We start from the raw sequence: 113,572 nt of genomic DNA on the forward strand, positions 1-113,572 counted from the left end.
GGAGCCGCTGGCCATACTCCGTACGATCTTCATGTCATCTCGCAGTCTGGAGGCCCGGTACGTGGCAATACCGGCCTTTCGATCGAGACAACGCCGGTCGGAAGGCGCATGTTTGACACCGTCGTTTTCGTGGGCGGTGATATCGGCCCGATGCAGACACCGGGGAACATCGCCGCTGCCAGGAAATTGTGCGCCAGGGCGTCGCGGGTGGCGAGCGTGTGTACCGGAGCGTTTCTGCTTGCGGAAACCGGCTTGCTGGACGGCTTGAGAGCAACCACGCACTGGCGATACGCTGCGCTGTTGCAATCCCGCTTCCCTCGCGCCCGGGTCGAGGGCGATAGCATCTATATCGTAGACGGCCGCATCTGGACGTCGGCGGGCATTGCCTCCGGAATTGACCTGGCGCTCGGCTTGATTGAAAGAGATATGGGTGCGGAAGTCGCGCGCGCTGTTTCCAGGCTTCTGGTTGTTCCGTACCGTCGACCGGGCGGGCAGTCCCAATTCTCCGCCATGTCGCAAATGGAGCCTGAATCGGATCGTATCCGCATCGCGCTGAACTTCGCGAGAGAACATCTGGCCGAAGCGCTACCGGTGGAACGACTCGCCGATGCGGCAAGATTGAGCCCGAGGCAGTTCGGACGAGCGTTTCGTCGGGAAACCGGGGAAACGCCTGCCAAGGCGGTGGAGCGTTTGCGCGTCGAAGCTGCGAGGCTGCGCCTGCAGGACGGTAGTGAACCCATCGAACAAATTGCTCTGGCCGTGGGATTCACTGATCCGGAACGCATGCGGAGGGCCTTTATCAAACTGTATGGCCACCCTCCGCAAGCGATCCGGCGCGAGAGCAGATTGAACAGTGCGCGCTGATCGAGCGCCGGGCTATTGGCGCTCGCGGTACGTGACTACCTGGATCGCGGGGCGCTCAATGGCCATCGGATTTCCGGGCAGCGTAATCATTCCAGATGTCGCGATGCAATTTCCACGCGCCGCCCTCCTTCAGAAAGAGGAGGATCTGCTTGCCGCGGTATTTCAGGTTTCCAACAGGGTCACGGATTTCCGCATCCGAAACCTCCGTCACGGCCCGGTCGTTACCGTAGAACTCGTAATTGCTGAACGATACGGTGTCGGGTTTTGCCCCGGCATACCCGTTCGCGAAGTGCGCGGCAATCGCGCTGCCCCCCGTCACCCTGTCGCCGCCGGGCGGCAGGAGTGCGCCGTCTTTCGTATATAGACGGCCTATCGCGTCGTAGTCCCCTCGCGCAAAGGCATCCGCCCATCGCGCGTTCTCGGCTTTGATGGCCGCTTCGGTTTGAGGTTGCGGGCCGCCGGCAATGGCTGGCGCCGCAAACGCGAAAAAGGAAAAGCAGGCTGCAAGGGCTGCAGTAAAACGACGAATCTGTTGCATTTGAGGATTTCCGATCAGGGTTTGAATCGAAGGGGCTGCGCCAGCTTGGGCAGGTGAGGCAAGCGATGTCGGCCGCGGCTTCATCGAAACGCGTGCAAGTCCCACCGACATTGGCTGCGGGCATCTCAGCGAACGCCCGGGATTCGTGCGAGCCCCCTGGATGCACCAGGCAGTTCCTTGTCGACCATCGCGATGAGTTCCGGCCGTGCGTCTCTGGGATGACCGGAATGGAACGGCGGAGCGGGATCGTATTCGATCACGAGTTGCGTGAATTCGGCGGCCTGCCGACCGCGCAGCTTCTCTGCGACGCGAAGGGCGAAATCGATGCCCGCCGTCACGCCGCCGCCGCTCATGAAGCGGCCGTTGTCGTCTTCCACGAACCGATCCGGCACGGGGATCGCGCCATATTCGGACAGCTTGTTGACGAAGGCCCAATGGCAGGCGCTTCGCTTGCCCTTGAGAACGCCCGTCGCAGCGAGCACCAGCGATCCGTTGCAAACTGACGTTACATGTTTGGCGCTTTCCGCCAAACGCCGGATCTGCGCTTGATACTCGGGCCGCATCGGCGCCGTCAAATCGGACCCGCCGGGCACCAGAATCAGGTCTGTCTTTTCGATATCGGCCAGTCGTTCAGTCTTGCCATACACGACCCCGAATTCGAGAGTCACGTTGCCCCCATCGAGGCTCGCATAGCGAACGTTCGTATTCGGTAACCGGTGGAAAATTTCGCTGGGGCCGGCGAAGTCGAGAAGCGTCCCGCCGTCGTAATTGACAATCAAGATGTTGAGCGGGACATCCGGAGCAAGTTCCCCCTTGCTGGCTGCCTGCGCAAGCGCAGGCGTGGTGTGGCCAAGCAGGGCTCCGCCACCCAGCACGGCGCCCAGCGTGGCGATGCTGCCGAACTTGAGAATATCGCGGCGCGAGCGACCTGCTCCGGTGAGTGCCTTTCCGTTGGCATTGTTATCGTTGCTATCGGTCAAGATCATTTCTCCTTGCGCTTCGGCCCCTCCGTGCGCAACGGGGGGGGCCGGATTGAAAACCACCACGACAAGCATGCGGGTGGACGTGTGATCAAGGTGTGGATGAGCCGGAAGAACGTGCGGGGCTCTTGAATCGGAACGCGCGGGCTTAAAGCTGCGAGGCACCGCCATCGACAATCAGCTCGCTGCCGACAACGTAGGAGGATTCGTCGCTGGCGAGGTAGAGCGCCGCGTAGGCAATGTCCTCCGCCTTTCCCAGATGGCCTACCGGGATGGTCTTCGCGAACTCGCTTTTGAAGTTGCGGACATCCTCGTCCGACATCCCCCACTTGCTGAGCAGGGGCGTGTCCGTGCCGCCAGGCGCGATCGCGTTGAACCGAATCTTGCGATCGAGAAACTCGTAGGACCAACTACGGGCAAGCGATCGCACGGCGGCCTTCGCCGCCGCAGTCAACGAGATGCCATGCTTGCCGGTCTGGGCGACGAACGATGTGTTGAGAATGACCGAGGAGCCCTCTCGCAAGTCCGGCAGCACCGCTTGAAGCGTGAACACCACGCCCTTGACGTTGATGTCCATGATCTCGTTGTAGAGGTGGTCGTCGATGTCGTTGACCGCGGACGGGAAAGCCCAACCAGCGTTGGCGAACACGACATCCAGTCCGCCGAACTGCTCTTTTACCTCTGCGGCAATCGCTCGCATGTCCTCGATCGAACGTACATCGCCCTTGAGAACCAACGCATTCTCGCCAAGCTCGGCCTTCACGCGCTCGAACACTGCATCGTCGCGACCGGTAACCGCAACTCGGGCGCCTTCTGCAATGAAAAGCCTGGCGGTCGCGAGACCGATGCCGCTGGTACCGCCCGTAATCAAAGCTGACTTGTTCTTGAGCCTCATCTTCCGTTCCTTTCTTTGCTCGAGATTGATCAAACCGGAGGCACAAGCCGCAATCGCGTTTGTGCTCGTGTTCCGGCTTGATTCCTGAGCAAATTATGGAATCTGAATTGGATGGCTCAAAGGTCGTATAACCCTCAAAATGCGTCATTCGATTGCCCTATGCAGGGAGCCGTCGACGAGTCATGCCGTTCATGAAAACCAGAAGCTGCTGAACCGCGTACGCCGTGTCAACGGGCAGGTCGACGCGATCGAGCGTGCGCTCGACGATGCGCGCGACAACCCGTGCGTTGCAGTAGTATCGGTGGCGTCCCGTATCAGGATTCCCGAATCGAGAGCGACCCATGCAGACCGAAGCGTCGACCCGCATTCTTCGTCAGATTCCGCGCAGCGTCTGGGTGTTGGGCTGCGTCAGCCTGTTGATGGACGTGTCGTCGGAAATCATCCACAGCCTGTTGCCGATGTTCCTGATGGCGGGGCTCGGCGCGAGCGCGACCACGATCGGCGTCATCGAGGGGATCGCCGAGGCGACGGCGCCGGTCGTCAAGGTGTTCTCCGGCACGTTGAGCGACTATCTGCGCAATCGCAAGTGGCTGGCGGTCGCCGGATACGGGCTCGGCGCGCTCAGCAAGCCGCTGTTCGCCATCGCGCCGACGATCGGCGTCGTGGTGACGGCGCGGATCGTCGACCGGATCGGCAAGGGGATCCGCGGCGCGCCGCGCGATGCGCTCGTGGCCGACGTCACGCCGGTCCACCTGCGCGGCGCCGCGTACGGGTTGCGGCAGTCGCTCGACACGGTGGGTGCGTTTCTCGGGCCGCTGCTGGCCGTCGCCATCATGCTGATGTGGCGCGACGACTTCCGCCTCGCGTTCTGGCTGGCCGTGATCCCGGGCATGCTGGCCGTGGCGCTGCTCGCGTTCGGTATCGAAGAGCCGGCGCGCGCGTCGGACGACAAGCGCATCAACCCGATCCGCCGCGACGTCGTGAAGCAACTCGGCGCGCGCTACTGGTGGGTCGTCGCGGTTGGCGCCGTGTTCGCGCTGGCCCGCTTCAGCGAGGCTTTCCTGGTGCTGCGCGCGATGGGCGGCGGCGTACCCGTCGCGCTCGTTCCGCTCGTGATGGTGGCGATGAACATCGTGTACGCGCTGTCGGCCTACCCGTTCGGCAAGCTCGCCGACACGACGAGCCACACGAAGCTGATGGTGGCCGGGCTCGTGATGCTGATCGCAGCCGACCTCGTGCTCGCGCACGGCACGCACTGGGGAACCGTACTCGTCGGCGTGGCGTTGTGGGGGCTCCATATGGGGATGACGCAAGGATTGCTCGCCACGATGGTCGCGCATGCCGCGCCGTCCGAGTTGAGAGGCACGGCGTTCGGCGTTTTCAATCTGCTCAGCGGCGTCGCGACGCTCGTATCGAGTGTCGTCGCCGGCATCCTGTGGGACAGGGTAGGCGCCGCGGCCACGTTCTACGCGGGGGCGGTGTTCAGCGCGGCGACCATCGTGCTGCTCGTCCGCTTGCGCGGATCGTTCGGCACCGAGCAGGCCCGGTGATCGCGAGCCGGCAGCGAACGGTCCAACTAACTATCGGTGCCGCTCGGAAAGTAAAGCGCGAACGTCGTGCGTCCGTCGCGGCTCACGACCTCGACCTTGCCGCGATGCAGCTCCATGATCGACTTGACGATCGCGAGCCCGAGCCCCGCGTTCCGCGCCGCACCGTGCCGCGACGAATCGATGCGGTAGAAGCGCTCGAAGATCCGGTCGACCTGTTCGGGCGGAATCGCCGCGCCGCGATTCGTGACCTCGACGACCGCGTAACCGGCCTGCGCGGATACGGCCAGCTCGATCGTCGACGCGGCTTGTGCGTGTTCGAGCGCGTTCGATGCGAGATTGCTGACCGCGCGCCGGAACAACATTGCGTCCGCAACGACCGGTGCCTCGCCGTGCACGTCGATGCGCACGCCTGCCTCGTCGGCCAGTGCCTGGAAATACGACGCGAGCCGGCGCAGCTCGCTGCCCGCGTCGAGCTCGGCGGTTTTCAGATGCTGCCGCGCATTGTCGGTGCGCGCGAGAAACAGCATGTTCTCGATCATCCGCTGCAGCCGTTCGCATTCCTCGATGTTCGAATCGATCAGCGCTTCGTATTCTTCGGTCGTGCGTGCGCGCGACAGCGTGATCTGCGACGAGCTGATCACGTTGGCGAGCGGCGTGCGCATGTCGTGCGCGAGATCGGACGAGAACTGCGACAGCCGCACGAACGCGCGTTCGAGGCGGTCGAGCATCCGGTTGACCGATGTCGCTAGCTCGCGCAGTTCGACGGGGCCGCCGCGGGCGTCGAGGCGCGCGTTCAGGTTGTGCGCCTCGATGCGCGACGTCTGCCGGCCGAGGCTCTCGACCGGGCGCAGGCCGCGCGATGCGACCGCATGACCGAGCGCGCCGACCAGCAGCGCGCCGACGGCCGCCGCGAGCCAGATGTCGACGCGATAGCTTTCGAGCAGCGACTGGCGATCGGTCGCCGTGCGTGCGAGCGCGACCTGGATCGCCTCGCCTGACGGCAGCGTGGCGCGTGCATACACGCAGCGCGATGTGCCGATCCCGGGCGGCGAGCAGGTGAACGGGCCGCCGGGTCCGCTGGCTTTGCCGGTTCCGCCGGCCGGATGCGGCGCCGCGATCACCGTGGCGAGCGTGTTGCCGGTTTCGTCGGTGTGCTCGACGAGCGGACGGTTCTGCCCGTCGTAGATGCCGAGATAGACGCCCGGATGCGACAGCAGCACCTCGTGGAACACGGCCGGATCGGCGCGCAGCGCGGCCGTCGATCCGCTCGCGTGCGCGAGCTGCAGGAACTGGTTGAGCTTGCCGGAGATCTCGATGTCGTCGCGCCGCGTCAGTTCGGTGGACAACGAACGATAGAGGTACGCGCCGGTCAGCGCGAACACGAGCGCGGCGACGACGGCGAACGCGAGCGTCAGGCGCCGCAGCAGCGAATACGAAGCCGGGTCGGCGGTCACGAACGATCCTCGAGCACGTAACCCATGCCGCGGATCGTGTGGATCAGCTTCTTGTCGTACGCGTTGTCGATCTTCGCGCGCAGCCGCTTGATCGCCGCATCGACGACGTTCGTGTCGCTGTCGAAATTCATGTCCCAGATCTGCGACGTGATGAACGTGCGCGTCAGCACCTCGCCCTCGCGTTCCGCGAGCAGTTGCAGCAGCGCGAATTCCTGCGCGGTCAGGTCGATGCGGTTGTCGGCGCGCCGCACGCGGCGCTTGATCAGGTCGATTTCGAGATCGGCCACATGCAGGATGTCGCGCACGTTGCGCGGCGCGCGCCGCAGCAGCGAGCGGATGCGTGCCAGGAACTCGGCATACGCGAACGGCTTGAGCAGGTAGTCGTCGGCGCCCAGTTCGAGGCCGGCGACCTTGTCCTCGATCGCCTCGCGGGCCGTGAGCAGCAGCACGGGCGTCTGCTTCTGCGCGCGCAGCCGCCGAAGCACCTCGAAGCCGTCCATCTCCGGCAGCATCACGTCGAGCACGACGAGATCGAAATCCTCGTGCAGCGCGAGGAACAGCCCGTCCTTGCCGTTCTCCGCGATGTCGACCGTGTAGCTCGCCTCCATCAGCCCCTTCCGGAGGTACGACGCCATCTTGGGTTCGTCTTCGACTATCAGTATCCGCATGGTGAGGCAGGCTGTCCGTGGTTCCAGCCGGTCAGTGTAACGCCTGAGCTTACGGCGCCGCGCGTGCGCGAAAGATGACCGCCGGATGACGGAAATTTCATGAAGCGCTTACTCGCCGCTTCGCCCGCGTTTCATGAAAATCCCGTCATGTTTCGACCATGTCGTCGTCACCGCCGCGGCGATAAGCTGCAGCCGTGTTGTCCCCGGAGCGCGCCGTCGCGGCGCTGCGCCGGCCGATCCGATCGTTGCCTGCCTGATTCCGTTTCCATGTCGTACTGGCGCAAATTCATCCTCGTCGTGCTGCTGGCGCTGAGCCTGCCGATCCAGTCGTTCGCGACCGTTTCGATGCAGTGCGCGGGCGCTGCGGTGCCGCATGCGGAAGAGGCGCCGCACACGATGTCGACCGCGCAGGGCGCGCGGGGGAACCACGGGGATCACGAAAGCCACGCGGCGTCGTGTGCCGCCTGTGTGTCCTGCTGCATCGGCACGGGCATGTCGGGTGTGCCGGCGGTGCCGGCTGCGGCGGACGCCAGGATCGCGATCGCGTCGTATCCGCCCTCGGCCGTCGTCGTGTCGTTCCTGACCGGCGGCATCGAGCGGCCGCCTCGCCGGATTCCCGTCTAGTCCCTGCCCGCGGCCGACCGGCCGCGACCCGCAATCCACGCTGGCGGCCGTACGCGGTCCGCCGGACGACTCACGACGAGACTTGTTCATGCGATTGATCACTGCGGCGCTGTTGAGCGCGGCGGCCATCGTGCCGTCGCTCGCGCCTGCGCAAACCCCGTTTCCCGATCCGGCGGACGCCGCCGCGACGGTGCCGGACGTCACCGTGACGTCCGCGTTCGACGGCTACCGGCCGTATCGGGACGACGAAGGCCCGGGCTGGAAACAACTGAACCGGGACGTACTGGAACGGCCCGCGAAGGGGCGCACGACCGCCGACGCGAAGCCCGGCAACCCGGCTGGCAGCGGCGGCGCCCATGCGATGCACGGAGGGGCCGCGCAATGAAGAACCTGGCGATATCGCCGCGGATCGGCGCGGCCGCAATCGTGCTGGCATTCCTCGCGGGCTGCACGACGTTTTCGAAGGACGGCGGCTTCGGCACCGTTTCGTCCACCGCGTCGGAACGGATCGGGAAGGACGCCGTCGTCGTCCGCACCGATGCCGACCGCGAAGCCGTCGACAAGCGGACCACGGAGTTGCTTGCGAAACCGTTGTCGATGGACGACGCGGTGCAGGTCGCACTGCTGAACAATCGCGGCCTGCAGGCGTCGTACGCGGAGCTCGGGCTGTCGGAGGCCGACCTCGTGCAGGCCGGCCGGCTGCCGAACCCGCGCTTCTCGTTCAGCCGCACGCGCGCCGGCGACGGCGAGCTGACGCTCGGCCGCACGTTCTCGGCGAACGTGTTCGCGCTGCTGACGATGCCGCTCGCGACGAACATCGAACGCCGCCGTTTCGAGCAGACCAAGCTCGAAACGGCCGATGCGATGCTGAAGGTCGCGGCCGACGCGCGCCGTGCGTATGTCGAGGCCGTCGCGGCCGAGCAGGCCGCGAACTACGCGCGGCAGGTGCGCGACTCGGCGAGCGCGGCCGCCGAACTCGCACAGCGCATGCGGCAGGCCGGCAACTTCAGCCGGCTCGATTACGCGCGCGAACAGGCGTTCCATGCCGACGCGGTCGCGCAGCACGCTAAGGCGCGCCAGCAGGCCGTGGCCGCGCGCGAGAAGCTCACGCGCGCGATGGGCCTGTGGGGCGAGCGCACGCAGTATGCGCTGCCCGACCGTTTGCCCGACCTGCCGAAAGCGCGCCCGGACCTGCCCGATCTCGAACGCTTCGCGATGAGCAACCGCCTCGACATCCAGGCCGCGAAGCTGCAGACGCAGGGCGTCGCGTCGTCGCTCGGCCTCAGCAAGGCCACGCGCTTCGTCAACGCGGTCGATCTCGGCTACGTGAACAACTACGAGACCGGCAAGGGCCACGAGCACGGCTACGAGATCAGCGTCGAGATTCCGCTGTTCGACTGGGGCGGCGCGAAGGTCGCGCGGGCCGAGGCCGTCTACATGCAGTCGGCGAACCGGCTCGCGAAGACGGCCATCGATGCGCGCTCCGAAGTGCGCGAGTCGTATGCGTCGTACGTGACGAGCTACGACGTCGCGAAACACTATCGCGACGAAGTCGTGCCGCTGCGCAAGACGATCTCGGACGAGCTGCTGCTGCGCTACAACGGGATGCTCGCGAGCGTGTTCGAGTTGCTGACCGATGCGCGCGAACAGGTCGGCGCGGTGAACGGCTACATCGATTCGCTGAAGGACTACTGGCTCGCCGAGACCGATCTGCAGATGGCCGTCGGCGGCCGGCTGCCGACCTCGGGCCCCGCGCCGCGCGCGGCGGCTGCCGCCGAATCCGAACCCAAAACCGACGCTGCACCGCAGCCGGCTTCCTCACCCGCGGCGCAACCGGCGCCCGCAACGCATCCTGAAGGTCATTGACATGGTGTCCCGTCGACAATTTCTCAGCGGCTCGGGTGCCGCGCTGCTGGGCGCCGCGATGGTCAGCAAGGCCGGCGCCGCGTCGCTGCCCGAAGCGCCCACGATGGCGAAAACCGCCACGCAGCCGCCGCTCGTGCCGCCCAACGGCCGGCCGTACACGCCGGTCGCGACGCTGAACGGCTGGACGCTGCCGTGGCGGATGAAGAACGGCTGGAAGGAATTCCACCTGACGGCCGAGCCCGTCGTGCGCGAGATGGCGCCCGGCATGAACGCGAACCTGTGGGGCTACAACGGCCAGTCACCGGGGCCGACGATCGAGGCCGTCGAAGGCGACAAGGTCCGCATCTTCGTGACCAACCGGTTGCCCGAGCACACGACGATCCACTGGCACGGGCTGCGGCTGCCCAACGGGATGGACGGCGTCGGCGGCCTCACGCAGCCGCATATCCCGCCCGGCAAGACCTTCGTCTACGAGTTCCAGCTCGAATCGCACGGCACGTTCATGTATCACCCGCATGCCGACGAGATGGTGCAGATGGCGATGGGGATGATGGGCATGTTCATCGTGCACCCGAAGGATCGCGGCACGATGCCGGTCGATCGCGACTTCGTGTTCCTGCTCGCCGCGTACGACATCGATCCGGGCAGCTACACGCCGCGCGTGAACGAGATGACGGACTTCAACATGTGGACCTTCAACTCGCGCGTGTTCCCGGGCGTCGACCCGCTGCCGGTGCGCGCGGGCGACCGCGTGCGGATTCGTTTCGGCAACCTGACGATGACGAACCATCCGATCCATCTGCATGGCTACAGCTTCGAAGTCGCGGGCACCGACGGCGGCTGGATTCCGCCGGCGGCGCGCTGGCCGGAAGTGACGACCGATGTCGCGGTGGGCCAGATGCGCGCGATCGAGTTCACCGCCGATCGCCCGGGCGACTGGGCGTTCCATTGCCACAAATCGCATCACACGATGAATGCGATGGGCCACCAGGTGCCGAACCTGATCGGCGTGCCGCAGAAGGATCTCGCGAAAAAGATCGGCAAGCTCGTGCCGGACTACATGGCGATGGGCAGCACGGGCGGCGCGATGGGCAACATGGAGATGCCGCTGCCCGACAACACGCTGCCGATGATGACGGGCACGGGCCCGTTCGGGCCGCTGGAGATGGGCGGCATGTTCACGGTGCTCAAGGTGCGGCAGGGGCTCGGCCGCAACGACTATCGCGACCCGGGCTGGTTCCGGCATCCGAAGGGCACCGTCGCATACGAATACACCGGCGAATTGCCGGACGGCTGAGCAGCAGTAGCAGCACGCGGCGGCCGTGCCGATGCGGCCGCCGGTTTCGATTCACTCACTCGGGAGCAAGCATGATGAAGAAGGGACTGGTGTCGATTGCAATGGGTTGCGCGCTGGCGTTTTCCGCAGCGTCGTACGCGGCCGGCGACATGGCCGGCATGGACATGAGCGGCGGCGCGATGCAGGGCGCCGACGCGAAGCACGGAATGTCGCACGGCGAGATCCGCAAGGTCGACGCGGCCGCGGGCAGGCTGACGATCAAGCACGGCCCGCTGGACAACCTCGGGATGGACGCGATGACGATGGTGTTCAAGGTGAAGGACCCTGCAATGCTGTCGCAGGTGAAGGTGGGCGACAAGATCGACTTCGTCGCCGAGGACGTGGGCGGCGCGCTGACCGTCGTCGAGCTGAAGAAGCCGTGACGCCGGGCATGAACATGAAGATCACGACTCTCACGCGGCTGGCCGCCTTCGCCGCGGCCGGCGCGATTCTCGCGGCCGCGCCGGTCGCGGCATCGGCGCACGGCAAGCTGGAAAGCGCCGCGCCCGCGACAGGCAGCACCGTCGACACGGCGCCCGACACGTTGCGGCTTACGTTCAACGAAGACCTCGAACCGACGTTCAGTTCGGTGAAGGTGTCGGACGCGAACGGCAACGCCGTCACGCAGGAAAAGGCGAAGGTCGATGCGTCGAACCCGCGCGTGATGACCATCTCGATGCCGAAGCTCGCGCCGGGCGCGTACACGGTGCAGTGGGCGGCGATGACGGCCGACGCGCATCGCACCAAGGGCACCTATACGTTCAAGGTGAAAGGGTGAACGAGGGTTTCGTCGGCCTGCTGCGGCTCGTATCGGTGGCGATCCAGAACGCCGGGTTCGCGGTGATCGTCGGCGCGCTGCTCGGCAGCCACTGGCTCGCGCGCGGCGCGTCGACGTGGCAGCACGGCATCGGGCGGCGTCTCGTCGCGACGCTGCGCATCGCATCGGTCGTGTCGCTGCTCGCGAGCATCACCGCGTTCTGGGCGCACTGCGCGCTGATGAGCGAAGTGTCGATGCTCGACGCCGGGCCGTCCGTCCGCGCGATGCTCGTAGGCACCGGCTTCGGGCATGCGTGGCTGGCCGGCGCCGTGTTCATGGTTGTCGTCGTGCTGCTGTCATTCGTCAGGCATGCGAACGACACGCGCTTTCCGTTCGCGATGTGGGCCGCGCTCGCATGCGTCGCGCTCGCGCGCAGCAACGGCGGGCATCCGGTCGACGCGGGGCTGTTCAGCGTGCCGGTGTGGGTCGACTGGCTGCATCTGCTCGCGATCAGCGCGTGGGTCGGGCTCGTGCTCGTGACGGCGTTCGGCGTGATGCCGCGGCTCACCAGCATGCCCGCTAGCGAACGCGCGACCGGCGCGTCGTTCGTGCAGTCGCTTTCCGATGCGTCGACCTATGCGCTGATCGTGCTGTTTGCGACCGGCGCGTACAACGGGTGGCGCGGTGTCGATACGCCCGCCAACCTGCTCGCGTCGACGTACGGGCAGATCCTGCTGCTGAAGTTCGCGCTCGTGCTGGCCGCGGCGGCGCTCGGCGGACACAACCGCTTCTTCGGGATGCCGAAGCTGCTGGCCGCGCTGAAGGACCAGGCCGCCACGATGCCGGCCGGCCCGTTGCGACGGTTCGGCGCGGTGTTGCGGATCGAGGCGGTCGTGCTGGCCGGCGTGCTGATGGTGGCGGCCGTGCTCGTGTCGAGCGCGTTGCCGGGGACGGTCTAACGCGGTGATGCGTTGCCGAAGGTCACGCAGGGGAATCGTCTTGAGCACGGCTGATTATTGTCAGACGATTCCCCGGCGTTTTCAGGCACAACCAGCGCGGCCGGTTGCGATCGCGGCGTGATATCGATAATTACATCGGCCTGTCTGTCGATTACCAAAAACTGTCATTGAGCGCCGCTAAGCTTTCGCCACCCTCACAACCGGGATTCCCCGTCATGCGCTCGACAATCCGCCTTTTTGCCCCGTTATTGCTTCTGCCCACGCTCGCCGCGCCGGCGATCGCCGCCACCGCCGCGCCCGTCAGCGCGAACTGCGGCGGCAGCGCGACGCCCATTGCCGATATCCAGGGGCCGGGCGCGCCGTCGCCGCTCGCCGGGCAGAACGTGTCGATCGAAGCCGTCGTCACTGCCGATTTCGGCGGCACCGACGGCTTCGGCGGCTTCTTCGTCCAGCAGGCCGACGCGCAGCGCCGCAACCAGCCGGGCGTGTCCGAAGGCCTGTTCGTCTATGCGCCGAAAGTGCGTGCGAAGGTCGGCGATCTCGTGCACGTGACGGGCAAGGTCGAGGAGAAATACGGGCAGACGCAGCTCACGCAGTCGGGTGCGATCGCGGTGTGCGCGAACGGCCAGACCGTCACGCCCGCGACGCTCACGCTGCCGGTGGACAGCCCGAACGCGTTCGCCGCGTATGAAGGGATGCTCGTGCGCCTGCCGCAGACGCTGAACGTCACCGACAACTACGAGCTCGGCCGCTACGGCAGCGTGTTGCTCAGCAACGGCCGCCTGCGCACGCCGACGAGCGTCGTGCCGCCCGCGCAGGCGCAGACGCAGATCGATGCGAACGCACGCAACCGGCTGGTCCTCGACGACGGCTCGAACAAGCAGAACCCCGCGACCGTGCCGTATCCGGCGCCGGGCCTGTCGGCCGCGAACACGCTGCGCGCGGGCTACACGGTGCGCGACGTCGAAGGCGTGCTCGAAGTGCGTTACGGCGCCTGGCGCGTGCAGCCGCTGCCCGGCGCGGCCGTGCCGGCATTCGACGCGCGCACGAATCCGCGCACCAACGCGCCCGCGCGCGATCCGAAATCGAACCTGCGCGTCGCGTCGTTCAATGTCCTCAACTACTTCAACGGCAACGGTCTCGGCGGCGGCTTCGACGATCCGAACAACCGCGGCGCGAAGAACTACCAGGAATTCCAGCGTCAGGAAGCGAAGATCGTTAGCGCGCTGAAGGCGCTCGACGCCGACGTGATCGGCCTGATGGAAATCCAGAACAACGGCTACGGCGAACTGAGCGCGGTGCGCCAGCTCGCGGCGAAGCTCGGCAACAACTGGCGCGTCGTCGATCCGGGCACGTCGCGCCTCGGCGGCGACGCGATCGCGGTAGCGATGATCTACGACAGCCGCAAGGTCGAACCGATCGGCCGCGCGGCCACGCTTGCGATCGACGACAAGAACCGCCAGCCGCTCGCGCAGTCGTTCCGCCGTATCGGCGGCAAGCAGGCGCTGACGATCGCGGTGAACCACCTGAAGTCGAAGAACTGCCCGGACGCCGCGAACGACGATCTCGACCAGGGCGACGGCCAGGGCTGCTGGAACCCGACGCGCACGCGTGCGGCGGCGAAGGTCGCCGACTGGCTCGCCGGCACACCGACCGGTGTCGCGGGCCAGGGCGTGCTGCTGATCGGCGACTTCAACAGCTATACGCATGAAGACCCGATCCGCGCGCTCGAATCGCGCGGCTACCGCAACCTCGTCGCGCGCTGGATCGGCGCGAACGCGTACAGCTACGTGTACAACGGCGAAGCCGGTTATCTCGACCACGCGCTCGCGACGCTGCCGCTCGCGTCGCACGTGAAGGCCGTGCACGAATGGCACATCAACGCGGACGAGCCGCTCGCGCTGCAATACACGATGGCGTACAAGTCGGCCGAGCAGCAGAAGACGTACTACGCGCCGGATGCGTATCGGTCGTCGGATCACGATCCGGTGCTGATCGATATCGCGCTGCCGGGCGGCGGGCGTTGATCGCGGGTTGAGTGTTTGTGACGGGCGACGTGCGGCACTGCCGCACGTCGTCACGCGGGCGGCGGCGTATGTATCGCGCGCCGCCCGTGCTGCGGAAAACCCGGTCGGATATCGGGTAAATAATTCCGCCGCGGCCGATGAGAATTAGCAAAATCGGTATTTTGTGGATGGCGAGGTGTGCATAAGCCACCATGATTAAATAACGCTAGAAGTGAATCAAATCATCGGATCGCGTACGCATGCCGCTACACTGCTTTAATCTATTGAAGATAATAAAAATGAAAGAAAAATCCTGTCGATATGAAGGATTATGAGGTGCTGTATCAATACAGCAAAGGCTTCTGCGTTGTGCGAGAAAAGTAAATATTCGGCGGAGCATTGCCGATAAAACGCACCTTGCGCGAATAGTCCCGTTTTCTTTCAAATCCCAAACACTGGCCGGCCTTCGCATCATTACGGGATTTTTAATATCGGAATGATCTTTGACAACGCGGCGCAGCACCGCCTATTTTGTCGATGTCGTAAATTTCGGTAATCAGAAAAGAAGTCCAAACTGCAGGGGGCGGTTCAAGCACGATTCTCGCCGGCAGTTTGCTGTGTCTGTATCACGTTCAGTCTCTTGAAGCAGTCCGATCCCAACCGCCTTATGCGCGAGTGGCGGGTGTTGCTGCGCGTCTCGCCGGCGAAGGCGGCCTTTGTGAAGCGGTATTCGAACCCAGCACAAGGATAGAGATGAAACCAGACAGGAGCTGTACCGGCAGCCGCCAAGGTCGCCGTGGTCGTCACGGCCGGTTGGCCGGGCTAGGTGCATTGACCGTCATGACACTGGCTCTCGCGGCATGCGGCGGCGACGATTCGTCGTCCGTCGGCGCGTCGAGCCTCGCGCAGGCGACAGCCAGCCAGCAGGCCAGCGCGCAACAATCGGCCGGCAGCCAGACGCCGGCGGCCAACCAGCCTTACGTCGATCAGGTCGCGTATTCGATGAATGCGACCGACGGCCTCGCCGCCGCGCAAGTGTCCGAGAAAGCGGCGGTCATGCATTACCAGTGGAAGTCCGGCGGCACGACCATCAACTACACGACGACCACCGGCCACCTGACCGCGCAGGACGCGAACGGTAATGCGGAAGCGTCGATGTCGTATGTCGCGTACACCGCGCCGAGCACGAACGGCAAGCCGCGCCCCGTCACGTTCGTGTATAACGGCGGCCCCGGCTCGTCGTCGATCTGGCTGCGCCTCGGCTCGTTCGCGCCGACTCGCGTCGCCACGCCCGATCCGCTGTTCGGCAGCAACTGGCCGAACTATCCGCTCGTCGACAACGCGGAAAGCCTGATCGACACCACCGACCTCGTGTTCATCGACCCGCCGGGAACCGGGCTGTCGGAAGCCGTGTTGCCGAACACCAACCAGAAGTACTGGGGTTCCGATGCGGACGTGAACATCATGCGCGACTTCATCCAGCGCTACCTGAACGTCAACAGCCGCAGCACGTCGCCGATCTACCTGTACGGCGAATCGTACGGCACGCCGCGCACCGACATGCTGGCGCTCGCGCTCGAATCGGCCGGCGTGCACCTGACGGGCATCGTGCTGCAGTCGGCAATCCTGAACTACTTCGCGGATGCAGTGGAAGCGGTGGCGATCACGCAGTCGACGGAAGGGCTGCTGCTCGAAACCGATACGGTGGCCGGTTATCTGCCCGGTTATGCGGCGGTCGCGGCGTACTTCAACCAGGTATCGCCGGCGCCGGTGAACCAGGCTTTGTACGCACTGCAGACGGAACTGTTCACGACGCTGATCTACAACCAGCTGCAGAAGTACTCGCAGTCGTGGGTGTTGAGCCAGCTCGGCATTCCGGATGCGCTCGGCACGCCGGTGTTCCCGAGCGATGCGACACTCCAGCTGTGGTCGATCCCGTCGAGCCTGACGCAACAGGCGCTGCGCGGCTACTTCAACGCGAACCCGTTCGGCACGAGCCTGCTGCCCGGCACGACGGTCGGCCGGTATGACGGGCGCGTGTCGCTGCCGAACTCCGATCCGCGGCTGCAGAACGACGGCGACCCGTCCGACATCCTGATCTCGCAGCCGTTCACGAACGCGCTCGCGACGCAGATGCCGGACTACCTCGGCTACACCGCGCCGAACGCAACCTACCTGCCGCTGAACGACAACATCATCGGCGTATGGGACTTCTCGCACGACGGCCAGCCGATGCCCGACACGATCCCCGATCTGCTCGGTGCGCTGCAGCTCAACCCGAAGCTTCGCGTGCTCGCGGAGAATGGCTTCCACGATCTCGCGACGCCGTTCTTCAACACCGAGAAGCAACTCGCGCGGTTGCAGACGGTGAAGGGCCTGAATCCGAAGCTGCAGGTGAACTTCTTCCAGGGCGGTCACATGACTTATCTGGACGATGTCGCGCGTCCGCAGATGAAGCGTGACCTGAAGACGTTCTACAAGGGCGCGCGGATTCCGACGGCGCTGACGCTGCACACGCTGCCGCCGCCCTGGCCGGACGAGAACCCGCCCAGCGTGCCGACCGGCAGCGTGCCGGGCGCGACGGCCGCGACGACGCTGGCGGCGGCCCCTTGAGCGACGGACTCCTTGTCAAAGGAACCCTCTATTCATCCATTGAATGCGAGTGATCATGTCCCTAATCAAATTGATTCGGCGTATGCCTGCGGTGATCGTCCTCGGTGCCGTGGTGAGCAGCGCCTACGCATTGCCGCCGCAGGCGGTGGCGCCGGTGAAGCTGCCGCATGGCGGGCGCGGTGTCGACGGTCCGTTCTTCCCTGCCACGCGTGCGGCGCCGGTGTTGCCGTCGACCGGCGCGACGCTGCAGCAGCAGGCGCAGCGGCGTGTGGACGCGAGGCTCGGCGCCAATACGGTGCTGAGCAACGGCGCGGCCGTGACGAAGGCGCAGGCGCAGAGCGGCGGGCTCGGTTTCGTGTCGAAGCACTTCGACGAGATCGATGCGAAGCACACGGGCCGCGTGACGATGAGCGATGTACGGCAGTTCATCCAGCAGCGGCAGGTGCAGGCGCAGCAGGAACAGCAGGACGAGTGATGGCGTGAGCAGGACGGCGGCCGGTGTGGGGTCCGGCATCGGCCGCCGAACCGCGCAAGGCTTTCAGATGGCCTGGCGCGCCGCGTAGCGTCTGGCCGTGGCCGACGGCAACTCGCCGAACATCGCGCGATAGTCCTGCGCGAAACTGCTCAGGTGCCAGAAGCCCCATTTGGTTGCGGCAGACGTCACGGATTCGCCGAGCCGAAGCTCGCGGCGCGCGTGATTCAGTCGAACGGCCCGCAGATACGCAATGGGGTTCAGATTGAGCGCGTCGTGGAACGCATACTGCGCGGTGCGCCGGCTGATGCCGAGTTGCACGCACAGTTCGGCGATCGACAGCGGGCAGGTCGATGCGTCCTGAAGCCGCTCCTGCACCGCGTTGACCAGCGACCAGTACTTCGTCGGGCGTGCGGCTTGCGCGCCGGCCTCCGGCGCGGCCGCCGTCAACACTTCCGAGATCGCATACAGGACGGTGCGCTCCAGCAGTTCGATCCGGTCCTGCGTCGTCACGTCTTCGACGGAGGCGCTTTTCGCCGCGGCGGCCAGCGTTCGGCGCAGCAGATCGCGAAGATTGTCCGCGACGTAGGTGGGCATCGGGATCAGCGGCGCGAGCGTGCGCGCGCGCAGCGACGCGGCGACCGTGCGCATCGCCTGCGTCGACAGCTTGTCGGGCTCGATCTCGACATTCACGAGCACGTGCCGGTCGGGCGAGTAGAACTCGAATTCCGGCAGGCTCGAGAACACGTGCAGGCTGTCGCGCCCGCTTTTCTCGCCGCACATGCGCGCATGCCCTTCCAGTTCCAGCGGCACGGCCACGGCGATCCGGTCCGACGGCACCGCGCCCCGCTGCAGGATGACCTTGTCGAGGTCCTCGACCAGCAGCTTGATGCCGCCCAGCGACACGATCGACGACGAGCCATGAAACAGGCCGCCCGAGATCTGCGTGTAATTCAGGTTCCAGCCTTCGAACGACCGCGCCTGTTCCTCCACGTCGGTGAACGCGCAGAACGCGACCGTTCGCGCGAACAACGGGGCGCCAGAGAAATCGCTCGGGTGGGCAGACGGCGTCATCGGGGGCGGGAAGGGGCGGGCCGGGTCGAATCATTGTAGTCGCTCGGCGAGCCGGTCAAAAAGCGCAGCCTCGTGGAAACCCTCGCTTGCCGAAATCCGATAGTGAAAAGCGTTTCGGCGCCCTACCTTTGGCACGAATGCGACGCAGTTCACCGAACCATGCCGACAACGCACCGCGGTGCCTATCTGGAGAGACGTTGATGGAACTTCCCCGTGGCGGATTCTGGAGAAACTGGGTGGGCAATCAGTCGTGCGTGGCCGCGCACCTGGCGTCGCCGACCAGCGAGGCCGAGATCGCGGAACTGGTGCGCACCGCGACGCGCCAGGGCAAGCACGTCCGATGCTCGGGGTCGGGGCACTCGTTCACGCCGGTCGTGGCGACGAGCGGCCTGCTGTTGTCGCTCCAGGACTACCAGGGCATCGTCGATGTCGATGAAGCGCGCAAGCGCGTGACGGTGAAGGCCGGCACCAAGCTCAATGCGGTGACGCGTCACCTGAAGGAAATCGGCCTGTCGCTGGTCAACCAGGGCGACATCGATTCGCAGGCGATCGCCGGCGCGTTCGCCACCGGCACGCACGGCACGGGGACGACGCTGAGCAACCTGTCGTCGCAGGTCGTCGGGATGCGCATCGTGCGTCCGGACGGCTCGATCATGGAAGTGAGCGACCGGAAGGACCTCGACCTGCTCCATGCGACGCAGGTGAATATCGGCATGTTCGGCGTGGTCTCGGAGATGACGCTGCAGGTGACCGATGCGTTCTGGCTGCACGACCGTGTCTGGCGCGAGGACTTCGAAGCGTTGATGGAGCAATACGACGACCTGGCGGCGAAGCATCGCCATTTCGGCTTCTTCTGGTGCCCGACGTCCGAAAGCCGCCACCTGTACTGCCTGCCCGACACCGCGAAGGTGTCGAATTCGAAGAAGGACTACGACGTGTGCGAGATCAAGGTGATGGATGTCACCGCCGAGCGCACGTTCCATGAGGGCGAACACGAGAAGATCGCATACAGCTCCGAGGTGTATGCGATCCACTATGTACCGAACTTCCATGAACTCGAATACGCGGTGCCCGCGCAACACGGCAAGGAAGCGCTGCGCCGCGTCCGCGACCTTATTCTCACGAAGCACCGCGACTGCATTTTCCCGGTCGAGTACCGCTTCACGAAGGGCGATCCGGCATGGATCAGCCCGTTCAACCACCAGGACAGCGTCACCATTTCATGCTCGGGCGGCCCGAACGGTGTCGACTACTGGCCGTTCCTGAAGGACGTCGACGACATCCTGCGCGACTACGACTCGCGTCCGCACTGGGGCAAGCTGCACTTCACGAACCGCGAAGACGTGGACCGCTGGTTCCCCAAGGCCGAAGCATTCCGCGCACTGCGCCGCAGCGTGGACCCCGAAGGCTACTTCCTCAACGATCATCTTCGGACGCTGTTCAGTTGAGCGCGCCGATCGAACCAGGCAGGAGAACGAAGAATGAGTGTCAAGATTGACGGCCGCCTGGCCGGCAAGGTCGCCATCGTGAGCGGCGGCGCCGGCGGATGCGGCGCGGCTGCGTCCGAACTGTTCGCCGTACAGGGCGCGAAGGTTGCGATCGTCGACCGGGACGGCGGCGCCGCCGAAGCGCTCGCATCCCGGCTGCGCGATGCCGGCCTGCAGGCGATCGGCCTCGGCGCCGACGTGTCGAAACAGACGGAGGTCAGGCAGGCCGTCGATGCGGCGCGGGAGCAGTACGGCAATGCGGACATCCTGTTCAATCACGCCGGGACGCTGATCGTCAAACCGTTCCTCGACATCGAAGAATCGGAATGGGACTGGCTGATGGGCGTGAACGTCAAGAGCATGTTCCTGATGACGCAGGCGGTGCTGCCGCAGATGCTCGAGAAGGGGCGGGGCAGCATCGTGTGTACGTCGTCGATTTCCGCGGTCTGTGCGACGCCGGGCGAAGTGCTCTACGACGCGACCAAGGGCGCGTGCCACATGTTCGCGCGGGCTATAGCCGTCGAGTACCGCGACCGCGGGATTCGTTGCAACGCGCTGGCACCTGGGTTCATCCGCACGCCGCACGGGATGCGCGAACTCAAGGACCTGCAGGCGATGGGTGTCGACGCGACCGAAGCGGCGATCGCGATTCAGCAGGGTCGGCTGTGCGAGCCGTCGGAGGTCGCGGCGGCCGCGCTGTTCCTGGCGTCCGACGAGTCGAGTTTCGTCAACGGCACCCATCTGTTCGTCGACAACTGCTTTTCGGCCGTCTGACTCGATGATGCCGGGCGATATCAGGGCGAGAGAAGGTGCCGTGCCGTCCGGTGGCGACTGCGCTTTCGACGCGACACGGCATGCGACGCTAATCGTGCCGGCCAACGCGAAAGACGCTGCGCAATTCGTCGTGGTTGTGGACGTTGAGCTTGCGATAGATCTTTCGAACATGATCGACGACGGTGCTGTCGCGCAGCGCGAGGGAGCGAGCGATTGCGGTTTGCGAGTGGCCGAGGACGAGTAGCGAACAGAGCTGCCGTTGTCGTTCCGTCAGACCGAACTCGAAGCCGAGCCGCTCGATTTCCAGTTCGTGCGGGAGGAAATGCTCGATGTAGATCACGATCGCCTGTTCGCAGTGCATCGCGCTCGCGTGCGCAAAGCGATACGCGTTGAATCGGAAGCGGCCGGCCGCATTGCGGCGTTCCATCGTGGCGGGAGCCACCGGGAGGCCGCACCAGATGCGATTGACGTTCGTCAGCAGCGGCGCAAGCCAGTTCGGAAAGCAGTCGCGACGATAGAACGCAAGCGGTTCGCCGGATGCGAGCGCCAGCATTCTTATGCTGTCCTCGCTCTGCAGCAAGACCTTCCCGGTGTTGTCGATGACCATGATCGACGACTGGCTGCCTTCCGCTTCGCGCGACGGCGGATGTATCGGGCACGAAAGCGCATGCGCGATATGTCGCGCGAAGGGCGCGATGTCCCGATGATTCTTTTCCGAGAACGGGTGGCCGCCGGGTGCGCGGCACAGTTTCAGGCTTCCCCAGCCACGGGTGCCATCGGTCGCCGTCAGCTCGAGACAATGCCGCATGCCGACCGGCCGCCACAGCTGCGCATACATGGCGCTCTTCAGCAGCGCGGCGTCGTAACGGGCGCTGTTTTCGAATCCGCGGCCGCGGCGCATCGCATCCGAGAACGTGACGCCGAGCACTTCCTGTTTTTCGGTGTTGTGGACTTCGGCAAAGTAGGTGGGCAGGACTTGATAGACGGTGTCGTTTTCGCTGTATACGTCCGACACTGCATAGTGCTCGTCGGTATAGAAGAACATGCCCCAGTCGGCGCCCACGATGCGCCGCGTCGCTTCAACCACATGAGGAATGACGAGGCGCGGTTCGATGCCGAACGAACACAGTCGCCGGATGTGGCCCGCTAGCGCGACATATTTGTCGGACATGGTGCGCCCCTGGAGCTACGACGGGCTTGCACGCGACCGCGTCGAACGAGGGCCGCGTGCACCTTGCGCATACGGTGTCCAGTTTAGGTCGGCATGTCGACGAATTCCACAATTGCCCCCTCGTCAGGGGGCGTTAAACCGGCAGGCCGATCCCTATCATTAATCCATTCCTGCCGGTTGCCCCGCCCGGTGCGCGGTGGCTCGAAGCGCGAGATTTGCCCGATCGCGGGCGCGCGCCACAGGAACGTTCGATTCGCGTTGCGGCACGACGCGCAGGCAAGAGCCTGCGCCAGTTGCCGTGAGGCAAGGTTGCGCATTCGCATGCGAATGCGCTGGTCCGGGGGATGTCACAGGAGGACGCGAAGGTCGCTCGATGGAACCTCGAACGTGCGAAGCCGGCCGATGACCGGAGTGACGCAGCAGATTGCTCGCGATTCGCAACGAGCGGTGCATGCCGTCACGGCCGATGTTGTCGCATCGGCGACGTGTGTCGAATCGTGCGGGCGGCCGGACATCGGCTCCGTCCCCGCTGTATGAGTCGCAGTGTCTTTTCAGATGAGGTGCCACGATGAAGACGATGTACAAGGCGGCGCTGGCCGTCGTTTGCATGCTGGGTGCGGCCGGGCTTGCCCGGGCGGACGGCGGAGCCGACGCGGGCCCCGGCACGCCCTCGGATGCAGCGATCAGCGCCACCGCAGTGGGCTCCATGCCCAGTGCCGGGTCACAGGCGGGCGGCCCCGCGGCGATCACGCGCGCTCAGGTGAAGCAGGAACTGATTCGCGCGCAGAAGTCGGGCGAGCTCGATCGGATGAATCAGTTCTACGGCGGCGGGGATTAGGGGGGCGTGACGAACCGGCGCGGCCGCCCGGATGATCGGCGGCCGCGTGGTCGGTGCGCTGGTTGCACGCGAGGACGGTCGTGACCGGCAACGCGACCCTCGCGAAGTTCACGGGCATGATCGTCAGTCGAGAGTTCGACGGCCTGAAGGGTTGGATTGCCGGATCAAGGTCGTTCCGCATCGATGTCGAAAAAAGCCGGCTCGCGGCATGACACCGGCGAGTCGGCGGTTTCAGCATGTTTCGACGGGCTTCAGACGGACGGATCGACGTTCGCCTCGAGTTCGCGGATGCGCTCGAGGTTGCGCGTGTCCTTCAGCACCGGCGGCCCCGCGAAGGTATTGCGCACCCCGAAGCCGTACCAGATCACCATGAGCGCCGCCACGAAACCGACGAGCACGTAGAGCACCTTTTCATTCGGCGGCTGGATGCCGACATACGCAAGCACACAGGCGCCGACCAGCGCGAGCAACGCACACGGCTTCGACCAGATGCCCAGCTGGAACGGACCTTTTTCGGTCCACGTGCGGCCTTCGGCCAGCATCCCCGAGCCGAGCGGCATCGCATAGGAGATGAACAGGAACACGGCGCTTCCGGCACTCAGCACCGAGAACGCATCGCCATACAACGTGACGACGATCGCGAGCACCGCACACGTCCAGATCGCGGGACCGGGCGTCCGGTGCGTGTGATTCACGCTGCGCAGCAGTTTCGACGCCGGCAGCCCGCCGTCGCGTGCGAACGCATACACCATTCGCGACGTCGACATGATCGCGGCGAGCCCGCACACGTAGTTGATGAAGAACATCGCGAGTTCAAGGCAGACGCGCAAGGTCTTCGGAATCGGCGCGAGTATCGCTTCGAAAAAGCCGGTGCCCTGTTTCATGCTGGCGGTCAGGTCGGGCATCACCAGCACGAACGCGCACACCATCACGTAGCCGAAGATCGCGGACCAGAACACCGACCCGATGATGCCGCGCGGCACATTTTTGGCCGCATCGTGCGTCTCTTCCGACGTATGCGCGGAAGCGTCGAAGCCGGTGATGGTGTAGGTCACCAGCAGCAGGCCCGACAGGAACGCGAGCGGCGTGGCCTGCTTCGGCCACGCACCGCCGTCGACACCGGTGAAATTGGTGAAGGTGACAAGCCGATGCACATCGAACGCGACAGGCGAGTAGTAGAGCAGCGAAACGACCAGCGCGATCGTCACCACGAAAATCAGATAGCCCGACAGGTCGGTGATCCTGCTTGCGATCCTGATGCCGCGTGCGTTCAGGATCGCTTGCGAGATCGTGATGAACGTGATGAACGCCGTTTGATGCCACCAGGTCAGGCTGTCCGGACTGACGCCGAACATCGGCGCGATCAGCGTCTTGAAGAACGGATCGTAGGTGCCGAAGTTGATCGCGGCGATCACGAAGATGAGGCCGATGAGGTTGAGCCACGCCGTCATCCACCCCCATTTCTTCCCGCCGAGGATCGCGCCCCAGTGATAGAGGCCGCCCGCCGTCGGGAACGCGGATGCGATCTGCGACATCGACACGGCGACGATCAGCGCGAACAGCGAACCCAACGGCCAGCCCAGGCCGATCGATGCGCCGCCGGTGGCGGAAAACGCGAGCTGGAACGCGGTAATGCCGCCCGACAGGATGCAGATCACCGAAAACGACACGGCGAAGTTCGAGAAACCGCTCATACGTCTCGACAGTTCCTGCGCATAGCCCATCTTGTGCAGGAGGCTTACGTCACTGTCGGTGCCTGAATCAGGCGCGAGTTTTGCATCCATGTTCGCTCCGTCACGAATGTCCTGCGTGGCAGGACTGTCATCGCCACCCGGGCCTTGTGTGACGGCCCGCTCCTGGAATTCGTCGGCGGCACGCGATGCCGCGGCTGAACGGCAATCGCTTTCCGGTCCGATGCGTGAACGGTATGAAACCAAAACTCCGGGCAATATCGGATTTCGGCAACGTAGTGAAAATCCGGATGCCTGCACCGTTCGGGGGCGTGGCGCGGCGTCACGCCCCCGAACGGTGCGATGCCGGATATACGCGTTATGGCGCGATCACGGTCATCCTGAACGGCCCGCCGTTCGCCGCCGCATGCGCGACCGCTTCGTTCGCGTCGTCGAGCGCGAACACCGTCACGTCGAAATGCGCGAGGTCGAGCAGTCCGCCGCGGACGAGCCCCGTCATCAGCGTCACGGCTTCCGTCGGGCACATCCACTTGCCGCGCAGCGTGATGTCGTTGCGCATGATCCACGGATACGGCAGTTCGAGCCCCGCACCGCCGAGCATGCCGACGCCGCCCATCAGCACCACGCGCCCGTACGGGCGCACCGCCATCACTGCGGCACGCACCGTCGTCGCGGGCACCGACGGCGGCATCAGGTCGATCACGCAGTCGATCGGCCCCGGCGCCGCCTGCTGCATGCGTGCGCGATCCGCGGCTTCGTCGCCGGTCAGCGCGACGGTGCGCACGCGTTCGCCGAAGCGGCGTTCGAGATCCGCGAGCGCTCGCGCATTGCGGCCGGGCGCGACCACGCACCGCGCGCCCATCGCCAGCGCCACCGCGATGCCCGCGCTGCCGAAGTTGCCGGTCGCGCCGCTGACGAGCACGATCTCGCCCGCGCGCAGATTGGACGCGAGCAGCCCGCCGTACGGCACGAGCAGCGTATTGAGCGCGCACCAGCGTGCGGCGTCGGCCGGCGGGATGTCGCCGATGCGCACCGCGTTCTCGGTCGGCACCCGCAGTCGTTCGGCAAACGGGCCGTCGTGGAAATGGCGCTGCAATTGCTTGCCGCCTTCGCCGCGCGCGCTCCAGCCCTGCAGCACGATGTCGGGCATCAGCGCATCGTCGCGCGAGCGCACGGTCGGATCGCAGAACACCCAGTCGCCACGTTGCAACTTCGTCGCGTCGGGGCCGGTTTGCCGGACCCGGCCGATTGCGCCGCAGCCGGGCACCATCGGCAGTTCGATCGGGTACTGACGCTCGCCGCTGAACACTTCCCGTGCATAGGACAGCACCGGTGCCGCAACGACATCCACGATGACCTCGCCGGTGCCGAGCATGGGATCCAGCATCGTTTCGATCGCGAGCGGCATGCCGAGCGACTTCAGAATCGCAGCTTTCATGACAGTTCCAGAGGGTGGGGGACGCGCCGATTCTGGCAGGCTTAGAATCCGCAACAAGGCCCGGCACGAGCCCAGGATTGCCCGATACCACCCTGCACGGAGCGACCTCGATGACCGTTACGACGCGAACCCCGTTCGGCGATTTTCTGCGCTCGCGGCGCAAGAGGCTGCGACCGGATGCCGTCGGCCTGCACGACGGCCCGCGCCGGCGCACACCCGGCCTGCGGCGCGAGGAAGTCGCGGAACTGGCGGGCATCGGCGTCGACTGGTATGTGCGGCTGGAGCAGGGGCGCGACGTCAGCCCGTCGGACGCGACGCTCGATGCGCTGGCACGCGCATTGCGACTGGACAAGACCGAGGCCGCCCATCTGCGCGCGCTCGCGCGGCGCGACACGTCGCGTGCGTTCGTGCGGGAGAGCGTGCCGCCCACCATCGCGCGGCTCGTCGCGAATCTTCACCTGCCTGCGTACGTGACCGGGCGGCGCTGGGACATCCTCGCGTGGAATGCCGCCGCAGCCGAGCTGCTCGACTTCGATCGGCTCGCGGAAGCCGACCGCAACATCCTGGTCTACATGTTCGTCGAGCCGCACGCGCGTCGGCTCTTCGCCGGGAGTTGGGCCGACGAGGCGCGCCGGATGATCGCGCTGTTTCGCACGAACCATGATCTCCATGCGAACGATCCGGCGTTCATTGCGCTGGTGGAGCGCCTGCGCGCGAGCAGCGACGAGTTCGCGAAATGGTGGGATGCGCACGACGTGCGCAGCGGGGTGTCCGGCCAGAAGGTGTTCGCGCATGCGCAACGCGGCACGCAGCGCTACGAATACGCGACGTTTCAGGCGAACGACGATCCCGCGTTGAAGCTGGCGATTTATACGCCGGTGAGCGGCGATGGGGGCGTCGGCGAATAGCGGCGCGCGAGCGACAGGATTGCCGGCGGGTCATGCAACGGCAGTCGTCAGCCGGGTGGCCGAGGCTTGATTGGTTGGCCTGCGTCACCACCCGGCGACGTATCAACGCATCGGCATCCTTTGCGTGCGACGGCGGGTGGTGCAGCGTGTTCGGGCAGTGTTCCGGGTCAGGCGGTGCGCCGGCTCGACAAACGATTCCACAGCATGCCGGAGCGGCTCCCGCTTCGGCAATACGCGAGCACCGGCTTCTGCAGCGAATCGACCAACGCACCGAACGCATCGACTTCCGCGTCGCCGATGCGATCGCGCTCGACCGGCAGGTAGCGCGCTTCGAGGCCCAGTTCGCGGGCAGCCGCAGCGATCTCTTCGAACGCGGGCTGGTCGTCGCCTTCGCCGTCCGGACGGTTGCAGATGACCGAGCGGAAGCCCGCGTTCCGGATCGCTTTCAGGTCGGCCGGCGTGATCTGCCGCGAAGCGGAAAACCCGTTCGACGCCGTCGCGCGACATTGCTCGATTGCTTTCCGAAAACAGGCGATCGCGAAATCGACGTCCTGCTCCGTCGTAAAGCGACCGAAGCTCACACGCACGGTGCGGCCGGCAGTCTCCGCATCGAGGCCGATCGCGGTCAGCACGTGGGACGGTGCACCGCTGGTCGAGTTGCATGCGGACGTCGACGACACGGCGAGCGCTTCGCCGAGCATGAACGGGAAAAAGCCCGGCGCATTCACCGTCAGGCTCAACGTGTGCGGAATGCGGCGCGCAGCGGCGGCGTTCTGCGTGACATCGCCGAGCGCGAACAGCGCGTCCGTCAGGCGTGCGCCGAGCGCAGCAATCCGCACGGCTTCGCCGTCGAGTTTTTCGGCGGCGAGTTCGCACGCGACGCCCATGCCGACGATCTGATGCGTCGCGAGCGTGCCCGAGCGCAACCCGCGCTCGTGTCCGCCGCCGTGAATTTGCGGGGCGATCCGATCGGCGATGTCGCGGCGCACGAACAGCGCGCCGATGCCCTTGGGACCGTAAACCTTGTGTGCGGACATCGACATCATGTCGATGCCGAGCGCACGCACGTCGATCGGCGTCTTGCCGAGCGCTTGCGCGGCGTCGACGTGGAGCAGCGCGCCCGCGGCGTGCACGATGCGCGCGATCGCGGCGATGTCGGTCAGCGTGCCGATCTCGTTGTTCACGAGCATCAGCGACACGAGGCCGGTATCGGGGCCGATCGCCGCGGCGACCGCGTCGGCGGTGATTTCGCCGTCGCGCGTGGGCGTCAGGAAGGTGACCGACATCCCGCGCTTCGACAGGTTCGCCATCGTGTCGAGAATGGCCTTGTGCTCGAGGCGGCTCGTGATCAGGTGGCGCTTGTCGGTCGCGGTGTCCGCATAACCCTTCAGCGCGAGGTTGTTCGATTCGGTGGCGCCCGACGTCCAGACGATCTCGTCGGCGTCCGCGCCGATCAGCGCGGCGACTTGCGCGCGAGCGCGCTCGACCTGTTCCCGCGCCAGCCGGCCGGCGGCATGCGAGCTCGATGCGGGATTGCCGAAGATGCCGTCGAAGCCGAGGCAGGCCGTCATCGCTTCGATCACGCGGGGATCCGCGGGCGTCGTTGCCGCGTAGTCGAGGTAGTGCAGCGTGGTGGTGTCGCTCATGTCCGTTTCTTGCTGATTCCGAATGGGAGAAATGATACGGGGGACAGGAGGGAAAATGGATCCAAAATTGCTTGGAAAACCCGCTTGATATGGAATAACGTTTTCTTCTTGAGTGAAATTGGGGAAATAGTTTCTCGGTGGCCCGGGCCAGGCCGCTCGCGGCTTCCTCGATGTCCATGAGGGATTCCCCCGTGTCGCACGCGTCAGCGTCATTCCAGCGTTGCGGCGATTCGCCCGATGCTTTCCCGCAGACACTTCCCGCCCGCCGCTCCCGATTATTTGCATTTCGCGAATGGCGCGTTCGCCGGTTGTTCCATACCCGATCCGCGGCCTTGCACCTATCGTTGTGGCGTCGGCTGGCCGGGTTCGATGCGTCGAATCGAAAAGGCGGCCAACACTTCGTCGCGATTCACATCGCACACAAAAAACATCGGACCTGGCGTATGCACAGGCGCTTCGGCGCGCGCAGGCGGACCAGTCCACGGAGACAGAAATGAAAGCAAACGAGTGGGATACCTCCTATGAGTGGAAGGCGGTGACGCTGCTGGCGCTCGGCTTCGGGCTGGTCGGCCTCGACCGCTGGCTCATCGCGCCGCTGTTCCCTTCGATCATGAAGGACCTCAACCTGACCGCGCAGGACGTCGGCAACTGCATCGGCGTGCTCGGCCTGTCATGGGGCGTCTTCGCGGCGCTGATGGGCGGCATCTCGGACAAGATCGGCCGCAGGAAGGTGCTCATTCCCGCCATCATCGCGTTCTCGCTGCTGTCGGGTTTTTCGGGGCTCGCGGGCGGCCTGCTCGGGCTGATGGCGATTCGCGGGCTGATGGGCGTCGCGGAGGGCTCGTTCTGCCCGACGAGCTTCGCGGCGACGGCCGACGCGTCGCATCCGCGGCGGCGCGGCCTGAACCTCGGCCTGCAGCAAAGCGGTTTCGCGTTGTTCGGCCTGGCGCTGTCGCCGATCATTGCCACGCAGCTGCTCGGCTTCGTGTCGTGGCGCTGGGTCTTTGCGCTGGTGGCGATTCCCGGCCTGATCCTCGGCGCAATCATGTTCTTCGTCATCCGTGAGCCGAAGGTCGTGAAGGAGGTCGCGTCGGAACACGCGCCGGCGTCGCTCGGCCACGTGCTCAAGAGCCGCAACATCCTCGTCGCGATGGCCGCACTGTGCTGCGCGATGACCGGCGTCTTCGTGCTCGGCGCGCTGCTGCCGCTGTACCTGACCGATTACCTGTCGCTCGGCACGCAGAAGATGGGCCTCGTGGTGTCGGCGATCGGCTTTGGCGGCTTTCTCGGGCAGTTCGGGTTACCCGGCCTCTCCGACCTGGTTGGGCGCCGCCTCGCGAGCATCGTCGGCTTCGCGGGAACGGCCGTGATGCTCTATATCTTCCGCGGCCTCGGCCCGCAGCCGCTCGCGTTGTTCGGGGTCCTGTTCGTCGCGTCGTTCTTCACGCTCGGGCTGGTGTCGCTGCTGTCCGGCCCGGTCGCGACCGAGGCTGCGCCCGTCGGCCTCGTGTCGACGTCGATCGGCGTGGTGGTCGGCGTCGGCGAGATCTTCGGCGGCGGCATCGCGCCGGCGATGGGCGGCTACGTTGCCACACACTTCGGCATCCAGAACATTATGTGGTTGCCGATGTGCGCGGTCATGCTGGGCATCGTGGTCAGCATGCTGTTGAAGGAAACCGCGCCTGCCGTGCTGCAGCGTCGCGTGGTCGTGCAACCGGAACTGGCAGCCGGCGAGCAACCGAGGTAATGCCCGCGCGAGCGCGCAGGCGAACGCCCATGCCGGTGCGCTCCGCGATTGACATCGATTCGGCGACACAGTGACGCATTCCGCATGACACAGCCCGTTGCCCGGTGCGGGTAGACTGCCGATTTCGCTGTCGAAAAAGGGCGCGGTATGGACCGGTTTCTGAGCATCGAGGCATTCGTAAGAGTCGCGGAGGCGAGCAGCTTCGCCGAGGCGGCGCGGCAGCTTGGTGTAACGAGTTCGGTCGTGACGAACCGCATCCAGCAGCTCGAGAAGTTCGTCAATGCGCCGCTGTTCCATCGCAGCACGCGCCACGTGCGCTTGTCCGAAGTGGGCGAGGCGTTCTATCGCGAGTGCGCGGAGGTGGTGGGGCGCGTCAACGAATTGACGGACCAGATGCGCGAGCTTCGCGCGACGCCGACCGGGCGGCTGCGCATCCAGATGCTGCCCGGCTTCGCGCTCGATCACTTCGGCGCGCCGCTGGTCGAATTCAATCGGCGCTACCCGGGCATCCAGCTCGACGTCATCGTCAATGATCGCGTCGTCGACCCTGTCGAAGAAGGGTTCGACATCGCGTTCCAGATCTTTCCGCCGATTTCCGAGTCGCTGATCGAGCGACGGCTGTTCACGGTCAGGCGTCTCTTCTGCGCGTCACCCGCTTACCTCGAAGCGCATGGTGCGCCACAACATCCGCGCGATTTGCTGCAGCACACCACCGCGTTGTATTCAGGTTATCCGTCGCGCAATCGCTGGACGATGACGCGCGACGACGAGGTCGTCGAAATGGAGCTGCCGGGCATGATTCGCTCGAACTCCGTTCACCTGCTGCGCGAGTACGCGCTGACCGGCGGCGGCGTCGTTTGCCTGCCCACGCTCGTGGCGAGCGACGCGCTCGTCGCGGGGCGGCTGGTGCCGATCCTGACCGACTATCAACTCGCGCCGCTGAGCTTTGCCGCCGTTTATCCCGCAACGCAGCGACAGGCGTTGAAGGTGAAGGCGCTGGTCGAATTCCTCGCCGACTACATCGGCGATGAGCCCCCGTGGGATCTTCCGCTTCTGGAGCATGGCTGGGTGCGGTGAGCCGCGGGATTATTCGCGAAACGCAAATGCCGTAATCGCCATCCGTTGTCTTGTTGCCGTTGTCCGTTGCCCCTAGAGTGGAATCCAACAAGCGGTTCAACTCAGGAGACAGCAATGACCGACACGGCATTCCACACCGTCTTTGGCTCGCTCGATAACTACAAGAAGGGCGAGATCGAAATCACCAGCGGCAGCGCGCAGCACTACGCCTTCTCGAACGTCTTCGAGGTGGCATCGAAGTCGGCCCCTTACGAAAAGGTCGTCGCCGGCAAGAATCTCGAATACGTGATCGAAGTGCTGAGGACCGAGGGCGAGTCGCCCTGGTTCGCATGTGCCCATGACGAATTCACGATCCAGATGGATGGCGAAGTCCGGATCGAATTCATCAAGCTCGACACGCCGCCGGCGTCGGGCCGCGGCACCGTCAGCGCCGGCGCGCAACCGGCCGGCCGCAAGATGGGGTACGTCGTCCTGCGCAACGGGCATCAAGCGCTGCTGCCGGCCGGCTGTGCATACCGCTTCGTCGCCGGCAAGCCGGGCGTTGCGCTCGTACAGACCATCCTCGGCGAGTTGTCCGTCGAGAAGTGGGCCGAGATCTGCCTGCACTGACCGTTCCGACCGCTCATATTCGAATATTCCAGGAGACACGTTATGGCCACCCTCGAGACCCTCGACCCTTCCGCCGGTTTTGCCGCCGATCTGGTGCGATCCACGGAAGCCGATGCCGTCACCGGCTACCGCCGCTTTCAGCTCGGCGAGTTCGCGTTCCAGCGCGATGAGTATTTCGTGAAGATCAGCTGGCCCGCGAAAGGCCAGACCCGCACGCATGCGATGCCGGCGGACGCGTTCCTGCGCGCGATGATGCGCGACGTGGCGTGGGGCTTCTTCTACGGCTGGGTGAATTTCGACCACGTGTTCGGCACGCGCAATCACTACGGCAAGGTGGACATGTATGCGGGCACCTTCAACGGCATCCTGAAAGACGCCGGGGTCGACTACACCGAGACCTTCGAAACGCCGACGATCATGGCGACCTTCAAGGCGATGCTGCACGACTGGACGAACGAGGGATTCGACCCGTTCGCGGCGCCCGAGGAAACGGGCACGGCATTCGGGCGCAAGCATGGCGACAACGGGTCGGCCATCGAGCGCACGCGGATCGCGACGCGCCGCATGCCGGGCCTCGAAGGCGATTCGCCGCTGCGCGACGAACTGCCGGTCAACCGCGCGTTTCTCGACGTCGCGCAGGACGAGCCGGAAGTGCATGTCGAGCCGGGCTTCGAAGGCGAACTGCACGCGTTCAACCTGTTCAAGTATCTGTCGCGCTCGGACGTGACGTGGAATCCGTCGGTCACGTCGGTGTGCGGGCGCAGCCTGTTCTGCCCGACCACCGAGGAATTCATCCTGCCGGTGTTCCACGGCAACGACCGCGTCGAATGGTTCCTGCAACTGTCCGACGAAATCGTGTGGGACATCGGCGACAAGAACACCGGCGCACCGCGGGCGCGCGTCACGATGCGCGCAGGCGACATTTGCGCGATGCCCGCCGACATCCGGCACCAGGGCTATTCGACGAAGCGTTCGATGCTGCTGGTCTGGGAAAACGCGACGCCGGACCTGCCGCAACGCTACGAGAGCGGCGAGCTCGCGCCGTATCCGATCGCGTTCTGAGCAGCGCTTCAGCTTCAGCTTCAGCAAAATACCGAGGACGATTCATGCAAACCCAACTCTTCATCGACGGGCGCTTCGTTGACGCCGTCGACCGCGGCACGATCGACGTGCTGAATCCTCACGACGGCTCCGTCATCACGAAGATCGCCGCGGCCACCGCGGCGGACGTGGACCTGGCCGTCGAAGCGGCGACCCGCGCGTTCCCGAAATGGTCGGCCATGCCGGCAGCCGAACGCGGCCGGCTGCTGCTGCGCCTCGCCGATGCGATCGAGGCCCATGCGGAGGAGCTGGCGCAGCTCGAATCGCTCGACACCGGCCACCCGATTCGCGATTCGCGCGCGCTCGACGTGCCGCGCACGGCCGCCTGCTTCCGCTACTTCGGCGGCATGGCCGACAAGCTGCAGGGCTCGGTGATTCCCGTCGAAACCGGCTTCCTGAACTATGTGCAGCGCGCGCCGATCGGCGTCGTCGGCCAGATCGTGCCGTGGAATTTCCCGCTGATGTTCACCAGCTGGAAGATGGGCCCGGCGCTGGCCGCCGGCAACACGGTGGTGCTCAAGCCGTCGGAAATCACGCCGCTGTCGACGTTGCGCATCGTCGAACTGATGGCCGAGGTCGGGTTCCCCGCGGGCGTCGTCAATATCGTTCCCGGTTACGGGCATACGGCCGGCCAGCGGCTCGCCGAACACCCGGGCGTCGGCAAGATCGCGTTCACGGGTTCGACCGCAACGGGCCGCCGGATCGTCGAAGCGTCGCAGGGCAACCTGAAGCGCGTTCAACTGGAGCTGGGCGGCAAGGGCGCCAACATCGTCTTCGACGATGCCAACCTCGACGCGGCCATCAACGGCGCCGCATGGGCGATCTTTCACAACCAGGGGCAGGCGTGTATCGCGGGGTCGCGCCTCGTGCTGCACGAACGCATCGCGGACGCGTTCCTCGAACGGTTCGTTGCGCTCGCATCGTCGATCCGGATCGGCAACCCGCTCGACGCCGATACCGAGATGGGCCCGCTGACGTCGAAGCAGCATCTCGAGCGGGTGCTGTCGTTCGTCGACGTCGCGCGCGAGCAGGGCGGCCGCGTGCTCACCGGCGGCAGCGCGCCGCAAGATCCGGCGCTCGCCAACGGCTACTATGTGCGCCCGACGGTCATCGAAGCGAGGAGCGCGACCGACCGCATCGCGCAGGAGGAAGTGTTCGGTCCGTTCGTCACCGTGCTGCGCTTCGGCAGCGACGAGGAAGCTTTGGCCATTGCCAACGCGACGGAATACGGGCTGGGCAGCGGCCTCTGGACCCAGAACCTCTCGCGTGCACACAAGATGGCGTCGCAGATCAATGCGGGCATGTGCTGGATCAATTGCTACAAGCGCGTCAATCCGGGCAGCCCGTTCGGTGGCGTGGGCAAGTCGGGTTATGGCCGCGAGATGGGCTTCGAGGCCATGCACGACTACACTGAAGCTCGGTCGGTTTGGGTCAATGTCGACGGCAACGTGCCGCCGCACTTCAAGCGCTGAGGCTTTCATGGAACGCTTCGTCTATCAAGGTACGCCTTCCCGCGTGGTGTTCGAATGGGGTGCGCTCGCCAGGCTGCCGGACGAGCTGTCGGCGCTCGGCGCGCACCGCGCGCTCATCCTGTCCACGCCCGAGCAGCGGCCGCTTGCCGACCGCGTGAAGGAGGTACTGGGCGAGCGTGCGGCCGGCGTGTGCGCACAGGCGGTCATGCACGTTCCGGTCGAAGTCGCGCGCGCCGCGCGCGAGATGGCCGCCGAGCTCGGCGCGGACTGTTGCATCGCGATCGGCGGCGGCTCGACGATCGGGTTGGGCAAGGCCATAGCGCTCGAATCGTCGCTGCCGATCCTGGCCGTGCCGACGACTTACGCCGGCTCGGAGATGACGCCGATCTACGGTCTCACGGAAGGCCGGCTGAAGCGCACCGGGCGTGACGCACGCGTGCTGCCGCGTACCGTGCTCTACGACCCGTCGTTGACGTTGTCGCTGCCGCCGGGCATTTCGGCGGCGTCCGGTGTCAATGCGATGGCGCATGCCGTCGAAGCGCTCTATTCGGAAGACGCGAACCCGGTGATCAGTTTGATGGCCGAGGAATCGATTCGCGCGCTCGGCGAAGCGCTGCCCGTCGTGGTGCGCGATCCGCAAGACCGAGCGATGCGCAGCCGCGCGTTGTATGGCGCGTGGCTCGCGGGAACCTGCCTGGGCGCGGTCGGCATGGCGCTGCATCACAAGCTTTGTCACACACTCGGCGGCACGTTCAACCTGCCGCACGCGCAGACGCACGCGGCCATGTTGCCGCATACCGCGCATTACAACCACGCAGCTGCGCCCGACGCGCTGCGCCGCGTCGCGCGGGCGCTGGGCGGGAACGACGCGGCCGAAGCCGGCCCGTTGCTGTTCAGATTGAACGAGCAGCTCGGCATCTCGCCGGCGCTCGCCGACATCGGGATGCCGCAGGAGGGCCTCGACGAAGCGGCCGATCTCGCCTGCCGGAACCCGTATGCGAACCCGCGGCCGATCGAACGTGCGGCGATACGTGCGCTGCTTCAGGACGCGTGGGAAGGGCGCGCGCCGCATTGAACGGCCTGACGTGCAAAGGGAAAGGGAGGCAGACATGAATGACCACCATGACGGCGACACGAGGCTGACCGAGCAGGTCGTCGCCAGCTTCGACGGCACGCCGAACCCGCGCTTGCGCGTGCTGATGCAGAGCCTCGTGCGGCATCTTCATGCGTTCGTACGCGAAACGGAACTGACGGAAGCCGAGTGGATGGCGGCGATTCGCTTCCTGACCGAGACGGGGAAGATGTGCGACGACGTGGTGCGCCAGGAGTTCATCCTGTTGTCGGACACGTTGGGCGTCTCGATGCTCGTCGATGCGATCAACCATCGCTTCGCAACCGGCGCAACGGAGACGACGGTATTCGGCCCGTTCTACATCAAGGGGATGCCCGAGCGTGCGTATGGCGAGAACATGGCGCTCACGCCGGGTGCACCGGTTGTCGTGCATGGGCGCGTGCTGACCACCGACGGTGTTCCCGTGAAGGACGCCGTGCTCGACGTATGGCAGACCGCGGAGAACGGCATGTATTCCGGGCAGGACACGGCGCAACCGCACGGCAACCTGCGCGGCCGCTACCGGACCGATGCCGAAGGCCGTTACGCGATCACGACGATTCTGCCGGTCAGCTATCCCATTCCGACCGACGGCCCGGTCGGGAAGATGCTCGACGCCACCGACCGCCATCCGTGGCGGCCCGCGCATCTGCACTTCATGATCGACGCGCCGGGCTTCCGTACGCTCGTCACGCATGTCTTCGACGAGGATGACCCGTATCTGAAATCGGATGCCGTCTTCGGCGTGAAGCCGTCGCTGATGGTCGCGTATCGCCCGCGCGCCGCGGATGACGAGCTCGCCCGTCAGATCGGCCTCAACGGCCCGTACCGCGAAGCGACGTACGACTTCGTCCTCGACCGGAGCTGATCGAATGGCTCGATTTTTCGCGGTGTTTGCGACGGACCAGCCCGGTATGCGCGACGTGCGCGACCGCGTGCGGCCCAGTCATCGGAGCTACCTGCGCGCGGCTTCGCAGCACGGCGTGTATGTGCGGCTCGGCGGCCCGACGCTGGACCCGCAGGGTGACGCGATGAACGGAACGCTGCTCGTCGTGGAGGCCGACGACATCCATGCGGTGATGCAGTTCGTCGGAAACGATCCGTACGTGAAGGAGGGGTTGTTCTCGCGCGTCGAAGTGCGTCCGTGGGACTGGAGCCTGGGAAACCCCGAGCAGAGAGTGTGAATCATGGACGCGACGCAACTCTGCCGCTTTTCCGAGGTGCCTGATGGCGGCGCGCGGGTTGTCGACGAAGCTTGCATCGGACGTCCCGTGATCGTCGTGCGACGAGGCGAGCAGGTGTGGGCGTATGTGAATCGATGCCCGCATTTCTCGGTGCCGCTCGATTTCGTGCCGGGCAATGTTTCCTGCTACCGGTCGCAGGTGTTGATGTGTGCGCATCACAGCGCGCTGTTCCGGTTCGACGACGGTGTGTGTATCGACGGACCTTGCTCGGGTTCGACGTTGGAAGCCGTGGCTGTCGAGGTGGATTCCGCCGCGTGGGTTGTCTGGCGAGGCGCTTGATTCGAGTGTTCTGATCGGTGCGGGCGGGGCAATCCATTTTCCATGCGGCGATCTTCGATTTTATAAATCAGTAAAACTAATCATATTCTCGGCGTCGTTATATCTTCCGGGGTGAAGGCGTTGTTATACGAAGCATTGAGCGAGAACCCGCCACGTAGCGGGCAGCAGGCTCGCATTTCAATAAAAAGACGGAGACATGATGAAACTCAGGTTTGGAGCAGTGGCGATTCTTGCCGTAGCGCAGGGCGCATGGGCGCAGAGCAGCGTGACGATGTTCGGTCTTATCGACAGCGGCATCACGTATGTCAGCAACGAGGGCGGCGGAAAGAACGTCAAATTCGACGACGGGATATTCGCACCCAACCTCTTCGGCCTCCGCGGCACGGAAGACCTCGGCGGCGGATATCGCGCGACGTTCGCACTTGTGAACCAGTTCTCGATGGCGAACGGCGCCATCATCGGGTCCGAAATTTTCGGGCGCAATGCATACGTGGGCCTCGAGAGCGACCGGTTCGGCAGCATCACGCTGGGTAATCAGTACGACTTCATGGTGGATTCCCTCTTTTCGAAGGGGAACGCGATTGCGAGGGATATCAATGGGCTATACGGTTTCCGGAATGGCCCGTTCCAGCGTCTCGCGCTGCCGGGCAATCCGACCGGTGCGTTCGATTGGGACCGCACGGCAGGCAGCAAGCCGATCGCGAATTCCGTCAAATACAGTTCGCCGATGGTTGCGGGTTTGTCTGGGGGCGTGATGTATGCGTTCGGCGGGGTTGCTGGCGCGATCGGCGCGGACAATGCGGTCAGCGCCGGGTTGAACTATGAGGTGGGTGCGTTTGGCGTGGGCGCCGCTTATACGAACGAGAAGTACGGCCCGGCGCCTGGCGTGCCGTCGACGAGCGTGCGCAATTGGGGCATCGGGATGCACTACGACTTTGGTGTCGTGACGGCGAGTGCGCTGGTGACTACCGTGCGGAATTCGTTCAACGATGCCGGGGTGTGGATGGCCGAAGGCGGCGGGGTGTGGCACGTCAGGCCGGATGTCGTCCTGGGCGCGAAATACATGTACATGAAGGGGAATGAAGCGGTGAACAACAACCATGCTCATCAGCTCAGCGTGGCGCTTCAATACCTGTTGTCGAAACGGACGATGGTTTATGTGTCGGCTGATTATCAGCGGGCGAATAGTGGCGCGAATGCGCAGGTCAATGGCGTGCTGGATCCGAATGGGGCTTCAAGTTCGGCGAGCCAGGCGGTGGCGCGGGTGGGGGTGCATACGGTGTTTTGAATGGGGGGGCGGTGGCACGCTTCGTGTAATCGGATCGGTCGATCCAGTTCCGCCAGACCGGACGCACGTCTTCTGCGACATGTGTTCGCGGTTATCGTTGGAGACGCTCAAAGAACGTCCTTCAGTAGGGCGGCCAAGCGTGCCGACGGGGAGGAAACGGTAATGCTCTGCGAAATGGACCTAAACCGTTATTTCTGACAGACTTTCCCCCTCGGAGGCAATGCTTATCAGAAAAATCGAGTAACTCAACGTGGTTTTGTGGACGTCGATTCAGGACACATTTTTTACAATCGCACATGTTCCTGATGAGGGCGAGGTAACCAGGCGCTTCCATCCTGGATGGCGCCAAAGTCGGTCCACTGCTTGTTTTAGCATTGGATGAAGTAAGAAATTCCAATATTGCTGACACAAGAGATTGAGAAACGTCGATTCGGAAAATATTTCCGAATTGCCGGGCTGCTATTTTGACGTTTCTTATGAAATCGGCGTATATCACTGTGGCAAAATCTCTTCAGACATTACGTTCCTCCCGATTTATATTCAATTTCACCCCCTGAGGAGATACTCGATATGGGTAGGTTGCCCAATTCGTTGATGCTCGACGCAGGTATCGAGCAGACGAACCGGACGCTCATCCTGGACACTCCCCTCGGGGCGAAAGTACTTTTGCCGCAGCGCGTTATCGGCGAATCTCGGTTGGGCAGGGATTTTGAGCTCACGGTCGACGTTGTATCCAGGGAGCATGCGCTCCAACTGAAGAAGCTGATGGCGCAACCCGTCACGTTATGGGTGCGTCAAGCCGACGAGTCATACCTTCCCTGGCACGGCTACGTCTATGCGACGCGACGCCTCGGGGCGGATGGGGGGCTCAGCTACTACCAGCTTTCTTTTGCGTCATGGATGCGCTTTCTGCGGTATCGGAAGGACGCGCGCATCTTTCAGGACCTGACGACCGCGGACATCCTGACCGATGTATTCAACGGTCATTCGCAGGCACGGGGCCACTTCCGGGTCGATGTCAAGGATCCGGGGGCGGTTCGATCGTATTGCATCCAGTACGAAACCGACCACAATTTCGTCCATCGGCTGATGGAGTCGGAGGGGTGGTTCACGTATGTCGAGCATGGCGAGGACGGCAAGTCGCATACGGTTGTCGTGACAGACGACCTCTTCAATTGCAAGGCACTCGCCATCCAGCAGGTATCGTTCTATCGCGGGGACCGTGACGGTCAAGCCGGTACGCTCGTCGAATGGGGCAGCGAACGCACGGCGCAAAGCGTTGGCTACGCGCTTAGCACGGCCGATTACAAGCGTCCGTCGCGCGCTTTGCAGCGAGCCGGCCGCTCACCAGCCGACCAAGGTGAAATCCCGCAGCAGCTGGAGGTCTACGAATACGCCGGCCACTACAGCTTCCCGGCTACCGGCGAGTCGTACGACCGTGGCGAGCGTGCCGTGCGAATCCGCCTTGAAGAAATGGCATCGCGCAGCAAACGGTTTTTCGGAGTGGGCAGCGTGCCGTGCATGGACGCCGGCCGGTGGTTCATGCTCGAAGACCATCCCGAGCACGATGCCGACAAGCCCGAAGACCGCGAATTCGCGATTCTCGGCGTGAGTTGGGCTATCCAGAACAATCTGCCGCTGGGCAATAGCCGACCGTTTCCTGGCAGTCTCCAGCGGCGCTTGTCACGTCTGCGTGCCGAATACAGGGACCAGCAGGCCGCGTTCGTGTCCAAAGATCCGTTAGGCAACGAAAGCTTCGTGCTGGTCGAAATCGAAGCCCAGCGCCGCTCCGTGCCGTTCCGCAGCCCGTTCGAACACGCAAAGCCGGTCATGCACATGCAGACGGCCACTGTCGTCGGACCGGCGAGCGAGGAGGTGTACACGGACGAGTTGAACCGCGTGAAGGTTCAAATGCACTGGGACCGTCTGGGCGGCAACAACGAGACATCATCGTGCTGGATGCGAGTGATACTGCCGCACGCCGGTAAAGGGTTCGGCGGTGTGTTTGTTCCGCGAATCGGGCAGGAAGTGGCTGTCAACTACCTCGACGCGGATTGCGACCGCCCGGTCGTGAGCGGGGTGCTCTTCCACTCTGCCAACGCGCCGCATTGGCATTCGAACGGCCTGCTGTCCGGTTTCAAGTCCCAGGAGTACAGCGGTCAAGGTTTCAATCAACTCGTTTTCGACGACTCCACGTCGCAGAACCGGGCGCAATTCTACAGCTCGACGGCAAATTCCTATTTGCACATTGGCTATCTCATCGACCACAACGGCAATACGCGGGGCAACTACCTCGGCACGGGCTTCGAGCTGAAGACCGAAGCGTCGGGTGCGCTGCGGGCCGGGCGGGGACTTTATGTATCGACCTACGCTCGGGGTGGGACGTCGAGCCAACCGCTGGATGTGAAGGAAGCTACGCAGCATCTCATTGATTCCGGCGGCGTGATTCAGCATCGCTCGCTTGCGGCAGCCGACGGCAAGGCCGAGACCCTGGACGATGCACAGGACGCCATCAAGGACTTCGCTGCGACTACGCAGAGCGATGCGCAGGGCAATATGGCGGGGGGCAGGACAGCGGGGGGAGGCACTGGAAGCGCCAATGCGTTTTCGCAACCCGTCATGCTGCTCGCGAGCCCGGCGGACATGGGCCTGTCAACGCAGAAGTCGCTCCACGCGGCAGCGACCCAGCACGTCAATCTGGTCAGCGGCGAGAGCACCTACGTTTCGGCGGCCAGGTCGTGGATTGCCAGCATTGGCGAAAAATTGAGCTTCTTCGTGCAGAACGCCGGTATCAAGCTGTTTGCCGGCAAAGGCAAGGTCGAATTGCAGGCACAGTCGGACAACATCGAAATCACGGCCGACAAGACGGTGAAGGTCGTTTCCACCGCAGATGCCGTCAACGTGCTGGCGGAGAAGGAAATCACGCTGAGCGCCGGCGGCGCCACCATTCGTATCGCCGGGGGCAATATCTACGTCCATGCACCGGGTACGGTCGAGGTCAAGGGCAGTCCCCTCGTCTTCGATGGCCCGGCAGGCGATAGCGCGTCGGCACAGCTCGCGTCTTCGAAGTCGTGCGCCCAGCAGTTCGCCGCCGCCGCGCAGGCCGGCTCGGCGCTCGTGTAGGGCGGTTGGTATGGTTCATTACGTCATCGTTGAGGCTGTCAACGGGAAGCTCGAGCTGTCCGGTGTGCCCCCGGTCTATGAAGTCGGTGAGTTGGTCCCGGCGGCGCGTTCCGAGCTCGAGGGCGTGGCTCCGGTACTTTACTGTGCCGAGCATCCCGAGTTGCAATTGCCCGCGTTGAGAGAACGCGCCGAGTGGGACCTGAAGAATGGCTTGCCGCCGGTCGTTTGCGCCATTGTCGAATGCGGCAAGGTAACGGGCCGGCTGCAGCAACATCTGGCAGACCGGTTGATACTGCCCGCGCCGACTTCGGGCGATGCGGTCTTCCGCTATTACGACCCGCGCGTGTTTCCGCACCTGCGCCGCATCCTGAAGCCCGAGCAGATAGGCGCGCTTCTGGGGCCGGTTGCATCCTGGACGTACCTCGACCTCATAAGCGGCTGGACGGTGGTCAACGGCGCAGCCGAACCGGAAGCCGTCTTCGCCGTTACGGCAGACCAGCACGCACGAATCGCGCGCATCGAACTGGTTCAGCGCGCGCTTGATGTGCTCCGGCGCAACGGTACGGTGCCTCGTCCCGATATGCCGGGGTTGCTCGATGCGCAGCTTGCAAAAGGCGAAGCACATGGACTCGCCGGCGGGGACCTGCTTGCTTTTGCACTCCACGGCACACTCGTTTCCCCCTACTTCGACCGTCACCCGCGTGTTCAGGCTGTTTTGCAGGCACCGCGGAAAGGTCCGTACGCTGAAGCGGTCTCGAACTGGAGCGCAGCAGACTGGGAAACGATTGCGCGCGAGAGCATCCAATATCAATAAGCCCGAGTGGCGGCACGAGAGAGATACAGAATGGCACTCGACACGAACTTTGCGAGTATTTCCCAGCTCACGCAGTCCGCGATGCAGACAAGCTCGCGCGCGCCGAATTCATGCAACATGTGCAAGAAGAAGGGATTGCCGATTCTGCCCGTCCGCTATGGGGTCGTGGCCAACTCGAAGGCTCACAGCTCTGCTGGCGCGATGTCGCTCATGGGCGGCAAGTTTGGCGACGGCGTCGTCGGCATTGCGCTCAAGAAGGCGAAGTACACGCTGCGCACTCTGCGCTACGGTTACGTGTATATCTTCTATCCAAAAACACAGCGGTGGCAGATATATGCAGTTACGGCGGAAGGATACTTGTATGACTATCCGGTCGGCATCAAGCTCGACCGTAGCTTCGAGAAACCGTTCAGCTGCCATCAACCCGGGCACGCGCAACTGGCCCAGTGCATCACCATTGAAGACGCCGAACATGCCGGAACCGTGTATCTGGCGTTCAGCGACGAGCTTTGGACGCAGAGAGTCCGCGACACCTACGCGAAGAACTTCATGGGCTGTCGTGACAAACGGATGCAGAAGTTCGATGCGACCGGCTGGTACAACGGCAACATGAAACAGTCGCATGCGGACAGCCTGGACCATCTTGAGGGGCTTCTGAGCGAATACAAGGGAGGCAGTCCCGATGCGCTCGTCACCGGTTGCTTTCCATATCACGACCGTGCCGGACAGCAGCCGGCCTTGAAAAAGGCGATGGATTCCATCCTGCCGGACAAGGGGTTGTTCTTTGCGTTGTGGGACCCGGTTGGTATCACGCAAGAACTCAACTTCGAGCAGCGCGTCGCCTTCGGAGCGGCGCTTGCGCCGCATGAACATGGCATTTGGGCTGCCAGCGCAATCGACGCGCTGCAAAAGGCGGTCGCGGTGTCGGCGAAAGAGGACGTCGAGCGTTTTGCCTACCTGCAAGAAGTCAGTGCCTATAACGGTTCGGGCGCCGGCTCTCTGTTCGATGGTGGCAAGGCGCTGGAGAAACGGCTCAAAAGCATTGATGCGCAGAAGGAGTCTGAACTTGCAACGGCCGGACCGGAGGCGTGGAAGCCCTATACGACCCACTATCGGCAGCAGGCCATCGTCGACTTTCGACAAAAGATGGCGCAGGCGATGAAGTCGGAGCAGACGAGCACGCTGGTACCACTGTCTCAAGACCATCAGGCGTGGCTGTCCAGTCCAGCGTTGCTGAATGTTTTCGAGTCGGATTACGAGTCGGGAAGCTGGCGATGCGGGCTGAACTATACCAACACGTTTACGCGATGCATCGAGGGCTCGGCCGACCGCAAGGAAACTGTCGATGTGCTCGTCAAATGGGCTAAGGGCAACGTATCCGATACCCGCAATCCGCTGTTGCGGGCGTTCGTTCTGAATAGTCCAGTACTGGCCGAGAAGGTCAAAGAAGTCTCCAGTTATCCGTATATGGAGCTGAGGGAGTTTGTGGCGAAGCTCATCGAGTCATACAGCAAGATAGAGCAGGTTGAGGAGTCGAAGGATAAGGGTATCAAGGTTGCTGTTGCGAAGGCGTTAGCGTGGCTTCTCCATGAGACAGGCGGGCCCGTGGCTGAAGCTATCAGCGCGAGTGTAGATACGGCTGCGGCCAAAGTGCTGTATGCGACTCTGTGCATGCGCACGAAACAGTTGTTCGAGTTTAAGGCCGTATACGGTTCGGTAAACCAGTGGGTGAACTACATCGCCCGTCAGATGCAGGAAATGATGCCGGGCCGGCAGAAAATCAGCGTGCAGGACCTGAAAAAGCAGCTTCAGGACAAGGCCACCGTAGGTGGCGGCGCCGACCCGGAAATCAAGGCGAAGCAGTTCGTGCCAGTCGAAAGCCCGGCGACAGAGGCCGCTGCCCTGGCAAGCGTCAAGGCCAAACCTGGTTTCGAGAAGTTGGCCAGCGCGACGCTGACGCCAGACGTGGTCGAGACGATTTACATACCGAAATTTCGACTCATGACGAAGGGGGAACCTGGGTTTGCGGGCATCGGAGCGATATTCAGTGCCATCAATCTTCGCTTTGCTCGGGAGGAATTGAAGAAGGCGAACCGGTTCAATCAATCGGAGGCCGGCATCAAGTTCAACAACGCCATTGGTGGACTCGTGGCGAGTGTTGCTCAATATGGCTCGGCTGCAATTGACACCTTCGGAAAGGCTGGTGCTCAGTTGGGTACAGGCTGGCTTCGACTAGAACGTTTCCTCAACGTCGCGGGGAAGTACGGCGGCGCGGTGGTTGGGCTCGTGTCTGCTGCGATTGACATCTATCATGCCGTGCAGGATTTCAAGGAAGGTAATGTGACGATGTTTATCCTGGATGCTGCGTCAGCGGTTGTCGGTCTTGCTCTTGCTTACTCTGTCATATTCCTTTCGGCATCCGCTGCAGCGGTCGTGGCCCTGCCGCTTCTGCTCATTGCTGCCCTTATTGGTATCCTTATCAACTACTTCAAGGGTAAGGAAGTGGATGAGTGGCTTGAACGATGCTTTTTTGGGCTGAAAGAGGCCAAAGAGCGGTTTCCCACTCTGGCCGAAGACCAAAAGGCATTTGCGGCAATGCTTTCGTGATGGAGAAAAGAGATGGCATTTGACGGACTCTCGTGGTACCGCCTGAACCGGCCGGTCAGCGAGGAAGAGCAGGCTGCCCGCCTCGCGATCGGACAGCCTGCGTCTGACACGCCTAAGGATGAGCGTTCAGTATTCTCGATGAGCGATACTTGCCTAGAGGTCCGAGACGGAAACTATTCGGAGAAGGGCTGGGGGCTCTTTGCGTTTATGTTACCGGGGCTCGGTTCGTTGGCATTCACGGCGGCCCTTCTTTGGATGCTGACTCATGTACCTCCTATCTACGAGCAGCGGGGACAACTGGGGCTCATTTATGGAGTGCTTGCTTTTTTCTTGTTTGTCGCGCTCGGTTTCTCGGGAATTGGCATTTGGGCATTGACACGCGACTGTTTCAATTACACCTGCAAGCCCGTCCGGTTTAACCGGCGTGACCGGATGATTTACGCGTTCAAGCACAATGGCCCTGGCGGGGTTGTATCGGTACCCTGGGATAGCGCCTTCCTGTACGTCGAACGCAAGCCCAGAAGCGGCCCCACGCGCACGGCGCCGCGCGTGGTTCGTTGCCTGGTTCTTGACGACAAGGGGATGGTCAAGGATACGTTCTCGATGGGAACGCGAGTTGTCCTGTCGTCCGATGAGGGAAGTGTCGGGGGACAGGAGGTCATGAAAGTCCTCTACCAGGACTTCGAGTTCTACCGGCGATTTATGGAAGAAGGCGCCGCTTCGGTGCCGCCGGTGACCGAGTTTCTGCCGAAGGGAGCCTCCCTGCACAATTCGCTGAGGTTGAATTTCGACGGCACCTCGGGTCTACTTAAGTCGGGTAATCCGATAGTTTGGCTGGTGGTGGCGGTCGGTGCACTTCCCGCATTCTCTCAATCCCTATTGCATTGGTTCGCCCAACTGACTTGCCGCGAACCTGTGTGGCCGGAGGATATCGAGCGGGCGTGCAATGCTGCGACGCCGTCCAACGGCCTTACAGCATGAGCCGGCGGTTCATTCGTCAGGGCGATAAGACTGACCGCAACGGTGTTGTGGTTGGCGGTATCGCTGGGACCTCGTTGCAAGGCCAACCTTTCGCTTATCTGGGCGCCCCTGTTCAGTGTCCCGCCTGTGGCACGATGGGCGCCATCATAAGCGACGGCTCACCTCGTGCGATGACGATGATGGGTAAGCTGGTCGCATTGGAGAACGATTTGTGCCAATGCAAATGTGAGCCACTGCCGAAGCTGGTGGCGTCTCAGACTCTTGGCTCCATAAAGACATAACAGCCAGAGCCTATCCGGTCTTTTGTGTGTGAGGCATAAACTGACGGCCAAGGAGCCACTTTTATGCCGCGCAAACGCAAGGAAGAAGTGACGATTGAACCGGGCAAGGGCTTGAACCTGGGCCCGGAACTGATCAAGCAACTGGTGCCCGGGACGCTGGACCGGGCGACGATCAACGAGCTGCTGGCCGCGCTCAAGAGGGCGATCTTCGAGCGCGCACTGGGCGGCGAGTCGGCTCACCACCTGGGCTACGAGAAAGGCGAAGCCAAGCCGGCTGGCAGCACGAACCACCGCAACGGCACGAGCCGCAAGTGCGTCGCGACCGACGACGACCTGCTCGACGTCGAGATCCCGCGTGACCGCGAAGGGACGTTCGATCCGGTGCTGATTGCCAAAGGCGAATGGCGCTTCACCGGTTTCGACGACAAGATCATCGCGATGTACGCGCGCGGCATGAGCGAGCGGGAGATTCAAGGCATCCTGCTGGAGATGAACGGCATCGAGGTATCGCTGGACTTCATCAGCACAGTGACCGACGCGGTGATCGACGAAGTGCGTGAATGGCAGCAGCGGCCGCTCGAGCCGATATATCCGGTCGTGTTCTTCGACGCCTTGCGCGTCAGGATTCGCGACGAAAGCGTGGTCCGCAACAAGGCGATCTACCTAGCGCTGGGTGTGCGCCGCGACGGCACACGTGACGTACTCGGCCTCTGGATCGAGCAGACCGAGGGCGCCAAGTTCTGGCTCTGGCTGCGCGTCGTCAACGACCTGAAACTGCGTAGCGCGCAGGACATCCTGATCGCCGTGGTCGACGGCCTGAAGTGCTGCCCGGAAGCGATCAACACCGTGTTCCCGGAAACGACGGTTCAAACCTGCATTGTGCATTTGATCCGCAACTCGCTGGACTTCGCGAACTGGAAAGATCGCAAGTCGGCTGCCGCCACGCTGAAGCTGATCTGGCTGGCTCTGCGCAACGTCGTTGCCAAGTGGATCGGCTCCCGGCACGATTGGAAAAGCGCGATGACGCAGTTTGCGCTGCTTTACCCAGAGCGATTCAACATCGGAATCTGAGTCCTGACCCGCCTCACACACGGAATTTCGGATACCTCCGCCGCCGCTCGCTTCCGGTCGGTTGTTGTCGCCCGGGCAACACGGTAGTGTGCCCGTTGATCTGCTGCCGGGCCGATAATGAGCCTACGATGAGACGCGCCGGCCATCGGTGAATTCAAGCAGTGGATGCGTTGCCGATCATTCCACTCTATAGTGCTCGTCGTTGACCGCTCTGCGAGAAAATCAGGAGTTCGCCGTGTTTCACCGGAAATCCAAGTTGGGTCGTTCGAACTTCGTGTGCGTTGTCGCGTTGACGATGATGCTGGCGCCAATCGCGGTGCATGCAGAGGCGGAGGCTGTCGACGGCACGACGCACATCGCGCCCGCTGTCAATCACGACACGTCACCCGCGCGACCGATTGTCGGCGACGACCCGGTTGCAATTCGGGATGCGCTGAAGAAGCAGCACATCAGCACCATCCCGCCTTCCTTGAGCAACCGGGTTCGCGGCCTGGTCTCCGGCGCTGCCGGCCGGCATGGCCCGAATCCCGACCTGGCGGCCGTCGATCTGGATCGTGACGTGACGTTCGTGGTGCCGGTGCGGTACGGGCTGAGGTACCGGTCACAGCGGCACCTATTGACGCTGGACGTCGACCTGTTCGACGCAGAGCGCGACGACCGGACGGGCATCCTGCTCAGAAAGGTCACGACGGGGCCACGAGGGCGCGGGCTCGTGATTGCACCCGAAGCGAAGGCAAAAGGGTACATCCAGCAGATCGACATCATCGAACTCGAGTCCGGGAAAGGCAAGATGTCCACGGTTCGCAGCCGCATGCGGCTTTCACCCGCCGTGTACGCCCAAACGCATGGCGACTTCGCACTCGTTTTTTCCGGGCGCCTGGTTCGGCCTTACCTGACCGAACAGATCGAGCATGTCGATCCGAGCATTGACGAGCCGACGGACATTACGACCAGGATCTCCAGGTTGCACATGGATCTCCATGCCATCTGGCTGGTGAGTCCGTCGAGCGGTGTCGTGCTGTCGAAGAAACTGCGTCTGTCGAAGTAGCGTTTTTCTTTACGAGGCGATGATCTTGACCGGCTTCCGGAGTGCACGCATGTCCCGTGCTTCGACGCCGATCCTCTGCACGATTGCGTGCGACTGCGGTGTAGTCGGCGTCCGGTCGGAACAATACGGCCGTGCGCGAAATGCACCCATGTTCCGGTATGTCGCTGTCGAGGGGGCGTTGCGTGGCTCCGGGTTCGCGACGCGAAGAACCTCGGCTGGGTCCTCATTGCAAAGTTAGGAAAGGTTTGATCGGCCGGACAAGTGGGAGGCGAGCCTCCTTCTCCCAGTTGTGGTCCGCCAAGGCACGCGTGAAGGAACATTGACCATCATGTAAGATGCCCACAGCTTAACCCCGGTCTTGAGAGGGGCCGGGTTCTCGCGCACAACGGCAATCCGCCGAACAACAATAAGGAAGCCACGAGATATGCCGGGGATTTCCACTGAAGCCTTTTCCGTCTGGCACACGATCCTGTCCGTTGCCCGACATGCACCGTCACCCCATAACGTTCAACCGTGGCGTGTGCAACTGATCTCGGACGATTGCGCCGAGCTTTTCGTCGATGGCACGCGCACGCTGCCGAAAGAGGACGCGACCGGTTCGTTCCTGTTGTCCGCGATGGGCATGTTCATCGAAGCGATCGATCTGCTCGCGGCACCGCACGGCTTGCGTGTCGAATGGCAACTGCATCGTCCGGTGCAGGAATTCGCGGCCATCCTGTCCCGGCCGACCCCGCCGGGGCTGATTCCGTTTTCAGCATTGCGGCTCGTCGCCAACGCCGGGGTGTCGCGCGACGACCCGTCCGCGCTGATGATCGCGCGCCGCACGTCGCGCATTTCGATGGATCCGACACCGGTACCGGACGCGGCGGTCACGCAACTGGCGGCGCTGGCCGACGAATGGGGACATCGATATACGCACCTGGCGGGTGCCGAACTTGTCGAGCCGATCATCGCTGCGAACATCGACGCCGTGTTCCACGACATGAACGTCGCGGATTACCACGACGAAATCACCGCCTGGTTTCGCTTCACCGAACGCTCGACCACCCGCCATCGCGACGGTCTCGACTGGCGCTGCATGAACCTGTCGCGCGCGGAGTTCTGGCTTTCCGCGCATCTGTCGAAAATCCTGACGTTCAGGCCGACGCGTTTCTATTTCAAGCGCCGGTATCGCGCGCAACTGGGCCATGTACCCGCAATCGGCGTGCTGAGCGGCGATTTCTTCAACCCGGAGAATGCGATCGAGTCGGGCCGTTTCCTGCTGCGCTTCTGGCTGGCGCTGACGAGCCTCGGCCTGTATCTGCATCCGTACGGCAACCTGGTCACGAACCCTGACGCCGCCGCGTGGTTCAACGCGCATGCCCAGGTAGACAGGGCATGGCTCGTTTTCAAGGTCGGCTACTCGCGTACGCCGCCGCAAAGCCAGCGCAGGGCGCTCGCCGATATCCTCGTCGATGCGCCGGTTCCGTCCCACTCTCCGAGATCCGCATGAATACGCTCTATCGCCTGTTTCTCGAGGCCATTCTCTGGACGCTATGGTTCCTTCGCCGCGTGATCAGCGTCGACGGCCGCCTTTATGTGTTCCTCAACGCACCGGTGTTTCAGCCCTATCTGGCCTATGTCGGCCGCATACGCGCCCGCGTGGCATTTCTCAAGGCGAGCACGGCTTGCCCGGCGTACATCGAGTTCCTGAAGGCCGAGGGCTACCGGGCCGGCGGGAAGTGGCGGTTGGCGGACCTGCCCGCCATGACCAAGGAGAACTACATCAAGCTCTATTCGATCGAGCAGCGCTGCTATGGCGGAGCCATTCCAAAGTCAGGTGTGGTCATCGACGAGTCGTCGGGGTCGACCGGCCAGCCCAACAATTGGGTGCGCAGCGCGGCCGAACGCAGCGACGTCAAGCGCATCCTGCAACTGAACTATCAGCTAGTGTTTCGCCACTCCGGCAAGATGTTGCTGAACTGCTTTGCGCTCGGGCCGTGGGCGACGGGCATGAACGTATCGATGTCGCTCGTCGACGTGGGCATCATGAAGTCCATCGGACCGGACAAGGCCAAGCTGATCAACACGCTGAAACTGTTCGGGCCGAAATATCAGTACCTGATATTTGGCTACCCGCCGTTTATCCGTTCGGTGGTCGACGAATGCGATCTCGACCTGACGCCTTATCACATCGATTTCATCGTTGGCGGGGAGGGGTTGTCGGAAGCGCTGCGCGACCATCTGCTGCGCAAGGCGAGCACGGTCATTTCGTCGTATGGCGCGTCGGACCTCGAGATCAACATCGGCGTCGAGACACCGACGACGATCGGCCTGCGGCGGGCGCTGCTGGGTCGCCCCGAGTTGTGCCGCGAACTGTTCGGCCGCGATACGCCGCCGATGATCTTCCAGTACAACGCGCTCGACTACGTGATCGAAACGAATGCCGACGGCGAACTGCTGGTGACCATCGGGCGCCAGTCCGGCGCGGCGCCGAAGATCCGCTACAACATTCGCGATTCGGGAGGGACGTATAAATTCCGGGTGTTGAACAAGCGCCTGTCGGCACATGGCATGCGCCTGACGGACTTCGCGTCGCGGACCAGCCATTTCCCGTTTTTGTTTGTCTACGGCCGCAACGATTCGAGTGTGCCGTTCTACGGCGCGAAGGTGTTCCCGTCCGATATCGAGCAGGTTCTGTCCGCTTCGCCGGTGCTGCACGATGCGATCAGCACGTTCCAGCTCGCCGCGACCGAGGATGAGCACTTGACGAGCTTCCTGCACGTCCATCTTGAGCGGGCCGCAGGAAGCGCGCAAATGCAGCTCGACGACGCAGTGCTGCATGCCGAGATGTTCGAAGGCATGAAGCGCGTGAATCAGGATTTTCGCGAGGTATCGAGGTTGTTCGAATCGAAGCAGGTGATCGTGCATGTGCACGATCACGATACCGGCCCATTTCAGGGACGCGATATTCGTATCAAGAATAGGTATATCGCGTGATGGGGGCGGCTTGCGGTGCGGTTAGCTTATTCGGCGGCGTAGATATCGGCGGGTCCTTGTTCTTGGTTATTATCACGTTCAGCCAAGCCGGTTCGCCGAAGCAAACAAAGCTCGAGAGACCGCAGATGACGTAGAACTGCGCGATGTGCGCGAGGAATGCTTACATTTCCAGATGTCGTTATTGTAGTTTCTCTTTGAATTCGGTTCCCACATAGCCAACCCTCTCCACAAGGCTTAGGGCGTAATCTCGCCAAAGCTATTCTTGCGAAGAATTTTTCTTGTACTATCGTTCAAGAAAAATACGAACTATTGACCAAATTCCACAGTGTCGATGCAACTTGGCGTGGCACCACTGGAACTCGTGGAGCAGAATAAAAATGGGCTGGGGATTTCGTAAAAGCATCAAGGTCGCACCAGGTATCCGCCTCAATTTCAGCAAGAGCGGAGTCAGCACGTCAATCGGCGGCAAAGGATTCACTTACAACACACGGGGCCGTGTCACTGCAAGCGTCCCCGGCACGGGGATTCGCTATACGCATTCGTTGAAGAGCGCGAAGCGAACGTCGAGCCCGGTCGGTGCGGTTGTTGCCGGAAGCCGAAATCTAGGCCCCGACGGCTTCGAGCGGCTGTCAAAGCGGGAGCAAGCGACGCGGGACTTCGTCGTGATGGTCAAAACGCGCACGACCACCGCCTTGGTCGACTACTTCTCCTCGCATGGCGTGTACGTTCACACTGAAGACTTGAGCGAAGCGGTGACGCTGGAAGACCACCAGCATTTCCTCGAATCGCTCTCGCGCGAGTTCGAGACAACGACGAACGCAATCCGGCTCGCGGTCGACATCGGCTCAATCGCGCTTGCAGAGAAAGAGAAAGCGATGCGCGCGGTGTACGAGATTGAAAAGAAGTGCGCCGAGCATCACGGGCAGCTAAGAGACCTAAGTGACGCTGCATCTGCCCTGCTGGCTGCAGTGCGGAGCTATCCGGCAACACCCTCTCTGGTCGGGCCGTTCATTATTGGTCTGTTCGGGGCCTTTCTCATCTCAGTCGTGAACATCGTTGCCGGTTTTTTCGTTGCCGCAGTGGCGCTCCTCTATGGTGGTGGCAAGGCCTTGGGTTACTTTCGAGAGCGCGATGCCGCACTGGCGCTCATCGAAGAAAGAGACCGACACTTCGATTCGCTGCTGGTGGCCGAAATCACCCTCCGCCCGACGCTGCGCTCAACTCGCGACACTGTAAAGCCGAAAGCCATTGGATTCGGCGCCACGGTACTTGCCGCTACGCTCGCCGCTTTCGTAATGCACCTGTCGAATCCACGACCAGCAGGGACGAACGCCGCAGCATCTTCGGCACAAGCGACTACCGACGATGCCGACTCTCAAGCGTCGAAGGTCAACGGAAGTCTGGCAGCTAGCAAATTCTCTTGGATGGTCGGAAAGCAGCCTTATGAGGTAGTGAACGACCGCCGCTTCAAGGCTGCGTTCCGGGGCGTAGCGCGCGCAAGCTGGAAAAAAATCGCAGACCGCCTCATGGTGGCAAGTCAATCCGGAATTGAGTTGAAAGACGGGTTCCTCGTTGGCGAGGGATGCAAAGCTCATCAGTGCGGCTCTGAGAAAGCCGCGTTCGCCATCAACGAGAGCACCGGTAAAGGCGTGCTTATGATGATGGAAACGCAAGGTAATACTCCCGTTTTCACGACGTATGGAGCCGCGAATCTATCCGTCGAGCAGACGCCGTTGGCAGGCTGGAAGCAACAGCAGATTGACGAGTCCCCGTTTCCGGCGAGATCGAGTTCGGGTAAAGGAGACACAACGACCGCGGCTCTGTCGCCGACCTATCCGACGAGCTTCGACTGCTCGCAGGCTCGTTCGGACGCCGAGCATCTGATTTGCAGTGACGCCACGCTGGCCGCTGCAGATGTCGAGTTGGCCACGGCCTACGCAAAAGCTAGAGCTGCTGTAACGGACCAAGCTGCGTTCCGTGAACGAACGCGCGCGCAATGGAACTATCGGGAGAGGACGTGCCATGACAGGGAATGTCTCGCACGGTGGTACGCCGACCAAAAGAATGCGCTCGGCGAAATAGCAGCAACGGGCGTTGTCGGTCCGTGACTCGAGACATGTGACGACGACGCTACGCATGTGTAGCGGTCTCCAATCCGGGGAAATGATGCGGCTTAAGCCCGCGCAGAGCTCCAGTGCAGAAGACGGGAAATCTGATCATGGCCAGCCCGTTTAAAGGGCTGCGGCGGCGAACCATAGGGGACAGAACGAGGAGAAGGTGAGCGGTGGAAGGGAGGGCCGGGGCCGAAGCCCCGGACGACCGCGGAAGGATTCATTCCTTTGCAACTTTTTCGGAATTTCCCCTCGAACGCAGGCGATTTGATGGTGCAGGATTAGAAGCGCTTACGTGTAAATGCTTCTAATCCGGATTGCCACATCCTGATCTACCGGCCGCACTCTTTCACTCCACCGTCACCGACTTAGCCAAATTCCTAGGCTTATCAATATCCGTCCCCCTTGCCAACGCAGCGTGATAAGCCAGCAACTGCATCGGCACCGTATGCAGAATCGGCGAAAGCGGCCCGTAGTACTCATTGAGCCGAATCACCTCGATCCCGTCGCTCGGCACCAGCCCACAGTCCACATCCGCGAACACAAAAAGCCGCCCGTTCCGCGCACTGACCTCATGCATGTTCGACCTGAGCTTCTCGAGCAGCATGTCATTCGGCGCAACCGCAATCACCGGCATCTCGTTGCTGACGAGCGCAAGCGGCCCATGCTTCAGCTCCCCCGCCGGATAAGCCTCCGCGTGAATATAAGAGATCTCCTTCATCTTCAACGCACCCTCAAGCGCGATCGGATAATGCATCCCGCGCCCGAGAAACAGCATGTTGTCGCGTCGCGCGAGCAGTTCCGACCACGCCATGATCTGCGGCTCCAGCGCGAGCACCTTCGACATCGCATCGGGCAGGTGCCGCAGCGCACGCAGATGCTCCTTCTCTTCTTCATCACTCAACCGCCCGCGCACCTGCGCAAGCGACAACGTGAGAAGGAACAACGCAACCAGCTGCGTCGTGAATGCCTTCGTCGAAGCCACCCCGATCTCGATCCCCGCACGCGTTACAAACTGCAGCGCACATTCGCGCATCAACGCACTCGTCGCGACGTTGCAGATCGCGAGCGTATGCATCATCCCGCTCTGCTTCGCGACATGCACGGCACCGAGCACGTCGGCTGTCTCGCCGCTCTGCGACACCGCGACAACCAGCGTGCGCGGATTCGGCACGCTGTCGCGATAACGAAACTCGCTGGCAATTTCGACACTCGCCGGCAGCTTCGCGATGCTCTCGATCCAGTACTTCGCGGTCAGCGCCGCGTGATAGCTGCCGCCGCATGCGAGCAGCAGCACCGAATCGACATCGTTGAACACGCGCCACGCACCGTCGCCGAACAGCTCGGGCATGATCGACGCGACGTCGAGCAGCGTATCGGCCACCGCCTGCGGCTGCTCGAAGATCTCCTTCTGCATGTAGTAGCGGTACGACCCGAGATCGGCCGCGCCGCTATGCGCGGCGACCCGCTGCACCGCGCGCTCGACGCGCTGGCCGGCCGCATCGACGATCCAGTAGCGATGCAGCTGGATATCGGCGACGTCGCCGTTCTCCAGATACGCGATGCGGTCGGTGATGCCCGACAGCGCAATCGCGTCGGACGCCAGGAAATTCTCGCCTTCGCCGACGCCGACCACGAGCGGCATCCCGTCGCGCGCGCCGACGATCCGGTGCGGCTCGTCGCGGCACATCACCGCGATTGCGTAGCTGCCGCGCAGCCTTGCGACTGCGCGCCGCACCGCGTCGAACAGGTCGCCGTCGTACAGGTGGTCGATCAGGTGCGCGATCGCCTCGCTGTCGGTCTGGCTCGCGAACACGTAGCCGTGCGCCTGCAGCTCCGCACGCAACTGGTCGCAGTTCTCGATGATCCCGTTGTGCGACAGCGCGATGCGCGCGTTGGCGTCGCTCGGCGAGAAGTGCGGATGCGCGTTGAGCGTGACGGGTGCGCCATGCGTGGCCCAGCGCGTATGCGCGATGCCGGTGTAGCCCGACAGCGCATGCTCGGCGATCTCGCGCTGAAGGTTGGCGACGCGATCGACGCTGCGGGCACGCGCCAGCGCACGGTCTCGGTAGACCACGACGCCGCACGAGTCGTAGCCGCGGTATTCGAGCCGCTTCAGGCCGTCGACAAGGTTCGGCAGGATGTCCCGCTGGGCGACCGCCCCGACAATTCCACACATATCGCGCTCCGTAAATGTCCTGTCTGGACCAGTGAGAGCGATGGTAGAGGTGGTCGAATGGAATTAAATTTCAAAATATCGACATAAATGAAACGAGGCTTAGATCGTCTATCATGTTGAAATTAAATTCCACGCCCTGACCGGAAGGAGCCGCCGATGGCCGGCATCACCCTCGACGATCTCGACCTGCGCATCCTCGCGATCCTGCAGGACGACGCGTCGGTGTCGAACCTGCAACTGGCCGAGCGCGCGCTGTCGTCGCCGCCCACCTGCATGCGTCGCGTGCGCCGGCTGACGGAAGCCGGCGTGATCCGCCGGCAGGTTGCGGTGCTGGATCCGGTCGCGATCGGCACGGCCGTCACGGCGCTGATCGAGATCAGCCTCGACCGGCAGACGGCCGAAGACTACGACGCGTTCGAAGCGTACGTCTGCGCGGAGCCGGCCGTCACGCAGTGCTATCGCGTGTCGCCGGGGCCCGATTTCGTCGTGGTGGCCGATCTGGCCGACGTCGCCGAATATGACGAGTTCGCGCGGCGGCTGTTCACCGGCGCATCGAACGTCCGCAACGTGCGGACGTTTTTCTCGACGCATCGCGCGAAGTTCGAGGCGAACGCGCGGGTCGCGCATGCGATGCGCAAACGCGCGTGATCGCGGCGCATCAGGCAGTGGCCGCGTCCGCCAGTTGCAGCGGCTTGCCATACCCGAAGCAATGAGCAGGCTCGGGAAACACGCGCTGCCGCACGTCGTGCGCGTACTGGCGGATCGCGTCGCGCATCACCGCATTCGCATCGGCGTAACGCTTCACGAAGCGCGGCGTGTATGCATCGAATGCGCCGATCATGTCCTCGGTCACGAGCACTTGTCCGTCGCATGCGGGCGATGCGCCGATGCCGATCGTCGGGATCGTCAGCGTTTCGGTCAGGTGGCGCGCGAGCGCTTCGGCGGTGCCCTCGATGACGACGCTGAACGCGCCGGCCCGCTCGGCCGCGCACGCGGCGTCGAACACTTGCGCGGCCGAATGCGGGTCCATGCCCTGCGCGCGGAATCCGCCCGTCGCGTTGGCCTGCTGCGGCATCAGGCCGACGTGCGCCATCACCGGTATGCCGCGCTCGGTCAGGAAGCGGATCGTGTCGGCCATCTCGCTGCCGCCTTCGAGCTTCACGGCCTGCGCGCCGGTTTCCGCGAGCAGCCGCGCGGCGGAGCGATAGGCCTGCGCGGGCGATTCCTGGTACGTCGAAAACGGCAGGTCGACGACGACGCACGCCTGCGCGGCGCCGCGCACGACGGCCGCGCCGTGTGCAATCATCATGTCGAGCGTGACGCGCAGCGTATCGGGCATCCCGTACAGCACCATGCCGACGGAGTCGCCGACGACGATCACGTCGGCCACGTCGTCGACGAGCTTCGCCATCGGCGCGGAATACGCGGTCAGCGACACGAGGCTGCCGATGCCTTTGGTCGAACGGATCGCGGTGACGGTCTTGCGGGTGGTGCGGGTATGAGCGCTCATGGTCGGAAGCCGTGTGAAAGAAGAGCCGCCACGGTAGCATCGCGCTCGTTCGTGCAATGACCTTCGGAGGACGTCTTATGTTGCTGGCGGGACAATCGGGTGACCCTTACGCGGCGCCGCCGATGGCGCGCCTGCCGAGGCCGCTGTACGTGCGCGCGTTCGGGATTCCCGGCAACGCGAGCGTGGATGCGCACAGTCATCCGTGGGCCCAGCTGATGTATGCGACGAGCGGCGTGCTCGAGGTGTCGACACCGTCGGGCCGGCAGCTGCTGCCGCCGCACTACGCGATGTGGATTCCGCCGCACGTGCCGCATGCGGTGACGACGCGCGAGTGCGTCGCGTTCCACAGCCTGTATCTCGACGAAGCGATCGCACGCAGCGATGCGAACGACGATTGCACGATCCTCTGCATGACGCCGCTGCTGCGCGAGCTGGTGATTGCCACGGCCGAATTGCCGGTGAACTACGACGAAGCAGGACCGGACGGCGCGCTCGTATGCCTGATCGCCGACCGCATCGCGCGGATGCGGCCGGCGCCGCTGACGGTGCCGCTGCCGCGCGATCCGCGCCTGCTGAAAATCGCGCGCGCGTTGCATGCGCATCCGGGCGATACGCGCAGTCTCGACGAATGGGGGTATCAAGTCGGCGCGACGCGGCGCACGCTGTCGCGGCTGTTCCGGCAGGACACGGGGCTGTCGTTCACCGAATGGCGGCAGGCCGTGCGGCTGCTCGCGTCGCTGCCGCTGCTCGATGCCGGCGAGCCGATCGGCGCGGTGGCCGCGCAACTGGGTTACGACTCGACGTCGTCGTTCATCGCGCTGTTCCAGGCGAAATTCCGCGTGACGCCCGGTGCGTATGCGAAGCGTGAAGCGCGCCGGCCGGTATTGAGCGCGTGACGCGGCTACGCGTGCCGTGCGCCGTCACTCAGAACGCGAGTGCTGTCTGCACCGGATGATGCGCACCGCGCTCGAACCCGGCACCTTCTAGCGACAGCAGCGCGCGCTTGCGGTCGATGCCGCCCGCATAACCGGTCAGGCTGCCCGACGCGCCGACCACGCGATGGCACGGCACCATGATCGACACCGGGTTCCGGCCGACCGCGCCGCCCACGGCGCGCGCGGCGCTCATCGGCAGCCCGACGCGTTCGGTGATGTCGCCGTACGACACGAGCTCGCCGAACGGAATCGCGAGCAGTTCCTTCCACACGCGCCGCTGAAACGTCGTACCGCGCAGGTGGATCGGCACCGAGAACGTTTCGCGCGTGCCGGTGAAGTATTCCGCGATTTCTTCCGCGACCTTGCGCGCGATCGGCGAAGTGACGAGCGCGTTTGCTTCCTGCGCGATCGAAAGCGACGGGAAGTATTTCTGGCCGACGAAGAACAGGCCCGTCAGCGCATCGTCTTCGATGCGCACGGCGATGTCGCCCAGCGGGCTCGGAATCAGGTGAGCGGGAGTCATCGCAATACGTCTCCTTGAAGGCGCCACACATGCAATGCGGCATACGCGCGCCACGGCGCCCAGCGCGCGGCATGCGGCGCGGATGATGGCATGCGCGAGCGTTCGATGTGTTCGATATGTTCGATATGTTCGACGCGTTCGGTGCGTGCGGGCAGCAACGCATGGTCGGCCGGGAATGCATTCGGCCAGGCCATCGCACGCATCGCGACGTACTGCACCGCGCGTTCGTCGAAGCCGGCCATCTCGCGCAGCACGGCGAGCGTCGTGTCGAGCGGCGCCATCGGTTCGAGTGCGAGCATGCCGTCTGCGACCGCGCGTGCGAGCGACACGATCGCCTGTGCCGTTTCGCGCGTAAGGCCGAGCGCTTCAAGCGCCGCCGGTGGCAGGGCGGCCAGCGTCGCCGCGGAAGGCAGTGCATGCGTCAGCCCCGGCGGCGCGCCTTCCAGCGATGTGCCGAAGCGTTCGGCGATGCGCGCGAGCACCGCACCCGCATGCGCTGCCGCGAGCCGTTCGCCCGCGATCGCGCGAAGGGCGATTTCGAGGCCGTCGAACGCGCCGGGCACGCGCAGGCCGGGCGAGCCATCCGCGAGTGCGCCGAGATGCGCGTCGATCACGTCGGGGCGGCTGTCGAGATCGAACAGCCGCCGCACGCGCGCGAGCACGGCCGGCACGACCGGTGTCAGCGCGGGCGACACGGTGACGGCCAGCGCGAAGCGCTGCGGCACGTGCGCGACGGATAACCACCCGGTTAGGCGGCCACCTTCGTTTCGATTCGGCAATTCGACGACACGCGCATAACCCTGCGCATCGATCCGCTCGACACCATCGATCTGCCGCTGCGCGAGAAAGCGCATCAGGTCGGCCCACGCGAACGGCGGCCGGTACGGCAGCGGGAACGTCATGTCGCCATCGGCGGACGCGCCGGCCCCTTTGCGAAGCCGCAGCGGATTGAGGCCGTAGCGCTGCCGGAACAGGTCGTTGAAGCGCCGCACGCTGCCGAACCCGGCCGTCGATGCGACGATGGCCACCGGCAGCGCGGTGTCGGTCAGCAGCCGCTTGGCCATCAGCAGCCGGTGCGTCTGCGCGAACTCGACCGGCGATACGCCGAACTGCGCGGCGAAGATCCGGCGCAGGTGGCGTTCGGTCACGCCGACGCGCTGCGCGAGCACGTCGACGGAGTGCGCGTTCAGGAAACCGTCTTCGATCAGCGTGGCGGCCGCGTCGGCGAGATTGCCGGACAGGTCGAGCAGGCCGTGACCGGGCGCGAGCTCGGGGCGGCAGCGCATGCACGGCCGGAAGCCGGCTTTTTCGGCGGCAGCGGCGGTCGGGTAATAGCTGCAGTTCTGCGCTTTCGGCGGCTTCACCGGGCAGACGGGGCGGCAATACACGCCCGTCGTCGCGACGCCGACGAAGAACCAGCCGTCGAAGCGGCGGTTCCGCGAAAGCAGGGCGTCGTAGCAGGTGTCGGGATCGAGGCGCATGAAACGACTGTAAACCATCCGCGCCATCGATTCTGGCTGGAATCGGACATGTGTCTCGGCGGCCGTGCCCCGATTCGCGCGTTGGAAAATCCGGGAAAAACGGTTAATGCCACTCTTCGAAACAGTCGTCTCTTTTGCCGCGACTAATTTGAGATGACTCATCGAAATCCCCGACTGACAGGGTGCCGACCGACGTCCTATCCTTTGAAAAACGTTTTCCACAAGGATTGGCGATCGGCCGTGCGCGATAGCGCAATGCGGCCGCCCGCCCCGGCGCCGTTCGCCGGTCAACGAATAGCGTGCGGCGCGACGGGCGCGGCCGCGCATCGGAGACATTCATGCAATCTGCCGTCGTCGGCACGGTGCGCGCCGTCGCCAGCCGCTACCGCTGGACCGTCTGTGCGCTGCTGTTTTTCGCGACCGTCATCAACTACATGGATCGGCAGATCCTCGGCCTGCTCGCGCCGATGCTCCAGCACGACATCGGCTGGAGCCAGGTGCAGTACGGCCGCATCGTGATGGCGTTTTCCGCGTTCTATGCGCTCGGGCTGCTCGGTTTCGGGCGCATCGTCGACTGGCTCGGCACGCGCGTGTCGTATGCGGTGGCGATGCTGGTATGGAGCATTGCCGCGATGCTGCATGCGGCGGTCGGCTCGGTAATGGGCTTCGCATTCGTGCGTGCGCTGCTCGGGATCGGCGAGGGCGGCAACTTCCCGGCCGCGATCAAGACGACGGCCGAATGGTTCCCGCGCCGCGAACGGGCACTCGCCACCGGCATCTTCAACTCGGGCGCGAACATCGGCGCGGTGTTCGCGCCGGCGATCATCCCGGCGATCGCGGTGGCCTACGGCTGGCGCGCGGCGTTCGTGATCATCGGCGCGATCGGCATCGTGTGGCTCGCGGTGTGGCTCGTGCTCTATCGGCAGGCCGACACGCGCGCGCTCGCCGCGGAATACGACGAGCCGCGCGACGAAGCCGAAGCGATGGATGCGGCGAACGCGAACGCCGGTGCGCCGCGCTGGGGCGAACTGATCCGCAAGCGCGAGACGTGGGCGTTCCTGATCGGCAAGTTCCTGACCGACCCGGTGTGGTGGTTCTACCTGTTCTGGCTGCCGAAGTGGCTCAACGAGTCGCGCGGGATGGACATGCAGCACATCGGCCTGCCGCTCGTCTGCATCTACGCGCTGACGACGGTCGGCAGCATCGGCGGCGGCTGGCTGTCGTCGATGCTGCTGCGCGCGGGCTGGAGCGTGAACCGCGCACGCAAGACGGCGATGCTGATCTGCGCGTGCTGCGTGCTGCCGATCGCGTTCGTGTCGCAGGTGCAGAGCCTGTGGATCGCAGTACTGATCGTCGGTCTCGCCGCCGCCGCGCACCAGGGCTGGTCGGCGAACCTGTTCACGACGGCCTCCGACCTGTTCCCGCGCCGCGCGGTCGCGTCGGTGGTCGGCATCGGCGGGATGGCCGGGTCGATCGGCGGCGTGCTGTTCTCGGAAGTGATCGGCCAGGTGCTGCAGCGCACGGGCCACTACTGGGTGCTGTTCGCGATCGGCGCGTCGGCCTACCTGATCGCGTTGGCCGTGATGCATGTGCTCACGCCGAAGATGAAGCCGGCGAAACTCGACGCTTGATCGTAGTTCGGAAAACGAACGCGCCGCCATGGGCGGCGCGTTTTCGTTTTGAGGCGCGCAGCAGGCGACTCAACCGGCCGCTGCGGTCGACGCGCGCATGATCAGCCTCGGCTCGAACGTCGAATAACTCGCATCGGTGCGCCCCGCGAGCGCGTCGATCAGCTTCTGCATCGCGAGCTCGCCCATGTTCTCGCTCTGGATGTCGACGGTGGTCAGCGCGGGCGCCGCGTATTCGCCGTACGGCACGTTGTCGATGCCTGCGACCGATACATCCTGCGGCAGCCGGAAGCCGAGCGACGCGGCTTCCTTCATGAAGCCGAGCGCGATCAGGTCGTTGTAGCAGATCACGGCCTGCGGGCGCTGCGGCCCGAGCATCACGCGCGAGCACGCGCGTTCGCCGGCTTCGGCCGTCGGCGCGTGCGCGTCGTGCACGTCGAGCGTGAGCCCCACTTCGGCGAGGCAGTCGCGCGCGCCCTGGATCCGTTCGTCGTTCACGCGTGCGGTGCCGAAGCCGAGATACGCGATGCGCGTGTGCCCGAGATTGAGCAGGTGGCGCGCGAGCATGTAGGTCGACAGCCGGTTGTCGATGCCGACGCTCGGGATCGGCAGGCCGGGGCTGCGGCGCAGCAGCACGAGCGGCTTGTTGAGGTCGAGCATCCAGCCGGCTTCGTCGTCGGGCATCCGCGTGCTGACGATCAGCCCGTCGACGCGCTGCGCGAGCGCCTCGATCAGCGAGCGTTCGCGTGCCTGGTTCTCTTCGGTATCGACGAGCAGCAGCGTGTAGTCGTGCTGCAGCGCGATGCGGTTCGCGCCCTTGACCACGTTCGTGAAGTGCGGGTTGCTGATGTCGAGGATCACGAGGCCGATCGTGCGCGTGCGCCCGGTGATCATCGAACGCGCGAGCGGGTTCGAACGGTAGCCGAGCCGCTCGATCGCCTCCTTGAGCCGCGCTTCGACCGCCGGCGAGAAGCGCTGCGTGCCGTTCACGTATTTCGATACCGTCGCGACCGACACGCCGGCTTCCGCGGCAACGTCGCGGATCGTCGGGGAAACTTTTTTCATCGGAAGGGTAACGTTTTCGTTCGATAACGCCGGATTGTGGCAGAAAAGCCGGCACGCGGCCACGCGCCGATATCGGGAAAGTGCGGATGGCTGCGAACAGGTTCGGCCATTGACGTTCGGTTGCGGTCCCGCGTATAGTTGGAAAACGTTTTCCGATTCGGGGTAAAAACCGGATCGGAGTCCAGGTCAGATTCAAGGAGAAGGAGATTCGATGAACGCCTCATCCACCGGCGCGCGCAAACCGTTCGGGCGCCTGTTGCTGACGGGCGCGGCCGGCAACCTCGGCCGCCAGTTGCGCGGCGCACTTGCGGACTGGGCCGACGTCGTGCGCGTCAGCGACATCGCGGCGCTCGGCGACGCGGCCGCGCATGAAGAAACCCGTGTCGTCGATCTGGCCGACCGGCCGGCGGTGATGCAGCTCGTCGACGGCGTGGACGCGATCGTCCATCTCGGCGGTATTTCGGTCGATGCGCCGTTCGACGATCTCGTCGGCGCGAACATCACCGGCACGTACAACCTGTACGAAGCCGCGCGCAAGCACGGCGTGAAGCGCGTCGTGTTCGCGAGCTCGAACCATGCGATCGGTTTCCATCCGGTCACCGAAGTGCTCGACGCCGATTCGCCGCTACGCCCCGACAGCCTGTACGGCGTGACGAAGTGCTTCGGCGAATCGCTGTCGCGCTACTACTTCGACCGCTTCGGGATCGAGACGGTGTGCCTGCGCATCGGCTCGTCGTTCGAGGTGCCGAAGAACCCGCGCATGCTGGTGACGTTCCTCAGCTATCGCGACTTCATCGAGCTCGTGCGCTGCGCGCTGCTGACGAACCGCGTCGGGCACGCGATCGTCTACGGTGCGTCGGACAACCCGGTGAAGTGGTGGGACAACACGAAGGCCGGTTTCCTCGGCTTCCGTCCGCGGGACAGCTCCGAGCAGTTCGCGGAGCTGTTCCCCGTCGCGGCGCCGACCGCCGACTACGACGATCCCGCGCAGCGGTTCCAGGGCGGCGGCTTCGTCGTCGGCGAGCCGATGGAGCGGAAGGCTTCGTAAGCGTCGCAGGCGTCGCGATTCAGCGCAGGATGTCGGTCGCCTTGTGTCGTTCATCGACGCCGTCGATCAGGATCAGCGGGCCGCTCGCGTGCCGTGCGCGCAGCGGCTGGATCTGCCGGTACGCATCCGACTCGTACCATGCGCGCGCCGTGTCGAGGTCCGGGAATGCGATCGCGATCAGGTCGCCGCGCCACACGCCTTCGCGTACCTCCGGCCGTGCGCCGTGAATGACGAAACGGCCGTCGAACGGCGCGAGCGTGCCGTCGATGCGTTCGAGGTATTCGACGATGTCGTCGCACATGTCGACGTCGTGCAGGTGGACGATGGCATAGGCGGTCATGGCGGGCTCCTCGGCGTCACGCGGTTCGTCGGTCGATGGAGCCATGATCGCGGCGCGGGCGGCGCGCGTCGATTACCTGCGACGTAAGCGAATCCGCACAGCCGCGCGCAAGCGTGCCGACCTGCACACCGCTCGCGTGGTGCGACGGCTTTCATGCGCGCGAGCCCATTGCCGTCAGAGCGACGGCGGCGTGTCGCCGCACTGCGTGGCGCATGCATTGCCGATGCCGGATGTCAGCAGCGTGGCGATGAGGAATCCTCTGAAGTGGGGGATCGTCATGCAGATAAGGTCAGGAGGTCGCGGTGCGGAAGCCGGCGCGCATGCGTCGTCTCGTCTCGCCGCAGCGCGGGTTGACGGATCGTCAGGTGACGCAGTGCAATCGGTCACGCGCGCTTGCGCGTCGGCCGTGCGACGGGTGCCGGCGCCGGCGGTTCGTCGTCCTGCTCGCACAGCCGGTCGAGCATGCGTTGTGCGGCGCCCGCGCAATCCTCGCCCGCCGGCTTGTTCTCGATCTCGTCGATCAGCGTCTCCAGATGGCGCCGGTTCTGCGCGAGACGCTGTTCGAGCAGCGCGATTTCGTCGACCTTGTGCCGCAGCGCGACCAGCAGTTCGTCGCGCGGCCACGCGCCGAGATCGGGCGGCAGCACCGCGCGGATTTCGTCGAGCGCGAAGCCCGCGCGCTGCGCACGGTCGATGATCGCGAGGCGCGTCAGCGCTTCCGGCCCGTATTCCCGATAGCCGTTCGCCTGTCGGCGCGCCGGTTCGAGCAGGCCGCTCGCTTCGTAGAAGCGGATGCGCGACGCCGCGAGGCCGCTGGCCCGCGCCAGTTCGCCGATTTTCATGGGGTGCTCCAAAGGGGCTTGACCTTAAAGTTGACTTTAAAGTTATCGTTGGGCATCGTCAATCGAGGATGCGCTCCATGAACTTGTTTACGCCCCTGACACTGCCCAACGGTGCGGTGATCCCGAACCGGCTGGCCAAGGCCGCGATGGAAGAGAACATGGCCGATGCGGATCACGCGCCGTCCGACGCGTTGCTGCGCCTGTACCAGGCCTGGGCCGATGGCCAGGCCGGGCTGATCCTGACCGGCAACGTGATGGTGGACGGCCGCGCGATGACGGGGCCGAACGGCGTCGTGCTCGACAGCGACGCGCATCTCGACCGCTTCCGCCGCTGGGCGCAGATCGCGCGCTCGGGCGGCGCGCACGTGTGGATGCAGATCAACCACCCGGGGCGCCAGATGCAGGCGGCGCTCGGCCAGACGACGCTCGCGCCGTCGGCCGTGCCGCTCGCGCTCGGCGCGCTGTCGAAGCAGTTCCCGGTGCCGAAGGAAATGACGCAAGCGGATATCGCCGATGTGCAGCAGCGTTTCGTGCGCGCGGCGCAGCTCGCGGAGCAAAGCGGTTTCACCGGTGTGCAGATCCACGCGGCGCATGGCTACCTGCTGAGCCAGTTCCTGTCGCCGCTGACGAACCGCCGGCAGGACCAGTGGGGCGGCAGCATCGAAAATCGCGCGCGCCTGCTGCTCGACATCGTGCGGGCCGTGCGTGCGACGGTGTCGCCCGCGTTCGTCGTCGCGGTCAAGCTGAACTCGGCAGATTTCCAGCGCGGCGGCTTCAGCGCGGACGATGCGAAGCGCGTGGTCGAGCTGCTGAACCCGCTCGACGTCGATCTCGTCGAACTGTCGGGCGGCAGCTATGAAGTGCCGGCGATGCAGGGCGAGGCGCGCGACGGGCGCACGCTTGCGCGCGAAGCGTATTTCCTCGAATTCGCGCGCGACATTACGGCCGTCGCGCGGATGCCGCTGATGGTCACCGGCGGCATCCGGCGCCGTGCGGTCGCCGAGCAGGTGGTTGCAAGCGGCGTGGCGATGGTCGGCATCGCGACCGCGCTGTCGATCGATCCGAACCTGCCGCGCGACTGGCGGGCCGGCAAGGACAGCGCGCCGGTGCTGCAGCCGATCCGGTGGAAGAACAAGGCGCTGGGCGCGCTGGCCAACATGGCGGTCGTCAAGTTCCAGCTCACGCGGCTCAGCGAAGGGCGCCGCACGAACCCGCAGGTGTCGCCGCTGCGCGCGCTGGTCCGGCAGCAACTGGCCGCGCAGTGCCAGACGCGGCGCTATCGGAAGTGGATGGCGAGGCGTGCGATGGGCCCGCGTGCGTGACGTCGTTTTCCGGTGCCTGCCCGGCCGGCGCAAAAGCCGCGAGAACGGCGGCGGGCAGCATCAATCCGAACTTCATGTTCGGAATCCTTTGAATCGGTGGAATCGCTTCGCGGTCACGCTGCCGCGCGCGCAGCACGCCCGAACAGCAGACGATCGATCAACCAGACCGCGACGATCGTCATCCCCATCAGCGGGAATACGATGCCGAGCAGCACGAGCCCCGCGATCCAGCCGCGCATCGGCGGCGTGCCGCGTTCGCGCGACGGCGCGCCCAGCTTGCCGGCCGGGCGGCGCTTCCACCACATCACCGCGCCCGTGACGGCCATTGCAGCGAGCCCGAGCGACAGCACCGCGCAGACGATCTGGTTCGCGAGTCCGAAGTAACGCCCCATGTGCAGCGACGTGCCGTACGACACGGCTTGCGACACCGCGCCGTAGTCGTCGTAGCGGATGTCCTTCAGCACCGCGCCGCTGTACTGATCGATGTAGATCGTCCGCTCCGCCTTTGGGTCGGCCGGGAAATACGACGCGGTGAACACGCCGTCCGCGCCCGACGGTAGTGCGAGCGTGTAGCCGCTCGTCACGCCGAGCCCTGCGACGATCGCGATCGCACGTGCCAGCGGCAGCGGTGCCGGCGTCGGCGCGGACGGCGAATGCGGAACGGGCACGTTGCCGACCGCCCACGGCGTTTGCGGCAACGGCAGGTCGTCCATCACCATCCCCGGCATCGAGTCGCCCGATTCGTGATGATGGCCGGAAGCCGCAGCAGCCTGCGCGTGCGCGGGGGCCGCCGCTACGCCCGGGCGCGTCGAACGCACCGGCGCGCCGCCCCATGCGCCCTCCGGCGCGCCGAGGTTCACGGTCGCGGCGAGCGCCTTGAAGTTCTTGCCCCACGAGCCCGACCACGGCAGCCCCGTCAGGATGAACGCCACGGTGCCGGCCGCGAGCCAGATGCCCGCCGTCGCGTGAATGCTTTTCCACAGCGGCCGGCCGCGCAGCGACAGGTCGGGCCGCAGCGCGCGCCCGACGCGCGCCGCGCCACGCGGCCACCACAGCGCGATGCCGGTGCCGATCATCACGAACGTCCAGCATGCGGCGAGCTCCATCAGCAACTCGCCCGTCTCGCCGAGCAGCAGCTTGCGATGCAGCATCCGGTCGACCTGCATGAAGCGGCGCTCGACGCTCAGCGTGCCGAGCACACTGCCGTCGTACGGATTCACGTACACGCTCTCGCGGCTGCCGTCGCGCAGCCGGAATACATATTCGGCGCTGCGGTCCGGCGCGCTGGAGACCTGCACGGAAACCGGCGTCGCGCCGGCCGGCATCGCGGTACGTGCGCGGGCGAGCAGCGCGTCCGGGTCGAGCTTCGGCGTGGCGCGCGGCTCGACGACCAGCCGGTGCGGATACAGCAGCGGCTCGATCTGCGGCTGGAAGCAATAAAGCGTGCCCGTGATCGCGAGGATCACGAGAAACGGCATTACGAACAGGCCGGCATAAAAATGCCAGCGCCAGAGCGTCCGGTAACCGGCGCTTGCGGAACGGGCGGGCGAGATCGTCCGCTCGATGGTGGTCGACATGGTGTCAGCTCCTCGTGATCGTCGATCGGCGAGGCCGGCGCGGGCCGGCTGCCGTCAACGCGCCGCACACCGGCATGCCGGCGTCGACGCAATGGGCAACGCGGCCCGATGCGCAGGCGATGCGCAAGGCGGCGTTGCCCGCGCGACGCGGGCAGTCGGGTGAACGCTTGAATCAGGTGTGGTGAAACGAACGGCATGAAGGCCCATGCACATCGACGTGCACGAGCCGCTGGGCGGAACGTTCAGCAGAACAGAGGAGGGGCGCGGGAGGGCGGGCGATCGTCGAATATCGACCGCACGACGGGAAGGAAGTCGGGAGGAATGCGCAAGCGCCGCGGCGCGGCGGCGGGAAACAACAGCACCAGCAGGACGACCGACGCGAGTGCCGTGAACAGCGCGGCACCGAATGCGCATAGGCCGTCGCCGTTTCCGGAGGGCGTCGCCTTGTCGGCGTGCGCGTCGTGTTTGAGCGCATCGACGAGCGCCAGCGCATCGTTGGCCGGCGTGATCGGCGCGCTGGCATCGAAGCGGGCGGCCAGCGCGGCGACGCTGACGATCAGCGGGCCGCGGCCCGAACACAGCACCACCGAGCCCGCATCCGGACCGTCCGGATCGAGCATCACGGCGCCCGACATCAGCGCGCGGGACAGCAGCGTCACGAGCAGGAAACCCCACAGAAGCTGTCGCGCGACGCCTTGCCGGAGCAGGAAGCGGCGAAGTGCGTTCATGGCGCGCGATTGTACATCGGTTGGCGCGGAGGGGCCGGCCGCGGCGCTGATGAGCGGGATAGGTCGGCGAGCGAGCGCACGTGTGCGCGGCGTTACCGCGTCATGCGTCGCTCGGCTTCGGGATCGCAGCGGCGATCGATGCGCGCATTCGCTCGTATCGGGAGGTGCTTTCTACTGCAGCCGGGTCGTCAAGCCGCGTCACGCCGGATACGCATCGTCGACCTTCAGGTTCGCGAGCCGGAACAGCGTGCGCAGCGTCTGCGGATGAATGTCGCGGCGCGCGGCGAGCGACGTCAGCATGAAGTCGAGCACCTTCGCGTAGCGGAGCAGCACGAGGCAGCGCGCGAGATCGGGCGCGCGGCCGCGCATGTCTTCGGCGAGGTGAACCATCTCGGTCGACAGCGTGCGTGCCATCTCGAGTTCCATCTGCTGTTTTTCGGTCCAGTCGGGCAGCGGCTGTTCGAGCACCTTCGCGAGAAAGAGCTGGAACGCCGTGTCGGACGAATTGGGCAGCGCATCCATGAGGGGCCTCGTTGCTTGCGCGAATCGTTCGGGCGTATTCGTGGATGCGCCCGAGGTTGAATTTGTGTCCGCGCGGGTCGTCGGCGCGGCTTTTACCGGAACGGAATGCAGGTTCCGTACCAGCGCCGCGATCCGATTGTCGAGCAATGTCGAGCGGCGATCCGGCGCCGGCCGGCGAGTCCCGCCGGGACTGGGTTGCGCGGGTGGCCGGGGATGGTGTCTACAGGCGGGGCGCGGTGGAAGCCGGGCGCACGGCGCGGCTCGGTGACGCGAAATGCTTCACGGATGTAACGTAACGCGGGGATAAAACGCGGCACGTTTCCGCCGGCGAACGGTTGGAACGTGCAGGCTCGTGGGTTCCGCCCGCGTCTGCCGTGCGTTCGCCGGCGGGAAACGTCGCTGCGAGGCGACTTCGGTTGCACGGCGAAACCGGCGGCGAATGCGCCGGGTGTTTCAGAACCGAGACGATTTTACGAACGGCGCTTCGATGAGCCGGCCATCGAACTGGCCCAGCGATTCGCCGCGCAATTGTCCATGGGCAGACGGCGCGCGTTTGCCAACAATCTCCGCATTACCCCTGCGAGATTCGACATGAGCGTCCACGCCTTCTTCTCGGCCAACCTGCTGCTGGCCTATACGGCCTATTTCATCGGTACGGCCAGCCCGGGGCCGAGCAATCTGGCGATCATGTCGGTCGCCGCGAACCAGGGCCGCAAGGCGGCGCTGGCATTCGCGCTCGGCGTCATTTCGGGGTCGATGTTCTGGGCGACGGTGGCGGCGCTCGGCGTGTCGGCCGCGTTGCTCGCGTGGTCGAAGCTGCTGGTCGCGATCAAGATCTTCGGCGGGCTGTACCTGATGTGGCTCGCGTTCAAGTCGGGGCGTACGGCACTGTCGGGCACGGCGGCGGCATCGCCGAACGCGGCGGGCGAGCAGCGGCTGTCGCGCTTCTACGCGCGCGGCGCGATGCTGCACCTGACCAATCCGAAAGCCATTCTCGTGTGGGTGTCGATCGTCGCGCTGTCGTCGAACGGCGCGGGCGCGTCGCACGGCGCGGTCGTGCCGGGCTGTGTCGTGATCGGGTGCCTGGTGTTCGGCGGCTATGCGCTCGTGTTCTCGATGGACGGCGCGCGCCGGCTATACGTGCGCGGCCGTCGCGCGATGGAAGCGTGTCTTGCCGTCGTGTTCGGCGTGGCGGGGATCAGGCTGCTGGCGTCGAACGTATGACAAACAGCGCGTTGTTCGCTGAAACCCTCCGCCGCATCGATGCGCGGCGGAAGGTTCCCGCTTCACGATGGCTTCAGAAAATGAAGCCCGTATTGATGAACTTCGACGTGTGATCCGACACGATCGAGTCGAGCAACTGCTTGCTGCCGTCGGTCTGCTTCGCGGCGACCATCGAGCGGATCGAGAACGCGCGCAGCGCATCGCTCACCGACAGCGTGCCTTCGGCCGAATCCTTGCGGCCCGCGAACGGGAACACGTCGGGCCCACGCTGGCACTGGCAGTTGATGTTCACGCGACACACCTGGTTCACGAGCGGATCGACGAGCGCGCCGATCTGCACCGGATCGGAACCGAAGATGCTGACCTGCTGGCCGTGATCCGACGTCGTCACGTAGTCGAGCGCGGTGTCGACGTCGTCGAACGGCGCGACCGGAATGATCGGCCCGAACTGTTCCTCGCGGTACAGCTTCATCCCTTCGGACACCGGATACACGACGGCCGGATAGAACAGCGTCTTGCTGAATTCGCCGCCCGAGTGGTTGACGACCTGCGCGCCCTTGGCGTTCGCGTCGTCGATCGCATCCGTCATGTAGGCCGTGCGATGCATGCCGGGCAGCGGCGTGATGCTGACGCCTTTCTCCCACGGCATGCCGATCTTCAGCTGTTCGAGCGCGGCGGTGAAGCGCTTCAGGAATTCGTCGACGATCGAGCGGTGCACGAGCAGCATCTTCAGCGCGGTGCAGCGCTGGCCGTTGAACGACAGCGCGCCGAGCAGGCATTCCTTCACGGTGAGGTCGAGATCGGCGTCGGGCAGCACGATCGCCGCGTTCTTCGCATCGAGGCCGAGGATCGCGCGCAGCCGGTGCGACTTCGGGTGCTGCTTCTTCAGGTGATCGGCCACCTTGCTCGACCCGATCAGCGCGAGCACGTTGATCTTGCCCGACGCGAGCATGTGCGGCACGACCACCGCGCCCGGTGCGTAGATCGTGTTGATCACGCCCTTCGGGAACGCATCGCGGAACGCTTCGAGCAGCGGCTCGAACAGCAGCGTGCCGTACTGCGGCGGCTTGAACACCACGGTGTTGCCCATCAGCAGCGCGGGGATCAGCGTCGCGAAGGTCTCGTTCAGCGGATAGTTGTACGGGCCCATGCACAGCACGACGCCGAGCGGCGTGCGGCGGATCTGGCCGATCGTGCCTTCCGCGATCACGAAGCGCGAGTTCGCGTTGTCGAGCTCCTTCAGCGCGTCGATCGTCTGCGTCATGTACGTGACGGTCCGGTCGAACTCCTTCTGCGAATCGGCGAGGCTCTTGCCGATCTCCCACATGATCAGGTTCACGACCAGCTCGCGCTGCGCGACCATTCGCTTGATGAAGTCCTGCATGCACGCGATGCGCTGCTCGACCTTCATCGTCGGCCACTCGCCGCGGCCCGAGTCGTACGCGCGCACCGCGGCGTCGAGCGCCGCGTCGCTCTCCGTTTCGCCCATCACCGGGTAGCTGCCGATCTCGACCTGTTCGACGTTGCCGTCCGCCTGCCGCACGCACACGGGTGACAGCACGGTTTTGGTTGCACCGTCCCACGGTCGCAACTCGCCGTCGACGAGCGACACGCGCTGGTGAATCGGCGAAGCTAGCCGGAATTCGGCGGGGATGTCTTGATAGGCGGGAAACAGTTGCTGCAGGGAGGCGGAATCGGGCATGACGGTCTCGTTTGACGGGGTGTCCGGGAAGGACGGGCGATGCGAATCCTGAGCTGAGCGATCCTCGATCCTGAATCGGCATGATGACGCGCACGCGACGACGCGTCACGCGGGAACATGGACGAATCAGCGAATGGAACCAGTTCCATTAAAAAGGAACGCCGACGCGAATGCAAGAATTGCCGAATCGTCTCATGCGGATCGTAAGCATTCAGAAAGAATGTTTCCGAATGGCCGGTATAACGCGTCCGGTGCAACCGCAAACGTTTCACTCCGGCCGGTTTGAGCGGATAATGGCGCGACGCGGCGAAGAAAAAAATGAAGCGAGCCTGAGAGAGCAGACGTAGTGAACAACAGAAGAAGGTCCGCCGCGCTGCCGATGCGAGGTCGGCTGCCCGGAGCGCCGGGTCGGGGTTGCCCGGTCCGGCGCGAACCGGACCATTGAATATGTCCCGCCTGCTTCACCGGATCCTTCGTGATCCTTTCCAATCCCTTCATCGTCGTTTTCCGAATCCCGTCTTCTGTCCGAGCGTTTCCGCACCATGCGGTCGAGCGTATTCTTTCGTCGAGCTTACGAAACGCACGATTCAACCACACGAAAATGAAAGGCATTCGTCAGGAATGCAGGACGCAACGCGTCCGTACGTTGCGGGCAGGCGACACGTTAAAAATTAATCGAAAACACGAATCATTCTCGTTTAATATTTCGCTCCATTACGAGCCGTGACGGGAAGTCACGGCTTTTTTCGTGCCGGTCGTGCCGGCCGGCATCCACCCGCGCCGGCCGTTCGCCCGCCGGCATGCGCGACGGGGCGATCCCCCGCGCGCGTCATCTTCTTCCCGGAAATCGCTTTGTCGGTCGATTCGCCGCGCGATTCGCGCGCTGGCCGGACGCGTTTCCGTTCGCCGTTTTTTCTCCACCCTCTACGTTCACGATGAAACTCAACACGAGCGCTTGCCATGCGCTTCTGATTGCCACGTCGCTGGCCGGCGCCCGCACTTCGTTCGCGCAGGCGAGCGACACCGCGGCGACCTTGCCCGCGATTTCCGTCAAAGCGGCCGCCGAGCATGCGTCGTACGACGCGGGCCGGTCGCGTGCGGCGACCAAGACCGACATGTCGCTGATGGACGTGCCGCAGACGGTGAACGTCGTCCCGCACGCGGTGATCGAGGACCAGAACGCGTCGTCGATGCAGGACGCATTGCGCAACGTGCCGGGCGTCGGCTTCTCGGTGGGCGACGGCCAGCGCGACCAGATCACGATCCGCGGTTTCAACAGCATCACGGACCAGTACGTCGACGGCATTCGCGACGACGCGCTGTACTATCGCGACCTGTCGAACGTCGAGCGCGTCGAGGTGCTGAAGGGGCCGGCGGCCGTGCTGTACGGGCGCGGCTCGGCGGGCGGCATCGTGAATCGCGTGCTGAAGCGGCCGGACGCGAACCCGGTGCGCGACGTGGGCGTGACGCTCGGCACGCGCGGCGAGCGGCGCGGCGAATTCGACCTCGGCTGGAATGCGAACGACGCGGCGCGCTTCCGCATCACCGGTGCGGCCGAGAACTCGAACAGCTTTCGCGACCAGTTCCAGCTCAACCGCCAGGCGATCGCGCCGTCCGCGCAGTTCAAGCTGGACAGCAACACCGTGCTGAACGTCGAATTCGACTACCTGCACGACCGCCGCACGTCCGACCAGGGCCTGCCCGCGTATCGCGGCCGGCCGGTCGACGTGCCGATCAACACGTTCTACGGCTCGGCCGATGCCGCGAACAGCTCGTACAACGACGTCTCCGCGAAGAGCGCGACGGTGTCGCTCGATCACCGCTTCAGCGATACGCTGTCGTTCCACGGTGCGATCCGCGCGTACGACTTCTCGCTCGAACGCAAGAACTACGTGACGTTCGAGCCGATCAAGACGGCCGCGCACCCGGTCGTGACGCTCGACCAGTCGACGCGCCAGCGCACCGACCACGGCATCGACGGCGTGTTCGAGCTCACGCAGAAAACGTCGCTGTTCGGCATGCGCCACGAGCTGCTGTACGGGCTGGAACTGTCGCAGCAGCAGAAGTTCGACACGATCTACAGCGTGACGAAGGTCGCCACCTACGATCTCTTCAATCCGCAGCAGGTGATCCTGCCCGGCGTGCCGACCGGCGCGCGTGCGAAGACGAATGCGTCGACCGTCGTCGGGCTCGCGGGTGTCTACGCGCAGGACCTGATCTCGCTGACCGAACACTGGAAGGTGCTCGCCGGCCTGCGCTTCGACTACCTGAACCAGATCCGCCACGACTACACGTCGTCGAACGTCAATCTCGACCGCACCGATCACGCGTGGAGCCCGCGCGTCGGCCTGATCTACGAACCGCTCGACTGGCTGACGCTGTACGGTTCGTTCAGCCAGTCGTTCTCGCCGCTCGCCGATACGCTGATCAGTTCCGGCGCGTTCTCGAACGGCGCCGCGCTCGCACCGCAGAAGACCACCGCGTATGAACTCGGCTCGCGCTTCGACCTCGGCGGCAAGGCGACGGCCAGCGTCGCGCTGTTCGACATGCGCCAGACCAACCAGCAGATCGGCGACCCCGCGAATCCCGGTTATGCGTTGCCGATCGGCACGCAGCACGTGCGCGGGATGGAGCTGGGCTTCACCGGCGAGATCGCGCCGAAGTGGTCGGTGTACGCCGGTTACGCTTACATGAACGGCACGGTCGACGGTTCGCCGCAATCGACGGCGGCCGGCCTCGCGCTGTCGAGCAACACGCCGGGGCTGATGCCGCGCCACAGCGCGAACCTGTGGCTGAAGCGCGAGCTGCCGTACGGCTTCTATGCGGCGGCCGGCATGCAGTTCCAGTCGGCGCGTTACACGTCGGCCAGCGATCTCGTCACGCTGCCGTCGTTCACGGTGTTCAACCTGGGCGCCGGCTATCGCAGCAAGAAGGTCGACGTGACGCTCACGCTCGACAATCTGTTCAATCGCCGCTACTTCATTGCCGCGCACGGCAACGCGGACCTGTACAACATGCCCGGCGATCCGCGTACGTTGACCGCGACGGTGAAGTGGCACATGTAACGCGCTTGCTGCGCGACAATGCGGGTCTTCGTTTCGACGACCCGCACCTCACTGCCCATGATCCGGAAAGCGTTTGATGTGTCGAGCATGCACGGCCGCGCCCGCGCGCTGTAACCAGAAGCGGGCGCGCTACTCGACGTCCTCGTCATCCTCCGCGTCGGTGTCGTCCGCATCCCCCTCCGGTGCCGCATACGCGCTCGCCTGCTCGAGCAGCCAGCCGCGAAACAGCTCCAGCGGCTTGCTGTGGCTGAATTCCGTCGGATAGACGAGGTAGTACGCGGAATCGCCGACCGTCGCCGCGTCGCACGGCACGACGAGGCCGAGCTGCTGCAACTGTTCCTCGACGAAAAACTTCGGCACGAGCGCGATCCCGAGCCCGGCCGCGGCCGCGCTGATCAGCATCGTGTGCAGCTCGTAGCGCACGCCCTGCATCGTGCGGATATCTTCGACGCCATGCGTTTCGAACCACTGCGCCCACGCGCCGGGGCGCGTCGTCGAGTGCAGCAGCGGATAGGCGAGCAGATCCTCGATGCGCTCGACGGGCCCGTCGAGCAGCGCGGGCGAGCAGATCGGCACGACTTCCTCGCCGAACAGGTAGTCGGACGACGTGCCGGGCCAGGTCGGCTTGCCGTAGTGGATCGCGGCCTCGAAATGCGTGTCCTCGAACGAGAACAGGTCGGTGCGGCTGCCCATGTTCACGCGCACGTCGGGCGTGCGGTCGTAGAAGCTCTTGATGCGCGGGATCAGCCAGTGCGACGCGAACGTCGGCAGCACCGCGAGCTCCAGGTAGCCGCCGCCGCTGCCGTGCGCGATGATCGACAGCGTGTCGCGGTCGAGCGCTTCCAGCGCGCGCCGCACCTGCGTGCCGTACAGCTTGCCGGCGCGCGTCAGCACGACGCGCTGCTTCACGCGCGCGAACAGCCGCACGCCGAGGCTCGCCTCGAGCGTCGCGATCTGCCGCGATACCGCGCTTTCGGTCAGGAACAGCTCCTTGGCCGCGTGCGTGAAGCTCTCGTGGCGCGCGGCGGCTTCGAAAGCCACCAGTGCGCCCATGTTGGGGATCTTGAATTTGCGCATGATGCTCGATTTGTCTGACGTACGTACCCGCGCGGCGCAGGCCGGCGAGCAGGGGCGGGGACGGCCAATAATTCCAAAAACTCATCACGTGTCAATTTAATCTCGCTTTACGCCCGGCTGCAACCCTTTGAATAATGCTCCCCACGCAAGGTCAGGCGCCCGACGGGCCGCCGGCCGACGAGTTGCCGGCACGTTTGCCGGCGGTCCCCCGAGACGAGAATCCTGATGCGCAATCCGAATATCGAGAGCTTGCTGACGAAGCTGCTGGGACAGGCGAAGACCGACGCCCTGTTCTCGACCCTGAACATGCCGGCCATCCTCGAGGAATGGGAAGACGGCGTCGTGACGCGCGCGGAGATCGCGCAGGCGATGAACATGGCGCTGTTCGAAGGGCTGCTCGAGCGTTCGGCGAACGGCCGCGCGTATACCGCCGATGCGATCGAAAGCGGCGGCTCGGTCTACTTCGACCACGGCGCGCTGCGAACGGTGCGCTGGCCGCACACGGGCGCGCTGCCGCCGGGCGAGGCCGCGTTCACGCGCATCCTGCGTCCGCTCGGCTTCCGCCTGAACGGCCGTTATCCGCTCGACAAGCTCGGCATGACCGGCCGCGCCTATGCGCACGAGGACGCACCGGACGAAATCGCGCAGTTCTTCGTCAGCGAACTGCATCCGGAGCGCTTCTCGAAGGAATTCCAGCAGGCCGTGACGAACGTCGTGAGCTCGTCGCGCGATCCGCTGTCGCCGGCGGCCGTCGCGCTGTTGTGGGAGGTCGAGCGCGAAGGCTGGCTGTCGCTCGACGCCGCGCACGCACTGCTGCCGGAGATCGTCGGCGCATTCGCGCGCCAGCACGATCTGCCGAACGAACTCGACTACGAAACGCTGCTGATGGAATCGGCGGAAATGGCGTGGATCTCGACCGAAGGCAACGCGTTCAACCATGCGACCGACCGCGTCGCCGACGTGTTCAAGCTGTCCGACGACGAGAGGGCGAAGGGTCGGCCGATGAAGCCGGAAGTCGAGCGCTCGCGCTCGGGCCGCGTGTTCCAGACCGCGTATCGCGCGGATACCGTCGAGCGCGAGTTCCGCACGCGCGACGGCGGCACGGTGAAGCGCAACGTGCCGGGCTCGTTCTACGAGTTCATCACGCGCAAGCGCACGTTCGACCAGGCGGCGCGCCGCTGGGTGACCGACCTGCGTTTCGATGCGGGCAACGCGCAGGGCATCTTCAAGATGACGGCGAACGCGGCGAAGTAACGAACGTGAAGCGGGGCGCGTCGCGCTTCGCTGCCGAACGGGCAAGCCGATCGGGCAGGGCGCGCATGCGTCCTGCCCGATTTGCATTGGGTGGCCCGCGATGCAGCGGAATGCGCGCGGTCGTTCGAGCGGCAGCGGCGGATTGCCGTGTCGCCGTCGATGTCGTAGTCGGGTGGGTAGTCCGAGGAGATAGGCGGAGCGTTCCGGGCGCGGCGCCGCCGTCAGAAGACGTGCGTGATCAGATAGAACAGCACCAGCAGCCCGACCGGTACGCCGAGCAGCCAGGCGATCAGATATTTGCCCATGTCGTTGTCCTGGTGGCCGCGACGCCGGCGGCGTCGCGGCGGGGTGAGGTTGCCGGTTGCGTTACAGCTCGCGATCGAATTCCTTCAACTGCTTCTCGGCCGCGTCGCGGGCGATCCCGTAACGCTCCTGAATCTTCCCGGACAGATAGTCGCGATTGCCTTCCGCGACCGCGAGATCGTCGTCGGTCAGCTTGCCCCACTTGGCCTTCAGCTTGCCGGTGATCTGCTTCCACTGGCCCTTGATCTTGTCTTCGTTCATCGTGTGCTCCTTGTCGCAATGGGAAAACTGCGCGGTGTCGGCCGCGCGGGAGGTCAGGCCTTCGCCTTCAGGCCGGATGCGTCGACGTGCTTCACGCCCTTGACCGCGCGTGACACGGCGATCGCCTTCTTCACGGCGATCTTGTTCGGCAGCACGCCCGTCAGCGTGACGATGCCGTCGACCGTCTTCACGCCGATGTCGAGGCTCTTCACGCCGTCGGTGGCGGCCAGTTGGCTCTTCACCTTGGTCGTGATCCACGTGTCGGTGACGGGCTGGTTCGATTCGGCCTGCATGCCGTTGCCGGCCGACGCGTCTTGCGCATAGGCGTTCGCGAGCGGCGCGGCACTCAGCAGGAAGGTCGCACTGACGGCGAGCAGCGCCGAAAGATGGCGGGTCTTGTTCATTGAAGTTCTCCGTCGATTGGTGTGTTGGATGGGTGAGTGCGATCGGCGTTATCGGTCGCCGTCGGTCACCGGACGATTGGCGTGTCGTAGCCGGGCTCGCGCGGCGGGATGTCCGGGCGCGGCATGTCGGGCGGCAGCGGAACCGGCGGATCGGTGCCGGGCGGCGGTTCGGGCGGACTGTCCGGAGGCGGTTCGGGCCGCGTCGGATCGGGTGTCTGATGCAGCTTCATCGTGCTTCTCCTCTGCGGGTGGGAAGGCAGCGCATGAGCGCCGATGCAGTACCAGCGTACCGATGCGAACGCGTGCGGACATCGCGCAAATTCACCTGATCGGCTAGTGCGTTTGCACGGGGGCGGTGACGGGGATTGGAGCGCGTCGGTTGCCCGAGATGCGGGGGAGCGGCGGGCGGGGCGGAAGCGGCGACGATCGGCGGGATGCCGTACCGTAGCGGCGGGCCGTGCGAATGTACTATGGCGGATAGTGCATTCGCGCCTGTCGCGCCGATGGGCGGCAAGCGATCCTCGCCGCACGCGCCGGCTGGTGTGTGTCGAAGCGACGTCCGGCCGGGCCGGCGGTCATGTTGATGACATGGACAACCATTCGATGAACGAACAAGTCAACGAACAGGCGCTCAAGTCGCATACCGACCGGCGCCAGCTGCACCAGATCATCGCGGGGCTCACCGAGGGCGTGATCCTGGTCGAGCCCGACCAGCGGATCGTCTGGGCGAACGAGGCTGCGCTCGCGATGCACGGCGTGACCGAGCTGAAGGCGCTCGGCGCGACCGTCACCGAATACCGCGAGCGTTTCCGGCTGCGCTACCGGAACAACCATCCGGTGCGGGACGGCCACTATCCGATGGATCGCGTGATCGCGGGCGAGGAGTTCAGCGACGTGACGGTCGAAGTCGAATCGGCCGCCGACGAAACCATGAGTTGGGTTCACCGGATCCGCAGCCTCGTGCTGACGAACGCGGCCGGCGAGCCGGACTGCCTCGCGCTCGTGTTGCACGACGCGACCGAATGGGCGAGCGCCGAGGAGCGCTTCGAGCGCACCTTCAATGCGAACCCGGCGCCGGCCGTGATCTGCCGGCTCGACGATCTGCGCTACGTGAAGGTCAACCAGGGTTTTCTCGACCTGACGGGCCACGCGCGCGACGACGTGCTCGGCCGTTCCGTGTACGAGATCGACGTGCTCGAACAGGCCGAGCGGCGCGAGCTCGCGGTCGAGCGGCTCGGCGAAGGCGCGACGATCCCGCAGATGGAAGCCGTGCTGAAAGTCGCCGACGGCGGCACGAAGGCGGTGGTCGTCGCCGGGCAGCCGATCGACATGAACGACGAAGCCTGCATGCTGTTCACATTCATGGATCTCGAACCGCGCAAGCAGGCCGAGCGCGCGCTGCGGCAGAGCGAGGAGCGCTTCGCGACGGCGTTCCGGATGGCGCCGGTCGCGACCGCGATCGTCACGGCCGACCGTTTCGAACTGCTCGACGTCAACGGTGCATTCGCCGCGATGACGGGCCATGCGCAGGACGACCTGCTCGGCAAATCCGCGGACGAGATCGGGCTGTGGGCCGAACGCGATGCGTGGCAGCGCATCGAGGCTCGGCTCGTGCGCGACGGCAGTGTACGCAACGCCGACGTGCAGATCCGCACGCTCGACGGCGACGTGCGCGATTGCGTCGTGTCGGCCGATCCCGTCGCTATTCACGGGCAGGATTGCCTGCTCGTTGCGCTGCTCGATATCAGCGATCGCAAGCGCACCGAGATGGAGCTCGTTTACGCGATCGAGACCGCAATGCAGGATGCTTCGTGGTTCAGCCGCACGCTGATCGAGAAGCTCGCGAACGTGCGGCGCGCGAATGCGCCGGACGCGGGCGCACAACTGTCGGACCTGACCGCGCGCGAGCGCGACGTGTTCGACCTGCTGTGCCACGGTCTCGCGGACAAGGAGATCGCGGGCCGCCTCGGGCTTGCGCCGAACACCGTGCGCAATCACGTCGCGACGATCTATGCGAAGCTCGACGTGCACAGCCGCGGCGAGGCGATCGTGTGGGCGCGCGAGCGCGGGATCGTCGGCGCGGCCGATGCGAACGGCGCGCGCGAGAAGGGCGGGGAGAAGGGCGGCGCGAAGGGCAAGGACTGACGCCGTCGGTACGAATGCACCATGCGCGCTGGTGCATCCGCATCTGCCGCGCGCGGCAGATGCTTGCGAACCTGTCCACTCGGCGGTGCGGCGCGGGCCGTCACATCGCCGGTTCTCCCCAACCGTCGCAGGAGACGACCATGGACAGCAATCGCATCGAAGGCAAGCTCAAACAGCTCAAGGGGTCGGTCAAGGAAGCGCTCGGCAAGGTGACGGGCGACAGCAAGACCGAAGCCGAAGGTATCGCCGAACAGCAGGCCGGAAAGATCCAGGAGAAGGCCGGCAAGGCGGCCGATGCGGTTCGCAAGCAGACGGGCACGGATCGGCACTGACCGGACGATGCGATGCCGCGGGCGTCGCGATCGCGTGCCGTTGTCGAAGCGATGATGCTTCATCCGCATTACCGCGGCCGGCCTTGACTGACGGGCGCCGGCACGTACCCCACTGACGCATTCGACTCAAGGCCCGCCGTCGCGCGGGCTGTGGGCCGTTCGTGCGCACCGGAACTTGATGACAAATCCTCACTACATAGTTCCGATAATTCGTTTGCTGCACGGGTATTGGCTACCCACAATCCTTTCACCTCTTTCGCGGTGAAAGGCTCTTCGGAGAAGGAGCCGCGGTGATCGGCCGGTCGGTTGGGCGCCTTCGTCGAATGGCGCCCCGGCGGCGGACGACATCGCCGGCACGCGAGAGGTCGCCGACGCGCGGCGGTCGCGCGTTGCATCCCGACCCACAGAACAAGGACTGCCATGACGTTCCGCATTCGTTCGCTTTCCGGCGTTGCATTGACCGCCGCGATCCTCGCGTTCCAGACGGGCGCGGCTCATGCGCAGGAGGCGGTCGTCAAGGTCGGTGTGGCCGGCCCGCTGACGGGCGGCGGCGCCGCATACGGCAAGGACATCGAGAACGGTGTGCGCATGGCCGTCGACGAAGCGAATGCCGCGGGCACGACGGTGGGCGGCAAGCCCGTGAAGTTCGTCGTCGCGTCGCAGGATGACCAGAGCGATCCGCGCACCGGCGTGCAGGCCGCGCAGCAGCTCGCCGACGCGCAGGTGGCGGTCGTGATCGGCCATTTCAATTCGGGCACGACGCTGCCCGCATCGAAGATCTACGCGAAGGCCGGCATTCCGATGATCACGCCGTCGGCGACCAATCCCGACATCACGCGCGCCGGGCTCGGCACCGTGTACCGCGTGATCGCGACCGACACGCAGAACGCCGGCAACGCAGGCGCGTATGCGGCGAGCGTGACCAAGGCGAAGCGCATCGCGATCATCGACGATCGCACCGCGTTCGGCCAGGGCGAAGCCGACGAATTCGAGAAGGCCGTGAAGGCGAACGGCGGCACGATCGTCGCGCGCGAATTCACGAACGACAAGGCCGTCGACTTCAGCGCGCAGCTCACGAAGATCAAGAGCACGAATGCCGATCTCGTGTTCTTCGGCGGCCTCGACGCGCAGGCCGCGATGCTCGTCAAGCGCATGCGCCAGCTCGGCATCCGCGCGCAGTTCCTCGCGGGCGGCGGCGTGATGAACGCGAACTTCATCAAGCTGGCCGGCAATGCGGCGGAAGGCGCGGCCGTGTGGGAATACGGGCAGCCGCTGTCGCGCCTCGCGAAGGGCAAGCTGTTCGAAACGAAATTCAAGCAGAAGTACGGTGTCGACATGCTCGCGTATGCGCCGTTCGCGTACGACGCGACGTGGATCGCGATCAACGCGATGCAGAAGGCGAATTCGACCAAGCCGGCCGATTTCAACGGCGCGTTGAAGGGCACGCGCTACGACGGCATCACGGGCACGATCGCGTTCACCAACACGGGCGACCTGAAGAACCCGAGCTCGACGCTGTATGAAGTGAAGAACGCCGCGTGGCAGCCCGTCACGACGAAATCGGCGGATTGAACACAAGCGCGCGCGGACTTTCGCGGCGATGCCGGACGTGCTGAAATACCGAGAGCGATCGGTTGCGATCGCGGCGCACGCCGGGGCGATCGCCCGGGAAGCCTGCAGGTGCGGCGCCGCGCGCGACGCGGCACGAACAACCAACGGGTGCGGCCGGCTGGCCGCGTCTATTATGAGCAACTGGAGTCAGTCGTGAGTTCTCAAGTCGTCATCGTCGGCGGTGGTGTGATCGGCAGCTCGATCGCCTATTTCCTGCGCGCCACCGATCCGACGGTCGCCGTGACCGTCATCGAACGCGACCCCACCTATGCGCGATCGTCGTCGGCGCTGTCGGCCGCGTCGATTCGCCAGCAATTCTCGACGCCGTTGTCGATCGAGATGTCGCTGTTCGGCATCGACTTCCTGCGTACGATCGGCGAACGGCTCGAAGTGGACGGCAACCGGCCGTCGATCGATCTGTACGAAGGCGGCTACCTGTTCCTCGCGACGCCGGCCGGCGATGCGACGCTGCGCGAGAACCATGCGCTGCAGGTCAGCCTCGGCGCCGATATCCGGTTGATGGATCGCGATGCACTGCGCGCGAAGTTTCCGTGGCTGAACGTCGACGATCTCGCGTCGGGCGCGTACGGCGTGAGCGGCGAAGGCTGGTTCGACGGCTACGGGCTCGTGCAGGCGCTGCGCAAGAAAGCGCAGGCGCTCGGGGCGCGGTATGTAGCGGCCGATGTGAAGTCGGTCGAACGCGATGGACGGAAGATCGCGCATGTCGTGACGGGCGACGGCGAGCGTTATGCGTGCGACACGCTGGTCAACGCGGCCGGTGCGTGGACGCGCACGCTGTCGTCGATGATGGGCATCGACATCCCCGTTCATGCGCGGCGCCGCAGCATCTTCAACGTGTCGTCGCCGGCGAAGCTCACCGATTGCCCGCTGCTGATCGATCCGACGGGCGTGTATTTCCGGCCGGAAGGGCGCACGTATATCTGCGGCACGTCGCCGAGCCCGGATCGCGACCCGGACGATCTGCCGCTCGACGAGGTCGACCACGACCTGTTCGACGACGTGATCTGGCCGACGCTCGCGAATCGCGTGCCGGAGTTCGAGGCGCTGCGCGTGGAGAACTGCTGGTCCGGGTACTACGAGTACAACGTGTTCGACCACAACGCGATCATCGGGTATCACCCGGAACTCGATAACGTCGTGTTCGCGAACGGCTACAGCGGCCACGGGCTGCAGCAGGGGCCGGCGACGGGGCGTGGCGTCAGTGAACTCATTCTGGGCGGGCGTTACGAAACGCTCGACCTGTCGCCGCTCGGCTGGGCGCGAGTGCTGGAAAACCGGCCGATCGTCGAAAAGAACGTCGTGTAGCGCGGCGTGGCCGCCCGGTGTGGGGTGGGCGGAATTCTCCTTGTGTCTCAAACCCATTGGCCCGACTTTGTCGGGCTTTTTTTGTTTATCGTGGATTTCGGTGGAGGGGTGCTTGGCGACTCGTTGCTGCCGGTCGCCCGTTCGGACATTCGAGGACAGCCAACTGTCCATCGGACCGGAACAAGCGTGATGACTGTTCGCAGGCAGGTTGTTGGCATCCACCGTGCGCTGCCCGATCATCCGCTTCGATCGATAACGGGTCCTCCAGCGGCAGCACGGAATGACTGCTCCACTCTGATACCCGCCCTTGGGATTATGATGACGCGATCGGCAGCCGTGGCTCGAGGCACGATTGCGCGGCCTGTTCCGTCAATTGGCCGGTGCTCGCTTGCCGGCGCTTTCCCGATGCATTTTCCGTAACACGAGGCGGCGATCTTTAACGTCGCGAGTGGGGGAACCATGGATCAAGGCGGCGACTTTATCGTACGCACCATGTCGGCCGACGAGCTGGCCATGTCGGTCGAGTGGGCGGCTGCGGAAGGGTGGAACCCAGGCTGGCATGACCCGCACTGTTTCAGGGAAGCGGACCCGGCCGGGTTCTTCGTCGGTGTTTGGCGCGGCGAGCCGGTTGCGTGCCTTTCCGCCGTCGCCTATGACGAGCACTTCGGCTTCATCGGCCTCTACATCGTGAAGCCCGGGTTTCGCGGCAAAGGCTTCGGCATGCGAATCTGGCAGCACGGCATGCGTTATCTTGGCGACCGCAACATCGGTCTCGATGGTGTCGTCGCCCAGCAAGCGAACTACAGGAAGTCCGGATTCCGGCTCGCGTACCGCAACATCCGCTATCAGGGCCGCGTGGGCGGCATCGGGTGCGCGCATGTCGCGGCAGCGGCCGATGTGCCGTTCGAGCAGTTGCTTGCCTACGATCGCCAGTGTTTCCCCGCGGCGCGCGAGCGTTTCGTCTCCGCGTGGATCGCGCAGCCGGATGCCGTTGCGCTCGCAACGGTCGACGCTGGCCGTGTCGCCGGCTACGGTGTCGTGCGCCGTTGCGAGGCGGGCTGCAAGATCGGCCCGCTCTTCGCCGACGATGCAGGCGTCGCCACCGGGCTGTTTCGCGCGCTGGCGGCGAGCATGCCCGGCGAGGTCATCGTGCTCGACGTGCCGGAAACGAATCCTGCGGCCGTCGCACTGGCGGAACGGCACGGCATGACGAGTGTCTTTGAAACCGCGCGGATGTATACGAAAGACGCGCCCGCAATCGCGATCGATCGCGTGTTCGGGGTGACGTCGTTCGAGCTGGGGTGATGGGGCGGACGGGGCTGCCGTCGACGGCAGCATGTGGCAACATCGCGGTGATCCGCACTTCACGTCGGGGCGCGGGCGAGCCCAACTATCCGAGGGGGAACTGATGTTTGACCACGTCAAATTCGGAGTCAGCGATTTCGCAGCGAGCAAAGCGTTTTTCCTCAAGGCACTTGAACCGCTTGGCGTAGTAGTCGCGGGGGAGGGGGAGCCTTCGTACGGCGTCGAGCTTTGTCCGCCGGGGCCGTGGCAGCCTTCGTTGTGCCTGTTCCAGACGACGGAGAAGCCCGCGCATCTTCACATCGCATTCAAGGCCGAGAATCGGCGGCAAGTCGACGAGTTCTATCGCGCGGCGCTGGAGGCGGGCGGGAAAGATAATGGCCCGCCGGGATTGAGGCCGCGTTATAACGCGAACTACTATGCGGCGTTCGTCATCGGGCCGGATGGGCACAATATCGAGGTGGTTTGTCAGCGGGCGGAGGGGTGATTCTCAGGCGTGCGACGCAGGCCGCGGGATTGAGTCGCACGTCACGTGTCGAGGGGCGGCGGCCGACGGATGTCGTGGGTCTCTGCCAACGACAAAAGCCGGCGCGAATGCTGGAGCTGTTGCTCACGCTAGTCACGACGATCGCCTTTCTCGCGGCGGCATTTCCGTTCAGGGTAAATCTGTTCGAAGTGGCGTTTTTCGCCAATGCGATTGCAATCGTGCTCATTTATTCGAGCGCGTGCTCGCGCTGGTTTCAGGGCGCGGCATCGTAAGATCGTCGCTGCGGAATTCAATGAATGAGAAAGGAAGAAGGTATGCGCTGGTTCTGCAAGACGCTCGGCGTGATCTTGAGCATTTCTGTCGTCGGCATCACCGATGTTCAGGCGACCTCCGGCGAACCTGCTTTCCCGCGCTTCACACAGACGGAGGGCAAGCTTGATGCCGATGGGCTCCCGCTGTCCGGCGTAAAACTTTGCGTGCTTCCTGGCCGCGCGCCGTGCTTCGAGATGCCGCCGGCTCCTGTTTCCGGTTCCTCCAAGGAGCTATATCAGTTCGGACTGAATCCGCGGTCAGAGCGGTTGCCGATTTCATCGGGCGGTTCCTGGGTTTTCTTGTCGGGGACGTTCTCGGGCGGAGGCAGCGGGATGCTGGAGCGCGTAGCCGTATTGCGTTATGGCGCGAACGGAAAGATCGAGAATCTGATGCCGGAAATCACCGAAACAGAGATGGCCGATCGCGCGATGTGGAAGGTGCCGGAAGCCTCGCCCTATCCGCTGTTTGTTCGAGCGGACTATGTCTGGGGCAAGGACGAGAGTCATTTCGAAAAGCACTTTTTCGAAGTCGACGCGTGGGCGTTCGATCCCGCAACCAGTCAGTACAAGAAGCGGTTTTCCTACCGGACAGCCAAACGCTACGACAGGGGAGAGGGCTCGGATCATGTGCTGAGCGCCGAACGCGCGGAAATACTGCGACGCCTCACCGCCAGCAAGTAACCTGCCGCGGGTGTGCCGAGTATCTGTCGAGATCCGTGACTGTTTTTGACGGGCAAGCCTGAAGCCTTATCGTCGCGCTTCCCCATACGTCTCTTTACACACCTCGCGTAGCGCCTCGACGAGCAAATCACGCGCCGGCGAGCGCGAGTCGGCGGAGCGGGTAAACAGCGCAATCGGTGGAAGCGTCCACACCAGCGAGTAAGGCACGATCGCCACGCCGGCAATCCGCACCAGTTCCTCGGCGATATCGGCCGGCACGATCGATACGGCCTCGTCGCTCGACGCGATCATTTCGCCGATCAGCTTGGACGAGTAACTTTCGACGATCGGAACGGGCGGCGGGATGCCGGCCGACAGAAACAGGTCGGTCACCTGTTCCCGCATCGGCGTATGCGGCGCGCCGAGAATCCAGTCGAGCGCGTGCAGCTTGTTCCAGTCCAGCGTCGTGCGAGCCAGTTTCGCGGCAAGACGCCGGCTTGCGATCATGCGCGGCTGCTGCTGGTACAGGACCTCAAAGGACACCTGGCCCAGATCGATCGCCGAGGAAGCCCGCCCGATCACGATGTCGACGCTGTGATCCTTGAGCTGCAGCAGCAGCTGATCGCTGGTGCCTTCGTGGATCGTCACGGTCAGGCGCCGCTCCATGCGCGATTGCAGCCGCTTCAGCGCCGCCGACAGCATCTGGCCGGAGATGAACGGAATCACGCCGATGTGCAGGTGGGCCGCATGCCCGGCGGCGACGGCCTCCATCTCGCGGGCGAGGTGGTCGAGATCCTTGATCATCGCCTTCGCCCGTTCGAGCACGACCGCGCCGAGCGCGGTCGGGCGCATGCCCCGCGACGAGCGCTCGAACAGCGGCGTGCCGAACATGCTCTCCAGCTCGGACAGCGCGTTCGTCACGGCGGGCTGGCTGCTGGCCATGTGCTCCGCGACGCGCGTCAGCGACCCGTGCTGCTGGATCTGCAGCAACAGCACCAGATGCCGAATCTTCAGACGTGCGCCAAGCCGCCTGACCACGTCGTTTGCGTCAAAAATCATTGACTGGTCATGCATCCATCATGGAAAAGTGATGGACCGATATTAAATCAGAATCATCTCCTTATGGCGGATCCCTAGAATCACCTTCAAGGATCGCGCCGGGACTGGCCTGGCGCCCGTGCCCGGACCGAAAAACATGAAACAGACTGAGACACAACAGCAGGCGGCGTTCGACTATCACGAGTTTCCGACCCCGGGGAAGATCTCGGTCGTCGCCAGCAAGCCGCTCGTGACCCAGCGCGATCTCGCGCTGGCTTATACCCCGGGCGTGGCAGGCGTGTGCGAGTCGATCGCGGCCGATCCACTGCAGGCGCACCGCTTCACGAGCCGCGGCAATCTGGTGGGTGTGATCACGAACGGCACCGCGGTGCTCGGTCTGGGCAACATCGGCCCGCTCGCATCGAAGCCGGTCATGGAAGGCAAGGCCGTCCTGTTCAAGAAGTTCGCCGGAATCGACGTCTTCGACATCGAGATCAACGAGACCGATCCGGACAAGCTGGTCGACATCATCGCCGGCCTCGAACCCACGTTCGGCGGCATCAATCTCGAGGACATCAAGGCGCCGGAGTGCTTCACGGTCGAGCAGAAGCTGCGCGAACGCATGAAGATTCCCGTCTTCCATGACGATCAGCACGGCACCGCCATCACCGTATCGGCCGCTTTCATCAACGGGCTGAAGGTCGTCGGGAAGTCGATTTCGGAGGTGAAGGTCGTGACGTCGGGGGCCGGTGCGGCCGCGCTGGCTTGTCTGGACCTGCTGGTCGACCTCGGGCTGCCGGTTGAAAACATCTGGGTGACCGACATTGAAGGCGTCGTCTATCGCGGCCGTACCACGCTGATGGACCCGGCAAAGTCGCGCTTTGCGCAGGAAACCGATGCGCGCAAGTTGTCGGAAATCATCGGCGGCGCGGATGTGTTCCTGGGCCTGTCGGTCGGCGGCATTCTGAGCGCGGAAATGCTGAAGGAGATGGCGGCGCGTCCGCTGATTCTCGCGCTGGCCAACCCGACGCCGGAGATCTTCCCGGAACTGGCGCATGCGACGCGCGACGATGTCGTCATCGCGACGGGCCGCTCGGACTACCCGAACCAGGTCAACAACGTTCTCTGCTTTCCGTACATTTTCCGCGGCGCACTGGACGTGGGCGCGACGACGATCACCCGCGAAATGGAGATCGCCGCTGTTCACGCGATCGCCGGTCTTGCCGAGGAAGAACAGAACGAAGTCGTGGCGGCGGCCTATGGTGCGTACGACGTGGCGTTCGGCCCGCAATACCTGATTCCGAAGCCGTTCGATCCGCGCCTGATCGTGCGTATCGCGCCGGCCGTGGCCAAGGCGGCGATGGAAGGCGGCGTGGCGACACGCCCGCTGACGGATCTCGCGGCGTATGTCGAGCAACTGCAGCAATTCGTCTACCACTCCGGCGCGTTCATGAAGCCGCTGTTCGCGACGGCGCGTCAGCTTGTGCGTGACGGCGGCAAGGCGCGGATCGTCTTCACCGAAGGCGAGGACGAGCGCGTGCTTCGTGCCGTGCAGGTGATCGTCGACGAGAAGCTGGCGCGTCCGATCCTGGTTGGGCGTCCGGAGGTGCTGCTGGCGCGGATCGAGCGGTTTGGTCTGCGTATTCGACTCGGTCAGGATGTCGAAGTGACCAATCCGGAATATGACGAGCGGTTCCCGCAGTACTGGACGACGTATTGGGAACTGCGCTGCCGAGACGGCATTTCGAAGGAAATGGCGCGCGTCGAAATGCGGCGTCGCCTGACCTTGATCGGCGCGATGATGGTGCGGCTCGGCGATGCGGACGGGATGATCTGCGGGACGGTTGGCGAGTATCACAATCACCTGCGGTTCGTCGACGAAGTGATCGGCAAGAAACCCGGTGCTTCCACGTACGCGGCGATGAATATTCTGTTGCTCGATCAGCGGACGGTGGCGCTGGTGGATACGCACGTCAACGATAATCCCGATGCCGAGCAGATCGCGGAATTCACGATTGCGGCGGCTCGGCAGATGGAGTGGTTGAATCTGACGCCGAAGGTTGCGTTGCTTTCGCGGTCGAATTTTGGGTCGGGGAGTGCGGCTTCGGGTGTGAAGATGCGCCGGGCGCTGGAAATCGTCCGGGAGCAGGCGCCCGATATCGAGGCGGATGGCGAGATGCATGGCGACTGTGCGCTCGATGAAGGGCTGCGGTCGCGGCTGCTTCCGATGTCGCCGCTTAAGGGGGCTGCGAATCTGCTCGTTTGTCCGAACGTGGATGCGGGGAATATTGCGTACAACCTGCTCAAGACCGAGGCGGGCAGCAATGTGGCGGTGGGGCCGTTCCTGCTGGGTGTTAATGCGCCGGTGAATATCCTTACTTCGAGTTCAACGGTGCGGCGGATCGTGAATATGGCGGCGTTGACGGTGATTGAGGCGAATCGGGGCGTGGCTGTCTGATTGATCGGCGCTTGCGGGGTGGCCAAGGCCACCCCTGCGTTTGTCGGTACTCGGTTGCGGATTCAACCCGTCGACGCTCGTCACGGACGGGGCCGCTCCGATAGACGCAAGAGTTGAATTCCGGTCTCGGTCGAAACAGCGGCCGTCCGATCGTGGAGTAGTATTCCCTCATGTCCAAGTTACCGCTCGGCCTCTACGGCGCACAGCCGACCCATCCGTGACAAGGGCGGCAAGCTCGTTAAAGGGTTTGGAAACTGCTGCAACGATTCGTGTGGTGGCGTCGGCCGTGACGACGGCATTGATGGGAATGCATCATGTCAATCGAGTGGAAGCACCGCGTCAGACTCTTTATCCAGCGTTTCTGGCAGCCGACCAGTGCGTGCATGACCTGCATGCCGGGGAGCTGGGGCAATATCATGAGCCTTGCCCACTGGACTATTGCATTTCATATAGGTCTGCTTACTGGATTCCTGGCCGTACTTTTGACTTTCACGCCTGCTGCGAAACTCTACGCGCATCGATACGGCAATGCGCTGGTTGTTGGTGTCCTGACAACGTTGGGCGACGCCTACTCGCACGCGAGTCACTACCGTATCCCCTATGTCGAGCACATCGTGACGGGTGCAATTTCAGGTCTCTTGACGCTGGCTGCCTCATATCTCTTCGAAGACCGCGCGCGACGCCTTCGGGCGGCATGGGCTCGGGTTTTCGGATAGCGTGTCCGCAGACTTTCTGAATCCGCCGGGCCATCGGCCCGGACTCGCCTTGACGATGTCGAGCCGCCACCGGCGTGCCTGTCATGACTCCAATTGGCTCAAGTTTCCGTCGCAACGGCCGTTAGACCAAGATACCGCTTTGCATTGAAGCCCTCCCTGCGCGTTTTTGGCGAAGGACGAACGGCACACAACCGATTTCGCTTATTGAAGCCCGACATCGAAATCCTCATGCGCGGATTCCCATTCAAGCCATTAGAAGGAGAGGGCGTTGAAGAAACGCTTCGCGTTGCATCTATCGTCATTGGCCGGCGTCGCGTGCGCGGTAGCGGGTTGCGCCAATGTCCCCTCGGACCCGAATACTCTTGCAAATCTGCAAGGTTCGTATGACATCGTCGACCAGTTCTCGTATAAGTCCACACACGCCACGCGCATCGACATCCAGTTCCTGCCGCCCGACGCGCGCGGCAAGACTCGGGCGGATCTGTCGATTTACGATGGCGACCGCGCGCAACAATACCGACTGGACGATTGTGGTTATCCGGGCGATCGCATCGCGCACAGCTTCGCCGACAGCGATGCGCCCCACGCCTCGGAGGTGATCCGCTGCGTCAGCGGCGGAGACAGAAATCGCCCCGTGCTCTTCCTGATCCGAAGCCTCGACGGCCATAGGCTCGTTTTCCATCCGGACGGGGGGCTGGTTTCGTCACTAATCCACCATCCTCTCTATTCCGATACAGGATTGATGGCGATTGTCAGTTGGGCGCCCGTGTGGAAGCGGGATATGTGATAAAACGCGCAGATCGCTAGCGTGGCGCATGTTGCGCGACGATCGACGGCAACCGGGGGCCGGTTACGCATGGCGGTTTTGCGAGATCGCGAGAAATTGATATGAGCAATATGGCTCGGTACAAAAAATCGCTGCGTGCACGAGCATTCGCACTATTGATGTTATGCATCTTGCCTTGCGCATCTTTTTCTCAAACTGAATCCACGCGGCCAGTGCGTCCTGCCACTCGGCTGGATATAGAGGGCGCCTGGAAATTGATTGCTATTCCTCCAGAGCTGCAACCCAAGATTCTGGGCGGAGATCCATGGCCATCGGAATGCCAGTTGTTTGCCTACAGAAAAGACGGCGTATTCAAGAGTTTGAGCAGGATAACCGGTTCATGCCCGCCGATTTCGGCTGCTCAAATCGAGGCCACGGGACTCTTGTCTCCGGCGGATATTCCAGACGTTCGATGGGAATTCGGCATTTCCAAGCCGACCGGCGAGAGTTATATCGTCATTAGCCGTTTGGTCGACGGCAAGCCTTATCACGAAGTATGGCAAGCCGGCTTTGTTCAGCACGACGTCCAGATTGGTGAGGAAAATTACCGACAAGGCGATCTACTGCTTGTACTTGTCGATCCGAAGACGAGCAAGACGCTCTGGTATAGACATCTTAGGCGGGTCAACTGAGTGAGGAGCGCCGTAGTTATTCCCGTCCCTTCTCGCCGCGCACGCAGAGTGCAGGCGTTCGGTTGCACGCGCCGAGTCGGCAGCACCGATCGCATACGTCGGTAACCGGCGCCATGAAGCGACATTGAAGGTGACGCGTGATCCGACGTTCGTAGGTCCGTTCCCTGCGAAAACGCAGCCGTCCGTACTTCGCCGATACATGAGTCCGCATCGCCCGCGCGTCAGCCTGGACACGTTGGACAAACATATGCGCGGCCAAGGTGGACGGCACCTCACGGCATCCTGCGTTGATTTCGTCTGGGAACGTTGATTGGTCGCTAATCATCGGGGTTCACCAAATGTGAGCCCTTCGAGATGATCGCGTCGGCCGATGGGGCGTGCTCGTCGAGCATCGCCAGGTCAGACCAACTCAGTTGAAGAATGGCGTGCGCGCCCGCATCCAGTCCGCTGTCATGTGAGGGAAGGATAGCTTGCTTTCCCTGCTATCCCCGTTGTTGTCGTGGTAGGTGTCCGAGCGTCGACGCGGAGAACATCGGGTACAACCAACTCAAGACCGAGGCGGGCAGCCACGTGGCGGTGGGATAGTTCCTGCCGGGCGTCAACGCACCAGTGAACACCCTCACGTCGAGCTCGGCGGTGCAGCGGATCGCGAACATGGCGGCATTGGCTGCGATCGAAGCCAATCGCAACGCATCTACCTGATCGCCGAAGCAGGCGCCGACAGCTCCGCAAGGCATCGCCTGGCCGGCTCCCGATGGTGACGGGTTTCACTATTCGATCGCGTTGTGACGCAATGTTGCTGGATAGTCGTTTAGGGATGCTGGACATATCTCCCTGCGGCATCGCGTCGCAACTTCCCCTGCGCGATGCGCCTTCTCAAAATGTTCCGGAGCCATTTCTGTCGATATCGTCCGATAATTATGTTTTATTTTCGTCTAAAATCGCGCTTCTTCTTACTTTAGGACGGAAGGACGTTTTGAAAAAACTGACGAAAAACATCTCGCGCACGGCCGTTGCCGCGTGCTTTGCCTATGCAGGGCTCTTGCCCTTGTCCCAGTCGGCCCAAGCTCAGGTCGAACCCCTGAAGAATCCGGTCTACGGCGTCACGCTCGATGATCTGACGAAGCTCGATGCCATCATCGCGTCGCTGCAGAACCTGCCGTACCGTCCGACCGTGCGCGTCGTGTTCGATCCGGGCACGTCGGCCGCGGACTACTACGCACCGCTGCTGCGCCTGCACTCGGTCGCGTACGTGATGGGCGAGGTCTACGATTCTTACTATTTCCCGACGGATCTCGCCACGTATCAAGCGAGAACGCAGGAATTGGTGTCGCAACTGAAGAACACCGTCGACGTGTGGGAGATCGCCAACGAAATCAACGGCGAATGGCTGCGCAACGACCCGAGCGGTACGAACTCGGTGGTCAATTCGGAAGAACAGCAGATCGGCCAGATGGTTGCCGCGGCCAACACGATCGTGAAATCGAACGGCGGCAAGACTGCGATCACGCTGTACTACAACGACGACAGCAAGGGTAACAACTGCTGGGAGAAACCCCAGGACTACTGGAAGACCTGGCCGACGACGTTCCTGTCCTCGACGGTTCGCCAGCAGGCCGACTACGCGCTGTTCAGCTACTACCCGTACCAGGATTGCCCGGGGCTGAGCCCGTCGTGGAAGAACGATTTCGCGGCGCTGGAAAGCATCTTCCCGAACGCGAAGGTCGGCTTCGGCGAAATCGGTACGTCGGATATCTCCGCGCCCGCATCGGTGCAGCAGAACCTGATCAAAACCTATTACCCGATGGTCAACACCATGACCGACCCGCGTTTCATCGGCGGTTTCTTCTGGTGGAACTACGTCGAGGAAATGCTTCCGTATTCGACGAGCTCCTACTTCCAGTTGCTGCGTCAAACGATCATTACGCTTAAGTCGCCCAGCTGATTGCGCGATCCGCGCGTAAGCGTCAGCGTCGAAGGTTAGAACCACAATGTTGCGCGTACCACGAGACCACGTGCGCGTACCGCTGACGTCAACGGAAACCTGTATTGCACGGTGACATCCAGATAGCTTGCCGGCGCGCTATACCTGCCTTCGCGAAACCAGTATCGAAACTGGACGCCGGGCCCCACACCGATTGCGGTCTTGTCCGGCTGGCGGTTGTCGTGATCGCCGGCCACCGCGGCATGCGGGTAGACGGTCAGCCGATCGCTGAGCGCCGTCAAGCGCCAGGTGTGCCCGTAACGCAACTCCGAATAGATGATGTATCGGCCTGCCTTGATGAAGTACGCACCTTCGACATAGGCCTGCCAGCTACGCCAGCTCGGTTCGGTGACCCGCAGGTCGGTACCCGCTTCCGACGAATAGCCCAGGCGCATCAGCCAGTCCGTCATCGACAGGCTGCCGACGTGGAACAGCCGCTCGGCGGTCATCACGACGTTCTGGTCGGGTATCGGCTTGTAGCGCACCCCCACCGAACCCTGCACGGTCGGCATGCCGGTCACGTTGCCGCTTCCGTCGTATGCCGTGCCGTATCCGCGCACGAAGAACTGGAGAATGCGCCCGTTCTGGTAGCCGATCTTCGGTGGCTGCCAGTACGCCTCGATACCCGGCTGCAGCACGCTGATGGTGCCTTGCGGGCCGAACGCGGCCGACTGGTAGGGCGCGCTCAGCACGAAGCCCCAGGTGCGCTGAAGTTGCTCCACTTCTCGCCGATAGCCGAACTTGTGCTGCGCATCGAACTTGTGTTCGTTTTCATCGGCGTCGAGACTGTGCTCGAACAGCTCGACGGACTGCTCGTTCAAGCCGATACGCTTGGCGGCATAGCCTGCGTCCGCGTAGTTCATCGCGTTGCCGGCTCCGCCGTCGAAACCCTCCTGGAACGCGTCGAGCGCCTCGCGATCCTTGTGTTCCCGCAGGAGGTCGTAGGCCTCCTGCAACTTCTGTGTCGCGGTATTGTCCACCGGTACCTGCGGCGCCTGCTCGGGTTGCTGCGCCTGCGTCACGATCGACGCGGCCATCTTCCGCTCGGCGTCGGTCGACGCGTCGCGGGCTGCGAGGTCCGCCACGCGGATGGCGCTTTCGCGATCGCCCGACCTCAAGCTCAACTGCGCGATACGCAACTGAATCACGGCTGATTTTTCATCTGCCAGCGGCGCCAGCGCAACGCCGGCTTCATGCAGGCGATTCGCCGCGAGCGCACTGTCGAACCACGCAAGACGCAGGTTGCGCTGCTGCTCCTTGCTCCATTTTCCCGTCTCGACGGCGGCCGAGAAATCGCTGCACGCCACGTCGTAACGCTCCTGCCGCTGCGCCAGGTAGCCATGCTCCGCCCGTACTGAGGCGCTTTTCGGAAAACGAACGCTTAACGATTCCATCATGGCGTCCGCTTCGTCGATTTTTCCTTCTCGTTTGAATACGTCGAGGAGCAGCAACCCGAGCTGTTCGCTTCCGGGCTGAATCTTGAGGGCGCGCTGCGCATACTCTTCCGCGCGGGGCAGGTCGCCGGCACTGATTGCCTTGTATGCGCCATCGGCGAGCCGATAAGCCTTGGGCGCGAGCGGCTGCGTGGCGTACGCCGGGGCCTGCCAGGCCAGCGACACGGCGATCGCCAGTGCGCTCAACCGGGCGCAGCGCTTGAGGCCGGCCGCGATCGGGATTCTGGAGCGTTTCATGCCTGTTCTCCTGACGGCTTTTGCACTGGAGAACCCTGCGGCGTTGCGCCATCGCCGTCGCGCGCTCGCGCGAGTTCGACGAAGCGCGAGTGCCGGGCGAGTTCGGCTGCAATCTCCATATCGCAGGCAATGAAATACGCAACGTTCGCTTTGGCGCCCCGCCGCACGATATCCTGTTCGTCTTGCGTGAGCGGCCGCCCGACCGCCACGTTCAACGTTCCGTCGTCTGCGGTCGAAAACGGGATAGCCCGATACGCATACTGCAGCTCGAATGCCAGCGAGTCCGCGAAGTGGCCCACCGCCACGTTGCCCAGGCTCACCCGGGGGAGATCCGCTTGCTCCGCGAGCGCATCCGCCAGCGATTCGGTGGATATCGCGCTACCTTCGATCAACAGTTCGCCCAGCCGCCTGCCGCATGTCAGTTGTTTCTCCAGGCTTGCCTGCAATTGCTCCAGTGAAACCACGCCCCAGCCGACCAGGATCTCGCCAATCTTGAGGCGTGCTTTCCCGAGCTCTGCGTTCGACAGGTAGGTATGGCTGGTTTTGTCCCACGCGATGGGCTTGCCGCTTACGAGGTGGCCGAGATAGATGCGCCACGCCCGGCAAACCGCGTAGAAATTGATCAGGTTATTGACGAACATCCTCGGAATCGAAAGCAGCCCCTGGACCGGACCGTTCAGCTTGCTGACGAAGTAGTAGCGCTGCGCGGCGCGGGCAAACAGCATGACGGTGTTCACCCAGAGCAGCGGCGCTATCCAGGCGCTCGCCGTGACGAGAGGGGCGCTGACGGGAACGACATGACCGAATTTCTGAAGGGCCGCAATTGTCACGAAATTGATTAGTATAACGTAAGCAATCACTGAAAAAAGCGAGGTGACGATTCCCTTCCGGTCATGGAAGAACATGTAGCGGGTCACGAGATTGCCCTTCCAGCCGAGCTGCTCCCAGCCCTGAAAGGCGATGCCGAGGATCCAGCGCGCACGCTGCCGATATGCGGTACGAAATGTCTTTGGAAAATACTCGCGCGTGGCCAATATGTTTCGATTGGCGGCACCGCCATTTGCACGCTTGGCCCCGGTATCCTGCGTGATATCCGAAAGCGGAAAGCGGGCAAAGGTTTCCTTCATCCCGAGGTCTCTCAACCGAAAGCTGAAGTCGTAGTCCTCGGTCAGCGAGCTGGTATTGAACGGGCAGCCGTCGCGTTCCTTCATCGCCGCTTCGATGGCGCGCCTGCTGTAGCACGATGCGACGCCCGCGCCGGGGACGACGCCGGTGAGGCGGGCGCGCGCCGGCACATCCTTCTGGTGCGTTTCGCTGAAGTCGTCCATATAGCATCCGGCCACGAACTCGTTCCATTTCCGCGGCAATGACAGAACGGGAAGCTGGACCAGGTCGCTTTCCGCAACTGCATGGCTGAGGTATTTGAGTTCGACCGGATGAATGACATCTTCGCAGTCGTGCATGACGACGCCCGCGAACTGAATATGATGCGTTTCTTCGTAGCGCAGGATCGCTTCGATGATCCAGTTCAGGCAATCCGCCTTGCAGGTCGGCCCATCGTTCATGACCGTTGCGCGCGTCACCCTGCCCGGATAACGGCGGACCATCCGTTCGACCTCCGCCGTGGTTTCGGCGTCGTTGTGATAGGTGCCGACGAAGATCACATATCGCTCGTACTCCATGGTCGCCAATGTGTTTTCGATCATTTTGGCGATCACGTCATACTCTTTCCATGCCGGCACCATGAGTGCCAGATAGCGCTCTTCCTCGGCGCGCAGCATGGCAATATCGATAGTCTGCGTTTTTTCATGACGCAGCATCCGCCAGATTTCGAATGACCAATAATAGGTGTCGAGCGTAAGGTCATCCAGTGTGCTTACCAGGATGACGATCGCGGTCAAAATGGCGATAATGTTAAGTGCATATAAATATGCAATCCATATTGTGTTATCCATCATTTTCCCGAGATTTTGTATTGTTTGTAATTCTTCTCCCTTGCACCAACGAAAGACGAATATCTGTCCGTCCTCGTCGACCCCGTCACTCCCACTTCGCGGCTTGCGCCGCAAAAACTCCCGTCACTCGAAAAAGGCTCTGTCAGCCTGGAGCTTTCTCGGTGCGATCACGTAATATCCTCAAAGATGAAACGTGTTCAGTGGGTGACTTTTGAAAGTTGGTATTGCCTCGCTCACTTCCGTCCCCCGCCGGGGTGGATCCTGCACCATTAATGATTGCAGCCGTTCTCGATCCAGCTCCCCGCAGCGCTCCCTGAGCACCGTCGTTTCAATACGCAGTTCATAAAGCAAGTCGCGCGCCATTGCCGTGCCACCCTTGACCGTCCGGGCGCCTGCGGGCGCCGCGCAAGATCGGCCCACCGAATCCGAGCCAAACGTTTCAGTGCTGAAACGCAGGGGCGATTGATCAGACGAAAAGAAGTTTGCAGGCTCGTTGCCGCTTGCCGGCCGCCGTCATCGGGAAATCGTCACGTGATTCCGGCGATCACCGGCCGTAAAGAACGGCGATAAACCCGAAAATCAGCGTCTCCAGTCGCCATGACCTGTGCGAGCCAACCGAGTCGATTGCCGTGTCACTGTCCGCGAAGCGTTGGGGGAACTGGTTTTCCCTGAATCGTCCGAACAGGCTTCAATTGTTTGTCACATGAAAGCTGCAACAGCGGTTACGTTGCATGCCTGAAACGTTTTTTCGCAACAATTTTGGATTGCCACGACGCACCGATTTCGGTGGCTTGATCCCGCGCCCATTTGCGACCGATGGTACGGTTCTAGCTTTAAAACAAAAACATCCGGTCCTGGATTTTTGTATGAAATCAAGTGTGCAGGAAAAAATAAAGACATAACGCCCTGATTATCAATGGCACGCCGCCGTGCTCGTTTCGTTAACGAGATGAATTTATTTTGCATATCAAAGGATGAAAATCATGCTTTCTCATCGCAATCGATATTTTCGGAACGGATTGAGCACCGTTGGATCACTCGTCACATTAATCTCCGCGCTCGCCTTCGCCGTCGCTGTTCAGGATACGAGTGCGCAGCAGACAAGTAATTCATCTGCCGTAAAGATCAAACCACCTCCGTTGCCGAACGGTTCCGCCCAGGTCAAGGTGAAGCCGGGTATGTCCGACGAGGATTGGGAGAAGGCGTACAAGGAGACGGGGCGCCCCAAGTTCAGCAGGAATTCCGTCAAGAAAGCCGGCGGCAACGTGCAACGTGACTAGGGAGAAACCGCCATGAAAAAGATCTTGCTTGTCATAGCCCTGCTTGCCGGACTCGCGCAAATGACGTTGCCGAGCACGGTGCACGCGCAGACCACCACCGCACATACGCTCGTGCTTTACGACAACCCGGCCAACGATCCGTATTCGAAGCTTGGCCTGATGTACAGCATCATGTTGAGGAACCTGCTTGGCCATTTCAACGCGACGGTCGACCTGGTTCCGATACAGAACTACACGTCCGGGATGGTCGCGAACCACGACGTCACGTTCTACATCGGCGACTACTACAACAACCCGATTCCGACGGCGTTCATGAGCGACGTGATGACCGCCACGAAGACCGTGGTCTGGTTCAAATACAACTTGTGGCAGCTTGCATGGAACACGGCGTTCACCTTCAACCAGACCTTCGGGTTCAGCTTTCTCGGCATCGCAGGGTTGAACGCGGCACCATCGTCAAGCAATCCGAACCCCGGCTTCTACGACACGGTCACGTACAAGAACCTGCCGATGGTCAAGTACTACGCGTATGACGCGTCGACCGGCGCCATCAACGCGGACCCGGATGTCGGGCTGACCCAGATCGTCGATGCCACCAAGGCGCAGGCGCTCGTCACCATCAAGAACAGCAAGAGTGGGGCGACCACGCCATACATCATGCGCTCGGGCAAGTTCTGGTATTTCGCGGACATGCCGTTTTCGTACATCGGCCCGATGGATCGATACCTGGTGATATGCGACATCCTGCACGACATCCTGCAGACCAATGCACCGGTGAATCACCGCGCGCTCGTCCGTCTGGAAGACCTCGATGCGTATACAACGACGAGTTCGATGAAAAAGCTGACGGACTTCCTGTACTTCAAGAGGATTCCGTTCACGATGGCCACCATTCCCCTGTATACGGATCCGAACGGCTTTTACAACGGCGGTGTGCCGGAGACGATCCATCTTGCGCAGGCAACGGGCCTCAAGAGTGCGCTGAACTACGCGTTACCGCGCGGCGGCTCGATCGTGATGCACGGCTATACGCACCAGTACGATTCGACGCCGAATCTTCTGACTGCGGTCAGCGGCAGCGACTATGAGTTCTGGTATGCGGTCCAGAACCGTCCTGTCGATGAGGACTCCATTCAATGGGCGGAAGGTAGAATGGCCGATGGCCTCCTCGAGTTCACGAGCAACGGCTACAAGATCGTCGGCTGGGCCTCGCCGCAGTACCAGATGTCGCCGTTGGCATCGGCGGCCACCGCCCTTACGTTCCCGACGACGTTCCAGCGGGCCGTCTACTACACCGCGACCAATCCGCAAATCGGAACGGGTGCACCGAACCAGGACTTCTCGGCCGGGCAGTTCTTCCCATACATCATCAACGCCGATTACTACGGGCAGCGGATCATTCCGGAGAACCTGGGCAGTGTCCAGTACAACATCTGCAATATCGACCCGTTCTCGTGTATCACCTACACATGGCAGCAAATCGTGACCAATGCTCAATATGGTCTGGCGGTGCGGGACGGTTTCGCGTCCTTCTTCTTCCATCCGTACTGGCTTGAACCCGATCTCGGATTGCCGGCCTACCAGGACTTCCAGAGTATGGTGAACGGCATCACGAATCTCGGCTACAAGTGGGTAGACGGCACGACTGCCAAGTGACGCGAGTGTGGTGGTAACCTCGTGCGACCCGCATCGGAAATGCGGGTCGCACGTTTGCGTTTGATCGGCTACGATGACGCGCGAGAATGCTTCGGGGGAGCCAGCGATGACCACGTCCGCCATCCCGGCCGTGCGCAAATTTCAACAGCGTCTGGGCCGGTTTCGACCGGCACGCGGACCGCGCCGACGCGCTGGCGAGCCGCGTTCGCACCGGGCGGCGACGCTCGCGGCGATCGGCGCATCGCTCGTCGTGGCCGCATGCAGCTGGACGGCGCACGACGTTCACGCCGACGGAATCGTCTGGCAGGTGGACAACACGACGACGAATCCCGTCGGAAACTGGCAGATGCTCGGCGTACACGATCTGTTGATCCAATGGACCGTCGTGGACGATACCGCGTTCGTTGCCAACACCCGCATCCCTACCGCGGCGCACCTTCCCGACTGGGAACGCATCGGTCGTGCGCCGTGGGCCAGAAACGTGATCCTGGGCCTGGCCGGCTACCAGGACGAAAAACGTGCGCGCACCCACCTGGCGACGCTCGCGGACCAGTCCGTGGAGGTGGCGCGCGTGCATCTGCCGCTGCATGTCGCCGGCTACTACTTCCCGGTCGAAATCGATCCGACCTGGCAGGAGGCGCCCAAGCTTGCCGAGATCCTGCAGCGACTGCCTCGTCCGCTTTGGGTGAGCGTCTACGACCAGACCAATATCGGCGGAAAAACGCTGGCGGACTGGCTCGCAACGTGGCTGCCGTCGGACGTCGGGGTGTTCTTCCAGGACGGCTGCGGCGTCTATGCCCGCGAGCCACAGGTCGCGCGCACCTACCTCGACGAGCTGGCTTCACGCCTGGGCAAACGACGCGTGCGGGTCATCGCCGAGGCCTTTCGGCCAGCCGAGCATGGCGGATTCCGTTCGGCCAGCGCCGAGGAATTGAGCAGGCAGCTCCAGGTTTATCGCGGCTATCCGGTCTATCTGTTCGATGGTCCCCACTATGTGTCGGACGACCTCATGCGTGAACTCAACAACCGGACGGCCAAGAAGCACCCGGTCGGGCCTGGCGGTACGGAGCGCTGAGTCTGCTTCATCCCGGTAAACGGGGGGCAGGCAAGTGGTGCGCGAGACGAAACAATCGGCCGGACTGGATCGCCGCGACAGCCTCATTTGATGACCAAACCGCAAGACCTAGTGCATAGATATCGTTTGCCGCGGCCTTAATGACTATCGACAATCGTGGCTCGAATTCGCCGCCGTGGCGCCAGAAGCGCACCGGTGGCCGGCACCCGGCGGCTATCCCGGCCGTTCGCGCCATCCTGCTCACGACGACATGTACGCGTTCACTCCTTCATTCCAGAATCCCGCCGGCTCGCCGATTCGCGAGTTGTTCAAGTACCTGTCCGAACCGGGCATGATTTCCTTCGCGGGCGGTTATCCGGCCAGCGACCTGTTCGACGTCGACGGCCTGAACACGGCGGCCGAACGCGCGTACGCGCAGCCCGTGCGCTGCCTGCAATACGGCCCGACCGACGGCCTCGCCGAACTGAAACAGCAACTGATCGCGTTGATGGCGCGTCGCGGCGTTGCGTGCACGCCGGCCGAACTGCTCGTCACGACCGGCTCGCAGCAGGGCCTCGACCTGCTGCTGCGCGTGATGGTGTCGCCCGGCGACGTCGTGCTGACCGAACAGCCGGCTTACCCGGCAACGCTGCAGGCGATGCGTCTGCAGCAGGCGCGCATCGTGACGATTCCGGTCGACGGCGAGGGCCTCGACGTCGATCGTCTCGGCGAACAACTCGCGTCCGGCGCGATCGCCCAGCCGAAGCTGCTCTACACCGTCCCGACCTTCGCGAACCCCACCGGCGCGACGCTCACGCGCGAACGCCGGCTGAAGCTGCTGCGTCTCGCGGTGCAATACCGTTTCCTGATCGTCGAGGACGATCCATACGGCGACTTGCGCTTTGCGGGCGAAGCCGTGCCGTCGATGCTCGCGCTCGCCGATGAAGTGGACGGCGCGCGCGACTGGATCGTGCATTTCGCGAGCCTGTCGAAGATCGTCGCGCCGGGGCTGCGGGTGGGCTGGACGATCGCGCCGGCCGAAATCGCGCGGCGCTGCGTGATCGCGAAGCAGACGGTCGATCTGTGCAGCTCGCCGTGGACGCAGGCGGCCGCCGCCGAATATCTGGCCGACGGCGCGCTCGAACGCCATCTGCCGCGCATCACGGCCGCGTACCAGCGCAAATGCGACGCGATGTGCGACGCGCTGCGCGACGGTTTCGGCGATGCGATCGAATTCCATCGCCCCGAAGGCGGGATGTTCGTGTGGGCGCGGATCGGCGCGGTGTCGTCGGACGTGCTGCTGCAACACGCGATCGCCAACAAGATCGTGTTCGTACCCGGCAAGGCGTTCTTCGCGGACAACGTCGACGCGGCATCGCTGCGCCTGTCGTTCGCCGCGCCGGACGTCGATGCGATCCGGGAAGGCGTCGCGCGCCTCGTGCGCGCGTATGGTGCGGCGCTGGCCGCGTGAGGAGACATGAACGTGAATATCACCGTTAACGAAACGGCATCGATGGGCGCAGTGTCAGGCGCCGGCGATAACCGGCCGGCAAAGCATCGCTCGTCGCAGATCAGCGCGGGGCCGCAGTATGTGGCCGACGTGCTCGGCCGCTTCGGCGCGGAGCCGACGACCGATGCCGGCGATGCGGCGCCGGTCGTGCTCGGCTACAACTGAACGGCACGAAGGCGGCGGCCGCATCGGACGCGAGCCGTCGCCGAAGCAAACGGTTAAGCTTGCGCGATCGACACACGTACGATTGCCGCCGCCCCTCATGTCCGACTCGACCTCCGAATCGCTCACCGAAACGTACGACCGCCTCTGGTCCTGCCTCGAAACCGGCGTCGGCGTGCAGCGCTCGCCGTTTACGATGCTGCAGGCGGCAACCCTTGGCCTCGATGGCGCGCCGAAGGTACGCACGATCGTATTGCGTCAGGCGAGTCGCGCCGATCGCGTGCTGTCGTTTCATACCGATGCGCGCTCGGAGAAAGTCGCGGAGTTGCGCCGCGATCCGCGTATCTCGATTGTCGCGAGCGATCTCGATGCGCTCGTGCAGATTCGCGCGGAAGGCGTTGCATCGATCTGCGACGACGAAGCGCAGCGGCGCGCGATCTGGCAATCGAGCCGTCCGCATACGCTGCTGCTGTATCGCGCACCGTTACCGCCCGGCACGCCGGTCGCGTCGCCAGAAGCAGCGCATGTCTCGGCGAGGCAAGACACGGTGTCTTCCGGCGACGGCTACGAAAACTTCTGCGTGATCCACATGACGGTCACGCGCATCGACTGGCTCGAACTCGCGCGCGCCGGCCATCGTCGAGCGGTATTCGACCTGAACGAAAGCGGCTACGAAGGCCGCTGGATCGCCCCCTGATCCGGACGCAGGCCGCTCAAGGCCGTTCGTCCGCCGCCGCCTGCCCGATCATCCAGTCGCGCATCATCGCGATCGCATCGTCGTCGCGGCGCTCGGCCGGATACACGAGATAGAACCCCACCGACAGCGGAAACGCGAAATCGAACGGCTTGCACAGCCGGCCTGCCGCGATATCGCGTTCGACCAAAGGATCGGTCGCGAGCGCAATCCCCTGGCCGGCCACGGCCGCATCGATCGAGAGCGACGTCTGGTTGAAGCGCAGCCCCTTGTGCGGATCGATATCGACAGGCTCGGGCATCGCTTCAATGAACTCGGGCCACAGGTCGTGCGCATCGTGCAGCAGCACATGGCCGGCGAGGGCGCGCGGCGACGCGGGTGCGGCCAGCAGCGTGGGGCTGCATACGGCGCACACATCGAGCGGGAACAGCGCATGCGCGGCGAGATGCTTGCCGAACGGCGGCTTGCCGTAGCGGATCGCGAGGTCGACGCCGTCGTGGCGGAACGTCGCGAGCTGCTGGTCGGCGATTACGCGCACGTCGTAGTCGGGATGCGCGTCGGTGAACTGCGCGAGCCGCGGGATCAGCCACTTCGACGCGAACGACGGCGTCGTGCTGATGGTCAGTGCCGCGCGACGCTTCACGAGCTTGTCGGTTGCATCGGCGATCGCGTGCAGCGCGCGCTGCACGTCGGAGAAATACGCGGCGCCGTCGTGCGTCAGCGCGAGGCCGCGCGGCAGGCGCTCGAACAGCTTCAGGCCGAGCACGTCCTCGAGGTGGCGCACCTGCTGCGCGACGGCGCCTTGCGTCACGCCGATCTCGTCGGCCGCGGCGCGGAAATTGAGGTGCCGTGCGGACACTTCGAACGCGCGAAGCGCATTCAGCGGCGGCAGGCGGGAAGGGCGAGGCGGCATCGTCAGGATGTAGAAAAACTATCGTCTGGAGGGAGAAATACTGGTTCGACAGTCGTGTGTGATGCGCCTACATTACCACCATGGCGCGCCGAATGGCGGCTGCGCGGCGGCAGGTTTCGAACGAGGAGCAGATCGTGACTGTAGAAAAAGTGGCGTTGATCACCGCGGCGGGCAAGGGCATGGGCGCGGCGATCGCGCGCGAACTGGCGGCGACGGGTTACCGCGTCGCGCTGATGTCGCCGTCGGGCAGCGCGGTGGCGCTCGGCGAGGAACTGGGCGGGTTCGGCATCCAGGGCTCGGTCACGGAAGAAGCCGATATCGACCGGCTCGTGCAGGAGACGGTCGCGCGCTACGGCCGGATCGACGCGGTCGTGAACAATACCGGGCATCCGCCGAAGGGCGAGTTGCTGGCGATCACCGACGACAACTGGCACGCGGGGCTCGACCTGATCCTGCTGAACGTGGTGCGCGTGATGCGCCGCGTGACGCCGATTTTCCAGCAGCAGGGCGGCGGCGCGGTGGTCAACATCTCGAGCTTCGCGGCGGACGCGCCCGAACAGCCGATGCCGGTGTCGTCGGCGCTGCGCGCGGCGCTGAGCGCGTGGACGCGCCTCTACGCGGAACGCTATGCGGCCGAGAACATCCGGATGAACGCAGTGCTGCCGGGCTTCATCGACAGCTGGCCGGAGACGCCCGAGATCGTCGCGCGCATTCCGGCCGGCCGCTTCGGCAAGACCGGCGAGATCGCGAAGACCGTCGCGTTCCTGTTGTCCGACGGCGCGGGCTACATCACCGGGCAGAACATTCGCGTCGACGGCGCGATCGTCAAGGCGCTCTGAGCGTCGTACCGGCGAGCGGCGGCGCGGGCCGCTCGCCGCGCAACGGCTACAAACGCGTACAAATCAGACAAATTCGGGATACATCGGACCTTTCAAATGGGCGACGCCGCGTGACCGGGGCGCGCCGGATTGAAAGCCAAGGCGCGATCCAGCGCGCGGCATGTTCACTTTCCACTTCACGAAAGGAGATGCCGAACGATGTCTTCCACACCGTTTTCCCCGATGCGTCGCCATCTGCTGGCCACTTCCGTGGCTGCCGGGGTATCGGCGATGCTACCCACCGCGCTGCATGCCGCGACCGGCGCCAGCGGCATACGCCCGTTCACCGCGCACATTCCCGATGAAGCCGTGGCCGACCTGCGCCGCCGCATTGCGGCAACGCGCTGGCCGGGCCGCGAGACCGTCGCCGACGAATCGCAGGGCGTGCGGCTTGCGCGCATGCAGGCGCTGCTGCGCTACTGGGGCACCGACTACGACTGGCGCAAGGGCGAGGCGCGCCTGAACGGTTTCCCGATGTTCATCACGGAAATCGACGGGCTCGACATTCACTTCATCCACGTGCGCTCGCGGCACGCGAACGCGATGCCGATGATCATGACGCACGGCTGGCCCGGTTCGATCTTCGAGCTGCTGAAGGCGATCGGCCCGCTGACCGACCCGACCGCGCACGGCGCGAGCGCGGACGACGCGTTTCACGTCGTCGTGCCGTCGCTGCCGGGCTTCGGTTTTTCCGGCCGGCCGACACAGACGGGCTGGGGTTCCGACCACATCGCGCGCGCGTGGGGCGAGCTGATGGCGCGGCTCGGCTATACGCGCTTCGTGTCGCAGGGCGGCGACTGCGGCTCGGTGATCTCGCACCGGATGGCGATGCAGCGCGTGCAGGGTCTGGCCGGGATTCACGTGAACATGCCGGCGACGGTGCCGCCGGATATCGCGACGCTGCTCGCGACCGATTCGCCCGCGCCGGCTTCGCTGTCGGCGAAGGAAAAGGCCGCATACGAGAAGCTCGCGACGTTCTATCGCGACAACTGCGGCTACTCGGCGATGATGGTCACGCGTCCGCAGACGGTCGGTTATGCGCTCGCCGATTCGCCGTCCGGTCAGGCCGCGTGGATGTACGACAAGATCTCGCAGTGGACGTACAGCGGCGGCGTGCCCGAACGCTCGATTCCGCGCGACGAGATTCTTGACGACATCTCGCTGTACTGGCTGACGAACACCGCGACGTCGGCCGCGCAGATCTACTGGGAGGATCACTCGAACAACTTCAACGCGGTGGATATTTCGCTGCCGGCCGCGATCACGGTGTTCCCGGGCGAGATCTACCAGGCGCCGCGCAGCTGGGCCGAGCGCAGTTATCACAACTTGATCTATTTCAACGAAGTCGACAAGGGCGGGCATTTCGCGGCATGGGAGGAGCCGGAACTGTTCGCGCGCGAAGTGCGGGCCGGGTTCCGGCCGCTGCGTCGCGGGTAAGCGTGGGTTGAGTGGTGAACGCGGGCTGGCTGTCGCGCGGCTCGCGTTTGTTTTCGTTCTGTCGACTGTGTCGAGCGGGGCCGATCAGCCGCGCGGCCTGCAGAAAACCGTCGTTTCCCCAACGATTTTTGAATCGCTGTGTGTCGTGTTCGAACACAGATACGTTGCGATACAAAGCATCCCGATGGTTCGGATATAAAACCGGTGAAGCGTTTCACACGGCCGCGCGGTGTCATGCGCCGCCGCTGCGAACGGCGATACCCGCATACCCGCACGTGCCGCGGGCCCTTCTTTTAGCGATCGACAATGGAGAACGAGTCATGCCTGATACCGTGAACACCCGCCGCCGCCTGATCCTGGGTACGACGCTGGCGAGCCTGAGCCTCGCCGACCTCGGGTTCGGCAACCTGGCGCGCGCGCAGTCGGCGCCCGATGCATCGACTGCGAAGCGCGCGGCCGGCGTTGCGTCGCTGGGCACGATCCACCAGATCGACGCGGGCGTGCTCAACGTCGGGTATGCGGACCTCGGGCCGAAGAAGGGCCCTGTCGTGTTCCTGCTGCACGGCTGGCCGTACGACATCTACAGCTATGCGGAAGTCGCGCCGCTGCTGGTTGCGGCCGGCTATCGCGTGATCGTGCCGTACCTGCGCGGCTACGGGTCGACGACGTTCCGCTCGGCCGACACGGTGCGCAACGGCCAGCAGGCGGTGACGGCCGTCGACATCGTCGCGCTGATGGATGCGCTGAAGATCGACCGCGCGGTGTTCGGCGGCTACGACTGGGGCGCGCGCACGGCCGACATCATCGCGGCGCTGTGGCCGCAGCGCGTGAAGGCGCTGGTGTCGGTGAGCGGCTACCTGATCGGCAGCCAGGAGGCGAACCGCAAGCCGCTGCCGCCGCAGGCCGAATTCCAGTGGTGGTATCAGTTCTATTTCACGACCGAGCGCGGCGCGCTCGGCTACGCGGCGAACCGCGATGCGTTCAACAAGCTGATCTGGCAGCTCGCGTCGCCGAAGTGGCAGTTCTCCGACGAAACTTATGCGCGCTCGGCCGCATCGTTCCAGAACCCCGATCACGTGGCCGTCGTGATCCACAACTATCGCTGGCGCCTCGGGCTCGCGAAGGGCGAGGCGCAATACGACGACATCGAGCGGCGTCTTGCCGCCGGGCCGGCGATCACCGTGCCGACGATCACGATGGAAGGCGACGCGAACGGCGCGCCGCATCCGGACCCGGCCGCGTATGCGAAGAAGTTCACGGGCAAGTACCAGCATCGGACGATCACCGGCGGCATCGGCCACAACCTGCCGCAGGAAGCGCCGCAGGCGTTTGCCGATGCGATCCTGCAAGTGGAGCATCTGTGATGCGGGCACGCAGTGGCATCCGGCGTCGCGGCATGGGCCGCGCGCTCGTCGCGGGTGCGTTGCTGGCCGGCTCGCTGTCGGCCAGCGGTCCGGCCGCGTTCGCGGAACAGCCGAAACCGGCCGCGTCGCCGATCTACGGCGTGACGATCCCGCCCGGCTACCGGAAGTGGGAAATGGTCGCGCCGGCCGAAGAGGCCGCGCCGCTCGACGAGCTGCGCGTGGTGCTCGGCAACCCGGTCGCGATCCGCGCGCTCGAACAGGCGACGCTGCCGTTTCCGGACGGCACGATCCTCGTGAAGCTCGCGTACAAGCGCAAGCAGTCCGAAGAGTTCGCATCGGCGACGGTGCCGGGCCAGGCGACGACCGTGCAGGTGATGGTGAAGGACTCGCGCCGTTATGCGTCGACGGGTGGCTGGGGTTTCGGGCGCTTCATCAACGGCGTGCCGGCCGATATCGGCCAGCACCAGACGTGCTTCGCGTGTCACCAGGCGCTTGTGAAGAACCATGACTATGTGTTCACGCGGCTTGCGCCATGACGTGACATGCCGGCGTGGAGTTGACGGAAAGGCGTGCCGCGCGAGGCACGCCTTTTTTTGTGGTGCGTTTGCGCTGCGTGTGTGCCAGCGAGCACTTCGGAAGACGAGTTTGTATCGCACTGTATCTGCGGCCGTTCCGGAAAAAATGGCATGCAGAAAGCACCGGTTTCGGAAACATGCCGGATACGTGGGCGGGTTCTACTGTCGACATGCAGGAAACGTTCGATGCCTGACGTTCGCATCGGATGCCAAGTGATCGACACCCCAACTTCCGTCAAGGAGCATGTTCATGAAAACCGCCCGAATCCTCGCCGTTGCCGTCCTCGCCGCCGTCCCCGCTTTGTCGTTCGCCGATACCGGCCATGGCCTGTCGCGTGCCGACGTGCGCGCCGAACTCGTCCGGCTGGAACAGGCCGGCTACAACCCGGCACGCAGCGAACCGCATTACCCGGACGATGTCGCCGCCGCGCTGCAGGTCGCGCGTTCCGACCAGAACGGCCCGTCGAAGTCGCAGGGCGACAACGTGGCCGATGCGTCGGCACCGGCCAGCCATCGCGACGCGGCACCGGCGCGCGCCGCGCGGAACGCGGCCGACGACCTGTACGCACATTCGTGATCCGTTGCCGCGCCTGCCGCATGCAGGCGCGGCCGTCACCGCAGCACTTCACTTCATGTAACGACACAACAGAGAAAGGAGCATGACGATGGCCGGTTCGATGAAACGGGTTCTGGTATCCGCCGCGGTGATCGGCGGACTGTTCGGTGCGGTCGCGGCGCAGGCCGCGCCGAAGGACGACCTGAAGGGCACGAATGTCGTGCTCGTGCACGGTGCGTTTGCCGACGGGTCGAGCTGGAACCGCGTGATTCCGCTGCTCGAGGCGCGCGGGCTGCATGTGGTGTCGGTGCAGAATCCGCTGAGCTCGCTCGCCGACGATGCGGCCGCGACGAAGCGCACGATCGACGAGCAGAAGGGGCCGGTCGTGCTGGTCGGCCATTCGTGGGCCGGCGTCGTGATCAGCGATGCGGGCAACGACGACAAGGTGAAGTCGCTCGTCTACGTCGCGGCATTCGCGCCCGACAACGGCCAGTCGATCGCCGACGTTACGCAAGGGCTGCCGGCGCCGGCATGGGCCGGTGAACTGCGCAAGGACGCGGGTGGGTTCGCGCGGCTGTCTGACAAGGCGATCGCGCAGGATTTCGCGCCGGACCTGCCGCCCGCGCAGCAGCGCATCGTTGCGGCGACCCAGGGGCCGTGGTATGGCGGCTGCATTTCGGAGAAGGTTGCGCAGGCTGCGTGGCATGCGAAGCCGTCGTCGTTCGTCGTCGCGACGCAGGACCGGATGATCGATCCGAAGCTGCAGGAAACGACGGCGAAGCGGATCGGCGCGACGGTCACGCGCGTGAACGGCAGCCATGTCGTGATGCTGAGCCAGCCGAAGGCCGTGGCCGACGCGATCATCGCGGCCGCGGAACGCGTGAAGCAGGATGCGCAGTGAGTGAACGCGGCGCCGCGTCTTAGTTGAAGCGTGGCGCCGCGAGTGATTGTGATGTTCTTCCGCGAGGAGAAATCATGACGCAACTCTGGCAACTGTCGGCAACCGAACTCGCGAAACGTGTGCGGCAGCGCGAAGTGTCCGCGCGCGAAGTGGCGGACGCCGTGCTCGATCGTCTCGATGCGGTGAATCCGGCGATCAACGCGGAGATCGAGCACCGGCCCGACGACGTGCGACGGCAGGCCGACGAAGTCGACCGAGCGATCGCACGCGGCGACGATCCGGGCCCGCTCGCGGGCGTGCCCGTGACCGTGAAGATCAACATCGATCAGGCGGATTTCGCGACGACCAACGGCACGCGCCTGCAGGAGAACCTGATCGCGCGCATCGACAGCCCGGTGGTCGGCAACATCAGAAAAGCCGGCGCGATCCTGCTCGGCCGCACCAATTCGCCGACGTTCGCGCTGCGCTGGTTCACGTCGAATCTCGTGCACGGCCACACGCGCAATCCGTCGTTGACGTTGCTCGCTTGCGGCGGCCCTTGCGGGTCGCCGCGAGCGATTTCAGGTTGTCAGGTCAGAACCGGACGACCTGCTTCTGCTCGACGTTGAAGCCGTCGCGCAGCACGCACGCGGAATCGGCGAAATAGCGGCGCGTTTCCGACAGCAGGTCGGTATTGCCGCGACGACAGAACACCACGCCCGACCCTTCCTCGGTCAGCAGTTCGTCGATCAGCGATTCGGGTTGCCCGATATCGGCGAGATGGACGTTCTGCACGCCATGTGCGAGCGCATCGAGCGCCTCCCGCACGCAGGGCGCCGCAGCGGCGGCCGGATGCTCGGCGAGCCATTGCTCGAGTTCCGTGATGCCGTACAGCCCCGCGAGTTCGCCGAGTTCGCGCAGCAGCGTGCTTTCGACCATCATCACCAGCGTGACGGCGCCCGTGCGTTGCGCGAAGAGACTGCCGACCCGTTCGGGGCGCAGCAGGCGATCCTGGCCTGCGTCGTCCGGCGCGACGGGCATCACGACGGGCACCAGCCCATTCCCGAGAAACGCGTTCAACGCGGTGCCGTCGAATTGCGCGACCGGGCTCGTGTTCGCGCGATCGGATTCGGCGCCGGCGACCAGCAGGCCGCCGTCATGACCGTCGATGCCGATCGCCTTGACGCTGTGACTGCCGATCAGGCGCACCAGTTCGTGGTTGATGTCGGCCATCGCGGCGTGCGCGGCGTGGACGGATTGCGCGCCGGACGTGGCCGCCCCGCCCTGGACGACGACCGGACGGATGCCGGTGAGCGCAAGCAGCGCGACATCCTGCGCGAACTCCTGGCGAAAGCGCGCGTCGCGCGCGGCGCCGCCATCGACGATGACGACGGTCTGCCCGTGCAGGGCCTGCATGAACGGCAGCGAGCGAGCCAGTCCGGCCGCGCGCCGCGACGCAAGAGTGGGACTTTCAGGGTCTGGGAACATGGGAATCCGAAAGAATGAGGGAAGTGCCTGTCGCCGCACGATGCGGCGTCAGTGCGTGCGCTTCATGAGCCGGTGAATCTCGTCGGGCGTCAGCGCGTCGCGCGACGCCTGCCGGAACGAGCGTTCGCTGAAGCACCGCGCCGCGTCGGCGAGCAATTCGAGGTGCGCGCGGTCGTCCTCTTTCGGCAGGGCCAGCACGATGAATTCGCGCACGGGCTTGCGGTCCGGCGCGTTGAACGCGAACGGGTACAGCGTGCGAACGAACAGCGCGGCGGCCGAGCCGAGCCCGTCGACACGCGCATGCGGAATCGCGACGCCCTGGCCGAGGCCGGTCGAACCGAGCCGTTCGCGCTTCGCCAGTTCGTTCGCGATCCGTTCCGCGGAAACCCCGCTGCTGCGCGCGATGAATCGCGCGGCGAGGTCGAACAACTGGATCGCGCTGTCGACCGGCACGTCGAGCAGGATGTTGTCAGGCGGACAGGCGTCGGCAAGCCGGGTTGCGAGCGGCAAGCCGCCGCGTCGGTGGGAAAGGTCGGGTTGGCCGCCGATGGCGGCCTGCTGCGTTTGCATGCGGATCTCTCCGTGTCGTGATGACACGGAAATCCTAGACACATCCGCGTAAAGACGGTGTCAGATACGCGGGGGCGCGGTATTAAAATTTCGTATCGATTGCGGCGCGGCTCTCACCGCGCGCCCGATACGGATTCTTCACGTGCCCGACAGCACGAACGGCAGCATCGTCAGCAGAAAGACCGAAATGCCGACGACCGGCGCGCCGAACGCGATCGCCGCGAAGGCCAGCGCGGCGCTGGTCAGCACGAGCGCTCTCGACCGGCGGCGGTGCCGGTCGTGCGCCGTTGCCTTGTCTTCGCGGACGGCATCGGCCCGCGCGCCGATCACGTGTTTCCAGAACGTCAAGCCAAGCATGATTGCTCCTGTATGAAAGACGACCGAGGCACGGCGCGCGATGCGCCGTGCACGCGTGTCAGCAGCGCTTGAGCTTCAGTACGCGCGAGATCTGCCCGGACGTGAAGCCGCTGTTGCGCACGTAAGGCGCGCAGTCGAGCGGCGCCGTGAGCGATTCGCTGACGACGTATTGGCCGACGAAG

The 113,572-nt window shown here is 64.2% G+C and carries 102 protein-coding genes and 4 pseudogenes (2 of these 106 only partly in view); 73 read left to right on the forward strand and 33 right to left on the reverse strand.

The features are described from left to right. On the forward strand, positions 1-864 hold the 3' portion of the coding sequence (locus OEJ37_RS06650; protein WP_174416682.1) for a GlxA family transcriptional regulator. Its footprint begins 84 nt before the window's first position; the window shows 864 of its 948 coding nt (coding positions 85-948); its start codon lies beyond the left edge, outside the window; it ends in the stop codon at positions 862-864. Between the two features lie 55 nt (positions 865-919). Here OEJ37_RS06650 and OEJ37_RS06655 read toward each other — a convergent pair whose 3' ends face one another. The 3 genes from OEJ37_RS06655 to OEJ37_RS06665 all read right to left on the reverse strand — a co-directional run bounded on the left by OEJ37_RS06655 (position 920) and on the right by OEJ37_RS06665 (position 3,277). Continuing rightward, entirely contained in the window at positions 920-1,402 is a 483-nt protein-coding gene (locus OEJ37_RS06655) for a YybH family protein (protein WP_263343631.1), read from the reverse strand. Positions 1,403-1,527: 125 nt separating this feature from the next. Then, positions 1,528-2,382: a DJ-1/PfpI family protein gene (locus OEJ37_RS06660; RefSeq protein ID WP_174416680.1), complete on the reverse strand. Its 855-nt coding sequence runs from the start codon at positions 2,380-2,382 to the stop codon at positions 1,528-1,530. A 148-nt stretch (positions 2,383-2,530) separates the two neighbouring features. Next, positions 2,531-3,277 carry an SDR family oxidoreductase gene (locus OEJ37_RS06665; RefSeq protein ID WP_263343634.1) on the reverse strand — a complete coding sequence of 249 codons (747 nt, stop codon included), beginning with the start codon at positions 3,275-3,277 and terminating at the stop codon, positions 2,531-2,533. 139 nt (positions 3,278-3,416) lie between these two features. Here OEJ37_RS06665 and OEJ37_RS06670 point away from each other — a divergent pair. Together OEJ37_RS06670 and OEJ37_RS06675 are read left to right on the forward strand one after the other, a co-directional pair. After that, positions 3,417-3,551, forward strand: a pseudogene (locus OEJ37_RS06670) (metal-sensing transcriptional repressor); the annotation flags it as partial. Between the two features lie 67 nt (positions 3,552-3,618). Beyond that, positions 3,619-4,827, forward strand: a complete 1,209-nt coding sequence (locus OEJ37_RS06675; RefSeq protein WP_263343636.1) for an MFS transporter — start codon at positions 3,619-3,621, stop codon at positions 4,825-4,827. 26 nt (positions 4,828-4,853) lie between these two features. Here the strand turns inward: OEJ37_RS06675 and OEJ37_RS06680 are convergent, their stop codons facing one another. Both OEJ37_RS06680 and OEJ37_RS06685 read right to left on the reverse strand, forming a co-directional pair. Beyond that, on the reverse strand, positions 4,854-6,281 hold the full coding sequence (locus OEJ37_RS06680) for a heavy metal sensor histidine kinase (protein WP_263343639.1): 1,428 nt from the start codon (positions 6,279-6,281) through the stop codon (positions 4,854-4,856). Then, complete coding sequence (locus tag OEJ37_RS06685) at positions 6,278-6,949, reverse strand: heavy metal response regulator transcription factor (RefSeq protein ID WP_152861704.1); 672 nt, start codon at positions 6,947-6,949, stop codon at positions 6,278-6,280. The genes OEJ37_RS06680 and OEJ37_RS06685 overlap by 4 nt, the downstream gene beginning before the upstream one ends. 267 nt (positions 6,950-7,216) lie before the next feature. Between OEJ37_RS06685 and OEJ37_RS06690 the strand changes: the two genes are divergently transcribed. The 10 genes from OEJ37_RS06690 (at position 7,217) to OEJ37_RS06735 (ending at position 17,585) form a co-directional block, all read left to right on the forward strand. Then, entirely contained in the window at positions 7,217-7,573 is a 357-nt protein-coding gene (locus OEJ37_RS06690) for a hypothetical protein (RefSeq protein WP_174416676.1), read from the forward strand. An 88-nt stretch (positions 7,574-7,661) separates the two neighbouring features. Next, entirely contained in the window at positions 7,662-7,958 is a 297-nt protein-coding gene (locus OEJ37_RS06695) for a hypothetical protein (RefSeq protein WP_174416675.1), read from the forward strand. Then, a complete protein-coding gene (locus OEJ37_RS06700; protein WP_263343642.1) occupies positions 7,955-9,439 on the forward strand; it encodes a TolC family protein in 1,485 nt (494 codons plus the stop codon). Before OEJ37_RS06695 ends, OEJ37_RS06700 begins: the two co-directional genes overlap by 4 nt. Position 9,440: 1 nt before the next feature. Next, positions 9,441-10,736: a multicopper oxidase family protein gene (locus tag OEJ37_RS06705; protein ID WP_152861696.1), complete on the forward strand. Its 1,296-nt coding sequence runs from the start codon at positions 9,441-9,443 to the stop codon at positions 10,734-10,736. Between the two features lie 74 nt (positions 10,737-10,810). Further along, positions 10,811-11,158: a copper-binding protein gene (locus OEJ37_RS06710; RefSeq protein WP_174416950.1), complete on the forward strand. Its 348-nt coding sequence runs from the start codon at positions 10,811-10,813 to the stop codon at positions 11,156-11,158. Between the two features lie 14 nt (positions 11,159-11,172). Beyond that, positions 11,173-11,553 (forward strand): copper homeostasis periplasmic binding protein CopC, encoded by a 381-nt coding sequence (gene copC, locus OEJ37_RS06715; protein ID WP_174416673.1) that lies wholly within the window; start codon positions 11,173-11,175, stop codon positions 11,551-11,553. Then, positions 11,550-12,491 (forward strand): copper resistance D family protein, encoded by a 942-nt coding sequence (locus OEJ37_RS06720; RefSeq protein ID WP_263343644.1) that lies wholly within the window; start codon positions 11,550-11,552, stop codon positions 12,489-12,491. The genes copC and OEJ37_RS06720 overlap by 4 nt, the downstream gene beginning before the upstream one ends. 215 nt (positions 12,492-12,706) lie before the next feature. Further along, positions 12,707-14,518 carry an ExeM/NucH family extracellular endonuclease gene (locus OEJ37_RS06725; RefSeq protein WP_263343645.1) on the forward strand — a complete coding sequence of 604 codons (1,812 nt, stop codon included), beginning with the start codon at positions 12,707-12,709 and terminating at the stop codon, positions 14,516-14,518. Positions 14,519-15,250: 732 nt separating this feature from the next. After that, positions 15,251-17,110: a S10 family serine carboxypeptidase-like protein gene (locus OEJ37_RS06730; RefSeq protein WP_174416670.1), complete on the forward strand. Its 1,860-nt coding sequence runs from the start codon at positions 15,251-15,253 to the stop codon at positions 17,108-17,110. A gap of 43 nt (positions 17,111-17,153) precedes the next feature. Continuing rightward, a complete protein-coding gene (locus OEJ37_RS06735; protein ID WP_175917376.1) occupies positions 17,154-17,585 on the forward strand; it encodes a 2-oxoglutarate dehydrogenase in 432 nt (143 codons plus the stop codon). 63 nt (positions 17,586-17,648) lie between these two features. On the opposite strand, the gene OEJ37_RS06740 is transcribed toward OEJ37_RS06735, so the two are convergent. After that, positions 17,649-18,614, reverse strand: coding sequence for a helix-turn-helix domain-containing protein (locus tag OEJ37_RS06740; RefSeq protein WP_263343648.1), 966 nt, complete (start codon positions 18,612-18,614; stop codon positions 17,649-17,651). 242 nt (positions 18,615-18,856) lie between these two features. Between OEJ37_RS06740 and OEJ37_RS06745 the strand changes: the two genes are divergently transcribed. Together OEJ37_RS06745 and OEJ37_RS06750 are read left to right on the forward strand one after the other, a co-directional pair. After that, positions 18,857-20,104 carry a D-arabinono-1,4-lactone oxidase gene (locus tag OEJ37_RS06745; protein ID WP_174416667.1) on the forward strand — a complete coding sequence of 416 codons (1,248 nt, stop codon included), beginning with the start codon at positions 18,857-18,859 and terminating at the stop codon, positions 20,102-20,104. 33 nt (positions 20,105-20,137) lie between these two features. Next, positions 20,138-20,917, forward strand: a complete 780-nt coding sequence (locus OEJ37_RS06750; RefSeq protein WP_263343652.1) for an SDR family NAD(P)-dependent oxidoreductase — start codon at positions 20,138-20,140, stop codon at positions 20,915-20,917. A gap of 88 nt (positions 20,918-21,005) precedes the next feature. Here OEJ37_RS06750 and OEJ37_RS06755 read toward each other — a convergent pair whose 3' ends face one another. After that, the gene (locus tag OEJ37_RS06755; protein ID WP_152864910.1) at positions 21,006-22,088 is read right to left on the reverse strand and encodes a helix-turn-helix transcriptional regulator; all 1,083 of its coding nucleotides are present in this window, start codon (positions 22,086-22,088) and stop codon (positions 21,006-21,008) included. 568 nt (positions 22,089-22,656) lie between these two features. Between OEJ37_RS06755 and OEJ37_RS06760 the strand changes: the two genes are divergently transcribed. Further along, positions 22,657-22,926: a DUF4148 domain-containing protein gene (locus OEJ37_RS06760; RefSeq protein ID WP_174416665.1), complete on the forward strand. Its 270-nt coding sequence runs from the start codon at positions 22,657-22,659 to the stop codon at positions 22,924-22,926. An 80-nt stretch (positions 22,927-23,006) separates the two neighbouring features. Beyond that, a complete protein-coding gene (locus OEJ37_RS06765; protein WP_263343655.1) occupies positions 23,007-23,138 on the forward strand; it encodes a hypothetical protein in 132 nt (43 codons plus the stop codon). 39 nt (positions 23,139-23,177) lie between these two features. Here the strand turns inward: OEJ37_RS06765 and OEJ37_RS06770 are convergent, their stop codons facing one another. Both OEJ37_RS06770 and OEJ37_RS06775 read right to left on the reverse strand, forming a co-directional pair. Further along, on the reverse strand, positions 23,178-24,710 hold the full coding sequence (locus OEJ37_RS06770; protein ID WP_174416663.1) for an amino acid permease: 1,533 nt from the start codon (positions 24,708-24,710) through the stop codon (positions 23,178-23,180). Positions 24,711-24,975: 265 nt separating this feature from the next. Further along, a complete protein-coding gene (locus OEJ37_RS06775) occupies positions 24,976-26,055 on the reverse strand; it encodes an alcohol dehydrogenase catalytic domain-containing protein (RefSeq protein ID WP_263343656.1) in 1,080 nt (359 codons plus the stop codon). A 110-nt stretch (positions 26,056-26,165) separates the two neighbouring features. Between OEJ37_RS06775 and OEJ37_RS06780 the strand changes: the two genes are divergently transcribed. Further along, positions 26,166-26,963, forward strand: a complete 798-nt coding sequence (locus tag OEJ37_RS06780; protein ID WP_263343863.1) for a helix-turn-helix transcriptional regulator — start codon at positions 26,166-26,168, stop codon at positions 26,961-26,963. Positions 26,964-27,130: 167 nt separating this feature from the next. Here OEJ37_RS06780 and OEJ37_RS06785 read toward each other — a convergent pair whose 3' ends face one another. Beyond that, the gene (locus OEJ37_RS06785) at positions 27,131-28,609 is read right to left on the reverse strand and encodes an aminotransferase class V-fold PLP-dependent enzyme (protein WP_263343659.1); all 1,479 of its coding nucleotides are present in this window, start codon (positions 28,607-28,609) and stop codon (positions 27,131-27,133) included. A gap of 493 nt (positions 28,610-29,102) precedes the next feature. On the opposite strand from OEJ37_RS06785, the gene OEJ37_RS06790 reads away from it, so the two are divergent. From OEJ37_RS06790 to OEJ37_RS06885, 20 genes are all read left to right on the forward strand, one after another. Next, on the forward strand, positions 29,103-30,356 hold the full coding sequence (locus OEJ37_RS06790) for an MFS transporter (RefSeq protein WP_263343660.1): 1,254 nt from the start codon (positions 29,103-29,105) through the stop codon (positions 30,354-30,356). 147 nt (positions 30,357-30,503) lie between these two features. Then, a complete protein-coding gene (locus OEJ37_RS06795; protein ID WP_263343662.1) occupies positions 30,504-31,433 on the forward strand; it encodes a LysR family transcriptional regulator in 930 nt (309 codons plus the stop codon). A 114-nt stretch (positions 31,434-31,547) separates the two neighbouring features. Continuing rightward, positions 31,548-32,042: a hydroxyquinol 1,2-dioxygenase gene (locus tag OEJ37_RS06800; protein WP_263343664.1), complete on the forward strand. Its 495-nt coding sequence runs from the start codon at positions 31,548-31,550 to the stop codon at positions 32,040-32,042. 42 nt (positions 32,043-32,084) lie between these two features. Then, a complete protein-coding gene (locus OEJ37_RS06805; protein ID WP_105393326.1) occupies positions 32,085-33,104 on the forward strand; it encodes a hydroxyquinol 1,2-dioxygenase in 1,020 nt (339 codons plus the stop codon). Positions 33,105-33,148: 44 nt separating this feature from the next. Continuing rightward, a complete protein-coding gene (locus tag OEJ37_RS06810; RefSeq protein ID WP_174416656.1) occupies positions 33,149-34,615 on the forward strand; it encodes an aldehyde dehydrogenase family protein in 1,467 nt (488 codons plus the stop codon). Between the two features lie 7 nt (positions 34,616-34,622). Then, complete coding sequence (locus tag OEJ37_RS06815) at positions 34,623-35,690, forward strand: maleylacetate reductase (RefSeq protein WP_263343667.1); 1,068 nt, start codon at positions 34,623-34,625, stop codon at positions 35,688-35,690. A 34-nt stretch (positions 35,691-35,724) separates the two neighbouring features. After that, on the forward strand, positions 35,725-36,594 hold the full coding sequence (locus OEJ37_RS06820) for an intradiol ring-cleavage dioxygenase (protein ID WP_263343668.1): 870 nt from the start codon (positions 35,725-35,727) through the stop codon (positions 36,592-36,594). Positions 36,595-36,598: 4 nt separating this feature from the next. Next, entirely contained in the window at positions 36,599-36,910 is a 312-nt protein-coding gene (locus OEJ37_RS06825) for a YciI family protein (RefSeq protein WP_072438385.1), read from the forward strand. A 3-nt stretch (positions 36,911-36,913) separates the two neighbouring features. Continuing rightward, positions 36,914-37,249: a Rieske (2Fe-2S) protein gene (locus tag OEJ37_RS06830; protein WP_263343670.1), complete on the forward strand. Its 336-nt coding sequence runs from the start codon at positions 36,914-36,916 to the stop codon at positions 37,247-37,249. A 199-nt stretch (positions 37,250-37,448) separates the two neighbouring features. Beyond that, positions 37,449-38,537 (forward strand): porin, encoded by a 1,089-nt coding sequence (locus OEJ37_RS06835; protein WP_263343672.1) that lies wholly within the window; start codon positions 37,449-37,451, stop codon positions 38,535-38,537. A gap of 570 nt (positions 38,538-39,107) precedes the next feature. Then, positions 39,108-41,660, forward strand: coding sequence for a type VI secretion system Vgr family protein (locus OEJ37_RS06840; protein ID WP_263343673.1), 2,553 nt, complete (start codon positions 39,108-39,110; stop codon positions 41,658-41,660). Positions 41,661-41,670: 10 nt separating this feature from the next. Further along, positions 41,671-42,474: a DUF4123 domain-containing protein gene (locus OEJ37_RS06845; protein WP_263343674.1), complete on the forward strand. Its 804-nt coding sequence runs from the start codon at positions 41,671-41,673 to the stop codon at positions 42,472-42,474. A 30-nt stretch (positions 42,475-42,504) separates the two neighbouring features. Then, positions 42,505-45,081 carry a T6SS effector BTH_I2691 family protein gene (locus OEJ37_RS06850; protein ID WP_263343675.1) on the forward strand — a complete coding sequence of 859 codons (2,577 nt, stop codon included), beginning with the start codon at positions 42,505-42,507 and terminating at the stop codon, positions 45,079-45,081. A gap of 12 nt (positions 45,082-45,093) precedes the next feature. Continuing rightward, positions 45,094-46,062: a DUF6708 domain-containing protein gene (locus OEJ37_RS06855; RefSeq protein ID WP_175917394.1), complete on the forward strand. Its 969-nt coding sequence runs from the start codon at positions 45,094-45,096 to the stop codon at positions 46,060-46,062. Further along, a complete protein-coding gene (locus OEJ37_RS06860; protein ID WP_175917395.1) occupies positions 46,059-46,343 on the forward strand; it encodes a PAAR domain-containing protein in 285 nt (94 codons plus the stop codon). Before OEJ37_RS06855 ends, OEJ37_RS06860 begins: the two co-directional genes overlap by 4 nt. A 63-nt stretch (positions 46,344-46,406) precedes the next feature. Further along, positions 46,407-47,414: an IS256 family transposase gene (locus OEJ37_RS06865; RefSeq protein ID WP_263343677.1), complete on the forward strand. Its 1,008-nt coding sequence runs from the start codon at positions 46,407-46,409 to the stop codon at positions 47,412-47,414. Positions 47,415-47,649: 235 nt separating this feature from the next. Beyond that, entirely contained in the window at positions 47,650-48,462 is an 813-nt protein-coding gene (locus tag OEJ37_RS06870; protein WP_175917397.1) for a hypothetical protein, read from the forward strand. Between the two features lie 358 nt (positions 48,463-48,820). Next, positions 48,821-49,954 (forward strand): hypothetical protein, encoded by a 1,134-nt coding sequence (locus OEJ37_RS06875; protein WP_175917398.1) that lies wholly within the window; start codon positions 48,821-48,823, stop codon positions 49,952-49,954. Next, positions 49,951-51,441: a phenylacetate--CoA ligase family protein gene (locus tag OEJ37_RS06880; RefSeq protein ID WP_175917399.1), complete on the forward strand. Its 1,491-nt coding sequence runs from the start codon at positions 49,951-49,953 to the stop codon at positions 51,439-51,441. Before OEJ37_RS06875 ends, OEJ37_RS06880 begins: the two co-directional genes overlap by 4 nt. Before the next feature lie 377 nt (positions 51,442-51,818). Continuing rightward, positions 51,819-53,549, forward strand: a complete 1,731-nt coding sequence (locus OEJ37_RS06885; protein WP_175917400.1) for a DUF4236 domain-containing protein — start codon at positions 51,819-51,821, stop codon at positions 53,547-53,549. A gap of 352 nt (positions 53,550-53,901) precedes the next feature. Here OEJ37_RS06885 and glmS read toward each other — a convergent pair whose 3' ends face one another. Next, a complete protein-coding gene (gene glmS / locus OEJ37_RS06890) occupies positions 53,902-55,731 on the reverse strand; it encodes a glutamine--fructose-6-phosphate transaminase (isomerizing) (RefSeq protein WP_065502961.1) in 1,830 nt (609 codons plus the stop codon). Between the two features lie 156 nt (positions 55,732-55,887). On the opposite strand from glmS, the gene OEJ37_RS06895 reads away from it, so the two are divergent. Beyond that, positions 55,888-56,379, forward strand: a complete 492-nt coding sequence (locus OEJ37_RS06895) for an Lrp/AsnC family transcriptional regulator (RefSeq protein WP_034181959.1) — start codon at positions 55,888-55,890, stop codon at positions 56,377-56,379. A 10-nt stretch (positions 56,380-56,389) separates the two neighbouring features. Here OEJ37_RS06895 and panB read toward each other — a convergent pair whose 3' ends face one another. Beyond that, positions 56,390-57,241: a 3-methyl-2-oxobutanoate hydroxymethyltransferase gene (gene panB / locus OEJ37_RS06900; protein ID WP_175917401.1), complete on the reverse strand. Its 852-nt coding sequence runs from the start codon at positions 57,239-57,241 to the stop codon at positions 56,390-56,392. 77 nt (positions 57,242-57,318) lie between these two features. Between panB and OEJ37_RS06905 the strand changes: the two genes are divergently transcribed. Beyond that, positions 57,319-58,137: an AraC family transcriptional regulator gene (locus tag OEJ37_RS06905; RefSeq protein WP_263343680.1), complete on the forward strand. Its 819-nt coding sequence runs from the start codon at positions 57,319-57,321 to the stop codon at positions 58,135-58,137. A gap of 28 nt (positions 58,138-58,165) precedes the next feature. Here the strand turns inward: OEJ37_RS06905 and OEJ37_RS06910 are convergent, their stop codons facing one another. Together OEJ37_RS06910 and OEJ37_RS06915 are read right to left on the reverse strand one after the other, a co-directional pair. Next, positions 58,166-58,699 carry a methylated-DNA--[protein]-cysteine S-methyltransferase gene (locus OEJ37_RS06910; RefSeq protein ID WP_175917403.1) on the reverse strand — a complete coding sequence of 178 codons (534 nt, stop codon included), beginning with the start codon at positions 58,697-58,699 and terminating at the stop codon, positions 58,166-58,168. Then, positions 58,696-60,198 (reverse strand): DNA-3-methyladenine glycosylase 2 family protein, encoded by a 1,503-nt coding sequence (locus OEJ37_RS06915; protein ID WP_263343682.1) that lies wholly within the window; start codon positions 60,196-60,198, stop codon positions 58,696-58,698. The genes OEJ37_RS06910 and OEJ37_RS06915 overlap by 4 nt, the downstream gene beginning before the upstream one ends. A 320-nt stretch (positions 60,199-60,518) precedes the next feature. Here OEJ37_RS06915 and OEJ37_RS06920 point away from each other — a divergent pair, with 320 nt between their 5' ends. Beyond that, positions 60,519-61,811 carry an MFS transporter gene (locus tag OEJ37_RS06920; protein ID WP_175943757.1) on the forward strand — a complete coding sequence of 431 codons (1,293 nt, stop codon included), beginning with the start codon at positions 60,519-60,521 and terminating at the stop codon, positions 61,809-61,811. 69 nt (positions 61,812-61,880) lie between these two features. On the opposite strand, the pseudogene OEJ37_RS06925 reads toward OEJ37_RS06920, so the two are convergent. Continuing rightward, a pseudogene (locus OEJ37_RS06925) lies at positions 61,881-62,983 on the reverse strand (LacI family DNA-binding transcriptional regulator). Between the two features lie 101 nt (positions 62,984-63,084). Between OEJ37_RS06925 and OEJ37_RS06930 the strand changes: the two are divergent. Continuing rightward, positions 63,085-63,921 (forward strand): NAD-dependent epimerase/dehydratase family protein, encoded by an 837-nt coding sequence (locus tag OEJ37_RS06930; protein ID WP_175917407.1) that lies wholly within the window; start codon positions 63,085-63,087, stop codon positions 63,919-63,921. Positions 63,922-63,940: 19 nt separating this feature from the next. On the opposite strand, the gene OEJ37_RS06935 is transcribed toward OEJ37_RS06930, so the two are convergent. Together OEJ37_RS06935 and OEJ37_RS06940 are read right to left on the reverse strand one after the other, a co-directional pair. Beyond that, positions 63,941-64,261 (reverse strand): DUF1330 domain-containing protein, encoded by a 321-nt coding sequence (locus OEJ37_RS06935; protein ID WP_175917408.1) that lies wholly within the window; start codon positions 64,259-64,261, stop codon positions 63,941-63,943. A gap of 383 nt (positions 64,262-64,644) precedes the next feature. Further along, positions 64,645-65,103 carry a MerR family transcriptional regulator gene (locus OEJ37_RS06940; RefSeq protein ID WP_174416640.1) on the reverse strand — a complete coding sequence of 153 codons (459 nt, stop codon included), beginning with the start codon at positions 65,101-65,103 and terminating at the stop codon, positions 64,645-64,647. A gap of 77 nt (positions 65,104-65,180) precedes the next feature. Between OEJ37_RS06940 and OEJ37_RS06945 the strand changes: the two genes are divergently transcribed. After that, a complete protein-coding gene (locus OEJ37_RS06945) occupies positions 65,181-66,425 on the forward strand; it encodes an NADH:flavin oxidoreductase/NADH oxidase family protein (protein WP_175917409.1) in 1,245 nt (414 codons plus the stop codon). Between the two features lie 113 nt (positions 66,426-66,538). Here OEJ37_RS06945 and OEJ37_RS06950 read toward each other — a convergent pair whose 3' ends face one another. The 3 genes from OEJ37_RS06950 to OEJ37_RS06960 all read right to left on the reverse strand — a co-directional run bounded on the left by OEJ37_RS06950 (position 66,539) and on the right by OEJ37_RS06960 (position 69,252). After that, on the reverse strand, positions 66,539-68,002 hold the full coding sequence (locus tag OEJ37_RS06950; RefSeq protein ID WP_263343688.1) for a PepSY-associated TM helix domain-containing protein: 1,464 nt from the start codon (positions 68,000-68,002) through the stop codon (positions 66,539-66,541). Between the two features lie 242 nt (positions 68,003-68,244). Further along, positions 68,245-68,730: a hypothetical protein gene (locus tag OEJ37_RS06955; RefSeq protein WP_175917411.1), complete on the reverse strand. Its 486-nt coding sequence runs from the start codon at positions 68,728-68,730 to the stop codon at positions 68,245-68,247. 198 nt (positions 68,731-68,928) lie between these two features. After that, positions 68,929-69,252 carry a DNA-binding protein gene (locus OEJ37_RS06960; RefSeq protein ID WP_152856748.1) on the reverse strand — a complete coding sequence of 108 codons (324 nt, stop codon included), beginning with the start codon at positions 69,250-69,252 and terminating at the stop codon, positions 68,929-68,931. Between the two features lie 591 nt (positions 69,253-69,843). Here OEJ37_RS06960 and OEJ37_RS06965 point away from each other — a divergent pair. Further along, positions 69,844-70,476 carry a LysE family translocator gene (locus OEJ37_RS06965; protein ID WP_175917412.1) on the forward strand — a complete coding sequence of 211 codons (633 nt, stop codon included), beginning with the start codon at positions 69,844-69,846 and terminating at the stop codon, positions 70,474-70,476. A 73-nt stretch (positions 70,477-70,549) separates the two neighbouring features. Here the strand turns inward: OEJ37_RS06965 and OEJ37_RS06970 are convergent, their stop codons facing one another. Further along, positions 70,550-72,178 (reverse strand): NADP-dependent glyceraldehyde-3-phosphate dehydrogenase, encoded by a 1,629-nt coding sequence (locus OEJ37_RS06970; RefSeq protein ID WP_175917413.1) that lies wholly within the window; start codon positions 72,176-72,178, stop codon positions 70,550-70,552. A gap of 935 nt (positions 72,179-73,113) precedes the next feature. Here OEJ37_RS06970 and OEJ37_RS06975 point away from each other — a divergent pair. After that, positions 73,114-75,243, forward strand: coding sequence for a TonB-dependent receptor (locus OEJ37_RS06975; RefSeq protein WP_175917414.1), 2,130 nt, complete (start codon positions 73,114-73,116; stop codon positions 75,241-75,243). Positions 75,244-75,372: 129 nt separating this feature from the next. On the opposite strand, the gene OEJ37_RS06980 is transcribed toward OEJ37_RS06975, so the two are convergent. After that, positions 75,373-76,320 (reverse strand): LysR family transcriptional regulator, encoded by a 948-nt coding sequence (locus OEJ37_RS06980; protein WP_175917415.1) that lies wholly within the window; start codon positions 76,318-76,320, stop codon positions 75,373-75,375. Between the two features lie 225 nt (positions 76,321-76,545). Between OEJ37_RS06980 and OEJ37_RS06985 the strand changes: the two genes are divergently transcribed. Further along, on the forward strand, positions 76,546-77,574 hold the full coding sequence (locus OEJ37_RS06985; protein WP_174416632.1) for a DUF1338 domain-containing protein: 1,029 nt from the start codon (positions 76,546-76,548) through the stop codon (positions 77,572-77,574). A 366-nt stretch (positions 77,575-77,940) separates the two neighbouring features. On the opposite strand, the gene OEJ37_RS06990 is transcribed toward OEJ37_RS06985, so the two are convergent. The 3 genes from OEJ37_RS06990 to OEJ37_RS07000 all read right to left on the reverse strand — a co-directional run bounded on the left by OEJ37_RS06990 (position 77,941) and on the right by OEJ37_RS07000 (position 78,772). Further along, entirely contained in the window at positions 77,941-78,138 is a 198-nt protein-coding gene (locus OEJ37_RS06990; protein WP_174421996.1) for a CsbD family protein, read from the reverse strand. A 53-nt stretch (positions 78,139-78,191) separates the two neighbouring features. Beyond that, a complete protein-coding gene (locus OEJ37_RS06995) occupies positions 78,192-78,542 on the reverse strand; it encodes a BON domain-containing protein (protein WP_174421997.1) in 351 nt (116 codons plus the stop codon). A gap of 65 nt (positions 78,543-78,607) precedes the next feature. Continuing rightward, positions 78,608-78,772 (reverse strand): hypothetical protein, encoded by a 165-nt coding sequence (locus tag OEJ37_RS07000; protein ID WP_174378332.1) that lies wholly within the window; start codon positions 78,770-78,772, stop codon positions 78,608-78,610. A gap of 373 nt (positions 78,773-79,145) precedes the next feature. Here OEJ37_RS07000 and OEJ37_RS07005 point away from each other — a divergent pair, with 373 nt between their 5' ends. From OEJ37_RS07005 to OEJ37_RS07040, 8 genes are all read left to right on the forward strand, one after another. Further along, a complete protein-coding gene (locus tag OEJ37_RS07005) occupies positions 79,146-80,687 on the forward strand; it encodes a helix-turn-helix transcriptional regulator (protein ID WP_263343693.1) in 1,542 nt (513 codons plus the stop codon). Between the two features lie 140 nt (positions 80,688-80,827). After that, entirely contained in the window at positions 80,828-81,019 is a 192-nt protein-coding gene (locus OEJ37_RS07010; protein WP_174421999.1) for a CsbD family protein, read from the forward strand. A gap of 420 nt (positions 81,020-81,439) precedes the next feature. Further along, the gene (locus tag OEJ37_RS07015; RefSeq protein ID WP_174422000.1) at positions 81,440-82,591 is read left to right on the forward strand and encodes a branched-chain amino acid ABC transporter substrate-binding protein; all 1,152 of its coding nucleotides are present in this window, start codon (positions 81,440-81,442) and stop codon (positions 82,589-82,591) included. 192 nt (positions 82,592-82,783) lie between these two features. Further along, positions 82,784-83,956: an NAD(P)/FAD-dependent oxidoreductase gene (locus OEJ37_RS07020; RefSeq protein ID WP_175917419.1), complete on the forward strand. Its 1,173-nt coding sequence runs from the start codon at positions 82,784-82,786 to the stop codon at positions 83,954-83,956. Positions 83,957-84,415: 459 nt separating this feature from the next. Further along, on the forward strand, positions 84,416-85,261 hold the full coding sequence (locus tag OEJ37_RS07025; protein WP_174422002.1) for a GNAT family N-acetyltransferase: 846 nt from the start codon (positions 84,416-84,418) through the stop codon (positions 85,259-85,261). A gap of 103 nt (positions 85,262-85,364) precedes the next feature. Next, positions 85,365-85,745, forward strand: a complete 381-nt coding sequence (locus OEJ37_RS07030) for a VOC family protein (protein ID WP_174422003.1) — start codon at positions 85,365-85,367, stop codon at positions 85,743-85,745. Between the two features lie 107 nt (positions 85,746-85,852). Continuing rightward, positions 85,853-86,017 carry a hypothetical protein gene (locus OEJ37_RS07035; protein ID WP_174422004.1) on the forward strand — a complete coding sequence of 55 codons (165 nt, stop codon included), beginning with the start codon at positions 85,853-85,855 and terminating at the stop codon, positions 86,015-86,017. 24 nt (positions 86,018-86,041) lie between these two features. Further along, positions 86,042-86,737 (forward strand): hypothetical protein, encoded by a 696-nt coding sequence (locus OEJ37_RS07040; protein ID WP_244130625.1) that lies wholly within the window; start codon positions 86,042-86,044, stop codon positions 86,735-86,737. 66 nt (positions 86,738-86,803) lie between these two features. Here OEJ37_RS07040 and OEJ37_RS07045 read toward each other — a convergent pair whose 3' ends face one another. Continuing rightward, positions 86,804-87,775 carry a LysR substrate-binding domain-containing protein gene (locus tag OEJ37_RS07045; protein WP_263343700.1) on the reverse strand — a complete coding sequence of 324 codons (972 nt, stop codon included), beginning with the start codon at positions 87,773-87,775 and terminating at the stop codon, positions 86,804-86,806. 136 nt (positions 87,776-87,911) lie between these two features. Between OEJ37_RS07045 and OEJ37_RS07050 the strand changes: the two genes are divergently transcribed. The 6 genes and pseudogenes from OEJ37_RS07050 (at position 87,912) to OEJ37_RS07070 (ending at position 94,331) form a co-directional block, all read left to right on the forward strand. Next, positions 87,912-90,212 (forward strand): NADP-dependent malic enzyme, encoded by a 2,301-nt coding sequence (locus OEJ37_RS07050; RefSeq protein WP_263343702.1) that lies wholly within the window; start codon positions 87,912-87,914, stop codon positions 90,210-90,212. A 314-nt stretch (positions 90,213-90,526) separates the two neighbouring features. Further along, on the forward strand, positions 90,527-90,928 hold the full coding sequence (locus OEJ37_RS07055) for a hypothetical protein (RefSeq protein WP_263343704.1): 402 nt from the start codon (positions 90,527-90,529) through the stop codon (positions 90,926-90,928). Between the two features lie 268 nt (positions 90,929-91,196). Next, complete coding sequence (locus OEJ37_RS07060; RefSeq protein ID WP_263343706.1) at positions 91,197-91,715, forward strand: hypothetical protein; 519 nt, start codon at positions 91,197-91,199, stop codon at positions 91,713-91,715. A gap of 101 nt (positions 91,716-91,816) precedes the next feature. Beyond that, entirely contained in the window at positions 91,817-92,386 is a 570-nt protein-coding gene (locus OEJ37_RS07065; protein ID WP_263343709.1) for a hypothetical protein, read from the forward strand. Positions 92,387-92,893: 507 nt separating this feature from the next. Continuing rightward, positions 92,894-93,088: pseudogene (locus tag OEJ37_RS35055) on the forward strand (phosphate acyltransferase); the annotation flags it as partial. Between the two features lie 295 nt (positions 93,089-93,383). After that, on the forward strand, positions 93,384-94,331 hold the full coding sequence (locus OEJ37_RS07070; protein ID WP_411859246.1) for a hypothetical protein: 948 nt from the start codon (positions 93,384-93,386) through the stop codon (positions 94,329-94,331). Positions 94,332-94,366: 35 nt separating this feature from the next. Here the strand turns inward: OEJ37_RS07070 and OEJ37_RS07075 are convergent, their stop codons facing one another. Continuing rightward, positions 94,367-96,061, reverse strand: coding sequence for a bacteriophage N4 adsorption protein A (locus tag OEJ37_RS07075; protein WP_174422011.1), 1,695 nt, complete (start codon positions 96,059-96,061; stop codon positions 94,367-94,369). After that, complete coding sequence (locus tag OEJ37_RS07080) at positions 96,058-98,016, reverse strand: glycosyl transferase family protein (protein ID WP_263343864.1); 1,959 nt, start codon at positions 98,014-98,016, stop codon at positions 96,058-96,060. The genes OEJ37_RS07075 and OEJ37_RS07080 overlap by 4 nt, the downstream gene beginning before the upstream one ends. Positions 98,017-98,990: 974 nt before the next feature. Here OEJ37_RS07080 and OEJ37_RS07085 point away from each other — a divergent pair. From OEJ37_RS07085 to OEJ37_RS07110, 6 genes are all read left to right on the forward strand, one after another. Beyond that, positions 98,991-99,296 carry a hypothetical protein gene (locus tag OEJ37_RS07085; protein WP_227791602.1) on the forward strand — a complete coding sequence of 102 codons (306 nt, stop codon included), beginning with the start codon at positions 98,991-98,993 and terminating at the stop codon, positions 99,294-99,296. 12 nt (positions 99,297-99,308) lie between these two features. Beyond that, positions 99,309-100,952: a DUF2334 domain-containing protein gene (locus tag OEJ37_RS07090; RefSeq protein WP_263343714.1), complete on the forward strand. Its 1,644-nt coding sequence runs from the start codon at positions 99,309-99,311 to the stop codon at positions 100,950-100,952. Positions 100,953-101,058: 106 nt separating this feature from the next. After that, the gene (locus OEJ37_RS07095; protein WP_263343717.1) at positions 101,059-102,027 is read left to right on the forward strand and encodes a hypothetical protein; all 969 of its coding nucleotides are present in this window, start codon (positions 101,059-101,061) and stop codon (positions 102,025-102,027) included. A gap of 250 nt (positions 102,028-102,277) precedes the next feature. Beyond that, on the forward strand, positions 102,278-103,477 hold the full coding sequence (locus OEJ37_RS07100) for a PLP-dependent aminotransferase family protein (protein WP_263343719.1): 1,200 nt from the start codon (positions 102,278-102,280) through the stop codon (positions 103,475-103,477). 12 nt (positions 103,478-103,489) lie between these two features. After that, positions 103,490-103,681: a hypothetical protein gene (locus OEJ37_RS07105; protein ID WP_175943706.1), complete on the forward strand. Its 192-nt coding sequence runs from the start codon at positions 103,490-103,492 to the stop codon at positions 103,679-103,681. A gap of 97 nt (positions 103,682-103,778) precedes the next feature. Continuing rightward, entirely contained in the window at positions 103,779-104,375 is a 597-nt protein-coding gene (locus OEJ37_RS07110; protein ID WP_263343721.1) for a pyridoxamine 5'-phosphate oxidase family protein, read from the forward strand. A gap of 16 nt (positions 104,376-104,391) precedes the next feature. Here OEJ37_RS07110 and gcvA read toward each other — a convergent pair whose 3' ends face one another. Continuing rightward, on the reverse strand, positions 104,392-105,285 hold the full coding sequence (gene gcvA, locus OEJ37_RS07115; RefSeq protein WP_263343723.1) for a transcriptional regulator GcvA: 894 nt from the start codon (positions 105,283-105,285) through the stop codon (positions 104,392-104,394). A 134-nt stretch (positions 105,286-105,419) separates the two neighbouring features. Between gcvA and OEJ37_RS07120 the strand changes: the two genes are divergently transcribed. From OEJ37_RS07120 to OEJ37_RS07150, 7 genes and pseudogenes are all read left to right on the forward strand, one after another. After that, complete coding sequence (locus OEJ37_RS07120) at positions 105,420-106,124, forward strand: SDR family oxidoreductase (protein ID WP_174420340.1); 705 nt, start codon at positions 105,420-105,422, stop codon at positions 106,122-106,124. Positions 106,125-106,322: 198 nt separating this feature from the next. Beyond that, entirely contained in the window at positions 106,323-107,600 is a 1,278-nt protein-coding gene (locus tag OEJ37_RS07125) for an epoxide hydrolase family protein (protein ID WP_263343726.1), read from the forward strand. 320 nt (positions 107,601-107,920) lie between these two features. Further along, on the forward strand, positions 107,921-108,964 hold the full coding sequence (locus tag OEJ37_RS07130) for an alpha/beta fold hydrolase (RefSeq protein WP_174420338.1): 1,044 nt from the start codon (positions 107,921-107,923) through the stop codon (positions 108,962-108,964). Beyond that, positions 108,964-109,500, forward strand: a complete 537-nt coding sequence (locus OEJ37_RS07135; protein WP_152856721.1) for a cytochrome P460 family protein — start codon at positions 108,964-108,966, stop codon at positions 109,498-109,500. The genes OEJ37_RS07130 and OEJ37_RS07135 overlap by 1 nt, the downstream gene beginning before the upstream one ends. Positions 109,501-109,789: 289 nt before the next feature. After that, positions 109,790-110,116 (forward strand): DUF4148 domain-containing protein, encoded by a 327-nt coding sequence (locus OEJ37_RS07140; RefSeq protein ID WP_263343729.1) that lies wholly within the window; start codon positions 109,790-109,792, stop codon positions 110,114-110,116. An 88-nt stretch (positions 110,117-110,204) separates the two neighbouring features. Next, entirely contained in the window at positions 110,205-110,996 is a 792-nt protein-coding gene (locus tag OEJ37_RS07145; RefSeq protein WP_263343731.1) for an alpha/beta fold hydrolase, read from the forward strand. A gap of 74 nt (positions 110,997-111,070) precedes the next feature. Continuing rightward, a pseudogene (locus OEJ37_RS07150) lies at positions 111,071-111,553 on the forward strand (amidase family protein); the annotation flags it as partial. 16 nt (positions 111,554-111,569) lie between these two features. Here the strand turns inward: OEJ37_RS07150 and OEJ37_RS07155 are convergent. The 4 genes from OEJ37_RS07155 to OEJ37_RS07170 form a co-directional block, all read right to left on the reverse strand. Continuing rightward, positions 111,570-112,463 (reverse strand): acetylglutamate kinase, encoded by an 894-nt coding sequence (locus OEJ37_RS07155; RefSeq protein WP_317891521.1) that lies wholly within the window; start codon positions 112,461-112,463, stop codon positions 111,570-111,572. Between the two features lie 48 nt (positions 112,464-112,511). Continuing rightward, complete coding sequence (locus tag OEJ37_RS07160) at positions 112,512-113,033, reverse strand: PTS sugar transporter subunit IIA (RefSeq protein ID WP_263343735.1); 522 nt, start codon at positions 113,031-113,033, stop codon at positions 112,512-112,514. 138 nt (positions 113,034-113,171) lie between these two features. After that, positions 113,172-113,390 carry a hypothetical protein gene (locus OEJ37_RS07165; protein ID WP_263343736.1) on the reverse strand — a complete coding sequence of 73 codons (219 nt, stop codon included), beginning with the start codon at positions 113,388-113,390 and terminating at the stop codon, positions 113,172-113,174. 58 nt (positions 113,391-113,448) lie between these two features. Continuing rightward, positions 113,449-113,572 carry the 3' end of a DUF6697 family protein gene (locus tag OEJ37_RS07170; RefSeq protein ID WP_175943685.1) on the reverse strand. It continues 248 nt past the right edge of the window, so the window shows 124 of its 372 coding nt (coding positions 249-372); its start codon lies off the right edge, out of view; its stop codon occupies positions 113,449-113,451.

This window comes from Burkholderia sp. BKH01 (genome assembly GCF_025685725.1).
Taxonomy (GTDB): domain Bacteria; phylum Pseudomonadota; class Gammaproteobacteria; order Burkholderiales; family Burkholderiaceae; genus Burkholderia; species Burkholderia pyrrocinia_C.

What these genes read in the sequence shown, in the direction of transcription:
- OEJ37_RS06655 (WP_263343631.1), bottom strand. Translation starts at nt 1,402, where the DNA reads ATGCAACAGATTCGTCGTTTTACTGCAGCCCTTGCAGCCTGCTTTTCC.
- OEJ37_RS06665 (WP_263343634.1), bottom strand. Translation starts at nt 3,277, where the DNA reads ATGAGGCTCAAGAACAAGTCAGCTTTGATTACGGGCGGTACCAGCGGC.
- OEJ37_RS06675 (WP_263343636.1), top strand. Translation starts at nt 3,619, where the DNA reads ATGCAGACCGAAGCGTCGACCCGCATTCTTCGTCAGATTCCGCGCAGC.
- OEJ37_RS06685 (WP_152861704.1), bottom strand. Translation starts at nt 6,949, where the DNA reads ATGCGGATACTGATAGTCGAAGACGAACCCAAGATGGCGTCGTACCTC.
- OEJ37_RS06690 (WP_174416676.1), top strand. Translation starts at nt 7,217, where the DNA reads ATGTCGTACTGGCGCAAATTCATCCTCGTCGTGCTGCTGGCGCTGAGC.
- OEJ37_RS06695 (WP_174416675.1), top strand. Translation starts at nt 7,662, where the DNA reads ATGCGATTGATCACTGCGGCGCTGTTGAGCGCGGCGGCCATCGTGCCG.
- OEJ37_RS06700 (WP_263343642.1), top strand. Translation starts at nt 7,955, where the DNA reads ATGAAGAACCTGGCGATATCGCCGCGGATCGGCGCGGCCGCAATCGTG.
- OEJ37_RS06705 (WP_152861696.1), top strand. Translation starts at nt 9,441, where the DNA reads ATGGTGTCCCGTCGACAATTTCTCAGCGGCTCGGGTGCCGCGCTGCTG.
- OEJ37_RS06710 (WP_174416950.1), top strand. Translation starts at nt 10,811, where the DNA reads ATGAAGAAGGGACTGGTGTCGATTGCAATGGGTTGCGCGCTGGCGTTT.
- copC (WP_174416673.1), top strand. Translation starts at nt 11,173, where the DNA reads ATGAAGATCACGACTCTCACGCGGCTGGCCGCCTTCGCCGCGGCCGGC.
- OEJ37_RS06725 (WP_263343645.1), top strand. Translation starts at nt 12,707, where the DNA reads ATGCGCTCGACAATCCGCCTTTTTGCCCCGTTATTGCTTCTGCCCACG.
- OEJ37_RS06730 (WP_174416670.1), top strand. Translation starts at nt 15,251, where the DNA reads ATGAAACCAGACAGGAGCTGTACCGGCAGCCGCCAAGGTCGCCGTGGT.
- OEJ37_RS06735 (WP_175917376.1), top strand. Translation starts at nt 17,154, where the DNA reads ATGCGAGTGATCATGTCCCTAATCAAATTGATTCGGCGTATGCCTGCG.
- OEJ37_RS06745 (WP_174416667.1), top strand. Translation starts at nt 18,857, where the DNA reads ATGGAACTTCCCCGTGGCGGATTCTGGAGAAACTGGGTGGGCAATCAG.
- OEJ37_RS06750 (WP_263343652.1), top strand. Translation starts at nt 20,138, where the DNA reads ATGAGTGTCAAGATTGACGGCCGCCTGGCCGGCAAGGTCGCCATCGTG.
- OEJ37_RS06755 (WP_152864910.1), bottom strand. Translation starts at nt 22,088, where the DNA reads ATGTCCGACAAATATGTCGCGCTAGCGGGCCACATCCGGCGACTGTGT.
- OEJ37_RS06760 (WP_174416665.1), top strand. Translation starts at nt 22,657, where the DNA reads ATGAAGACGATGTACAAGGCGGCGCTGGCCGTCGTTTGCATGCTGGGT.
- OEJ37_RS06770 (WP_174416663.1), bottom strand. Translation starts at nt 24,710, where the DNA reads ATGGATGCAAAACTCGCGCCTGATTCAGGCACCGACAGTGACGTAAGC.
- OEJ37_RS06775 (WP_263343656.1), bottom strand. Translation starts at nt 26,055, where the DNA reads ATGAAAGCTGCGATTCTGAAGTCGCTCGGCATGCCGCTCGCGATCGAA.
- OEJ37_RS06780 (WP_263343863.1), top strand. Translation starts at nt 26,166, where the DNA reads ATGACCGTTACGACGCGAACCCCGTTCGGCGATTTTCTGCGCTCGCGG.
- OEJ37_RS06785 (WP_263343659.1), bottom strand. Translation starts at nt 28,609, where the DNA reads ATGAGCGACACCACCACGCTGCACTACCTCGACTACGCGGCAACGACG.
- OEJ37_RS06790 (WP_263343660.1), top strand. Translation starts at nt 29,103, where the DNA reads ATGAAAGCAAACGAGTGGGATACCTCCTATGAGTGGAAGGCGGTGACG.
- OEJ37_RS06795 (WP_263343662.1), top strand. Translation starts at nt 30,504, where the DNA reads ATGGACCGGTTTCTGAGCATCGAGGCATTCGTAAGAGTCGCGGAGGCG.
- OEJ37_RS06800 (WP_263343664.1), top strand. Translation starts at nt 31,548, where the DNA reads ATGACCGACACGGCATTCCACACCGTCTTTGGCTCGCTCGATAACTAC.
- OEJ37_RS06805 (WP_105393326.1), top strand. Translation starts at nt 32,085, where the DNA reads ATGGCCACCCTCGAGACCCTCGACCCTTCCGCCGGTTTTGCCGCCGAT.
- OEJ37_RS06810 (WP_174416656.1), top strand. Translation starts at nt 33,149, where the DNA reads ATGCAAACCCAACTCTTCATCGACGGGCGCTTCGTTGACGCCGTCGAC.
- OEJ37_RS06815 (WP_263343667.1), top strand. Translation starts at nt 34,623, where the DNA reads ATGGAACGCTTCGTCTATCAAGGTACGCCTTCCCGCGTGGTGTTCGAA.
- OEJ37_RS06820 (WP_263343668.1), top strand. Translation starts at nt 35,725, where the DNA reads ATGAATGACCACCATGACGGCGACACGAGGCTGACCGAGCAGGTCGTC.
- OEJ37_RS06825 (WP_072438385.1), top strand. Translation starts at nt 36,599, where the DNA reads ATGGCTCGATTTTTCGCGGTGTTTGCGACGGACCAGCCCGGTATGCGC.
- OEJ37_RS06830 (WP_263343670.1), top strand. Translation starts at nt 36,914, where the DNA reads ATGGACGCGACGCAACTCTGCCGCTTTTCCGAGGTGCCTGATGGCGGC.
- OEJ37_RS06835 (WP_263343672.1), top strand. Translation starts at nt 37,449, where the DNA reads ATGAAACTCAGGTTTGGAGCAGTGGCGATTCTTGCCGTAGCGCAGGGC.
- OEJ37_RS06840 (WP_263343673.1), top strand. Translation starts at nt 39,108, where the DNA reads ATGGGTAGGTTGCCCAATTCGTTGATGCTCGACGCAGGTATCGAGCAG.
- OEJ37_RS06845 (WP_263343674.1), top strand. Translation starts at nt 41,671, where the DNA reads ATGGTTCATTACGTCATCGTTGAGGCTGTCAACGGGAAGCTCGAGCTG.
- OEJ37_RS06850 (WP_263343675.1), top strand. Translation starts at nt 42,505, where the DNA reads ATGGCACTCGACACGAACTTTGCGAGTATTTCCCAGCTCACGCAGTCC.
- OEJ37_RS06855 (WP_175917394.1), top strand. Translation starts at nt 45,094, where the DNA reads ATGGCATTTGACGGACTCTCGTGGTACCGCCTGAACCGGCCGGTCAGC.
- OEJ37_RS06860 (WP_175917395.1), top strand. Translation starts at nt 46,059, where the DNA reads ATGAGCCGGCGGTTCATTCGTCAGGGCGATAAGACTGACCGCAACGGT.
- OEJ37_RS06865 (WP_263343677.1), top strand. Translation starts at nt 46,407, where the DNA reads ATGCCGCGCAAACGCAAGGAAGAAGTGACGATTGAACCGGGCAAGGGC.
- OEJ37_RS06880 (WP_175917399.1), top strand. Translation starts at nt 49,951, where the DNA reads ATGAATACGCTCTATCGCCTGTTTCTCGAGGCCATTCTCTGGACGCTA.
- OEJ37_RS06885 (WP_175917400.1), top strand. Translation starts at nt 51,819, where the DNA reads ATGGGCTGGGGATTTCGTAAAAGCATCAAGGTCGCACCAGGTATCCGC.
- glmS (WP_065502961.1), bottom strand. Translation starts at nt 55,731, where the DNA reads ATGTGTGGAATTGTCGGGGCGGTCGCCCAGCGGGACATCCTGCCGAAC.
- OEJ37_RS06895 (WP_034181959.1), top strand. Translation starts at nt 55,888, where the DNA reads ATGGCCGGCATCACCCTCGACGATCTCGACCTGCGCATCCTCGCGATC.
- panB (WP_175917401.1), bottom strand. Translation starts at nt 57,241, where the DNA reads ATGAGCGCTCATACCCGCACCACCCGCAAGACCGTCACCGCGATCCGT.
- OEJ37_RS06905 (WP_263343680.1), top strand. Translation starts at nt 57,319, where the DNA reads ATGTTGCTGGCGGGACAATCGGGTGACCCTTACGCGGCGCCGCCGATG.
- OEJ37_RS06910 (WP_175917403.1), bottom strand. Translation starts at nt 58,699, where the DNA reads ATGACTCCCGCTCACCTGATTCCGAGCCCGCTGGGCGACATCGCCGTG.
- OEJ37_RS06915 (WP_263343682.1), bottom strand. Translation starts at nt 60,198, where the DNA reads ATGGTTTACAGTCGTTTCATGCGCCTCGATCCCGACACCTGCTACGAC.
- OEJ37_RS06920 (WP_175943757.1), top strand. Translation starts at nt 60,519, where the DNA reads ATGCAATCTGCCGTCGTCGGCACGGTGCGCGCCGTCGCCAGCCGCTAC.
- OEJ37_RS06930 (WP_175917407.1), top strand. Translation starts at nt 63,085, where the DNA reads ATGAACGCCTCATCCACCGGCGCGCGCAAACCGTTCGGGCGCCTGTTG.
- OEJ37_RS06935 (WP_175917408.1), bottom strand. Translation starts at nt 64,261, where the DNA reads ATGACCGCCTATGCCATCGTCCACCTGCACGACGTCGACATGTGCGAC.
- OEJ37_RS06940 (WP_174416640.1), bottom strand. Translation starts at nt 65,103, where the DNA reads ATGAAAATCGGCGAACTGGCGCGGGCCAGCGGCCTCGCGGCGTCGCGC.
- OEJ37_RS06945 (WP_175917409.1), top strand. Translation starts at nt 65,181, where the DNA reads ATGAACTTGTTTACGCCCCTGACACTGCCCAACGGTGCGGTGATCCCG.
- OEJ37_RS06950 (WP_263343688.1), bottom strand. Translation starts at nt 68,002, where the DNA reads ATGTCGACCACCATCGAGCGGACGATCTCGCCCGCCCGTTCCGCAAGC.
- OEJ37_RS06955 (WP_175917411.1), bottom strand. Translation starts at nt 68,730, where the DNA reads ATGAACGCACTTCGCCGCTTCCTGCTCCGGCAAGGCGTCGCGCGACAG.
- OEJ37_RS06960 (WP_152856748.1), bottom strand. Translation starts at nt 69,252, where the DNA reads ATGGATGCGCTGCCCAATTCGTCCGACACGGCGTTCCAGCTCTTTCTC.
- OEJ37_RS06965 (WP_175917412.1), top strand. Translation starts at nt 69,844, where the DNA reads ATGAGCGTCCACGCCTTCTTCTCGGCCAACCTGCTGCTGGCCTATACG.
- OEJ37_RS06970 (WP_175917413.1), bottom strand. Translation starts at nt 72,178, where the DNA reads ATGCCCGATTCCGCCTCCCTGCAGCAACTGTTTCCCGCCTATCAAGAC.
- OEJ37_RS06975 (WP_175917414.1), top strand. Translation starts at nt 73,114, where the DNA reads ATGAAACTCAACACGAGCGCTTGCCATGCGCTTCTGATTGCCACGTCG.
- OEJ37_RS06980 (WP_175917415.1), bottom strand. Translation starts at nt 76,320, where the DNA reads ATGCGCAAATTCAAGATCCCCAACATGGGCGCACTGGTGGCTTTCGAA.
- OEJ37_RS06985 (WP_174416632.1), top strand. Translation starts at nt 76,546, where the DNA reads ATGCGCAATCCGAATATCGAGAGCTTGCTGACGAAGCTGCTGGGACAG.
- OEJ37_RS06990 (WP_174421996.1), bottom strand. Translation starts at nt 78,138, where the DNA reads ATGAACGAAGACAAGATCAAGGGCCAGTGGAAGCAGATCACCGGCAAG.
- OEJ37_RS06995 (WP_174421997.1), bottom strand. Translation starts at nt 78,542, where the DNA reads ATGAACAAGACCCGCCATCTTTCGGCGCTGCTCGCCGTCAGTGCGACC.
- OEJ37_RS07000 (WP_174378332.1), bottom strand. Translation starts at nt 78,772, where the DNA reads ATGAAGCTGCATCAGACACCCGATCCGACGCGGCCCGAACCGCCTCCG.
- OEJ37_RS07005 (WP_263343693.1), top strand. Translation starts at nt 79,146, where the DNA reads ATGAACGAACAAGTCAACGAACAGGCGCTCAAGTCGCATACCGACCGG.
- OEJ37_RS07010 (WP_174421999.1), top strand. Translation starts at nt 80,828, where the DNA reads ATGGACAGCAATCGCATCGAAGGCAAGCTCAAACAGCTCAAGGGGTCG.
- OEJ37_RS07015 (WP_174422000.1), top strand. Translation starts at nt 81,440, where the DNA reads ATGACGTTCCGCATTCGTTCGCTTTCCGGCGTTGCATTGACCGCCGCG.
- OEJ37_RS07025 (WP_174422002.1), top strand. Translation starts at nt 84,416, where the DNA reads ATGGATCAAGGCGGCGACTTTATCGTACGCACCATGTCGGCCGACGAG.
- OEJ37_RS07030 (WP_174422003.1), top strand. Translation starts at nt 85,365, where the DNA reads ATGTTTGACCACGTCAAATTCGGAGTCAGCGATTTCGCAGCGAGCAAA.
- OEJ37_RS07035 (WP_174422004.1), top strand. Translation starts at nt 85,853, where the DNA reads ATGCTGGAGCTGTTGCTCACGCTAGTCACGACGATCGCCTTTCTCGCG.
- OEJ37_RS07040 (WP_244130625.1), top strand. Translation starts at nt 86,042, where the DNA reads ATGAGAAAGGAAGAAGGTATGCGCTGGTTCTGCAAGACGCTCGGCGTG.
- OEJ37_RS07045 (WP_263343700.1), bottom strand. Translation starts at nt 87,775, where the DNA reads ATGATTTTTGACGCAAACGACGTGGTCAGGCGGCTTGGCGCACGTCTG.
- OEJ37_RS07050 (WP_263343702.1), top strand. Translation starts at nt 87,912, where the DNA reads ATGAAACAGACTGAGACACAACAGCAGGCGGCGTTCGACTATCACGAG.
- OEJ37_RS07055 (WP_263343704.1), top strand. Translation starts at nt 90,527, where the DNA reads ATGTCAATCGAGTGGAAGCACCGCGTCAGACTCTTTATCCAGCGTTTC.
- OEJ37_RS07065 (WP_263343709.1), top strand. Translation starts at nt 91,817, where the DNA reads ATGAGCAATATGGCTCGGTACAAAAAATCGCTGCGTGCACGAGCATTC.
- OEJ37_RS07075 (WP_174422011.1), bottom strand. Translation starts at nt 96,061, where the DNA reads ATGAAACGCTCCAGAATCCCGATCGCGGCCGGCCTCAAGCGCTGCGCC.
- OEJ37_RS07080 (WP_263343864.1), bottom strand. Translation starts at nt 98,016, where the DNA reads ATGGATAACACAATATGGATTGCATATTTATATGCACTTAACATTATC.
- OEJ37_RS07085 (WP_227791602.1), top strand. Translation starts at nt 98,991, where the DNA reads ATGAAAATCATGCTTTCTCATCGCAATCGATATTTTCGGAACGGATTG.
- OEJ37_RS07090 (WP_263343714.1), top strand. Translation starts at nt 99,309, where the DNA reads ATGAAAAAGATCTTGCTTGTCATAGCCCTGCTTGCCGGACTCGCGCAA.
- OEJ37_RS07095 (WP_263343717.1), top strand. Translation starts at nt 101,059, where the DNA reads ATGACCACGTCCGCCATCCCGGCCGTGCGCAAATTTCAACAGCGTCTG.
- OEJ37_RS07100 (WP_263343719.1), top strand. Translation starts at nt 102,278, where the DNA reads ATGTACGCGTTCACTCCTTCATTCCAGAATCCCGCCGGCTCGCCGATT.
- OEJ37_RS07110 (WP_263343721.1), top strand. Translation starts at nt 103,779, where the DNA reads ATGTCCGACTCGACCTCCGAATCGCTCACCGAAACGTACGACCGCCTC.
- gcvA (WP_263343723.1), bottom strand. Translation starts at nt 105,285, where the DNA reads ATGCCGCCTCGCCCTTCCCGCCTGCCGCCGCTGAATGCGCTTCGCGCG.
- OEJ37_RS07125 (WP_263343726.1), top strand. Translation starts at nt 106,323, where the DNA reads ATGTCTTCCACACCGTTTTCCCCGATGCGTCGCCATCTGCTGGCCACT.
- OEJ37_RS07130 (WP_174420338.1), top strand. Translation starts at nt 107,921, where the DNA reads ATGCCTGATACCGTGAACACCCGCCGCCGCCTGATCCTGGGTACGACG.
- OEJ37_RS07135 (WP_152856721.1), top strand. Translation starts at nt 108,964, where the DNA reads ATGCGGGCACGCAGTGGCATCCGGCGTCGCGGCATGGGCCGCGCGCTC.
- OEJ37_RS07140 (WP_263343729.1), top strand. Translation starts at nt 109,790, where the DNA reads ATGAAAACCGCCCGAATCCTCGCCGTTGCCGTCCTCGCCGCCGTCCCC.
- OEJ37_RS07145 (WP_263343731.1), top strand. Translation starts at nt 110,205, where the DNA reads ATGGCCGGTTCGATGAAACGGGTTCTGGTATCCGCCGCGGTGATCGGC.
- OEJ37_RS07155 (WP_317891521.1), bottom strand. Translation starts at nt 112,463, where the DNA reads ATGTTCCCAGACCCTGAAAGTCCCACTCTTGCGTCGCGGCGCGCGGCC.
- OEJ37_RS07160 (WP_263343735.1), bottom strand. Translation starts at nt 113,033, where the DNA reads ATGCAAACGCAGCAGGCCGCCATCGGCGGCCAACCCGACCTTTCCCAC.
- OEJ37_RS07165 (WP_263343736.1), bottom strand. Translation starts at nt 113,390, where the DNA reads ATGCTTGGCTTGACGTTCTGGAAACACGTGATCGGCGCGCGGGCCGAT.